Source organism: Mangrovibacterium marinum (genome assembly GCF_003046625.1).
Taxonomy (GTDB): Bacteria; Bacteroidota; Bacteroidia; order Bacteroidales; family Prolixibacteraceae; genus Mangrovibacterium; species Mangrovibacterium marinum.
The window spans coordinates 57672-169718 of the sequence record NZ_QAAD01000010.1; the positions used below are offsets into that span (position 1 = coordinate 57672).

The window sequence follows — 112047 nt, forward strand, 5'->3', positions numbered from 1 at the left end:
CAGGGAGATTTAGTCATTCGCGAGTCTTCGATTTAAGAAAAATCATCATTGTTTAATTTTTTTACGCAAACGTTTGAAATGATCCTGGCGAGCTGATTTTTGCTTTTTTTTACCTTGAATGTTGATTAACAGCATCCTTGAAGATTTGTTTTATTTCGGATTTCCACCTTATATTTGTTGCAGATCATCCGATAATTTACTTCGATTTTTATTCCGTTTTTCGACTGTTTACTCAGAATCCGACGCATGCATCTTTCCTTCTTGATTGATGCGTGGGTATTTCAGTTATTCATTAAAAAAGGTTGATAGCCTTTATTCTTAATTAGCGAATATGAAGATTAAACCTGCTCTTCGTTTTTGGCAAATCTGGAATGTCAGTTTTGGTTTCCTGGGAATTCAAATCGGTTTCGCATTACAGAGTGCCAATGTCAGTCGGATACTTTCAAACCTGGGTGCTGATTTGCACTCGCTTTCCTTTTTTTGGTTAGCAGCTCCGGTGATGGGCTTAATTGTCCAGCCGATTGTTGGTGCGGCAAGCGACCGGACCTGGAACCGCTTTGGCCGTCGTGGCTCCTACATCTTGGGAGGCGCATTTATTGCCGCTGTTGCCATGTGGCTGATGCCCAACTCGGCTGCCCTGGTGTCGGTTATTCCGCCGCTGGTTTTCGGGGCTTTGATGTTTGCCCTGATGGACGGTTCGTTCAACATTACCATGCAACCTTTTCGGGCATTGGTGGCCGATATGGTTCCCGAGGATCAGCGTACGTTGGGCTATTCCGTTCAGAGTTTTCTCATCAATACAGGGGCTGTTGTTGGCTCGGTGTTGCCCTATTTCCTGACCAATATTTTGCAGGTCAGCAATACGGCAGCCGAAGGCGAAGTACCTCCGTCAGTAATTTGGTCATTCTACATTGGTGGCGCTATTTTACTGCTGTCGGTTATCTGGACGGTTTTTAAAACCAAGGAATATCCGCCGGAAGTGTATTGCGCACAAAACGGTATCGATTTCGACGAATGGACCGCGTACGGCAAGCAAAAAAAGTCGCTGGGCGAAAAGCTGACCAACTTCTGGCATCTGTTTACACAAATGCCTAAAGTAATGGCGCAGTTGGCGGTTGTCCAGTTTTTTTCGTGGTTTGCGCTCTACATCATGTGGGTGTACACCACGCCGGCAGTTGCGCAACATGCCTTCGGAACACCCATTGGCGATGCCAGCTCGGAGTTGTATCAGGAAGCCGGTAACTGGGTTGGTGTGCTGTTTGGCGCGTACAGCTTGTTTGCTGCCTTGTTTTCGATTGTGATGACACGTGTTGCCAAGGCGCTGGGACGGAAAACGACTTATGGAACAGCTCTTCTGCTGGGAGGACTAGGTTATATTTCGATGTACTTTTTCAATACCCCCAATTTATTGATCCTCTCGATGGTTGGCGTAGGGATTGCCTGGGCAGCCATTCTGGCTATGCCGTATTCAATTCTCTCCGAATCGTTGCCGGCTGATAAAATGGGCGTATACATGGGAATCTTCAATTTCACCATTGCCGGTCCGCAAATCATCTCGGGCTTTATCGGTGGTTTCATTTTGCGAAGTCTCTTCGGCAACGAGGCGATTTACATGATGATTGTCTGCGGTATTGCGATGCTATTAGGAGCTTTGGCTGTCAGCACGATTAAAACATCTCGGGAAAAACAACCATGAAAAAAATAGCTGCCTGTTTGTTCGACCTGGACGGAGTCCTGGTCGATACGGCTCGTTATCACTTTTTAGCCTGGAAAAAACTGGCTGATGAGCTGGGAATTGACTTTACCCTGGAACATAACGAGCTGCTGAAGGGCGTGAGCCGCATGGATTCACTCGATATTATTCTAAATATCGGAAACCTTCAACTCTCGCAAGAAAAGAAAAATGCACTAGCCGACCAGAAAAACCAGGTCTATCTGGAGTATATCCTCCAGATGAATGAAGAGGAAATACTACCCGGAGTGAAGGACTTCCTGACTGCCTTGCGGAAACTTGGTGTTGGCGTTGCCTTGGGATCAGCCAGCAAAAACGCGCCCTTAATTCTGGAGCGACTGAAAATCGGAAATCTGTTCGACGCGGTAATCGACGGGACAAAAGTAAGCAAAGCCAAGCCGGATCCCGAAGTTTTCCTGAAAGGGGCTGAAGCCTTGGCTGCCAAACCCGCAGCGTGCATCGTTTTTGAAGATGCCATAGCCGGTATCGAGGCTGCCCGCAATGCCGGTATGATGGCTGTGGGGGTGGGCGATCCGCAAACCCTAAGTCGTGCCAATCTCGTAATTAGCGGATTCCGGGGACTGACTCCTGAACATTTATTTCAACAAATTAATGAGCACACAACAAAGAAGCGTTTATGAAAAACTATATCACACATTCGGAATGGCAGGTTGTTGAAGAAGGATTTGTGCCGAATTATAATCGAATCTCGGAGAGCTTGTTCAGCATTGCCAACGGACATACAGGCCAGCGCGCCAACTTTGAAGAAAACTACTCGGGCGATTCGCTGCAGGGAAACTATATGGCCGGTGTGTACTACCCGGATAAAACCCGGGTGGGATGGTGGAAAAACGGCTATCCCGAATATTTCGCCAAAATATTGAATGCCGCCAACTGGATTGGGCTGCGCATCCGCCTGGATGGGGAAGAACTGGATTTGGCAAAAGCCGACGTGGCCGACTTTGTGCGTGTGCTCGATATGCGTACAGCCTTGTTAACCCGCAAGTTTACAGCAACCATGCCTTCCGGTAAAAAGATTGAAGTTGTTGCCGAGCGCTTTTTAAGTATCGCTGATAAGGAAATTGGTGCCATCCGTTATCGCCTCAAAAGTATCAACTTTACAGGCGCTCTCGGACTTTGTTCTTATATCGATGGCGATATCAGGAATGAAGACTCCAATTACGACGAAAAGTTTTGGACTGAGACTGATAAATTCACGACTGAAAATCAGGCTTTCTTGTGTATGGAAACCAAGAAAACTTCATTTTTTGTGTGTCACGGTGTTCAAACGCATCTGTATGTAAATGGTGCCATGGTGAACGCTGCCCGACACCCTTATCAGGACGAAAAATTCGTAGCCAACACTTTTGAGTTGCCCTTGGTTGCCGGCGACGAAATTTGCATTGAGAAATACATGGCGGTCAACTCGTCGCTTTACCAGCCTCAGGATGAGCTAATGGATCATGTGAAAGCGAAGCTGGCCGAGGCGGTTGCCTCCGGCTTCGATAAACTCTTCGAAGCGCATAGCCAAAAGTGGGCGAAGCGTTGGCAAACGGCCGACATTATGGTGCAGGGCGACGTTGCCGCGCAACAGGGAATACGCTTCAATATTTTCCAGCTTATGCAAACTTATTCGGGCGACGATGAACGCCTGAATATTGGCCCCAAAGGTTTTACCGGCGAGAAATACGGCGGCGTAACCTATTGGGATACCGAAGCTTATTGTCTGCCGTTTTTTATGGCGACAGCCCCTCAGCTTATCGCTAAAAATTTATTGCTCTATCGGCATAAGCACCTGCTGAAAGCCATTGAAAATGCCGCTAAACTGGGTTTTACCGGTGGTGCTGCTTTGTACCCTATGGTAACGATCAATGGTGAAGAATGCCACAACGAATGGGAGATCACCTTTGAGGAAATCCACCGCAACGGAGCCATTGCTTATGCCATATATAACTATGTCAATTATACCGGCGACCGGGACTATCTGGCGCCTTATGGTTTTGAAGTGTTACTCGGCATCTCCCGCTTCTGGGCGCAGCGCGTAAACTGGTCGGACGATAAAAATGCGTATGTGATGCTTGGGGTTACCGGTCCCAATGAGTATGAAAACAATGTCAATAATAACTTCCACACCAACCGAATGGCGGTATGGACCCTGAAATACACGATGGAAGTGATTGATTTTGTGAAAAAGGAACATCCCTACTTGTTTAGTGAGTTAACTCGTAAATGGGCTTTCAACGAGCAGGGGGAAACCGAGCAATGGCGCGATATTGTTGAAAATATGCACTTCCCCTACGATTCGAAGCGTGAAATCTTCCTGCAGCAAGACGGCTTTCTCGACAAAGAAATTATCCCGGCTGCCGACCTTGATCCGGCTGAACGCCCGATTCACCAAAATTGGTCGTGGGACCGCATTTTGCGCTCTTGTTACATCAAACAGGCGGATACCCTGCAAAGTTTCTACTGGTTTCGCCACGACTTTGATCAGGAGACTTTGCGTCGCCACTTCGATTTTTATGAACCGATCACCGTTCACGAATCGTCCTTGTCATCCTGTATTCACGCAATATTGGCGGCCCGCATTGGGCGCGAGGAAAAGGCCTACGAAATGTATCTGCGCACGGCCCGCCTCGATTTGGATGACTACAACAACGATACGGAAGACGGGCTGCACGTTACCAGTATGGGCGGAACCTGGCTGGCTTTTGTGGAGACTTTCGGTGGACTGGATGTGAAAGACGGGCAACTGTTGTTGAATCCCTTCCTTCCCAAATCGTGGGAGGCTTTTGCGTTCCGCATTAATTTCCGGGGAGCCCATTTGGAGATTCGCATGGGGAGTGAATTCAAAATTACCAATCACAGTGAGCTTGCTGTAGATGTTGTTGTATGGGGTGAACAGCACCAACTGAAGGAAAACGGTGAATTGGTGCTGGCGAAAAAATCTGTTGTCCAATAAATAGTTAAATTGTAGAAAAAAACGAAAAACCAATGAAACGATATTTAATACTTCTGGTGCTGTTCGTTGCGCAGCTCAATTTCCTGATGGCTGCCGGAATCGATCGGGTAGAGCCGATGTTCTGGTGGGTTGGCATGAAAAATCCGAACGTGCAGCTGATGGTTCACGGCGATAATATCGGGGCTAGTTTCCCCGAAATTAATTATCCCGGAGTGACGATTGAAAGTGTAAGCCGGGTTGAAAATCCGAACTACCTGTTTGTTGATCTTCAGATCGCGAAAGAGGCACAGCCCGGAAGTTTTGCCATTGTGTTTAAATCCGGTAAAAAGCAGACAGGTGAATTTCAATACCAATTGAAAGCCCGCGAACCGCAATCGTCGGAACGCATCGGCTTTAACAGTTCGGATGTGATTTACCTGATAACGCCCGATCGCTTTGCCAACGGTGATCCCGAAAACGACGCCGTGGAAGGGATGAAGGAACAGCCGAACCGGGCCGATAAAGACGGCCGTCACGGTGGCGATTTGAAGGGGATTGTTGATCACCTCGATTACATTCAGGATTTGGGCTTTACAGCCGTTTGGCTGAACCCGGTCCTGGAGAATAACATGAGCAGCACTTCTTATCACGGTTACTCAACCACCGATTTCTACAAAGTTGACCCGCGTTACGGGAGCAACGAGGAATACCTGGAACTTTCGAAAAAACTGAAGGCAAGAGGTATGAAATTGATTATGGATATGATTTTCAATCACTGCGGCTCGGAACACTGGTGGATGGACGATATGCCTATGCACGACTGGATTAACAACTATCCGGGATGGAAGCAAACAACGCATCGTCGCACGGTCAACCAGGATCCACATGCTTCGGATGCCGACAAAAAGGCCATGTCGGATGGCTGGTTTGTTGAAAGCATGCCCGACTTGAATCAGCGCAACCCGTTCATGGCAAACTACCTGATCCAAAATTCAATTTGGTGGATCGAGTACGTTGGTTTGGACGGCATCCGCCAGGATACCTGGCCCTACCCGGACAAAACCATGATGGCCGACTGGACAAAGCGTGTGCTCGAAGAATACCCGAACTTCAATATTGTTGGAGAAGAGTGGAGCGTGAATCCGGCGACCGTGTCGTATTGGCAAAAAGGAAAAGTAAACAGCGACGGCTACGAATGTTATCTGCCCAGCCTGATGGACTTTCCCTTGCAAAATGCTGCTGCTCGTGCCATGAATGATGATGAGAATTTTGATCATGGCCTGATTGAACTTTATGATGCCTTGTCTAATGACTTTCAATATCCGGATGCCGGCAACCTGGTTGTCTTTCCCGATAATCACGATATGTCGCGCTTTTACACGCAGGTTGGTGAGGATGTGAATAAGCTCAAGCTCGGCGTGGCGTACTTCCTGACGACCCGCGGAATTCCACAGATTTACTACGGAACTGAGGTGTTGATGAGCAACAAAGGAACCGAAGATCATGGCGTGATCCGCAGCGATTATCCCGGCGGATGGGCCGGAGACTCCGTGAATGCCTTTACCGGCGAAGGATTGACTGACGCGCAAAAGGACATGCAAAATTATGTTCGAACCATTCAGCAATGGCGGAAAGATAAGGATGTGATTCACAACGGGCGCTTGGTTCACTTCGTTCCGGAAGATGGCATTTATGTCTATTTCAGAATGAATGAGGACGAAACCGTCATGGTGATTCTGAATAAAAATACGAAGGAAAAGCAGCTCGAAACGGATCGTTTTGCTGAAGTGACAGGCCGTTTTACGAAAGGGAAAGATATCATTTCAGGCAAGAATTTGAACGATCTTTCAACGCTGGCCGTACCCGCAGAATCGGCCATGATTATTGAGTTGCAGTAGCGGAGCTTTAAGGTGTCATCCCGAATTCACTTCAGGATGACATCTTGGGGACAAGTTCCGGATGACTGTTTCGAAATTTAACAGCATTTCAAAATTCCATTAATCCAATGAAAAGAAAGTTAGCCATCCTTCTTTGTGGTCTCTCGTTGGTTGCTTGCCAACCCAAAACAAATGTCGGACAGGCCAAGGAATCTGAGCGCGGAAAACTGGTTGTCTACCAGGTTTTTACCCGTTTGTTTGGCAACACGAACCCAACCAACAAACCATGGGGAACGATTGAAGAGAACGGGGTAGGAAAGTTCGCCGATTTTACGGATCGGGCGCTGGACTCTATAAAAGCGCTGGGGGTGACGCACATTTGGTACACCGGTGTGCCGCATCATGCGGTTATTCGCGATTACACGGCTTTTGGCATCGATAATGATGATCCAGATGTGGTGAAAGGGCGTGCCGGTTCACCGTATGCGGTGAAGGATTATTATAATGTTGATCCCGATTTGGCAGTTGATCCGGCGAAGCGGATGGAGGAGTTTGAGGCGTTGGTAGAACGCACGCACCAACACGGTATGAAGGTGATTATTGATATTGTGCCGAACCATGTTGCCCGGAATTACCATTCGATTTCGAAACCCGATGGTGTGGCTGATTTCGGCGAAAATGATGATACCTCAGTTGAATACAAACGAGATAACAACTTCTATTATATTCCAGGCGAATCGTTTCAGGTGCCGGTCGCCCAGAATGGATATAAACCATTGGGGGGCGAAGAGAATCCGCTGTCGGACGGTAAATTTGAAGAAAATCCGGCTAAATGGACGGGCAACGGATCTCGCAAAGCACAACCCGACATTAACGATTGGTATGAAACGGTAAAAGTGAACTACGGCGTTCGCCCGGACGGGACCCATGATTTTGACAGTTTGCCGGAAGGCTTTGATTCAGCTGGTTATCAGGCACACTTCAACTTTTGGAAAGACAAGGATGTTCCCGATTCGTGGAAAAAGTTCCGGGATATTGCGCAGTTCTGGTTGGAAAAAGGCGTTGACGGCTTTCGGTACGACATGGCTGAAATGGTGCCGGTTGAGTTCTGGAGTTATCTAAACTCGTCTATCAAAATGAAAAATCCGGATGCTTTTCTGTTGGCGGAGGTGTACAATCCAAGTTTATACCGCGATTACATCCGCTTGGGCAAAATGGACTACTTGTACGACAAAGTAGAATTGTACGACACCCTGAAACACATTATGCAAGGGCTTGGAAGCACTGATCACATTGCGCCGATCCAGGACGGTTTGGCAGATATTGAGCACCACATGTTGCACTTTTTGGAAAACCATGATGAGCAGCGCATTGCCAGCCCCGAATTTGCGGTAAGTGCCGAGCACGGAAAGCCGGCAATGGTGGTTTCAACTTGTATCAGTACCTCGCCAACCATGCTTTATTTTGGGCAGGATGTTGGCGAGCCGGCAGCTGGGAATGCGGGTTTTGGATCAGCAAGCCGCACAACTATTTTTGATTATTGGGGAGTGCCGGCTCATCAGCGCTGGATGAATGGTGGAGCGTTCGACGGAGGACAATCCACCCCGGAAGAAAAAGAATTGCACCAGTTTTACCGAACCTTGCTCCGTTTTTCGTCAAAATCTTCGGCGTTGATCGGAAACTATCGAGAGATTCATTCCTACAACCGCGAAAATTCTTCCGGTTACAATGACAGATTGTTCTCATTTGTTCGCTGGAATGACGACGAGCGACTTGTTGTCGTTTGTAATTTTAGTGACAGTGAAACATATTCATTCAACCTGAAATTAGATCCCCAAACGATTGACGATTGGCATTTGTCGGATGGTGACTACACTTTGACGGATGCGCTTACCAACGATCGTCAATACCGATTAAGCGTAATGAATAATAAGGCTCATATTGATGTTGTTTTGACGCCTTTGCAATCCTTTATCTTTCAACTGGATTAGCGAAAAATTTACATGTCAGATAACATCAAAAATAGTGTGTTGAAAGGCAAACTTCTGGATCAGAAAACGGTAGAATAACTTTATAAACGCAAATTGATACAGCCAATTTTATAATTGGGATTTAGTTAGTTAATTGATCAGATTCATTTAGAAGGCCGCGATAATGCGGCCTTTGGTTTTGGCCGATTTTGTTAATACAGGTTAAACAAAAAAATAATCGCTCAATAAATTTTATATTTGAGGACTCTACGACTATGAGCGAGACTACTCAACAATCTGATCAATTTCTTCTTGATGCATTACGGGAAGGGCAGGAGAAGGCTTTCGATTATATTTTTCGAAAGTACTTTAAAGCTTTGTGCGCTCAGGCGAATCTTTATGTTCACGATTTGGATCACGCGCAGAGTATTGTGCAGGAGTGTTTTGTGAAAATGTGGGAGAATCGGAAAGATGCGGCTAAAATCTCAAATCTCTCGGGATATCTATCCTTTATGGTGCGGAACCGCGCGATTGACCATGTTCGGAAATTTAAACGGGAATTGGTTATGGATTCCGTGGGGGAAGATGTCGGAACGACTGATTCTTCCGATTCGGTTTTGTTGTCACACGAATTTGAAGAGAAACTAGTTGAAGCACTATCGATGCTTCCGGATCGTTGCCGTGTAGCCTTCGAATACAGTCGTTTTGAAGGCCTAACCTACAGTGAAATTGCGCAGAAAATGGATATCTCCGTTAAAGGGGTTGAGGCACTGATGAGCCGTTCTCTGAAAATTCTTCGAAGAGAATTGAAAGACTATCTTCCTCTTTTACTGTTCTTTCTGTCCCGATAGTTCCAGTCGATAAGAAATTTTAGAAAAAAATAACAAATCATGTAGGGTGCACCGCTATTTATTTCGTCTATTGGTAAAATTAAGACAAAGTGAGAATCGACGAAATTGAACCGATCCTAATTAAATCGTTTGCCGGTCAGGCTTCTTCCGAGGACGAAAAGCGTATTGCAGATTGGATTGCTGCTTCAGATGATAACTTTGCCGAATGGAAACGATACAAGGCATTATGGAATAAATCAAAAGCACTTCAGTATTCCGATAAAATTGATTTGGAGAAAGCGCTTATCGCAACAAAAAGAAGAATTCCCCAATTTCACAAAACTAAATCGTTCAAACTTCAGTGGTGGATGCAGGCAGCTGCCGTTATATTACTGTCTTTACTTTTTTCTGTTACAATTAATTATTTCCGCGAGGAGTCAAAAAAACTGGTAGCGACTAATGTCGTTTACCAAGAGGTGAAAGCCGCCTATGGCACACAAACAAAAGTTTTGCTGGAAGACGGTACTCTGGTTTGGCTGAATTCAGGAAGTAAACTGAGATTTCCGAATACATTTGCCAGTCAGGATACGCGTAATGTCGAGCTGGTCGGCGAGGGCTATTTCGAAGTTTATCACAATCCGCAGCACCCGTTTATTGTACACACGCGCGACATTGGCGTGAAGGTCTTGGGTACAACTTTCAATGTAAATGCTTACGAAAATACCAAGCGAGTTACGGTGGCTTTGGTTGAAGGGAAAGTCAGTGTGATTAACGAAAGAGCTGACCAGAAAAAAGAGCTATTGCAGCTACATCCTTCCGAGATTGCAGATTACAGTATTGACGAAAATAAAATCTACTATTCGGAAACCGAAAATATTGGGCGTTATACCGCTTGGAAGGACGGAAAAATTGTTTTCCTCGAAGATTCGATGGCCGAAATGGTGGGATTGCTGGAAAACTGGTACAATGTGGATATCGAGGTTCAAGACAAAAGTTTACTCCGAAATCACTTTACCGCAACATTTCACGACGAATCGCTGGATCAGATCCTAAAATACCTCAGCATTTCAACTTCGTTTAAATACCGTTTTGTTGATTCGAAAGAGTTTGGCGGCTCCGGCGATCAGCGACAGAAAATAGTGATTTACAGATAACCAGGAGAACTAATCAGAAACTAAAAAAAACTAAAGCTTATGTAAAGCAAATGGAATTAAAAAGAAACAGGAAAGTGTTAGCGCACTTCCCTGCTCATTTTTTCACCTGAACGGCTAATTCAGGCAATTTTAATTTGTATTAACGAATACTATTCAAATCTATGAAAAAAAATCAAATGATGATGGGCTCCGGTTTCAGGAATGCCTTTCTAAAAGTATTAATTATGATGAAACTAACCGTTTTTTTGGTTTGTCTTTCGGTACTTACCACCATTGCAAGCGGAAGTTATTCGCAAAGCAATAGAATTTCTCTAATTTTAAAGAGAACAACGATACAAGATGCTTTAAAAGAAATTGAAAACAACTCAAATTTTCTTTTCCTCTACAACAACGATTTGATTAATGTTAATAAAGTTGTTGATGTCAATGCTGATAAAGAAAGCATTGAGGTTGTCCTGAATGAAATCTTTAAAGGCGAAGCAATCAAATACACGGTGATTGATCGTCAAATCATTATTACGCCAGAAGTAGAAGGTAAAATCGGCGGTAGCGAACAAGCTCGGATAAGCGGGGTTGTTACCGACACAAACGGTAGTCCGCTTCCCGGTGTTACTGTTTTGATTAAAGGAACGACCACCGGTACAATCACCGACTTTGACGGTAAGTACACCATTAGTGCAAAGGGTACCGATATTTTGGTGTTCTCGTTTGTGGGTATGCAAACGCTCGAAGTCCCTGCCAATAAATCAGTAATCGATGTAGCTTTGGAAGAAGAAACGATTGGTCTGGAAGAAGTTGTTGCTGTTGGTTACGGGGTACAAAAGAAAAGCGACGTAACGGGAGCTTCAGCTCGGGTCGGAGCCGAAGAACTTCAATCAATGCCGGTTAAAGATGCTTTGCAAGGTATGCAGGGTAAAGCGGCAGGTGTGGATATCACCAACAGTCAACGTCCTGGTGAAGTTGGTTCAATTAAAATTCGTGGTGTACGTTCAATCACCGCAGATCAGAACCCACTCTACGTCGTAGACGGGATGGTGATTCAGAGTGGTGGCATTGAAAATATCAACCCGAGTGATATTGAATCAATCGACGTATTGAAAGATGCCTCGGCGACTGCGGTATATGGTTCGCGTGGTGCTAACGGGGTTATTTTAGTCACGACCAAACAAGGTAAAGAAGGTAAAATTTCTGTCAACTACAATGGTTCTGTGAAAATCAGCAAAATGTATGATGTGATGGAGATGATGAATGCTGCTGAATGGCTGGACTATTCCCGTATTGCAAAGATGAATAATGGTATTTATAAGTCAGAAACAGCTACTTACGCAGCTGACTTAGCTACTTATGGATCAGTTGGAGCTTCTTTCGCGAATATTGCACAAGCATGGGATGGTACGTCTTACGATTCGAATAAAGTAGGTAGTTACGATTGGGCTTCATTAGGGAAACAAACCGGAGTAGCTCATGAACATACGGTGAGCGTTTCTGGTGGTAATAAGAGAATGAAAGGCTACGGTTCTTTCGGATATCTGAATGAAGAAGGAACGATTGTAGACCAATCTTATGAGCGTTATACCAGTAAACTTTCTTTTGAAGCAACTCCTGTTGATTGGTTTACAATGGGAATGCATGCGAACATCGCTTGGTCGAACCAGAACTATGGTTACAAATATTCAAAATCAGTGACTGGTGCCGGTGACTATTATTCTGCATTGAGATCCATGTTACCATGGACTGTGCCTTTTGACGAGAATGGTGATTATATTTATGCACCAAACGGTGACACCAATATTATTAACCCGATCAACGAAACAAAATACAACAAGAACCAACGTCAGAACTTACGCTTGAACGGAAGTCTTTATGCGCAACTTGACTTTGGTGAAATGAGTCCTGTTTTAAAAGGACTGAAATACCGTTTGCAATTCGGGCCTGAATTCAACGATCAGAAGAATGGCGAATTCAACGATGCCCGCGGTATTAACGGTGATGGAAACAATGTCGGTTATAAATACACTCGTCAACGGATTGCCTGGACTTTGGATAACCTGATTTATTATGATTTCACCTTGAATGACATCCATAAAGTTGGTTTAACAGTGATGCAGTCTGCATCTAAATACCATTCGGATGACATGTCGCTGAAAGCAAACGTTGCAAGTTCTGATGAGTTATGGAATAATTTGAGTTCTCAGGCTGACATCCAGTCTTATGGAACTAGTTTAACCGAGACTCAAATGGCTTCTTATATGGCTCGTGGAAACTATAGCTATAACGATAAGTATCTGTTGACAGCTTCAATTCGTTGGGATGGTGCATCTCAATTAGCGGAAGGTAACAAATGGGCAACCTTCCCATCGTTGGCTTTGGGATGGAGAATGGAACAAGAAGATTTCTTGAAAGATGTTGATTGGATTAGTGCATTGAAACTTCGTTTGGGATATGGTGTAACCGGTAACTCAGCTATTTCAGCTTATGCAACTAAGGGGGGCCTGATGACAACTTACTACAACTGGAGCGCTGACAACTCATCGTTAGGTTATTTAGCTTCAGACCCATCAGCTAAGAATCCTCCTAAAATGGCGAACCTTGATTTAGGTTGGGAGCGCACTGCTCAGTATAACTTAGGTTTAGACTATTCATTTTTAAAAGGACGCATTAGTGGTGCGGCTGATGTTTATTCTACAAAAACAACTGATTTGTTATTAGCCATGACAATCCCATCATTGACCGGTTATACTTCAACTTACGATAACGTTGGTGAAACAAAAGGTTGGGGTATTGATTTGCAGGTGAATACAGTAAATATTCAAAAGTCAAATTTTGAATGGTCAACAAACCTGACTTGGTCAAAAGATGACAACAAGATTGTGAAACTGGCTAACGGTAACAAGGAAGATATTAACAACGCTTGGTTTGTTGGTGAAAACATCGGCGTTTACTACGACTATGTATACGACGGTGTATGGAAAACTGATGAAGCTGATGAAGCGGCAAAATATGGTCGTAAACCAGGACAAATCCGAGTAAAGGACTTAAATGAAGATGACGCAATTGATGGCAATAATGACCGTCAGATTGTTGGTACAACCCGTCCTGACTGGACTGCCGGTATGACGAATACATTCAGCTATAAAAACTGGGAATTTTCATTCTTTATTTACTCTCGTTGGGGAGGAATCTTTAAAGCAGGTGCTGAAACTTTGGACGGACGTTACGCAAAACGTAAGTTAGATTACTGGGTAGCTGGCACAAACGAAGATGCTGAATATTATTCTCCGGGTTCAAACGGAGAAGCGGCTGATACTTATGCTTCATCACAAGGTTACCAGAATGGAACGTTCATCAAACTGCGTAATGTTAACTTGGCATATAAATTCCAAAAGGATCAGTTAAAACGCCTGGGGATCTCAACATTGAAAATGTATGTGCAATGTATGAACCCTGTAACGATTTACAGCAAGTGTGATTATTTGGATACAGACATGATCAATTACGATAATAATACAACAACGATTGGTTCACCTGTGACTACAAAAAGTTTGGTGTTTGGTGTAAATGTTGGATTTTAATGTAAAAAATTAAGAAGATGAGATTAAAAAATATATTCAAAACATTATTGATAACTTCAGCCATTGGTTCGTCGTTGGCTTCATGTACTAATGACTTCTTGAAGGAAGATTATACAACGAATTATAGTACAGATCGTTTTCAGACTCAAGAAGGTTTGGATGAGTTGACGACCGGTACCTATACCAAGCTTAAATTCCAGTTTAACTATGTTTGGGCAATCAATATTTATAACCTCGGGGTTGACGAATTTACTGATGCGAATAACTCAGGGCCGGCTTATAACTGTTATAGTGCTGACTTAAGTTCAACCGAAACAGGCTCTAACCAACCGGTTTGGGATAACATGTATGCAGCGATTGAGTCTGCCAATACTTTGATTCAGAATATTCCTTTGTATTACGATGAAAATAGCGACACTTACGAAACTCGTTTAGGTGAAGCTTATTTTTTTCGTGGATATTTCTATTTCCAATTGGTACAGGAATATGGTGGTGTGCCTTTAAAACTGAACCCTTCGACAACGGTTGAAACGTATTTTACGCGTGAAACTTCCGAAGACTGTTATGGACAAATCATCTCCGATTTGGAAGAAGCTTATCAATACCTACCAGCATCTGTTTCTCAGACTGGTCGTTTAACTCAGTCAGCTGCAGCTCACTTCCTGGCTAAAGCTCACTTAACTCGTGCCAGTGAAATTAATGATGACTGGAACTCTTCGTATGTTGATGCCGACTTAACAGCAGTTATTAAGTATGCGAAGGAGGTTGTTGCAGCACACCCTCTGGCTACTGATTATGCTGATTTGTGGGACTATCAGTATGCAAATAGTGATAATGAGACAAATTCGGAAATTGTACTTGCAGCTCAGTTCTCGGATGATGCAACAACCTGGGGACGTTACGGAAACCAAATGCATTTGTATTATCCTTCGGTATATATGGATCTGCCCGGATGTACCCGCGATATTTCCGGTGATCGTGAATTCTCTTTTGCCCGTTCAACAAATTATGCAATGGATGTATTTGACCGTGTGAATGACTCTCGTTTCTGGAAATCGTTCATCACTTGTTATGGTTCAAACAACACAAGTGCAGCTCCTTCCTGGAATTCAAGTAACTATATGTTGGCACCAGCTGGTGTTAATCCAATTATCGAAATTGCAGCTGATGGTGACACCGTTTTCGCTAAACGTTTCAATGGCGGTGAATTGGGAATCAAATACATTGTTAACAACGCTGGTGATGAGCGTTATACTGATGTTGATGATGATGCCACAGGAGTAATGAAGAACGGAGAAATGCAACCCACGCATACTTTTGTTCGCTATTTCGAAGGAGAAGATCAGGCATGGGTAGGCCAGCACGGTAATAATGGTTACTACGGCGTACAAAAGCGTTCGGTAGCTTTATCAAAATATCGTGATGGATATCGTACTGCAATTTCTTCTCAGTTTGGAACACGTGATGGTATTATCGCTCGTTCTGCAGAAGATGTGTTGATGGTTGCTGAAGCCTATATCCGACAAGGAAACTATGATGATGCAATCCCGTATTTTAATCAGTTGCGTACTCGGGGTGCTTACAAAGCTGGTGAAGATCGTTCTGCTCATATAGACGGAGGACAGGCTTATGCAAACAATGCATACTGTGAAGGCAAAGGTGGCGGTTATTCAGCGGAAGGTGCCATTTTCTGGAATCAGAATACCTATTACGAGTCGAATAATGACATGGCTGTAACAACAGCAGCAACGACCTCCGCAATGACATTAAATTCGCAATCAGATATCTTAGATTCTGACGTTGATAGTCCGATTTACGAAAAATTAGGATGTACCAGCGATGCAGATAAAATGATGTGTTTCTTAATGAACGAACGTACTCGTGAGCTATGTGGTGAACAATTACGTTGGAAAGATTTAGCTCGTACGAAAACATTGGAATCACGATGGAAAGCATTCAACGACGGATATGTTCGTGGTAATACTGTATTCAATGCGAATACGCACTACCTGAGACCTATTCCGCAGAGCTTCTTGGATGGTATTACCAACGAAAGTGGTAGTGCTTTGACTGCTGAAGAAAAATCAGCGATGCAAAACCCGGGATATTAGTTCCTCTTAAGATAAGCTACCTAATTGAGTGTAGTAGCTAGTTTAGTTAGAATATTAGAAGCTGTCTTTTGGGACAGCTTCTTTTTCAGTATGCCGTGCATGGGAAATAAGTAAGCGTCATCGCGGAGACGCTTACCATCAACCGGCTCCCGATAGAAATAAAAACGAGAGGTTTCATTAAAATTAAAAATCATAGTACATCCTTTCTTTAGCAAAACTCAAGGATGTGAAAATCGAAAGAATAATCCCGAAAGCCTATACGTTATCGTGGAGACGGATACGTGATAACTAATCGGGCTATTGCTATCAATTTATTTATATAAACAAAGCGCCACTCCCTTATTGGAAGTGACGCTTTTCTATATTGTAATCTAAACAACTCTTCTATTAGAATTAATTTATTCTGTTACCATTTTCGTCATATTTGCCATTAGCAGGACTGTCATCATCTGTTTCAATATAATACACAGTTTCTTTAGTTTTGTGAGTATAAACTCTTTCTGATTCACAATTGTCATCATTTAAATTAGCATCTTGTGCCAATACCACTTGTCTTAAGGCTTCCGGTAATTGCGAAAGTTTTAAAGTAGCAAATTCCTTAAATTCATCCTGATTTTCTCTATACTCTACAGATACAATGTAGTCGTCATTTACTAAACAATCACAAATATGGTAAGAATCATCCACATACATCTGTAATCTTAATTCATCCGGATATCTGGCATCCAAATATTCTTTCAATTTAGCATTGGGAGCAATTTCTTCATAACCACTAAAATTAGCATCTACATCCATATCAAGAGTTTGCCCTATCATTTTCTCTTCTGAGCAAAAAATGGTTATAACATCTTTATACGATTCACTACCATAATCCGCTACAAACAAAAGTTTATAACAAGTACCTTGAGGTCTTTCGCAATAACTTGCATGTACCAACTCCTGACTTTCATCATAAAGGGTTGCTGTTTTTGCAATCGTAAGAATATTCTGAGGTACTTGATCAAACTTAACATTGGTCAATTCACAATCTCCATTTGGTTCATACCATACTATAATCGAATCTTTCGCTGTTGATTTTGTCTTTTGATTGGCAAAGAATTTGCCTACATGATAACCATCTTGTTCTTCCCAGCTTACAATTTCAATATCGGTATATCTTTTAGCAAGATCAGTTGCAATAGCATCATTTGGCGCATCAATATCAGTGATGTCAATTTCTACATCATCAGAATCACTACATGCGTATGCAAATAAGCTTACAAAGCTTAATAGGTAAATTAATTTTTTCATCTGTTTAAATTTATTTGTTATAAGTTGATACAAAACCGAATATTAATCGGTAAGAGCCATTTATATTTCACTTCATTGACTCAGATTTATGGTTCAATTTGAATGTTTAAACGTTTCGTTTATCGGTAATCAGGTGTTCTTTTAGTCAAGCACATCGTTTTATTAATTTTCTTCGTTAAGCGTATTTAGAATCGCATTACCAATGCTAATACCTTGGATGGCATTGGCCGGTTTCATGCTGATGTCGACCCTGTTAACACTGTCTCGCGGGATTTCCATATAAACTTTCTTATACAAGGGCGTTGAAAATTCAATCACATCGTATTGCTGCTTGAGTAGAATCGCATATTGGCCATTCTCATCGGTAAATCCAATAGATTTTTCGCCAACATATTTATTTTTCTTCGCTCCCGGAACAGCTCCTTTTATTTCAACCTTGGCCAGTGGTTCGTGGTCACGGTTAACAACCACCCCGTAAACCTTGCGGCTGATATTGGCAAAAGCTTCCTCACAATCAGCTACTCTGGTGGTACAATATTCATCGTTGGCGTTGATCGATAACACTTCCTTGTAATATTCTTCCGCCTCTTCGTAATTTGTTGCACTGAAAGCATTATCGGCTTTACGACGCAGAAAGGTACACATATCGGCGTCTTCAATGCGTTTTGCAACATCGTTTTCTTCAGGTTTGTCGGTGCACTCCAGCGCCAGTTTGTATTTCTCCTTGGCTTCAACATACATAGCTTTTTCGAAAAAGTCGTTTCCTTCATTTCGGTTCTGGAAATAGCAACCCACACCGACCATTCCGTCGGGGTCGTAGACATAGAAACTTAAAACTTCCTTGGCTTTCAAGGGAATAGGGATCACGGTTTTGTCGTAGCCATCGACCTTGATTTCCAGCTTTCGACCCCGATACAGGTCGCCTGCTGTAAATTTCAGGAAGTAGTAATTATAGCTACTTTCATTGACGGTGTTGTAATGATTAACTGCTTTGTCCATAGTTGATTCAAAGCTGAGCTCATACAAGTCGGGCGACGAAATGATCACTACGGCTTCGTCATTGTTCACACGCGGAACTGCCAGTCCGCTGTCCTTTGCTTCATAGGTCATTGTTTTTTGTCCGGCTACATGCAGTGTTAATAATAGAAGCATGATTAGCCCACTTAGGTTTTTTTTCATCATTTTTTTTGAGGTTTTTTAGTTAATTATATCAAAAGAGCCCAGGTCGAATCGTTCTTCCGCTGGAAGGGCTCTCCCGTTATATTTTTCAGGTTGCCATGTTCGCACATGAATGATCGGATTATTCTCATCTTTAAAGTCGATCATCAGAAACACATAACCGGTATCGCTGTAATTACTCGTATTCCAGTCCTGTTTGAATGAGGTGCCGTAAATTTCGTCCCATTTCGGATGTTGGGTAATTTCTATTTCTTCAAAATTCAGATTGATGTATTGGTTATTGTTAAAAACACGGGCAAGGTTCGTGAGGTATTGTTTTTTTGTTTGGGTTTGATAAATGACTTTTTCTTCCCCAAGACTTTTGAACACCTGGTCAGATCCGGTTTGTTGTTTGACGACTTTCCCTGTGATAATCAGAGCATCGTCGCTGTAAATCTGTTGTAAAAAGGGCAGGTCTTTCCGGTTGTACGCAGTTCGGAAATTCTCGACAAAGTCAAGGATAACCTGACGGCGGTGCAAATCGGTCACGGATTTGTTGGACTCGATAACGGTCATGTATTGTTGCATGGCAATAGCAATATGTACATCGTCGATAATCCCCGAGCTGTTCACTCCGATAACAAGATCCATCTGGTCGTTTGCTTCTTTCATGAACATCGGAATATTCCGAACCTGGAATCCGGTAGCCGTATTCAGGCATTTTTCCATCATCCACGATTCGACACAGTAAAAAGGGCTGGTCTCCCACATGGCCAATACCGACGATTTTGCCTCGCTGGTGATATACTTGGATGAGAGTTTGGGAGCTTTTGTTTCGGAATAAGCCAGGTTAATTTCACTGAGAAATTCAGAGATATTTTTTTGGATATTATTTTTTAATACCTCACTATCCAGTTGGTTTTCGATTTCCAGCGTGGTTGTGTGTTGGGCAAAAGACCATAGCGGCAGCAGTAAAAAAATAACCAAAAAGCGCTTTAAACAGAGTAGTTTCATAAGGATATACTTTTAGAAGATGCTAATTTTAGTTCATTAATTGAAACCAGATAAATGGTTCGTTTCCGTAATTATTCAGACTTTCCATCGTATCGGTTAACAGGTTTTTTCGACTTACGCGTCCTTTGTCAAGATAAGCTTTGACCACCCCGTTGCGGCTGTAAACCACCAGGTAGCATTTGTCGGGAAAGGATAAGGTGCTTTTCCCTCCGTAGATCATCATGCCCTTTCCTTTTTGTTCATCAAAAAGTTTTTGAAGGATTCTAGCATCCTCAATAGTCAGGATGTACTGCAGTAAGTCTTCGCCGGATGAAAAACTGCTTCTGATTTGCGGTTGCTCCGAGGTCTCATCAGTTGATGTTTGAGCGTGTTTTTCATCGGCTGTCGCCTCAGCCTGATTGCGTTTTTGTGTTTCTTGTTCAATTTCGGCTAGCGATTGGCGGTGAACGGCTGGTTCGCCCGATTGAGGATTTTGCTCTTGTGGAGGCGTTACGGCAGCAACAGGCACCGGGGCGGCTGCTTGTTCGGGTTCCGGGCTTGCCGCAGGTGAAGGCTTATCGGTTGTGGCCGACTCCTCCGCCGTGGCCATTGCTGCATCGTTAGCCAGTTCTTGGACCTCTGTTTTCAGCATAAAGGCGATGGTGCGAAATTTAATTCCGCGTGGCATGGAGATGTAATGCTCACTTTTGTCAATGGCTTGTTCGAGGCTCTCACTATTGTTGATCAGTCCCGGCTCAAAATCATAGATACGTGATGCCAGCATCTTTTTGGCCAGATTTGTTGCTTCGTCTTGTGTGTCGGCTGTTGCTTCGCCGTACAGATACAGATCGGTTGTTTTAATGTCTCGCTCCTTATTGCGTTTATTCTGGGATGATCCATACAGGCTAATAAAGCAGAATAGGAGTATGGTTAGTATTTGTTTCATTACGTTACAATTTTGCAGGGAAGAGTTTACCGGTATCCCGGTAGGTTCCAAACAGGTTTTTAATGTTATGTTCGGGGATATACGAATGTAACTCGCACTCCAGTATCCCTTGGTTAAAGAGGGCGCTGGCTTTTGTTTTCACCCGGAGCATATTCAGGTAATTTGTTTTTGTATTGTAAAAGAAGACAACGGCTGTCAAATCAGGCTGGCTGGTTTGCTCAAAGCCGATATAGGTATCAAATCCTTCATCAAAAAAGCAAGTTAGTTGCGCTAGTGAAATCAGGTATTCATCGGTTTTTTTTCCGTATTTACGATGAAGGATCTTCAGCCGGATGTTTTCGGCTTGAGGATCATCATGGTAAAACAGGTTGGCAAGCGTTTGGGCAGCAAACTGTTCATCATATAACCACTGGATCTCACCTGTTGGTGACTTTTTGAAATAAGTGTTGCTGTTCATATCCTCGATAAACAAGGAATTTCCTTTTTGTATCAGAAAGTTTTTTCCTTTTTCAAGAACATCCAGTTTCGGAAGTGGCTTGGGTGGGTTTTTCCTGGTACAAGCATGTTGTTTTAGTTTTATCCCCAGTTGGTCGTCCAGCTCTTTTTTATCTTTCCCTAGTATTAATTCATAATTAGCGGGGAAGCGAACAGTAAATGAGCTGTTGTCGTCATTTAACCAATTTGCACAATAGGTTAACGAATCGTGTGTTAATAAAAAACGGCTTTGGTCGTGTATGGTGTTTAATCCATCGGCCAGCGAATGAAATAATGGACTGCCGTAAGGAATCTGATTCCATTCGAGTTCCATATTGTACTCTTTCAGCTTTGGCTTCAGCTTACCGTTATTTTCTTCCAATACGGATTCCAGCATAGCACGCTCCAGAAAGTCCGCTATCTCTACACCGACTGCTGTCCTCATTTCATCAGGGAATAGACAAATGCCCAGCCTGCTGAATATTTGTTTGTTATCGTGGTTGTATGCCAGTTTTTTCCCACAAATTGTGAGTTCCGATAAATCGCCGATTGTTGAAAGCCCGTACTGACTTATTAACGTTTTGCTAATTGCTTCCAGCTTTCTGGAGCCAATATTACCGGGCTGGCTGCTATGTGCCGAAACACACAGCAGCCCTCCCAGTAAAAAAATTAGCAGATATTTATAGCAACTGTCCATTGCGTTTTAGTTTGGACGGCCAACAATGATGGTTTCTTTTTGTTTGTTGTCCTTGTCGTACAATTTACCCTGCACAATTTCTCCGTTATAGAATTCGCCGACCAGGTAATCACCTTGTGCGGCATATCTTTCCTGCCGGTCGCGTGTCGAGATCAGGTGATGCTGGGTATAATAAAGCGTTCCCATACCGTGGGCTTTACCATTTTTTGTTTCACCCTTATAGTTGCCAAAGCCAAGTGACAGACTGCTATTGGACTGAGCCGGTTCCTGAGCTTCAGCAGGGGCTTGTATTTCTTGTGGTACGGGGGCTTTTTCCGGAGTTTGTGTTTCGGTCGGGAGAACCGACTGAATCGGCTCGTCCAATAGGATTTCCTCATCCTGGTTTCCGGATAAGGCGAAAAAAGCTCCACCTCCGATAAGCGCCAAAATAGCGGCAGCACCAATAATAACCAGACCCTTTTTGCCGCCTGATTTTTTGGCGGGGATATCGATCAGTTCACTTTCACATTCCGGGCAAATAAAATCTTCGGTGACTCCGACTTCGATGATTTCTTTGCGGTCGGCTTTTGAACAGTTGCTAAAATTCAGGCAATTGCCCTTTCTTGTCATTTCCATAATGTTAGTTGTTTAGAATAGTTATAGCTTCGCGCATGGCATTTACAAAACGGGCATAAGTGGGGTCAGCAAGATTGTTGTTGCATTCCTTCAGTACGACTGTTTTGATTAATTCCGCCAAGTTGGGTTGGATTTCTTTTCGTTTGTCCTGATGCAGGTATTCACCGGAAAGTTGGCTCTTTACCTCGCAGCAGATTTTGTCGGCAATTTCCTCGTCCAGTGCAGCAGGTAACTGCGTAAGACGCTCGCCTAATACCACAGGAGGCAGGGGAGTGCCGAATTCATCTTGTTCCGAAATTAAGAAAGCTTTTTTCCCTGTACCGTCCATGCGATCGGCATGGTTGATATAGCCCAAAACATGAGCCAGTAGCAATTGGGGGAGGATATTCTCTTCCATTTTTTTTCGTTGTTCCTCCAATTCAGCCCGAGAAGGCATCAGTATTCGCGGATATTGTGTACCGTCTCCTTCCAGGTGGAGTACCAACCTGGCTACATCCGGGTTATTTCCGCGCAAAAGCAGGTCGTATTTTTCCTTGAGTTTTTTCACGTTGTTAACCATGCGCAGGGAGAAGCAGGAGGTGAGGTTGATGACGGTGATCTCGTTCATACGCTGGCTTGCAGTATCTACATAAATGTGCTTACTACCATCGGAATTGTTCTTAAAAGCATCGACGAGTTTTGCCACGAACTCCTTGTTTTCGGGCGACTGTGGAATACTGATTAGTGTGCTGTTCAGCATGGTGATCACGCCGGGGCGGGGGGCATCGTTGTTCTTGAGCTGACGGCTGATCTCTGTTTTGTCGAAGGACAGGAATACCCCGCTCGATTCCATGACATTGCGGGCAAATTCGTTGAGTTCCGTTTGCTTGTCGGATGTGCCGTACTGTTCTTTTAGCTTCTCAACGATGTTGATGCCAATTAACTTCTGTTTTTTATTGGTAATTAATTCGTTGTGTGCATGGACGGCGCTTTCGCGTGACTTTTGCGAGAAGATATCCATCAGCGCGTCTTCGGTGATGTGCTGGTTGATATTGGTAAAAGTCGGTTCAGAGCCAGCCAGCGCACCGATAGCGTTGCGGATAGTGGAACTTTGCTGTGACTGGATTTGCTGATCACGGGTCACCCGTCCGGTGAATGCCTGCACATCGCTGGCATCATAATACTTCACAACTGTTTTCTGGAATGATTCTTTTGAAAGGTGCTCTTCTTGGCAGCGAGAGTTAATTTCTTTCTCGGCATTGGTCAGGGCGCTGGTAATTACATCCGAAAACCGCTTGATCTCGGCATTGAGTAATTGCATTTCGTTGAGGATCTCGGCCAGTAGTTTCTTGGCAAAGTTGAGTCCTTCAAGCTCGGTCTTTTTGGTGTACAGCTGCTGGAGCAGGGTGGTCTGTGCCTGGAAAAGTTTTTTCTTCTTTCCCATGAGGTCTGTTAGCAGTCCGGATGATGACCAGGCTTGTTCGTTTTGGACTTTTGCACCATAAAATTTTTCGATTTCTTCATTTTTGGAGATGATCTTGGCGTCGAAACCTTTCAGGCGGTTTTCCGAATGGCTGATCAGCGTGTCCATCAGGCGTCCCAGCTCATAGACAGACTTCTGTCCGGTCTGCCATTGACTGAACAGATCGAGTTCAATGGTGTCGCAGATCTCGCGAGCTAGGTCGCGACGGGCTTTTTCTTTAATTTTGAAGAACTCGGGGACGCCGACCTTGCGGAAGTTTTTATCGAAACGTTCTTCGCAGAATTTGGCTAGCTCGTTGATGGCACGCGCTTCGTTTTTTGCCCAGGCTGCATTGGCCAGGTTCGGGATGGTGGCGTTCCATTCGTCGGGGAACGTTTTCCATTTCTGTTCCTTTTCGCTCTGAAGAATAGGCTCTGAAAGCATGATGTGGGCGTCAGAAAGCATCCATCGGTTCAGGGTAGCCCGGTCGTTGACAAAGCTGTTGTAGTCTTCGTTTTTTTGGACGTCTCGGTAGCCCAGATCATCCGACCAATTGTTGTATTTGAACTGCAAGAGAGCCTGTTTGGCAAAGCTGTAGGTGATATATTCGACGATTTCTTCTTCGGGGCTGACAATGCGTTTCACACCGAAGGCATTGAAGCGTCGGGTACGTACGGGCCGCTGGGTGTTGGCGATTTCCAGTGTCTTGGCCGTTTCATCGTTTTCTTTTTCCCCGTCGGCGATATTCTCCAGGGTATAGGCATCTTCAAAGGCGCGGGTTGTCTCATCCACGCTCAGGCTCATATAGTGAAAGATGAGATCGGAAACGATGTTGGGTAGATCTTTTTTGGTATCAACTGTGATTCCGTTTTCATTGGCATTGGTAAACAGAAAACAACTATTGAATACCTTATCTACCCCGTTAAGCGGCACATGGGGGTATTCCCCGCTGACATCGTGCGGAATTAAACGTTTTACTTCCAGAGCATTCAGTTCCTGAAGGGCGGCATAGCCGTTGGCATGGTAAAATCCCTTGTCCCATCCCGGTAGCGGGGATGCTTCGGGCACCAGACAGTAAACCATAATCTTATAACTCAGTCCCGAGCCTATATCCGACTGGAAATGTTTACGCGTTTGAGCGATAATATCAACGACCGAACCACTTCCTGTTCCTCCTGCCAGTCCGGCGATAATGTGAAAGGTAACATCGGTTTTACGGCTTTTTTCGACAACCGCTTTTACCTGGTTCTTCAGGATGCTTTCGTATTCGGAAGCGGCACACGAAAACAGGAACCGTCCCAAGCGCCGCCGTTGGGCAGCAGCTCCGTCGTCTCCCACCGAGCCAACCAGGTTATCCCATATTTTCCGGTCGCCGATCCAGCTACGTATGCCCGGATAGTTATCGACATTTTCCAGTTGACCGCCGAGTGAGGCTCCGCGGATAAACAGGAAACTATCTTTCCCCAACTGGGCACTTTCACCCATTATTTTCCACGTCGGATCGTTTGGCTTCATGTTTTCCATACTGGAATCAACATAAACAAATCCGACGGGAACATTTCGTCTGTCTTCTTCTTTTACCTCCTGGAAAAGTCTTTTCCGGATGGCTTTTAGGATATTACCTCCTGTTCCGCCAATCCCGATGATCATGTGGTTTTTTTGCAGATCCATAGTTGTAGATTTATTTGTTAGCTATTTTTAAGTTCTTATAGGCACAGTATCCAATTATCCCTAAAGGGATTAGTTGTATCAATAGAAAAAGTATAATAAGCATTGTACGTCCCAGGAATACCACCCGGGGTGTTTTCTTCAGCAGTTCATCCCTAATCTGGACGGAAGCCAGTTCTACAGCTCGCGGTATCGGATAAAACTCGCCTTTGCTGCGGAAATAGTTGTCCATATCATTTTTGATTATCTCCTTTGAAATTCGGGATTCGGAGGGCAGGATCATGTCCAGAAAAGAATGTTTTTTAGAAAAATCGAGGCAGGCTTTTTCTGCATACAGATTGGCCGTCAGTATCATACTGGACTCTTTCGAACAAGGAAGATAGGCATCAGCTTGATCGGGAGACGGAACTTCGCTGAAATCTTCCCATCCCGTATTTTTTAAGGCATCATAGGCGTCCTTAAAGGTCTGATCCTGCCACTGCCCATTTTCCCGGAGCGCGGAACTCCATTTTTCAACCGTGGCTTCAGCAACCGGTCTGAGATTGCGGATTCCTACAAAGGCCAACACGAAAAAGAAGGTTAGTAAAGCCGAAAGTGCGCAGAGCAGATGATGTTTCGTACTGACTTGAAAAGATTTGTTCCATAGTTTGGTATACCAGGAACAAATAAACCAGCATAGCACCGCAAGCAGCAAAGCTCCCAAAATAACTTTAAGAAGATGGAGCCGGTTCAGTAATTGTAAACCGTCTATAATGATATTCGTCAGATCAGTGAGCATAAGCTAATAGTCAAAAGATGAGTTATAAGAATCATCAAAAAAGGGAGCGGAGGAGCGATTCGCCCAGACTACTAAAACAACGGCTTGTACGAGCTGGACCACTGTCAATAAAATGATCAGTTTCAGACGTGTTCGAGCTAAGGGCTTGCGCAAACCGGCAATATACTGATCTGAGAAAGCCTCGATCAGGCCTTGTGCATTATCTCTCTCGGCATCGGCAAGTAAACGGGCGAGTCGACTTTTGAATTTCTTATTCTGTTCTAAATTGTCGAAATCCACAACTTTACTTATCCGGGGATATTTTTGTTTGATTGACAAATTGATATTGGAAATTAACGCTTCCGCCTGCTCTTGTGTATTTGATTCCTCGGTTTGGGGTGTTTGGGCGGCGATCGATCTGATTTGCTCCTGCAAGTAAGGGTTGTTGGCCAGTTCCGTTCTTACAGTTCTTGTAGTCTTGTCGATATAATGCAGCCCGGTGCCTGTTACAGCAATAAACTGATAAACGATGAACGTAAAAACAGCAATAAAAAAGCAGAGTACATGATGTCCTACTTTTAGCTGATCTGATTGATTGGCTGCTTTTGTTAGGAATACCGCAAGCAGCCAGCCGCCACCAGCCAACAAAAATCCCACCAACACTGACAGGATTATCTTCCCGAGGATTGTACAAAAAGCCATAATTACCATATTAAAATTTAATACGATGCTGCAGGTGGCTCGCCGTTTGCTTGTAAATCATAACTCCATGTCAGTATATTCACAGAGGTTGTCAAGAGGATTTACTGGGTGCAATTTGTTTCGGTCAAGAGTTATGTTTTAACTGCAAAAAATGATCATCGTATCGTTTTCTATTTAAATTAGATATTGGGCGTTGTTTTATGGTTTCAAAAAAGCAGAGATAAAATTGCGCATCGTTGTGCGGGAATGATTATCTCATTTATTTTCTTGTTTACAAGGATATATAAATTTATAAGGATAAACAAATGATCGTTATTTAATTTTTTGAGAATTATTTATTTTGTATTGTGTCGGACATGAAAGTGGTGTCCGTTTTACAAAAAAAGCCGGAGGTGTTGGTATCTTATGTGCTGGAGCGTTCATCGGGTTGGCGTGTTGTGTCGAGTTGTGGGCTCCAGTGTAAAATGCAACTGCTGTGCTACGAGGTGGGGCGTGGTTTTGCTGCCTTTGGCCAATACAATTGCGAATGTCGGTTGACGGTAGTTTATGTTTAGGGGGGATTAGCAAATTTTTTGTATGGTATGCCGATTCGTTTGGCATTTGGGGGCGTAATCAGAGGGGGGAGAAATTATTCGTTCGTGCCTCGGGATAACGCTTAAATTTGAAACGGGGCAAGGCTACCAGTTAACGCGACGAAACAAATTTTCGTGTATAATTCCGAATCCAGATGCGTGTTTGAACTGGCAGCACGAACGGATACCGGTATTCGAGCTTAAAGTAAAGCGTGTTTTTAAGTAAGCTCACCGCACGACAGATATCGTCTGTGTTCAGAAGGTTGGGCGGTTGTTGGAGGTCGGTTATTCCGAAAGGCAGGGTATTTATTTGAATCCGCTATGCTGATAATATCTGGGTTTTCGCAAGCGCACGAATCGATAATTACGTTCTCGGACGACTCTGGCTGGGTGTTTAACAGGTCTTTTTATAGTTGCCAGTCGCTAAGGCTTTTGCCTTGTTCAGTCACTTGCAGTTCTTCCAAATGCCGGGCAAAGTTGCGGGCAATTACCTTTACGGTTCCATCTTCGTGTAATTCGAAGCGGCTGATGCTGGTGTTTTTCGGCGCGTCCCACTGATAGTACGAGTCGTGGTCGAAACCATGCAGCACGGTCCAGAATGCACGGATCAGACCGCCATGGCTCATGGCAAACACTTGTTGTCCTTCATTTTGTTCTTTAATGCGTTTGATGAATGCTTCGGCACGGGAAATTAAATCCCCGGCAGTTTCGGCCCCCTCCGGCAAATCCATTTCTTTCCAGTTTTTAGGGAAGGGATTTCCTTGCCAGGCTGCCAAATAGCGTTCGCGTAACAGCGGTTCGGGAATGATTTCTTTTTCGGGGTGAAAGCTGGTGACCTCGGCTGTAGTTTTCATCGTGCGCAGCAAATCGCTGGAGTAATAGGCGTCAAAATTTTCATTTTTCAGAAATTCACCCAACATTTTGGCTTGTGCTATTCCGTCTTCGTTGAGGGTTCCCGGTGTTTGTCCCTGGCAAATTCCCTGCTTATTCTCAACCGTCTCTCCGTGTCTGACTAACCAAAAATCAATCATTGTATAGCTCTTGTTTTCGTGTTATTTTTTGCATTCGTTTTCTGATGCAAAGGTGCAAAAACTATCGCAACAAATGGCCTTTGCTCTTTGTTCTTAGGTATTCTTTGCATTCATTTAATGTGTTTTGAAGGTGTTTAACTGTAATTTTTAGTTGATTTACGCTACTTATGGTCGAAGTCTCTTTCGTAATTGATTTTCTATTAATCGCAAAATACATTCCTATGATTAAACCATGTTTTGGATTTTTAATGGCTTTGCTGATTGCTTGCAACATTGCACAGGCTGGCAGTCAGGAAGCACGACTGATGCGTTTCCCCGCCATTCAGGGAAATCAGATCGTCTTTTCGTATGCCGGTGATTTGTATTCGGTTCCCGCCGATGGGGGAACAGCCCGGAAGTTAACTTCGGATATTGGCTACGAGATGTTTTCAAAAATATCGCCCGATGGCCGTACCATCGCCTTTACCGGGCAGTACGACGGCAATACCGAAGTGTTTACCATGCCGTCAGAAGGTGGCTCGCCAAAGCGCCTGACCTACACGGCAACCCTGAACCGCGATTTGGTTTCGGACCGTATGGGACCCAACAACATTGTGATGGGCTGGTCGCCCGATGGTCAGGAAATCATTTATCGCTCGCGCAAGCAGAGCTTCAACTCGTTTAAAGGGCAGTTGTTTCAAGTTTCAACCGAGGGCGGACTTTCCGAGGAACTGCCCCTGGCCGAAGGAGGCTTTTGCAGCTATTCGCCCGATGGAACTAAGCTGGCCTTTAACCGGGTGTTTCGCGAGTTCCGCACCTGGAAATACTACAACGGCGGCATGGCCGACGATGTGTGGATTTTCGATTTCAACACAAAAGAAGTAAAGAATATTACCAACAACGATGCCCAGGATATTTTCCCGATGTGGGCCGGCGACGAGATTTTCTTTTGCTCGGATCGCGATCGGACGATGAACATTTTTGTGTACAACACTAAGACCGGAGCAACAGCGAAAGTAACCAATTTCGATACCTACGATGTGAAGTTTCCCTCGATTGGCGGCGACCAAATTGTGTTCGAAAATGGGGGCTACCTCTACAAAATGAACGTGAAAGACAAGACGCCGGTGAAAGTTCCGGTGTATATCGACAACGACTTCATTTATGCCCGCAATGAATGGAAAGACGCCTCGAAGCAAATTTTCGACGCCGATGCGTCGCCCGATGCTGAGCGGATGCTTTTTAGTGCCCGTGGCGATGTTTTTAGTGTGCCCGCAGAAAAGGGGATCACGCTCAACCTGACCCAAACACCGGGCGTGCACGAGCGCAACGCCGTATGGTCGCCCAACGGAAAGTATGTGGCTTACCTGTCGGACGAAAGCGGCGAGTTCGAGATTTACATGAAGGAAGCGAAAATCGGCGCAAAAGCAATTCAGCTGACAACGGGTGCCGATACCTACAAGTTCAGCATCGACTGGTCGCCCGACAGCAAAAAAATTCTATGGGCCGACCGGAAACTGCGCTTGCGCTATGTGGATGTTGAAACGAAAAAAGTGACCGATGTGATCGAGTCGGAGTGGGGACAGGTCCATGCTTACAACTGGTCGCCCGACAGCAAGTGGATTGTCTTCAGCAACCCGACCGATAACCAGTTCTCGAAGATCTCGGTGTACGGGCTCGAGTCGAAAGCAATTAACGATGTGACCGACAACTGGTACGACAGCGGTTCGCCGCGCTTCTCGGCCGACGGTAAATATATTGTCTTTGTGTCGGAGCGCGACTTCAACCCAACCTACAGTTCAACCGAGTGGAACCATGCCTATTCCAACATGGCCCGCGTGTACCTCGCTATTTTGTCGAAGGATACGCCTTCGCCTTTCGCCCTGGAGAACGACACCGTGAAAGTTGAAGAGGAGAAGACGGAGGCGAAAAAGGACGAAAGCAAAGACGAAAAGGCGGAAGATAAAACGGTGAAAATTGATTTCGACGGTATCCGGAATCGCATCCAGTCGTTGCCGATTAAAGCGTCGAATTATTACAATGTCAACCTGGTTGGCGACAAAGTTTATTATTCGCAATACGAACACGGCGTGACCACGAAAATGTACGATCTGAAAGCGAAGAAGGAAACTGATTTGGGCAAATTTACCTACGGCATCACCTCGAATGGCAAGAAGATGATTGTTCGCGAGAAAGGGAAATATGCGATTATCTCGTTGCCGGCGGGACCTGTTAAAATTGATCAAACAGTGGATACCTCGAACATGGATGTTTGGGTGGATTACCCCAAAGAATGGAAGCAGATTTACGACGAAAGCTGGCGCCAAATGCGCGACTTCTTTTACGTATCGAATATGCACGGACTGGACTGGAAAGCCATGCACGACAAATATGCCGCCTTGGTTCCTTATGTGCGCCATCGGGATGACCTGACTTACCTGATTGGTGAATTGATTGGTGAGCTGAACGTAGGTCATGCTTATGTGCTGAGTGGTGAACGTCCCGAGCCAAAACGCATCAAAACCGGTTTGCTGGGCGCTAAAATCAGTGCCGATAAGTCGGGCTATTTCAAAATTGACGAGATCCTGAAAGGGGCCAACTGGGATGAAAAACTGCGCTCGCCACTGACCGAAGTTGGGATCGACGCGACAGCGGGCGACTACATTGTGGCTGTAAACGGAATCAGCACCACAACGACCAACGATTTGTACGCGATGTTGGTTGGCCTGGCCGATAAAGAAGTGGAGCTGAGCCTGAACAGCAAAGCAAGTGCTGAAGGTGCCCGGCAGGTGCTGGTGAAACCAATTGCCGACGAGGCAGACTTGTACTACTACAACTGGATTCAAACCAACATTGAAAAAGTGAACAAAGCGACCAACGGCGAGGTGGGCTACATTCACATTCCCGATATGGGGCCCGATGGACTGAATATGTTTGCCCGCTTGTTCTACCCGCAGCTGAATAAAAAAGCGTTGATCATCGACGATCGCGGAAACGGTGGGGGTAATGTGTCGCCCATGATTTTGGAGCGCTTGCAACGCGAAGTACAGCGCCAGAACACCCGCCGCAACTACAAGCATGCCACTCCGGTGCCCAACAAGATGATGGTCGGCCCCAAGGTGTTGCTCATCGACAAATACTCGGCCTCGGATGGCGACCTGTTTCCTTACGGCTTCAAACACTACAAGCTGGGAACCGTGATCGGAACCCGTAGCTGGGGCGGAGTTGTGGGCATCAGCGGTTCGCTGCCGTTTATGGATGGTGCCGACTTGCGCAAGCCCGAGTTTGCCTCGTTCTCCTCGGAACAGTCCGAGTGGATTATTGAAGGCCATGGTGTTGAGCCCGACCTGGTGTTGGATAACGATCCCTACGAGGAATATATGGGCAACGATGCCCAGCTGAACAAGGCCATTGAGCTGATTAAAGAAAAAGTGAAAACGGAGTACAAGCCGCTACCGGCCATTCCGCCAGCACCGGATAAAACGAAATAATTCGAATAGCGAGAGGGTTTGACTTCAGGTCGAGCCCTCTTTTTTTGTTCCTGAATTGCCCTCTCAAAGCCGTGAAGTGTTCCTGTACGGCTTGCAGGGGCGTGGCAAAGGAGCAAAGACCCTGGATGCAAATCGGTATTTGATCGGTGTATTGAGAAAATTGCTATGAAATATTGAAAAAGCTTGAGGAAATATCAAAGAGCTTTAAATTGATATCGAATAAGTTGAATGATATATTGAATAAGTTGAAGTGAATGTCAAATAAGCGCAAGTCGATATTAAATAGGTTAAAGGATATATCAAGAAATTTGTATTTAATATCAAGTATGTTGAAGTCAGAATCAAATAAATTGAAAGATGTATTAAGCTGGTTTGAGTTCGTGTCAAGTAAGGTGGAGTCGGTATCAAACACTCTTGAGGTCTTCCGAAAACGAATATTTTTTTTCATTTTAGCAGTCGGATCAGCTACCGTCGGAGAGACAACTGAGCCCGGAGAAACACCAAAAGTACAACAACATTGAACGAGGAACCCGAAAAAGACGCGGCAAAACAGCCCAAGCAGAAAACAACCGAGAAAGGCATTGAGTCGATGTTTAGGCTGACGGCCAGCAATCAAATGCGCTTGAGCTCCATTGGCGACAAAAAAGCCAACATCCTGATATCGATTAACTCGATTTTGATTTCCGTGTCGGCAGCTGTTGCAACACGACAAGCCATGGATTATCAGCAGTTTTTGCCGGCTCTGCTGGTCCTGTTTTTGTCGAGTTTAGTATCGTTGATTTTTGCAATTCTTTCGTGCCGCCCCGAGTTGAAACCGATTAACGTAACCGACGAAGAACTCAAACAGCGGAAGGTTAACCTACTGTCGTTTGGCAACTTTAACCGCATACCTTATCCCAAATATCACCAGGCCATGCGCGAAATGATGGACGATTACGACTATCTGTACGGCAATCTGATTAAAGATCAATATGCCCTGGGTAAAGCCTTGTACCGTAAGTTCCGGCTGCTGCGCATAGCTTATAACATCTTTATGTACGGTTTCATTTTTGCAGCCGTGGTTTTTGTGCTCAATTACCTGATGATTCAATAAAAGCGGATAACACTTCCGAAATCACGGGGCAGGATGAAAGTCGCGGATTGTCGGCGGTCGTGGTTGTCTCAAGTTTTCGGGTTGTCGTTCTAAAACGCCATCAATAAGAAAGAAGGCCGTGCGATCAATGAGCAAGAGTCGGGAACCAGTTGGCCTATTTTTATCAAGACCGGGATCAAACGAAAAGCTTAGTGAACCCGGGAAGCTCCGCCGCCAGAAGGAGATCACCCGGTTGAACTTAGCTTTTCGGCAGATGGCGGTTGAAGATAAAAATCAGCCATGACCTTTTTGTTTCGTTTTTGTGTCACTACAAAAATGAAAACCCGTCCGGTAGGACAAGGTTCCTCTTTGAGCAAAAGTAGGAATGAAAAACAGCTCGGGTTGGGGCAAGTCCCACCAAGAAAAGTTTGCGACAGGATGAGCCTTTGCTTCAGGTTCGAGCTGGATCGCCATTCAAGGCATCCCCGATGCGGTTTGGAAATCCTGCCTACCGCAGGAGGCGCATCACCCGAAGGGATGTTTACAAAAAAATTGCGCGTAACCGCACCAAAGCTCGGAGCAGCGCGCCCGGAGGCTTAGTTGCTGTTGTTCAGAAACTGAAGTAAGCCCCGAAAGTCTTGTTCTGTTTTGAAGATATATTCCTCGCCCAGTTTCAGGGAGTGTACGTGGTGGTACAGGGTGGTCAGGGCTTGCGGTGAAGCCGTGGTTAGTTTCAGGCAAAGCGCCTTGTAAAGCTGTTGTCTTGTTGTTTTCATGTTGGCTGTGTTTTATACCCCGGACTGGCGAAGTGTTTGGGCTCCTTGCAGGGGGCTTTCTAGTTGAATAATTTTGACGTGAAGATGTCGGCTAAGCGTTCCAGTTTTTCCTGATCGTAATCATCATCCCGGTCGATCAAATATTTCAGACTCCCGTAAAAACCGGCTAACAGCAACTCGGCCATTAGCGGAAGGTCTTCCTGAGCGACACTGCGAAATTCTCCCGAGTCGTAGGCATCCTGAATAATTCGTAAAACATAGTTTTTTTCAAATTCCATCATGCGTGCAAAGCGCTCGCGCTGACACTTTTTATCGTAGTTCACATGCGCTACAATGCGGTAAACATTCAGCATGCTAAGGGTGCCTTTCTGGAACTCTATCATATAGGTTTTTAGCTTTTCCTGAATGGTTTTTTGTTCTTCAACCTGCTCTTTTACCATGCGCCGAAGCTTGGTCAGCTCCATTTCAATCACCGAGTCAAATACTTCTTCTTTACTGTTGAAATAATGATAAAGGGTGCTTTTGGCTTTGCCACAGGCCGTGGCAATCTCGTCCATGGTTGTCTTCTTCAGGCCGTATTGCTGAAAAAGTTTTTGAGCCTGACCAATGATCTCAAGTTTTACAAGTTCGTCTTTATTCATAGAAAACCGACTGGATTAGTTTTTCGGTCCAAAAATAAGGGCTACAACTTTAATCTGCAAAAATAGCAGTGAATTTGTTGTTTGAGCATCGCCGAAGAACCCTTTGCGGGGAGCCCGGCGTTGAAGGTCCAATCAACTGCAATTGGCCGTCGGCAGTGTGTTGGGCCGTGGGGATAAACGAAAAGCAACAGGCTTCATGAACCGTGGGCAGAAGCCTGTTGCTGCGGGCTGCTGCTTCATTGCCCGATAATCTGATCTTTCAGGGAATAGGCGATAGCGAGTACATCTTTTTGTGTTTGTTCGTCGATGTTGTGCTTGTTTAAAGCGCTCATAATATCGTCAATCACATCCAGATATTCTGCTTTGCTGATATTCATACCCCGGTGGGCAGGGATCATTTCTTTACCCTCATACACTTCGGGTCCTCCGGTTCCGGAGGCCAGAAAATTGATCAGATGTTGTCGTGTTTTGGCGAAGTGATCCTGGTCATCTTTTAAGGGTAAAAAACGGGCTTTAACGGCTGGGTTTGTCAGATGGTTTTCAACAATATCGTCGACCAGTTTGGTAATTCCGTCCGATCCTCCGAGTCTTTCGTAGAGCGATTGCATACTGTGATGAATTTGAAATTAGTGTTTTGCGGGGCGGTATCAACCATTAAAAATGGAGTTTGACAGGCTGTCGGAGCAGTTAATAGCTGCCCGGAATCTGAGAGCAAGAATGCCGGGTTTTGCTTAACGGTTAGTTCTGGTTGATCCGCAAAGAAGAACCGGGTTGTTGATGACCGGTGTGCTGCCGAAATGGATCTCCGATTTTTTTATAGGGCTACGGGAATGAGCCCGAAAGGTTCGTCGTCGGTCGGTGTGCCCAAACAAAATACGGCAGGTAACCCGCTGTTTTTTTTACGGTTGAACTTCTCCGTTTAACGGACTGGTTGTTTTTCGGTTTACGCTCGGCGCAGGGGCTTGGCAATATGATCACATTGATGTATTTTGGCATCAATTGTAAACACCACGGCCCGTTGAGCCGTTATAAGGTTGACCATTTTTTTTGAACCGAATGATAACCGAAGTGTTTTCATAAACCAATAATACGATGAATACAGTTTTTACCCAAGTCAAAAATGCATTAGGCAAGCCCTATGATGACCTTCATTTTCTGTTAATCTGTTTTAAAGAGGTGCTGGAGGAAAATAACCAGCAAAAGCTGGTTGAGTTGCTGCCCTGGCTAAACCCGACGGTGCCCTCCGATCCGGACTTAATCAGCAACGAGTACATTCATCTGATGTCGATGTGTTTTCAGTTGCTGAACCTGGTTGAGGTGAACGGAGCAGTACAGAGTCGTCGGCACAAGGAAGATGAAGATATGGCCCAGGTAAATGGTTTGTGGGCCAATCAGTTCAAATATCTGAAAAGCCGCGGTATCACCGAGAAGCAGATTCTGGAAGTGTTGCCGACTGTGCTTGTTGAGCCGGTGTTGACGGCTCACCCCACCGAGGCTAAGCGAGCCGTGGTGTTGCAGGAATACCGCAAGTTGTATTTGTTGCTGGTGAAACGTGAAAATCAGATGTATACGCGCATCGAACAAGCCGAAATCCGGCAGGAAATCAAGCAGATCCTGCATCGTTTGTGGCATGTGGGTGAAATCTACATCGAGAAGCCTCGGTTGGAGTCGGAACTGGATAATATTCTGCACTATCTCACGCAGGTCTTCCCCGGGGTGATCATGATCCTGGACAAGCGACTGCGGCAAGCCTGGAAAGAGTCGGGCTTCGATCCCAAGGTGCTGAACAATTCCGATTTGTTGCCTGTGTTGTCCTTTGGCAACTGGGTGGGCGGCGATCGCGACGGTCACCCGCTGGTTACGCCCGAAATAACCCGCCAAACGCTGGAGAAACTTCGCATTCACGCCTTCTATATTATTAAGACTGAACTGAAAGATTTAGCACAGAAGCTGAGTATTTACCACAACATATCGGATGTCAGCGAGGCGTTTGTGAACCGCTTGCAGCAGCTGCGCGAGGAGCTGGGAGCCAATGCCGAGCTGGAGCTGGAGGAACATGCCGAAGAAATTTTTAAGGCTTTTGTGCTGATTCTGATTCAGAAGATTCCCATCGACCTGACGCGCGAATTTAACCTCTCCCTCGAGGATAAAGCCAACAGCTACCGAAGCTCCATTGATTTGATTGCCGATTTGAACCTGCTTTACCAGGAGCTGGAACGATGCGGTATTGCCGAGGTGGCCCATGTCGATGTGGGGCGTGCCAAGCGGATCCTGAAAATCTTTGGTTTTCATCTGGCCAAGCTGGATATCCGCCAAAATAGTGCCTATCACGACAAAGCCCTCAATCAGCTGATAACAGCCTCGCTGGGAGCCGAAAAGGCCGCTCAGCTTGACGAGTCGTCCGAAGCCCGGCGGGCCTTCCTGGATCAGGAATTGCAGATAAACCGGCCCTTCCTGGTGAAGCATCAAAATTTGGACGCGGAAGGACAAAATGTTATCGGCTGTCTGCAAGTGGTGAGTAACCATGTGTACCGTTACAGCCCCAATGCCTTCGGGAAGATTATCGTCAGTATGACCCGCAATACGGAGGATTTACTGACCGTTTATTTGTTTTTGCGCGAGGTGGGGCTCATCGTTAAGCGCGATGATAGGCTGGGAGCCGTTTTGCCAGTTGTGCCCTTGTTTGAAACGATTGAAGACCTGAAGCAAAGTCCGCAGATCCTCGATGATTATCTAAGTCAGCCCATTGTTCAGCAAAGCTTGCGATTGCAGTCGTGGGAAAACCCCAGCGGCGAGCTTATTCAGGATGTGATGGTGGGCTACTCCGACAGCAATAAGGATGGGGGCATTTTGGCAAGCTCCTGGTTTTTGCACGAAGCGCAGAAAGAACTTACGGAGATCGGGCAGAAGCATGGTGTGAAAATTCGCTTCTTTCATGGAACCGGCGGTAGCATCAGCCGCGGAGCAGGGCCCAGCCATTGGTTCATAAAAACCTTGCCTTATGGCTCCATCAATGGCAAGTTCCGGGTAACGGAACAGGGCGAAACCATTGAACGCAAATATGCCAACCTGGTGAATGCGGCTTATAATCTCGAGCTGATGGTCTCGAGCGTAACCGCTCAAACAGTTTTGCACCAAAATACCAACGGGCAAAGCGAGGAAGTTGAAAGTCTGTTTCGCCGGCTGGGCGACCGGGGACGCCACCATTACCGGCAGCTGATCTCCGATCCGGACTTTATCAGCTTCTTTTCGCAGGCGACACCGATTGATGTGATCGAGTCGAGCAAAATAGGCTCGCGCCCGGCACGGCGTACCGGCAAACGCAGTATGGAAGACCTTCGGGCTATTCCCTGGGTGTTCAGTTGGTCGCAATCGCGTTTCAATATTACCAGTTGGTACGGCGTCGGTTCAACCCTTAGTGAGCTGAAAAATGAAAATCCGACGGAGTACAACCGTTTGCTTCAATTTGTGGAGTACGATCCTTTTGTGCGCTACGTGATGACCAATCTGGACAGCAGCCTGGCGGCAACCGATGAGCGTATCATGGCTAAATATGCCTCGCTGGTGGAGGATCAGCAGATTCGCGACCGGATTATGGAGGTCATTCAGAATGAATTAAAACTCACGCGCAGCATGGTGGCCGATGTGTTGAAGCGGCCAATTAACGAACGACGGATCAATCATTACTATTCAACCATACTTAGAGCCGAGGCTCTCGATAATTTGCACGATGCCCAGGTGGAGTTGCTGCAAAAATGGCGCGAGGCCAAAAAAACAAAGTCGAAAGATGAAGATCACTATTTGTTTGCCTTGCTGCAATGTGTAAATGCCATTGCCAACGCGCTGGGAGCCACCGGTTGATTGACAAGACCGATTTGAAAATAGATAAGGATGAACAAGACTATTGAGCGGATTCACTCGCTCTTTCCCGGAGCAGCTCCTTTTGAGGACGTTCTGGACGACTGTTACCGGCAACTAAAAGCAGACTATCAGCTGATGCCGAAAGAAACCATTGCCGCCTATTCGCTTTGCCCCGATGAGCTGAATAACCCGGTTGTTGAAAAGATCCGGGAGCTGTTCGGGCCTGCTTTTGCGCTGGGCGGCATCAGCGGTTATCCCTTCACGGGAGTAACAGGCTTCAATGCTTTTGGCGACCATATTCCCGATGGGGGCAATGCCTTTATTTTTTACGGGCCACATATTGGCATCGATGCTGCGCGAAATGGCTATGTGCACCGGGTGGGGCAGCAACGCGATACGCTGTCCTGTGGTGCCGCTTTAGGGGCTTATCAGCAGTTGGTGGAAAGCGGCGGTGCCAAGCCGGAGTTGAACCACGCCGACTACCAGCAGTGGCGCATCAAGCAGATGTTTCTGCCGCATCTGAACGAAATCCCGCAGCTGGCTCCCGAGCTGAAGTTGGTTGATCTGGTGTATGGCGAAAGTCATGCTTTTGTGCTGGAACAGGCCGCCCGAATTAAAGAACAATTTAATGCCCGGCGAATGTTTCTGCTGGGGGGAGTTGTGCTGAATACCCCTTTAACATTGGCTGACTACATTCAGCTTCGTTCCTTCGATGTTCTGGAGTAGCGACAATGGGAAGCACCCGTAAGCCCGAGTACTTCGGCGAAGCTAATTTTCAGCATTAAATAGGATGCTTCGATGCCGGTGGCTGTTTGAAACCCAATAAAAGACAAGGTGAATTTATTGGGTTTCAAATCCCAACCGGTATTATTCCATTTTTTTGGCTTCTTCCCAGTATTTATCCATTTCGGCCAGGGGCATTGTTTTCAGGTCGATGCCTTTTTTTAGGGTTTGGCTTTCCAGGTAGTTAAAGCGTTTCATAAATTTCAGGTTGGTGCGTTCCAGGGCTGCCTCGGGGTCAATTTTGTACAGGCGTGCAGCGTTGACCAGGGCAAAGAACAAATCTCCAAACTCAGCTTCAATTTTATCCTGATCGTTGCTGTTGATCTCGTGCTGCAGCTCCCCGATTTCCTCTTTCACCTTCTCCCAAACCTGTTCGGGATGTTCCCAGTCGAAACCTACGCCGCTGACCTTTTCCTGAATCCGGTTTGCTTTCACCAGGGCCGGTAAGGAGGCGGGAACCCCTTCCAGAACGGTTTTCTTCTTGCGGCCTTTTTCTTTTAGTTTCAGGGCTTCCCAGTTTTGTTCCACCTCGCGCGAGTTGTGCACATCCACCTGCCCGTAAATATGCGGGTGTCGGTAGATCAGCTTTTCGTTCAGGCTTTCAATCACGCTTTGAATGTCGAAGGCCTGTTTTTCCTCACCTATTTTGGCATAAAAAACAATGTGCAGCAGCAGGTCGCCCAGTTCTTTTTTAATTTCATCGGTGTCGGCCTGCAAAATGGCATCACCCAGTTCGTAGGTCTCTTCGATGGTTAATTTTCGCAACGACTCGAAAGTTTGCTCCCGGTCCCAGGGGCATTTTTGGCGCAGTTCATTCATAATCTCGAGGAGCTGGCCAAAAGCTTGCAGTTTATCGTTCATAGCTATTCTTTTTATTCAATAATTAACTTGTACTTCTGTAACAAGCCGCTTAAGCCGGCAGTGGCAAAACGGGCACCCTTTAGCTTGTTGCGCTCCGGGTCGATGATGAAATTGCCTGCCGAGCGGAAATCAGCCTGCTGCAAGTTGCAGTTTTCAAATTGCGATCCGGCCAAATCTGAAGCCTCGAAATTTGCTTTTTGCAGGTTAACCTCGAAAAAATCGGCCTCGCGGATCGAGCATTGTTTAAAGCTGGTTTGCTTCATGTTTTTACGGCTGAAGATGGCATAGTCGAGTAGGCAATTTTCAAAATCAACCTTGAACAGAAAATCGACGCAGGCACTGAAATCAAAGCCAACCAGCTTGCAGTTTTCAAAGTACACCTGTTTCAGACTTACCTGGTTGATTTTGCTCATGGTGAAATTGCAGCCGGAAAAACGGCAATCGATAAACTCGGTGTAGTCAAGCCGGCTGTTTTCAAACGTGCACGATTGAAAATGGCAGCCGTCGAATGTTTGGTCGGTAAGCTGCGCTGTTGTGAGTGTGAGGTTGCTGAAATCTTCGTCGTAATGGGCCATGGGGCTTGTTGTGATTTTTTAACGGAGTCAAATTTACCAAAATATTGGCGAGTAGTAGCGTTGCCGCTCAAATGATGCCAAATCCGTTGGCCGATGGCTATGGGCTGTTTAACAAGATCGGAGTCAACATGGTTTTCGTTTGATACTGCTTTGCGGGAATTAAGTTGTTGTGCTCCTGATTTGTCAATTTTTTCTTTTATCATTGTCTGCAAATGCTTGTGTACAGAACAAAATCCAAACGAATGAGAAAATTTTACGTCTTCATTTTAATCGCAATAAGTGTGGCTGCCTGTACCTCGGGGCGCAAAGCCCTGGATCAGGGAAATTTCCGCGAAGCAATTGCAAAAGCAACCAATCGCTTAAGTCAGCATCCCGATAACCGTAAAGCACAGGATGTTGTTGCCAAGGGTTATCCCATGGCAATGCAGTTTTATCAGGAGGAAATCGATCTTGCGCTATCAGGCAACGATCCGTTTAAATGGAACACCACCTTGTCGATTATGCAGGAGGTGAATCGCATATCGGATCAGATTCGCCAGATCCCGGCTTCGCGTAGGTTGATACCCTCGCCAAAGATGTACACCAGCGAGTTGGCCGATGTGACACAGCGGGCGGCCGAAGAACATTATGTTGCTGCGCTCAGTTTGCTCGACTTGCAGACTAAAGAAGATGCCAAGCAGGCTTATCGGCATTTGCAGCGTTGTACTACGCTGGTACCTGCATACAAAGATGCTGTTTCGTTGATGAATGAAGCCAAAGACCGCGCAACAACGCGGGTGGTGATTGAGCCGCTTCCGGCACCATCGATGCGTTACGAGCTGAATGCCGACTTCTTCTATTCGGAACTGATGAACAGAATGAACCAGTTGTACCCGGAGCAGAGTTTTGTTAATTTTTACTCGCCCGAAGAAGCCGAACAAACGCAGTTAAAATACCCGGATTTGGTGGTGAAACTGAATTTTATGGATTTCTATATCGAGCGGCCCAAGCACTACGAGCAAGAGCGAAGCCTGAAGCGCGAAATTGAAGAAGTATATGAAAAGCGGATCTCGCGTGACTCGGTGCGCACCGAAAAACGCCTTATAACCGTGCGTGGTAAAATGAAGGTGATGACCGACGAAGTTTACTCGGCGGGAGTGGTCAGGCTTGATATCACCGATTTCCAGGCGAAACGCAGCTTGCTGAATAATAACATCCCCGGCGAGTTTATGTGGCAAAATCAATACGGCATTTTTGTGGGCGACCAGCGGGTGCTGAACGAGCAGGAACTGGCAATTCTGGGGAATGAAGCGGTCTTGCCTCCCGGACCGCAAGATCTGTTTTACGAATTTACACGCCCCATCTACTCGAAGCTGGTACAGCAGATGAACAGCTTCTTCCGGCGGTATAATTAGGCAGAAAAATCCTTCATGATTCGGAGGGAATTACCAACAGGGATGAAAGTGGTGGAAGACAGCAGAAGGCATTTAAGAGAAGACGGAAGCTCGCTCGGAGCGGGACCGGCCTACTTTTTATCGATGGTGGGAGGCGAACCGGAAGCTTAGTGAATCCGGGAAGCTCCGATCCGGCAGCTGCCGGAAAGGAGATCACCCGGCTGAACTTAGCTTTCGGAAGCTGACACCTGAAGATAAAAATAAGCCTTGCGTTTTCTGTTTCGTCTTTGGGGCAAGCCAAAGATGAAAACCCGTCCGGTAGGACAAAAGATCCGAATTGCTCAAAAGTAGGAGTGAAAAACAGCCAGATTTGGGGCAACTCACATCAGCGCTGGTTTGCTACAAAAGAAGTCTGGCTACCGGTTGAAGCTGAACCCCTATTCAATACATCCCAGATGCGGTTTGGAAACCCTGCCTACCGCAGGCGGGTGCATCACCCGAAGAGACTTTCAGAAAAAACCTACATGATTCCCGGGAATCACCAACAGGAATGAAAGTTTAGGATTTTCGACCAGGCTGTTGTCGTTGTTTTCTCAAGTTGTCGGGGTGGCGTCCCAAAATGGGTCAAGGTCACACGATGATCCGGCGGCCTGGCCTTGTGGTGCTCCCCGTTTGGCAAGCCTGATTAACGCGTTGAATGATAGAAGCAAATACTGAAGGCAATGGCCGGCCGCTCCAGGTAATACCTCTGAGGGGTACTTCCATCGAAAAAAGTATGACCATTGGGATATTCCTCGTCGGGAGGAGGAGGTGCCCACTCCCAGTGCTTGGTTTTAAAGTAACTGTAGCCCAGTTTAAACATCAAAAAGTCGCGGCGGCTTCTCAACGGCAGACGATAACCCACACCAGCTTCGTACAGCGGCCCCTTGTGTTGTTTGTCGGCATCGGTCCGCATGGCATATCCTCCATCGACGTACACAAAGGCGGAACGGGCTTGTTTGGTAGCAAACAGTTTGATGTTGGCCGTCACCGGAAGTGTGCGCATCTGCGGACTGCGGTACTCACTGTAAGCCAGTCCGGCACCGACCGAGAAAAAATCGTTCAGGAAGATGTTTGCTGTGGCTTTGGCTCCAAAGTTAAAAGGTGAAAAGTCGTTTTTAATATCGACGGCCCAATAGTCGGTCTTCATTTTTAAGCCATAGCCGGCACCAGCCTCCAGCGTATAGTAAAAGCCACTGTTGCGAATAACCCGGCTTTGTGCCAGGCTGTTTGTTGCAAGCGCGGTGAGTAAGCTGAAGCAGATTGATTTGAAAAGTAAAGATCCTTTCATATTTTCAATTTAAAATAGACAAAATGAATGGCAGACTCCTCGGTCTCTTTGTTTATTGTATGAAACGAATAGTGGAGAACTTTAGTGTTTAAGGGCTTCCTGAATTTGCATATTTGCTGTTCACTGCCACGACAACTTCCTTCGGGCAAGTTCGTAAAACGAACGAAATCGGCTTGCTCCGAAGAATAGAAGATTTTTCCAGGTCGGTAAAAAGCTTATTTTTGCACCATGATGAAAATGCAGCGCTTTGTTTCTTACTTGTTGCTGACGATCTATCTGGTCGTTATGGGGCATGCTATGGTGCCACATCATCATCACGAAAAGTCGTTTAAAGACGAATGTTGTCAGGAGATTGTGCACGAGCATCAACTTGCCGAGCTTTGTGCCGACAGTTCTTCTGATCATCACAATGAACAACAAGCAGCCTGTCATTTCGATGTTCGGCCGGTTCCCGGCAAGTCAGTTGTGTTGGGCGCCTATACTCTGCAGGCCATCCTCCTGCGTCACTTGATTATTCCGAAGGACGAGTTGTCGGCCTGGCCCGAGTATCGCTTGCCGCATATTTCTGATCCCTATCTCAAAACCTTTGCCCTGCGCGGGCCCCCGGTATTCGTGTAAGATCGTTTTTTTTTGACCGTTTAAGCCACGGCTGAACGGTACCCGATATTGGCGCATCGACAGTTGTTCGCCACTGTTGGTTCGTTATCTATTCATTTTACACGAAATTTATGAAAGCATATTTTGTTAGTGTGATTGGGCTTGCCTTGCTGTTGGCGGCTTGTGCCGGTCATACCGAAAAGGAAAATCATCATGATGAAGAAGGGCATGAGCATGCCTCGGAGGAACATCACCATCATGCTGATATTCATCAGCAACTTATTCAATATACTGATCGTTATGAGCTTTTTGCAGAGACTGAACCGTTGGTCGCAGGCGAAGAGGTCGCGATATTGGCGCATTTAACAAAGCTTACCGACTTTAAGCCGCTACAGGATGACGGCTTGACTGCCGAGTTGAAGGTCGGTCACGAGACTGTTAAGGCTGAAGTTGAGCCTAAAATCCCCGGGATTTATCAGTTAAAGCTGAAAGCATCACAAGCAGGTGACGGGCGACTAACCATCTTTGTAAACGATAAGCAGCAGCGGATCGATGTGCCTGTTCGGGTTTACGCCGACGATCATGAGCCACACCACGATTTGGAGGACGAAGAGCCCGCGGCCAATGCGGTGAGCTTCACCAAAGAGCAATCCTGGAAGGTCGCTTTTGCAACCGACGTGGCGCGTTTGGCACCCATCGGACAGCTGATTCACACAACGGCCCGTGTTGAGTCCTTGCCCGCCAAATCGCATACGCTGACTGCACAAACGTCAGGAACGGTCAGCCTGGCCTCGAACAGCCTGGTTGCCGGCAGTCGGGTAAGGGCAGGGCAGGCTTTATTGACCATCAGCGGAGCGGGAATGGGAGACGATAATGCCGAGCTGGTCTATCAATCGGCCAGAGCAGATTACCAGCTTGCCCAAAGCGAATACGAGCGGATGAGCCAGTTGGCGGAAAAGGAAATTGTTTCACGTCGCGAGTTTCAGGAGGCGCAAAACCGATACGAGAAAGCAAAGGCAAAATTCGATAACCTGCAACAAAATTTTCGGGCCGGCGAGCAGGCTGTCTATGCCGCATTGGCCGGTGTACTGGAAAAGGTGCAGGTGCAAAACGGGCAGCATGTCGACAAGGGTCAGCCTCTGGTAACGCTGGCATCGTATGCCAATGTGCAGTTGGTTGCCCATGTTCCGAGTCGTTACAGCAGCGATTTGGCGGCCATAACAGCGCTAAGCTATAAAGGTGCTGCCGGGAGTTGGCAACAGATTCCGGCAAAACTGCTTTCGGTTGGCCAGCGGGTGGATGAAAGCAGCTTTCGTTTGCCGGTTTGTTTCGAAGCCAGCAATAACGGCGATTTACTGCCCGGCAGCCTGATCGAACTAAATATTACTTGTTCAGCCGATCAGTCGGTGGTGGTCGTGCCCAACGAGGCATTGCTCGAACAGCAAGGCAATTACTTCGTTTATGTGCAGTTGAATCCCGAGTTGTTCGAAAAACGCCAGGTGTTCCCCGGAGCATCCAATGGGGTAGAAACGGTGGTTCGTGAAGGCTTGGCTGAAGGAGAACGGATTGTGACCCGAGGTGCTGTGCTGGTGAAGCTGGCTTCGGTGTCGAATACACTCGATCCGCATGCGGGACATGTTCATTAAGCGAAAGGAGGAATGATGCTGGATAGAATAATCAGATTTTCGCTTCAAAATAAGCTGATCGTCTTACTGGGGGCAGCCATCCTGCTTTTTGCGGGCGTTTATGTTGCCCGCGATATGGATGTGGATGTGTTTCCCGACCTCACAGCACCAACTGTTGTGGTGATGACCGATGCCCACGGGATGGCCGCCGAAGAGGTGGAGCGCCTGGTCACGTTTCCTATTGAGACAGCGGTGAACGGAGCCAGCGATGTGCGCCGCGTGCGGTCCAAATCATCGCAGGGCTTTTCGTTTGTGTGGATTGAATTCGACTGGGGGACCGATGTCTTTCGGGCCCGGCAAATCGTGAGTGAAAAGCTGGTCGGACTGGCCGGGCAAATGCCGGTTGGTGTTGGGCAGCCGATTATGGCGCCACAGTCGAGCGTAATGGGCGAGGTGATGTTTATTGGCATGCAGGCCGATTCAACCTCGATGATGGATTTGCGCACCATGGCCGACTGGAATGTAAAGCCGGTGTTGCTGGCAACGGGAGGGGTGTCGCAGGTAACCATCATTGGCGGCGACTACAAGCAGTACCAGGTGCTGGCCAATCCGCGGCTGATGGACTATTATGGCCTAAGCCTCGATGAGCTGACTTCCGCCTGTGCCGGCATGAGCAATAATGCAACCGGCGGCGTGGTTCGTCAGTATGGCAACGAGTATGTGGTGCGTGGTATGGCACGTTCCGATGAGCTGGAGGAGCTGGGACGCAGCTTCATTAAGCAGCATAACGGGCAGCCCGTTTATGTCGACGATGTGGCGGAGCTGAAAATCGGGGCCGCTGTAAAAATGGGCTATGCCTCGCAAAATGCGAAACCCGCCGTGATCTTGTCGGTTTCCAAACAGCCCAATACCAATACCCTGGAGTTGACCCGCAAGATCTCGGAAAACCTGGCAGCTCTGCAAAATACCTTGCCCCTCGATGTGGTGTTGGATACGCATATCTTCCGGCAGGCCGACTTTATTGAAACTGCCGTACACAATGTGCAGGATGCCTTGCTCGAGGGCGCGCTGTTTGTGATCATCATCCTGTTTTTGTTCCTGGGTAGTTTTCGGACAACGGTTATTTCGCTGTTGGCCATTCCGCTGTCGTTGCTGGGAGCCGTGCTGGTGATGAAAGCCTGGGGGCTAAGCATCAATACGATGAGTCTGGGGGGCATGGCCATCGCTATCGGCTCGCTGGTTGACGATGCCATTATCGATGTGGAGAATGTCTTCAAACGCTTGCGGCAAAACCAACAGTTGCCCCAGGGCGAGCGGCAGCAGGCCTGGAAAGTTGTGTATGAAGCTTCCCGCGAGATCCGTTCATCGATCTTCAATGCCACGCTGATCATTATCGTAGCTTTCATTCCCCTGTTTTTTCTGTCGGGCATGGAAGGGCGTATGCTCAAGCCGCTGGGAATCGCCTATATCGTTTCGCTGTTTGTCTCGTTAATTGTGGCCATGACACTCACTCCCTTGTTGTGTCGCCTGTTACTGACCAGCGACAAGTATTTGAAGAAAAAGAGTCGCGAGAATTGGCTAAGCCGCAAGATGAACCTTTACTACGAACGTTCTCTATTACAGGCATTTCGCCATAAAAAGCTCGTGCTCGGCTCTGCCTTAGCGCTACTGGTGGCATCGGTGTGGTTGCTCAGCGGTATGGGGCGCAGCTTTCTTCCCGAATTTAACGAGGGGGCTTTAACCATTACAGCGGTTAGCGAACCGGGAATTTCGTTGGATGAAAGCAACCAATTGGGACGTTTGATTGAAGCGCAATTGCTGTCGGTGCCCGAAGTCATCAGTACGGCGCGCCGTACGGGCAGGGGCGAGCTGGACGAACATTCGCAGGCAACCAATAGTGCCGAGCTGGAGGTGCGCTTTAGCTTGAAAGATCGCCCGGCTGAAGCTTTTAAAGCCGAGGTGCGCGAAAAACTGAAACGGATTCCGGGTATTGCAGCAACCGTCGGGCAGCCTATTGGCCACCGCATCGACCATATTCTGTCGGGAACACGCGCCAATATTGCCATTAAGCTGTTTGGCCCCGAGTTAACCGACTTGTACCGTATCGGTCGTCAAATTCAGCACGAGATTGCTGACGTTGACGGTTTGGTGGATGTGAATGTGGAGCAGCAGGTGGAGGTGCCGCAAATTCAGATTCGTGCACGCCGCAGCATGCTGGCACATTACGGCATCAGTATCGAGGAGTTTAATCATTTTGTTGAGCAGGCTATTGGCGGCGAAAAACTGGGCGATATTTATGAAGGACAACGCCGCTTCGACCTGTTTCTGCGTTTCCAACCCGAATTTACCACGACCATCGATGGCATCAGAACTGCTTTGATTGACACCCGCCAGGGAGGGAAGGTGCCGTTAGAAGAAGTGGCCGATATTATCTCAGCAGCTGGCCCCAACGGTATCAGCCGCGAGAATGTGCAACGTAAGATTGTGGTGTCGGCCAATGTGAGCGGTCGCGACCTGCGTGGCGCTGTAAACGACATTCAGCAAATTATTAACGAGCATGTAACATTGCCTGAAGGCTACCGGGTGGAATATGGCGGGCAGTTTGAAAGTGAAGCTCGGGCCTCGAGAACACTTGCGCTGACAACAGCTCTGGCCATTCTGATCATCTTTTTATTGCTCTATCAGGAATTTAAGAACCTGAAACTGGCGGGCATCATTCTGCTGAACTTGCCCATGGCCATGATCGGGGGAGTGGTGGCCGTTTGGTTGACATCCGGCATTATCAGCATTCCGGCCATTATCGGTTTTATCACCTTGTTTGGCATTGCTACGCGCAACGGTATTTTGCTGGTGTCGCGCTTTCAGCAAATGGAAGAACAGGGCCTGAAGCTGGGCGACATCCTGATCCGCGGTTCGGTTGACCGGCTAAACCCGATCCTGATGACGGCTCTGACAGCTGCTTTGGCCTTGGTTCCACTGGCGATGAATGGCGATGCTCCGGGCAACGAAATTCAAAGTCCCATGGCCAAAGTGATTCTCGGCGGACTATTGTCGTCAACCTTATTAAACATTTACCTGGTGCCGGTAGCCTATCAGCTGCTGCACCGCTTCGGACTTTTAAAACAGCGGGAAAATGAAGAAACTACTATATAGTTTGCTATTTGTGCTGGGGGCAAGCGCTGCTCCGGCACAGCAAAGCCTGGATGAATGCTTGCAAACCATTGTTGCCAACAATATGGCCTACCGGGCACAGCAGGCCGGGGCCAAGGCGCAACAGGTCGAAAACCGACTGGGCAACACGCCCGATAATCCGCAGATAGAAGGCGGCTACCTATGGGGAAGTCCTTCGGCTATAGGACATCGTAAAGACTTTTCGGTGAGCCAGGAATTGGCTTTTCCAACGGTTTATCACCATCAACGGAAACTGGCCGATTTGCGCGATCAGCAGGCGGAGATGAGCAGCGATCAATTTCGTTTGGAGGTGATGCAGCAAGCTGCTCAGCTGTGGGTGGAGCTGGTGTCGCTGAACCAGCGCATTGCCATTCAAGAAGAACGAAGCCGGCAGGCTCAGGCGTTGGCCGATGCCTATGCGGAGCGTCTGGTGGCCGGCGATGCCAACCGGATTGATCGGAATAAAGCAGCCTTGAATCAGCTGCAAGCCCAAAAAACGCTGGATGCTTTGCAGCAGGAACGGGAGCTGCTTCAACTTAGCCTGGAAGCCCTTAACGGAAACCAGCCACTGCCGGTTGCTCGAACCAGCTACGAGGCGGTAGTCTTGCCACCCGATTTCGAGCGCTGGGCTAGCCAGCTGCTGGCGCAAAATCCGCAGGCCCGCTGGTATGTGCTGGAAGCCGATGCCGCCAAACGCGCCGTAAAGCTGAACCAAAGCCGGAGCTTGCCCAGCATCAGCGGTGGCTATATGATGGAGAAAACTGTTGGCGAGCAATTTCAGGGAGTTACCTTGGGGCTGTCGGTTCCGCTCTGGGAGAATAAACAGGCTGTAAAAGCTGCTCGCCTGCGACAGGAAGCGGCAGTGTTGGAGCAGCAAAGCGTTCAACTTCAGTTGAAAGCGGAGCTGTATCAACGCTATCGTGCTGTTGAGCTGGCCTCGGCTCGGGTGGATGATATGCGCCGGCAGCTCGCTTCGTTTCGGCAACAGGACTTGCTGGATGATGCACTCGAGGCCGGACAGATTTCGTTGATCGACTATCTGCTCGAACTGCAGTATGACTACCAGGCCGTGGATGAACTGTACGAAGCTGAAAAACAATTGCAGCTGGCCTGGGTGAGCATCAAGGTTTGGGAGATGTGAGGCTTGAGTCTTGAGTTTTGAGTAGTGAGTAGTGAGTAGTGAGTAGTGAGTAGTGAGTAGTGAGTAGTGAGTAGTGAGTGAAGAGACGGGAGTCATTCGTTGTCATTTGATGGTCATTGGGTCATTGAGCTGTCAGTCCCTCAATCCTTCAATAAGTCGCAGTGTTCAGCCGGGAGTCATTAGTCATGGGTTGTCATTTATCGTCATTTATTGTTAGTGCATAAGTCCAGAGCGCATGAGTCCGATAATCCGAATGTCGAGTAATCTGGAGATTAGTCATTTATTGTCATTCCATGGTTCTTGGGGCATTGAGCTGTCAGTCCTTCACTCCTTCACTCCTTCACTCCTTCATTCCTTCATTCCTTCAATCCCTCAACAAGTGCATAAGTCCGGCCATCGGTGAGCTTTACGTCTTCTTTGCGAATTTTGCTGTTAAAATCAGCAAACGCGAAGGAGGCGCAAAGTCACCGGATTAAGCCGAAGGTTATCAGGCTAAATCAACCGTTTATTGCCCGGGGACAGGTATCGACTTATTCATATCCACCTGTCCCATAACAAATGTTTTAGGGCCGAGTCTCAGTTCGCTGTTGAGTACTTCATCCCAGCTCACTGTTTGTCCGGTGTAGGCCGACATTCGACCCATTATTGCCGTTAAGGTTGACTCGGCGGTAATGACGGCATCATTCAGCTCGGTTCCTGTTCTGATGGCTTCTACCAAGTCGACCAGTTCTTGGGTGTACGATCTTCGGAAGAAATACAGCGGATCTTTTTCCTGCTCTTCACTTAAGGGGTATTTCCAGCTGATCTCGCCGGAATTGGAGAAAATCGTGTTTTCACAATTGGTATAGCCTTTGGTTCCCCGAATCAGGTCGCTCACCTGGTTGGTGCAGCCATTGATCTGTCGGCACATACTGTTAACATGAACATTGCCCGGATAGGTGAAATCAATACTGAAGTTATCATATTGATCTCCGGTAATGCGGCGCTGGCGGCTCCCAAAGCCAGTTGCTGATTCAGGGTGAGATCCGATAAACCAGTTCATCAGGTCGATATTGTGAATGTGTTGTTCCACAATGTGATCGCCCGATAGCCAGGTCCAGTTTACCCAATTGCGGATCATGGCTTCCATTTCGCTCCATTGAGCCTGCGGGTTAACATGCCACAGTTTTCCCTGCATATAATAGCAGTTTCCCGAAATGATTTCACCAATAGTGCCGTTTTTAACCCGGTTATGCGTATTGATATAATCCAGCTGGTGTCTTTTGATGGTGCCCGTAACAACTTTTAATCCGCTTTCTTGTGCCTGTATGCCGTCAAGCATGATTGATCGGGCGCCAACCGGATCAACAGCCACTGGCTTTTCCATAAAAACATGTTTGTTGTTGCGAATCGCAGCCTTAAAGTGTTCAGGCCTGAAGTAGGGTGGGGTGGCCAGAATAACAAGATCAACACCGGCATCCATAACCTTTTCATAAGCGTCCACTCCAACAAAACAGTTTTGATCGCTTATCTCAACCTTGCGCTTCTCCCGGATATTTTGGCGGCACTTGTTTAGTTTATCCTGAAAAATATCGCCTAAAGCCACTAACTCGAGGTTGGGCCCGGCGTCCAGGAAGTTAATGGCTGCTCCGGTTCCTCGGGAACCACATCCAATCAGCCCGGCTTTCAGTATTTTGCCGTCAGAAGCTTTTAGTGGCAAATCAATTTTTGTACTCGAGCGGTTACACGAATAGGTACTGTACGCCATTACAGCAGTGCTGCCGATGGCTATTTTGCTCAGGAAATTTCGTCTGGAGTAGTCTTTCATAAAATAAAATCTTTTATTCAGGTTGATAGGGAAGGACAACGCGAAATCCTACATCGTTACAGTCCGAGTACCACCAAATACTCTTCGGCATCTGCGGATCGGTTCGTAGCCAGCGCTCCGTTTGGGTTGATTCGCGTTGCGTTGGACGAAGTTCGTCCCGATCAGATTTAAAAGATCCTCCCTTGATGACATGTTCAGCACTCAAGCTGTCCAAAATAACAGGATCATTTTTAAACTTCGAATAGTAGGACATCCGGTCTTCGGTGTAACTGTCGGCGCAAAATTCCTTTACATTTCCAAACAGATTTCGGGCTCCGATAGCATCGCTGTTGACATCGGATGGCTCAATGGTGGATTGAGTATCGTAGTTGGCTGTCTCTTTCGTGATTAATCGGTCTTTTGTCGCCATTTGTGCTGCTCGTTCCCATTCAGCTTCAGTGGGCAAGCGGTAGCTTTTGCCGGTTTTTTGGCTTAGCCATTGGCAGAATACGGTTGCTGCATGGTGGGTCATGGTGATGGCCGGGCGCGAACCCATGCCCCAGCCCTGATCCGGGTTACCCCATGGAGGCGTGGCTCCGCTAATGCCATCCACCGATTTCTCGTTGCGCCCCTGGCCTTCGGTTTCGCTTAAAAAGAGCAGGTATAAATTCCAGCTTACTTCAATCTCGCCAATAAAAAAGGCTGAGATATTGATCTCGGTTTGTTGGTTGTTTTCGCGGAAAGTTGTTGCACCACCTGGAATGGCGATCATCGTAAACGAGAGTCTACTGTTGGGGATGGTTTCTGTGAAATTGGCTAATTTTTTTATTGTGTGTGAATGCTGATAGATGGTGTCTGTCGATGTTGTTTTTACCGGCCGGATCAACGATTTATAGTCGGGGGTGTGCCCCGTATGCAGATGACATTCGATACAATGCATCTTTGTTGGATTGAGGTGATATTTCAGGTGTCCCTTTTGGCCTTTTTCTGAAAGGCTTTGCGGAAATAAATCAGGGTGACATTGAATGCACGAGTTTTTAAAAACATGGCGTTGAGCCTGATCTGTTTGTGATTTGGCAAGCCAGTCAATGGAGTCGTGATCTTTAAAATGATAGGCATATAAATCGTTTAAGCCGGCTTTTATTTTGGCCTGGTAATAGCCCTGGCCCCTCGGTGGAAGATGGCAATCAACACAGCCTGCTTTAACAGAGTCATTGCGGTGATGAATTGATTTGTTCCAGGAACTGTAGTTGTGATTATGGACGTGACAACTGTTGCAATATTCATTTGTTGAGGTATATGCATCGCCTTTTCGGATTCCGGTGTAAAGCAAGTACAGTACCGCGATAAGTATGGCTGATAACGCTAATCCTTTGTATCGTCCGGGCATCTCTTTGGGCTTTTATTGTCGCAGGTTAAGGTGGTTTGTGAGACGTATTTTCAGAGCGCAAACCTAATTATTGAATGGTTTATATGCAAGCAAATAGCAACAAGTTATGCCATTTGTTTTTCCGCTTTGAGCCTTAATCGAGCTCCTGAAAAACACGGGTGAATGCCATAGACAACTCAGGAGGCTTGCAGCGTGTAACAAATTGAAGGAGCAATTCAATTGAAATCGGTCTAAATCGCGTAGCTATTTGCAACTAGCTTGGTTCATGCAAACTCCATACTTTAACCAATTTTGCTGCGAACTTTCTATTAGCTTTTTATATCTGAGCATACAGGAAGCATACAGAAACCTTACAGAAACCTTATAGAAAGCTCTGCTTTGCTCCGACGAAATTCCGGTTGTTTTCGGGTATAAACACTCGAAAACGACGCTATAACTGAAGGTTAACAAGTATAATCGTGGGCGATAATGCAGTTGTATGTCTGTTGAAATACCAGAATGTCATTGTTGGGCTTAATAATCAAAAAAAATGTCAGCATGGCTAGGGTCTCTCTACGGTTTGTCGTTTATATAGATAACATTGTAATGGTACAGAGAAATAATTTTACTTGATTTTTGGAGAAAGCCAGTTGCAGAAACAGTGAGAGAAGCGGAATAGGAAGAATTAACACACGCTAAATAATTAACAATTAATCGTATGAAGAGAAATTTACAAAGAGGAACTTTCCGATTTAAAGGAAATTATTATCGCTTCTATTTATCGGCAGTCTCACTTCTGCTATTCTTGAGTTATTCGGCTACGCTGTATGCCCAACCGGTAATTAGCACCGAAGATTCCCCTGTCTGGTTTAAAATAGAATCGGCTTGTACGGACCCGGTAACCTTAGGTGGTGCTTATACCGGTCCAACCGATTTAACAGGTTATGTATTGTACGATCCTGCCTCAAGCGATAACCGAATTTATGCCAGGGTTGAACAAGGTGGTGATGCCGAATTGTGGGCAATGATTGAAGCCGATGGTATTGTTAAGTTGAAAAATAAAGCGACTAACCGTTACATGACCGGTTCCCATTCGCTTAATGATGTTGGTGAGAATGTAAGTTATGGCACCTATGGTAGCGACCAATATTGGATAAAATCAGGAACACAGAATACTGTTGTTATTTGGAATAATCTAAAATGTGACCGGTTAAGCGGAGGACGGATTGATTCAAATACAGCATTTTATATAAGAGTGCAAAGCGACACGAAGAGTATTTTGGGAGCCCTTATAAATTCAGCAATTAGTCTCAAAAGCGAGATGACTGGAACAAATCCCGGCTACATTCTGCCTGATGGTGATGCCGTAATTACTTTTGATGAAGCGATTGCCGGCGCAGAAGCTGTTTATAACTCGGTAGATGAGTCACCCGATTATCAATCAGCAACCGATCAATTGGAGGCAGCTATTGTTACTTTTAAAAGCACTCCTGTAAATACTGTTGTTGTTAGCACTGAGACCAACGAAACATGGTACTTCTTTGAATCGGCAGCGATTAACGACTATTGTGCCGGAAAAGTTATTAACGATGTTGAGGGAACATTAGGTGTAGTGTATAACTTTGCCGACAAGCAATTGAACCCCAGGATGCTATGGAAGATTGTTGATGCCGGCAATAATCAATATGCTTTTGTAAATATGGCTTCCGGTTTATACTTTGGTAAAACCGGTGAGAGTTATACCGGTGTCCAGCCATCGGAAACACCGGTGGCTTATAATGTCGAATATCTTGGCGAAAGAGGCCAGTTTGTGATCAAAGAGGATGGGGCACTGCCGCTTCATTGTCAGCAAAATGGTTCAAAAATTGTTACTTGGGATGGAGGACTGGATTCACCGTCGGCATGGCGATTTGTTGAAGTTGACGACGCTAGCGCACCAATAAGTATTACGAGCCTTACCGTCAGAAATGGATTGGTTAGCACAGGAATTGGTAATGTTGACTTTGCTGCAACTTATTTTACAATGGAAGTGGAAGGGCTTACCGGTTCGTCGCTTTTGGATCAGGTAAATGTTGCTCTGGAAGGTACTACGAACCTTAGTGATATTGAGAATATTCGAATTTATTATCTGGGCAATGATATTCGTTTCGATCCGGAAGTACATCCGCAGGTTGCCTCGTCAAGTGAGCTTGATTATATGATGCAAATAAATCCGGATGCCGATTTTGAGGTGCCGGCGGGCAGTCAGAATTTTGCAGTTGTCGTCGATGTTACGGAAACGGCCAATGAGGGCGATAAAATAAAAATCAGCGTTGAATCTGTCGCACTTCAGGGGAGTGACGTTTGCATGGCTCAAAATCCGGATCCTGCTTACGAGGCTACTATTTTCTTAACCCAAAGTACTCTTTTTTCACCCGGAGATTATGGTTCACAGTACTATCGTATTCCAGCCATCGTTACGGCAAATGATGGAACTTTAGTGGCCGCAACCGATCGTCGGAAAAACAATATATCTGATCTTCCGGGAGATATAGATGTGTACATTAGTCGTTCTGCCGATAAGGGAAAGACATGGTCTGAACCTTTAATGATTGCCGGGGAAAACACGGATACAGGCTATGGAGATCCGGCACTGGTCGTCGAGAAAGAGAGTGGCAAGATATTCTGTTTCATGGCACATGATAAAGGGTTCTTTGCTTCCACGCCTGCTGATCCAATCCGGATTACGGTGTGCGAAAGTTCCGATAATGGCGCGAGTTGGACAGAGCCAAGAGATATAACTGATAACATTTATGGCGCAGGATGTAGTAATGCGACTTCAAAAAACTGGGATGGTGTGTTTGTTTCCTCGGGTAGGGGGCTTCAGCTGCGCAACGGACGACTGATTTTAGCTATGGCAGTGCGGGATGGTTCCGGAGGTATCAATAATTACGCATTATATTCGGATGATAAAGGGGAGAACTGGACGGTGAATACAAATTTGATCCATTCTGGCGGCGACGAGGCAAAATTTGTACAGCGAAATAATGGTGATGTTGTTATCTCAATCAGAAACGGAGGTCATCGCGAATGGAATGTTTCAACCGATAACGGAGATACCTGGGGAACAAGTACGATTCATCAGGATCTTGTAGATCCGGCCTGTAACGGTGAGATTTTAAATTATACATCTACTTTGGACGGATACGAAAAAAACAGGATGCTACATTCATTAGCTTACGCCTCCAGTCGCGTGAATGTATCGCTTTTGCTTAGTTACGACGAAGGTGAGACTTTCCCTATTGTTAAAACAATATGTCCGGCTTCATCGGCTTATTCGGTTATTACCAAACTCGATGATGGAACCATTGGTGTTTATTATGAAGATGGATCGGTTAGTCAATACGATTTGGTATATGTGCGTGTTTCACTGGACTGGCTTACCGACGGGCAGGATCAATATTCTTCGCCAATGTCTACTGCAGTAGATGACATCATTAATGATGCTGAAGATATTATAATTACGGTTAGTGATGGACAAGTATTTGTGAAAAATAAGAAGGGCGAAGTCGATTACCAAATATTTGATATTTCAGGTAAAAAGTTGCAGCCAAACCGCAGGTTAAAAACGGGTATATACATTGTCCGGACTGAAAATTTGTGCGAAAAAGTGATGATTCTATAAGTTTTAAGAGGTTCGAATAAGCGTGTTATCAGCGAGCATTGCCGTTGAGCTTATTCGTGATGCAAAGCCGATCCTTGGAGGCGGGCAACTTCTCCGCTGATATGGCGCTTTTAGTCTTGTTCTGCTCCCGGAAGGAAAACGTTTGGCAATGAGCTAATCCGGCAATGAGGCTAATGATTTGACCTCCTTTGCAACCTGGTTTTACAAGCCCTCTTATTGCGTCAGATTTGGGTTTAAAATTGACTGAGTCGATGAGTCTTCGCAGTCAATTTTAAACCCAAAAGATGCGATGAGAAGCGCATACCTTCCTGTTTTTGTTTTTTTTATGGCACATCCTTTCGCCGTTTTTTCTTTTTTTATTGTCTGCTACCGGCGCTGAATTGCAGAACTGCCTGAAAGGTTTTAGATTTGTATAAGCAGCATCGGGGGGGCCGCCCTAGGGAATCGCTCTGTGAGCCACACCTAAAATTAGCGATGATGACAAATGTATTCAAGCTTATGGAATCGATGATGACACCAACGGTTGTGATGTTGTTGGTGGTGGTATTGTTGATTTTAAATCGGTGGATTTTCAATCGGATGCGATCAGCCGCCTCGGAACGATCAATCACCCGGGGAGCAATATCTTTTGTGATTGTGCTGGCCGGGCTGTTGGCTTTCCTGCTTGTGTTGCCTGTCGAAAAGTCGCTGAAAGGGCAGTTGTTAGGCTTTCTGGGGATCGTCCTCAGTGCCGGAATTGCGTTAAGTTCAACTACTGTTTTAGGGAATCTGATTGCCGGGATCATGAACAACTCCATGAATCGCTTTCGGAACGGCGACCTGATCAGGATCGGCGATTTGCACGGGCGAGTCACCAAAAAAAGCATCTTCCATACCGAGATTCAGCTCGAGGACAGTAATTTTATCACCGTTCCCAACCTGTATATTGCCAACAACCCGGTAAAATTAATTCGCAAAACAAATAGTGTTTTGGCCACAACGGTGTCGCTGGGCTACGACCTGCCGCGCGCTCAGGTGGAAAAAGCGCTTAAAGAGGCTGCCCTTGCCGCCGGATTGTCAGATCCTTATGTGTATATCACCGGCTTGGGCGATTTTTCGGTCGTTTACAAGGTCCACGGGTTTTTGGACGATAGCGGCAAGTATTTTAGCGCTAGTTCGTTGCTCAACGCGATGGTGATGGATAAATTACACGAGGCGAAGATTGAGATTGTGTCGCCGGCGTTTATGTATCAGCGGCGAGCCGATGACAAGGTTTTTGTCCCGCGGCAGCTTGCAGCGGATCGGGGGGAGGCTGATCGCAGCTCACCGGAGGATCAGGTGTTTGACGAAGCGATAAAGTCTGAAAAAATTGAGGCGAAAAAGGACTACTTGCGCGAGATCGATCGGCAGCAGGAAGCCTTAAAAGAGCAGTTGAAGCAACTAAAAGACGAGCGGGAGATCGAAAAAATCAAATCGACGATATCGATGAATGAGGCCTTGAAAGAGCGTCTGGCGAAAAGTATCCGCGAGCAGATCGACCGCGATAAGGAGACGGATTGACAGTTGCGAAGGTTCAACAGCTCAGCTGGTGCCCCCCTTTGTCTGCTCGAGCAAGTGACCGTTAGCTGTCTTTTATGCCATACCCGAAAATTTTATCTGTAAACTATTCAAGGTGTTTATGTTGTGGATGATAACTGCTTGTGGTGTTAGGTTCAATTATAGTGGGAAATTGCAAATGCGTTACATTTGCTGTTTTTACCCAAAATTGGTAACTTTGAGTAAAATCATTTAAAATGAAAAATACATCGATATCACTTGGGAGTTATTTTGATCAATTTGTACAATCTCAAGTATCTTCTGGTCGATATAAAAATGTAAGCGAAGTCATTCGCGCAGGACTTCGGCTTTTAGAAAATGAAGAAAGTAAAGTAATTGCTTTAAAAAATGCTATTCAGGAAGGATTAAACAGTCCACGAGTAGAAGATTTTGATTTTGATGAAAATCTAAAAAAACTTAAAGCAGAGAAGAGAAAAAATGGCTAAAGTTATTTTAAGACAAGAAGCCATTGATGATTTAAATGATATTTGGGATTATACGTTTGAACAATGGGACGAAAAACAGGCCGATAAATATTATTCAATGTTGAAATTTGCGTGTAAGGAAATTGGAGGTAATCCTGAAATTGGTCGGGAATATCTTGCAATAAGTGCCAATTTATTCGGATTTAAATCTGGGAAACACATCATTTTCTACGATCTAATTTCAAAAGATGAGATAGAGATTGTTAGGATATTACACGAAAGAATGGATTTAAAGATCAGGCTGACAGAATAATCACTTAGTCTCAAATCAAGCATCGCTTGCATACGCATGTCTCCGGCTTACATAGGATCAACGGGTTTATCCGCTAGCAGATTGACCGCGATCAGGATCCGGATTGATCGTTGCGAAGGTTTAACCGCTCAACTTGTGCGCAAGCGTGGTTATTGGCTTGCAAACCCGAAATGACTGTTGCACAACAGGCGGCAACAAGGCCCTTTAGCTCCCGAACCTGTTTTATAAAAGTGCCGATTGTTGCATTCAGTTTGGATGGATGTCGTATTATTGAAAGAGTTGTTACCTCAAATCTAACAAAAAACGAAGCTATGAAACTGAGTGCACAAAATCGAATGAAAGGCATCGTTCTTGCCATCACGGAAGGACTGGTGATTTCGGAAATAAATATAGAGCTTGATAACGGAATTCTGGTTGACGCGCTGATTACCAATAGTGCGGTTGAAAGTTTAGAGCTGGAACGCGAAGGTGAAGTGCTGGTGTGTGTGAACGCGGCTAGTGTGATGCTTGCTGCGGGCGATGTTCAAATTAGTGCACGAAATATCTTTCCCGGAAAAATCGAATCGATTACTGATGGAATGGTCAGCACGCAGGTGGTGCTAAACCTGGGGCGCGGATCGGAGCTTACTGCACTGATCAGTAAGTCGTCGGCCGACGAGATGGAGCTGGCTGTGGGGCAGGAGCTCGTCGCGGTGGTGAATGCCTGGTCGGTAACGCTGGGGCTCACCTAAGCGCGGCAAACTACCGATGCAGATGCCGGTGGTTTTCGTTTGGTAGCTGTTGTTAACCCAATATCAATGTCTACAATCTTGTAGGCAACGAGTCCCGGAAGCCTACAAAAATGTTAGATTTGAAATCCGTCGAAGCCGAAAGGTGTTGATCTTCAATGCTGGCTTTCCTTCTTTTGTTTATGGCGCGTTATCTGTTGCGTGAATAACTGTTTTTGCATCATGAGACTGTGGCGCCAACGCAAAAAGGTCATTGTGCAGTGCTGCCCGGCCGGGGTCGATTGGTGAAGGCTGTAGTTTGGCTCTGCCGCATGATGCCAATGAAATAACTATCAAAAGATTCAGTATGAGTAGGATTAATCGTGAATTGCAATCGATCAGTTTTGAGCCAATTGGCGTGATCTACACGCCCCATGTCGATTTGGTGAATATGCCTGTTCAGCCGGTAGGGGCCAAAGGTGTCGAGGGCCATTTCGAGTTAAAACCCGAACTCGCCCAGGGTTTAACTGATCTGGACGGATTCTCGCATATCACCCTCATTTATTTTCTGCACGAAGTGGGGGGCTACGATCTGATGGTGAAACCGTTTATGGATGATCGGAAGCACGGAATTTTTGCCACGCGCTCGCCCAAGCGTCCTTGTGCCATTGGCCTGTCAACGGTTCGTTTGTTACGCATCGAAGAGAATAAGCTGTTCTTTGAAGGAGCCGATATGTTAACCGGTACTCCCTTGCTCGATATTAAACCTTTTTTCAGGCAGACCGATAACCGCCCCGAGGCCATCTCGGGCTGGTTGGATGAAAAGGACGAAACACTCGCGCATTCCCAGCGGTCAGACGATCGCTTTGTTCAATCGCGTTGAAAAGCAGAATCAATTAAGTTGATAAAAATAGGATTATGAAGGCCTAAGCTGTGGTGCCGGATGCTTTGCCGCTCTGAGGTCGGTTGATGAGGCCGCGACTCGGGAAGGCGTTCTATTATCTCGTCGATTTTTTTTGTGGATATTCAGCTTTTAAAGCTCGTCGCCGATGAACCAAATAAACAATAAACCGTTATTCCTCCTTAGTTCTCGTTTTTTAATTTTTTTATTTCTTAACATGAAATTGGGTAATTTTCACTAAACTTATCGACGTTTTTTTTGCGCCCGGGGAGCATTGTTCGCGCGATTACCGAACAGCTTTTCGTTGTTTTTGCGACTTTAAAATTCAGAACGACTGATATTTAGTTAGTCTAATTACCGATACATAAACTAATAGAACATGGAAAACAGACTTCAGGAATTAACTGAAAAAATCTACCGTGAAGGAGTGGAGAAAGGCAATGAGGAAGCAAACCGAATTATAGACCAGGCCACCGACGAGGCCAGGCAGCTTACTCAGCAGGCTGAGCAGGATGCCCGGGCGATTCTGGAAAAAGCCCGCAAGGAGGCATCCGACATGCGTCGCAGCATTCAGGCCGAATTAAAATTATCGTACGAGCAGGCTGTCTCTACCCTCAAGCAGGAAATAGCTCAATTGATCAGTGACTCGATTGTCGACAAAGCAAGCCAACAAACAATTAACGACAAGAATTTTTTCAACACATTTTTACTCAAACTTGCCGGTAGCTGGAGCGAAACGCAGGATTTACGGCTTTCGATTCCCGAAAACGACGAGCAGGGCATTGAAGCTTATCTGGCGAAAAACGCTTCCGAGATCTTAAAGAAGGGCCTGAGGGTTGAAAAAGTGGCCGGAATAAAGACGGGCTTCCAGCTCGGACCTGCCGATGGCAGCTACAAAGTGAGCTTTACCGATACCGAGTTTGAAAACTTTTTGAAAGAGTTGCTGCGCCCTCGCGTAGCCAAACTGCTTTTCGAAAACTAATCAGTTCGCAGATATGAGCCAATATTACTATCTGGTATCCGGACTGCCGGAATTGTCTCCGGATGACCACAGGGTTCCTGTAAGTATGACTGAGCTGAAGGAGCTGCTGATTGAAAACCTGAGCGCCGCGGATTTGGAGCTGATCAAGCTGTTTTTTCTGAAATACGATAATCAGAACCTGCTGGCTTACCTGGCTAGCTCCGAAAGCGAGTTGAATGCGCTGGGAAACCTCTCGGGTGTGCAACTGGGCGAGATTATTCGCGAGAATAAAGAGCTTGAACGCCCTGCGGTGCCCGCCATGCCTCCCTATTTTGTGCCCTTCCTGCAAGCTTACCTGGCCGATAAGCAGGTGGAGCAGTTCCCCGAGCTTTCGGCCGAGGATCAGCTGGCAAGCTTGTACTACGATTATGCCTGCCAGTGCGATAATCCCTTTATCGCCAACTTTTTTCGCTTCATGTTGAATGTGAAAAATATCCTGATTGCACACCAATGCCGCATCTCTGGTTACGACCTGTCGCAAACCATTGTTGGCGACAACGACATTGCCCGGCTGATACGGACCAGCAACGCTAAAGATTTTGGCTTGAGTGGTGAACTGGATTATCTGGACGATGTGCTTCAGATTGCAGAGGAGGAAAATCTGTTGGAACGCGAGATGAACCTGGATGAGCTGATCTGGAACTACCTGGACGAAAATTCATTCTTCCACTATTTCTCGGTTGAACGAGTCTTTACCTATCTGATCAAAATTGATATGCTCGGCCGTTGGGAAAATATGCGCCGGCAAGATGGCCAGACGGTATTCCGTCGTGTTATCGGTGGCTACAAAAAAGCTTACCGGTTTGCTGATGAGTTTAAAGTGTAATGAAATAAAATCAAAAAAAAGTATACAAAATATTGCGTATGGCAGCCAAAGGAAAAGTAAAAGGAGTCATTGCCAACCTGGTTATTGTTGAAGCAACCGAGGCAATCTCCCAAAACGAAATATGCTACATTGCTGTGGGCGACCGCAGACTGATGGCTGAAGTCATTAAAGTAATCGGGACAAATGTTTATGTGCAGGTGTTCGAAAGTACCCGGGGAATGCGTGTTGGCGACCAGGTAGAATTTGCCGGTCACCTGCTGGAGGTAACCCTGGGGCCCGGAATCCTGTCGAAAAACTACGATGGCCTGCAAAACGACCTGGACAAAATGCACGGCGTCTTTCTCAAACGGGGGGAGTATACCTTCCCGCTGGATGAGGATAAATTGTGGGACTTCAAACCCCTGGCCAAAGCAGGCGACCCGGTGGAGGCCGGAAGCTGGCTGGGCGAGGTAGACGAAAACTATCAGCCCCACAAAATTATGGTTCCCTTTGTGTTTGAAGGAAGCTACACGGTGAAAAAAGTAGCCGAAGCAGGACAGTACACCATCAGCGACCAGATAGCGGTGCTCACCGACAAGGATGGGCAGGAAATTCCGGTGACCATGATGCAGAAATGGCCGGTGAAAAGAGCCATTAAAGCGTATCGCGAAAAACCCCGCCCATTTAAGTTGCTCGAAACCGGCGTGCGCACCATCGATACGGTAAACCCCATTGCCGAAGGGGGAACAGGTTTTATCCCCGGCCCCTTTGGTACCGGAAAAACCGTGTTGCAGCACGCCATATCCAAGCAGGCTGAAGCCGACATCGTGATTATTGCGGCCTGTGGCGAACGGGCCAACGAGGTGGTTGAAATCTTCACCGAATTTCCGGAGCTGGACGACCCGCATACCGGTCGTAAGTTGATGGAACGGACAACGATTATTGCCAACACTTCGAACATGCCGGTTGCTGCCCGCGAAGCATCGGTGTACACAGCCATGACCCTGGCCGAATACTACCGGGCCATGGGCTTGCGTGTGTTGCTGATGGCCGATTCAACCTCGCGTTGGGCACAGGCTTTGCGCGAGATGTCCAATCGTCTGGAAGAGCTTCCCGGACCGGATGCCTTCCCGATGGACTTGTCGGCCGTAATTGCCAACTTCTATGCCCGTGCCGGCTACGTGTACCTGAACAATGGTGCAACCGGTTCCATAACCTTTATTGGTACGGTGTCGCCGGCCGGGGGGAACCTGAAAGAGCCGGTTACCGAATCGACCAAAAAAGCAGCACGTTGTTTCTTTGCTCTTCAGCAGTCGCGCGCCGACGGAAAACGTTACCCGGCGATTAACCCGATTGATAGTTATTCGAAATACCTGGAGTATCCCGAGTTTCAGGATTATATTGCCCAGCGGGTTGATGGCGAATGGGTTGGCAAGGTAAATGAGCTGAAACGAATGCTGCAACGCGGGCTCGAGGTGAGTGAGCAGATGAACATCCTGGGCGACGACGGTGTACCGTTGGATTATCACTTCACCTTCTGGAAAGCGGAAGTGATTGACTTTGTCATTCTGCAACAGGATGCCTTCGACAAAATCGATGCGGTAACCCCGCTTGAACGTCAGGAATATATGGTGAACAAGGTGTTGGAAATCTGTCACAGCGACTTTGCCTTCGACTCGTTTACTGAAGTGGGCCCCTATTTTAAGCGGGTCATTCACTTGCTTCGTCAAATGAACTACTCGGAATTTCAATCAGAGAAGTTCAATGATTATGAGCAGGAATTGCGTGAAATTGTTTTCGAAGCAGTCAATTAAAAAACAGGAGGAACAGATATGGCAAACAAAGCCTTTCAGAAAATATATACAAAAATTACCCAGATAACGAAAGCAACGGTAAGCCTGAAAGCCACTGATGTGGGCTACGACGAGCTGGCTACCATTAACGGAAAGCTGGGGCAGGTGGTAAAAATTATGAACGACGAGATTACCCTGCAAGTGTTTGGCGGAACCGAAGGGATTCCCAACGATGCGGAGGTGATCTTCATTGGAAAATCGCCTACATTGAAGGTGAGCGATCAGCTGGCCGGCCGCTTTTTCGATGCCTTTGGCTATCCTATTGACGGCGGTCCTGATGTGGAAGGTGTTGAAGTGGAGATCGGTGGCCCGTCGGTTAATCCGGTGCGCCGCAAGCAGCCCAGCGAGTTGATTGCTACGGGTATTGCCGGAATCGATTTGAACAACACGCTGGTGTCGGGGCAAAAAATACCGTTTTTTGCCGACCCCGATCAACCCTACAACCAGGTGATGGCTAACGTTGCCCTGCGCGCCAAGGCCGATAAGATTATCCTGGGTGGTATGGGATTAACCAACGACGACTACTTGTATTTCAAGCAGGTGTTCGACAATGCCGGTGCACTCGACCGCATCATCAGCTTTGTAAACACCACCGAGAACCCGCCCGTTGAGCGCTTGCTGGTACCCGATATGGCCCTGACGGCAGCTGAATATTTTGCAGTTGAGAAAAATGAGAGCGTCCTGGTGCTGCTTACCGACATGACCCTGTATGCCGATGCTTTGTCGATCGTGTCGAACCGGATGGACCAAATCCCGTCGAAGGATAGTATGCCCGGGTCTCTGTATTCCGACCTGGCGAAGATCTACGAAAAAGCCGTTCAGTTTCCCGATGGCGGATCAATCACCATCATTGCCGTAACGACCTTGTCGGGCGGCGATATTACCCACGCCATCCCTGATAACACCGGTTATATTACCGAAGGACAGCTGTTCCTTCGTCGCGACACAGAAATCGGTAAGGTCATTGTCGATCCTTTCCGAAGTTTGTCGCGCTTAAAACAGCTGGTAATCGGTAAGAAGACGCGCGAAGACCACCCGCAGGTGATGAACGCAGCCGTACGTTTGTTTGCCGATGCGGCCAATGCGCGTACCAAGCAGGAAAATGGTTTCGACCTGACGGACTATGATATGCGAAGCCTTACTTTTGCCCGCGACTATTCCAACGAAATATTGGCCATCGATGTCAATATTAGCACCGAAGAGATGCTGAATACGACCTGGAACCTGTTTGGGAAGCATTTTAAGAAGGAAGAGGTTGGGCTGCGCGAAGAATTTGTGACGAAGTATTGGTCTGAAAACTAGATCGGGAAACGAAACAAAATCTTATGGCAGTAAAATTTCAATATAACAAAACTTCGCTCCAGGGGCTCGAAAAGAATCTGAAGATTCGCGTCCGTGCGTTGCCAACCATCAAGAGTAAAGAGTCAGCTTTACGGGTGGAGGTGAAAAAGGCCAAAAGTGACGTGCAGCTTTTGGACGACAAGTTTGAGCAACTGATAAAAGCGAATGAAGAAATGATGGTGCTCTACGGTGAGTACGACCCGTCGTTACTCGAAGTGTCCGATGTGCTGGTTGAACAGCAAAAAATTGCCGGCGTTAAAATACCGGTGTTCAAGGGAGTCGATTTCGATCAGCAACCCTTCAGCCTGTTCAACAGTCCGAGCTGGTTGCCGGGGGGAATCGTCAAAATCCGTGAACTGGCAGCGGTGGCGCTCGAACGTGAATTTTATTTTCACAAGGTAGCACTGCTGGAATACGCCCGGAAGAAAACCACCCAGAAGGTAAACCTGTTCGAAAAGGTTCAAATTCCGGGATTTGAAGATGCAATCCGGAAGATTAAACGATTTTTGGAAGATGAGGAAAACCTGAGTAAGGCGGCTCAAAAAATTGTGAAATCGCGACAAGAAGAAACGGAGGAACCAGTATGATTGTAAAAATGCGAAAATACGCCTTCCTGGTTTATCATGGTGAATATGAGCTTTTCTTGAATAAGCTGCACGAGCACGGTGTGGTTCATGTGGTTAATTCAGGTCAGGATTTGTCGGATGCCGAAGAGCTGTTGGCGCACCGCGAACAACATAAGCGGGTGATGAAAGCCATCAAAGAATTGCGGAAGATCGAAACAGAGGATTCTCCATTCGATATTGGCCCGCAACAGGCTGTTGACCGGTATTACGAGCTGATCAAAGAACGTGAACACCTGCATTCCGAAATTGAACACCTGAAAAAAGAGCATGCGCATACCGAGCCGTGGGGAGAGTTTGATCCTCAGCTGCTGGAAAAGCTGAAGGCCCGGGGGCGCGAAGTCCTGCTATATACTTGTGCCCGGCGCTGTTGTAAGCCCGAGTGGGAGAAGGATTTTCCCCTGTTTATCGTTAACCGGGTGGGCACAACCGTTTATATGGCTCTGGTAACCAACGGCGATGGTGACACCATTGATGCAGACCCCGTACGCATGCCTACGCACAGTTTGAAACAGCTAGAGAAGATGCAGCAAGAGGCACAGCATCAGCTGGATGAAGTGGAAGGACAGCTAAACCGGCTGGCCGCCCATGTTGATCAGCTGGAAGCCTATCAGCTCGAGCTCATGGAACGTTATACTTTCGAAAAGGTATTCAAGGAAACCGAACAGCTTGCCGAATCAAAAGTGTCGGTTTTGTACGGATGGGTGCCCGAAACCAAAGCCGATGAGTTGGAGAAGTTCCTGCAGCAAGACTCGATCCTCTATCAGGTGAGCGACCCTACACGGAAGGATGATGTGCCTGTGTTGTTGAAAAACAGTCGTTTGAGCAGGCTCTTCGAGAGTATTGGCCAGCTGTACAGCTTACCCAATTATGGTGAGATGGATCTGACCGCTTTCTTTGCGCCCTTCTACTGGCTGTTTTTCGGTTTTTGCCTGGGTGATGCAGGCTACGGAATTCTGTTGGCTTTATCCGGATTTTTGCTGCGCAATCGTTTGGGCGAGAAAATGCGGAACACCATGACGCTGGTTGGCCTGCTGGGCCTGTCTACCATTTTGTTTGGTATTATCGGGGGAACCTTTTTCGGAATGAACCTCTACGAAATGAAGTTTGCCCTGTGGGGCGATGTTGCCCGGCATTTCGACCCGGCAAACAACGGCGACAAATTTAATATCAACGATCATCTGTTTAATCTGGCCCTTATTCTGGGAGCTGTGCAGATTATATTCGGCATGTTCATCAAGGTGATGAATGAGTCGCGGATGTATGGTTTTAAGAATGCCTTGGGCAGTCTTGGCTGGTTCGTCCTGGTTGTCGGCGGAATATTGGTCTATGCGTTGTCGCAGCTGGGGCTGCCATCGCTGGTGGTCGACATCGCAACCTGGACGGTTGTGGCAGCGGGTGGAGCGGGAGCTTTCCTGTTTAACAACCCCGAACGCAATATTTTTGCCAACATTGGTGCCGGCTTGTGGGATGCTTACAATATGGTTTCCGGCTTGCTGGGCGACTTGTTATCTTATATCCGTCTGTTTGCATTGGGGATCTCCAGTGCAATCCTGGGCTATGTTTTCAACAGCCTGGCCATGGCCTTGTCGCCCGATGTTCCGGTGTTGAAGTGGATCGTTATGGTGATCATCCTGCTCATTGGTCATGGTATTAATATGTTTATGAGTTCGCTCGGCTCGTTTGTACACCCGATGCGTCTTACATTTGTCGAATTTTATAAAAACTCCGGTTTTATTGGCGGTGGAAAAAAATATCAACCTTTTGCCAGAACAACCAAAAAGTAAAACAATTAAATCAACTTAAATTTTTAGTGATATGACTCCTATTTTATTAGCTTACATCGGAATTGCTATTATGATTCTCTTATCGGGCATTGGCTCGGCAATTGGTGTTTCCATCGGTGGTAATGCCACAATTGGTGCGTTGAAGAAGAACAGCGACGCTTTCGGTAACTATATGATTTTGTCGGCCTTGCCCGGAACCCAGGGGTTGTACGGATTCGCCGGATTCTTCATTTTGCAGTCGTACCTGGTGCCCGAAATAACCATGTTTCAGGCAGCTGCCATCTTTGGTGCCGGTTTAGCACTCGGATTGGTTGGCCTGATGTCGGCCATGCGCCAGGGACAGGTTTGTGCCAGCGGTATTGCCAGTATTGGTGCTGGTTACGATGTGTTCGGTAATACCCTGATTTTGGCGGTGTTCCCCGAGCTGTATGCAATTGTTGCCTTTGCAGCGACCTTTATGATTTCGGGGCTGATTGGTTAATCATCAACGGTAAATAAATAAAAAACGATGGCTGAGCTTTTGCAAGTTCAGCCATTTGTTTTTCTGAAAGTCTGACCACCCAAAGGAGCTAAGCCTGAATGTCGATCAAGGTTTTGAATAGATGTGGTACGACAACCCGACAACTTATGAAAACAACGACAACAGCATCGTCGAGAAATCCTAAACTTTCATCCCTGTTGGAGATTCCCCTGAATCATGTGTGTTTTTCTGAAAGTCTGACCACCCCAAGGAGCTAAGCCTGAATGTCGATCAAGGTTTTGAATAGAGGTGGCACGACAACCCGACAACTTTTGAAAACAACGACAACAGCTCCGAAACTTTCATTCCTTTTGGTGATTCCCCGGAATCAGGAAGGTTTTTTCAGAAAGTTGCTGAGCGTACAACCGCCGGGTTGCAAAAGGATGCGTTTTTTTTAGAATGATACCGGCCAAAAACAGGCGCAACGAAATCCTTTGGCTTAAGGGCTTAATTCGTTATCTTGCAACAAGCAAAATAACTAACTAACACAACGATGAAACGAAACTTATTCCGAGAACTTCGCGCCCTTGCTCCGTTGATTCCATAGCTTATTGTTGCTACCTGAACCGTCTGCCAATATCGACGGAGCAGACTTGTTGTGCGTCTCTGTTAAAACGGTGATTTTGCCGGCGAAATGAGCAGTCACAGCACGAATAGTCGTTTTAAACTACAAACTAAATAGCAATACTACATGAAAAATCAACTACGCTACTTTATGCTGCTTGCGGCAATTCTTTTCTTTTCGTGCACGGGTACAAAGCATAAATTGAAAATCCAAACGGTGACCGTAAAGGCACCTTTTGAGATGCCGCCGCTTTCAACGCCCGATTTCAGGGCCTGTCCAGAATTCCGGATCACCGACTTTGGTGCAGTTCCGGGAGATCAGCAAAAAACATCGGAGGCTATTGCCGCGGCCATTGCAGCAGCCAACGCCGCCGGTGGTGGTTCGGTGGTTGTTCCCCCTGGTGAATGGCCAACCGGTCAGATTCATCTTCAGAGTAGGGTGAATCTGCATTTGCAGAAAGGCGCTGTGCTACTGTTCTCTGATCATCCCGACGACTATTTGCCAGCGGTGCACACCAGTTGGGAAGGGCTGGAGTGTTACAATTACTCGCCGCTGGTTTATGCTTATGGCTGTAAGGATGTGGCCATCACCGGCGAAGGAGAGTTAAAGGCCAAAATGAACTTCTGGAAAAGCTGGTTTGACCGCCCGCCGGGACATCTGAACAGCCTGAAATATTTGTACGAAGCAGCGGTGCGGAATGTGCCGGTGGAGGATCGGGTGATGGTGAATGACAGCGCGAATATGCGTCCGCAGTTTATTCAGTTTAACCGGTGTGAAAATGTGTTGCTGGAGGGGGTGAAAATCACCAACAGCCCGTTTTGGACCATTCACCCGTATCTGTGTCAAAATGTGACGATCCGCGGTGTACAGGTTTATGCGCATGGTCATAATAACGATGGTGTGGATCCGGAGATGAGTCAGAATGTGTTGATTGAAGATTGTATCTTCGATCAGGGCGATGATGCGATTGCCGTGAAATCGGGACGTAACCAGGATGCCTGGCGGCTGCACACACCTACCCGCAACCTGGTTGTTCGCAACTGTCTGGTGAAAAACGGGCATCAGCTGTTGGCCGTCGGTAGTGAGCTTTCGGGCGGCGTGGAGAATGTGTTCATGGATCATTGTGCTGTTGCTGATGGTGCCAACATGTTTCATCTGGTGTTCATCAAAACAAACGAACGACGTGGTGGCTTTGTGCGAAATATTTATGTCGAAAATATTAAGGCTGATAAGATGCGCGAAGGCATTCTGGGAATTGAAACCGACGTGCTTTATCAGTGGCGCGACTTGGTGCCAACTTACGAAACACGGTTGACCCCGGTCTCGGACATCTACCTTGAAAATATTAAGGCCAACAATGTAAAGTTTACCTACCGGATTCTGGGACAGGAAGAGCTGCCTGTTGAGCGCGTTTTTCTGAAAAATATACAGGCTGACACGATTCGCGAACAGCGAAATATTGCAGCCAATGTTACCGGGCTGGTCGTGGAATAATCGAATAAGCAAATCAAACTAATGAAACAGATCAAAATGAATAAACGACTGATGCTGGCCATCGCTGCGCTGTGCTTTTGTGCCGGCACAATGGCTCAAAAAGTGAATGATGTAACAACGCCGCTACACCTGTTGCAGCCGGAATATCCAACGCCTTACGGGAAACCCGCGGTGGCTGATATCGAGGCTGTTCTGAGCAGGGTGTACGATTACCTGGCAGCAACAACGCCGCCGGCCCTGGTCGACAAAACTACTGGCGCCGAAATTACCGATTATACGCTGGTGAATGAGAACACGATTATGAAGCCCGGCGATTTTCGACTGACCAGTTATGAGTGGGGCGTAACTTATGCCGGTATGTTGCTGGCTGCCCAACAAACCGGCGATCCGAAATACGCCGATTACGTGAGCCTTCGACTGAACTTTCTGGCACAGGCACTAAAGGCATTTGCCGAATTTGAACAGGGAAGTCCGGACAGCAAGCATCAACTGTATTTTACCCTTCATCCGCATGCGCTCGATGATTGCGGAGCGCTTTGTGCAGCCATGATTAAGGCTCAGAAAGCGGGCGTTGCCCAGGGACAGGATGAAATGATCGAGACTTATATGGATTATATCAGCAACCAGGAGTTCCGGTTGGATGATGGAACGCTCGCACGTAATCGTCCGCAGCCAAACGCCATCTGGCTCGACGACTTGTTTATGGCAGTGCCTGCCCTGGCGCAGATGGGAAGTTATAGCGGCGATACCCAATATTTTGACGACGCTGTAGCACAGCTACTTCAAGTGTCCGGGCGTATGTTCAACCCCGACAAAGGCTTGTTTATGCATGGCTGGATACAGGGAATGGACGAGCACCCGCAATTTCACTGGGGCCGCGCCAACGGATGGGCTGTGATGACCATGGTTGAGCTATTGGAGGTTTTGCCGCCCGACTATGCCGGCCGCGATCAGGTGCTGGACTTGTTGCGTCGGCATATTCGCGGATTGGCCAACTGTCAGCACGGAACGGGCTTTTGGCACCAGCTGCTGGATCGCAATGACAGCTACCTGGAAACATCGGCAACAGCCATTTATACTTATGCCATTGCCCGTGCTATTAACAGGGGCTATGTCGATGCCAAAGTGTATGGCCCCATGGTTTGTCTGGCCTGGAATGCTGTGGCCTCGAAGGTGAACGACAAAGGCCAGGTTGAAGGAACCTGCGTGGGAACCGGCATGGGCTTCGATCCGGCTTTTTACTATTACCGGCCGGTGAATGTGTATGCCGCGCACGGCTATGGCCCTGTGCTGCTGGCGGGTGCCGAGATGATGGAGCTGGTAAAAACAACTGATAGCCGCATCAACGACAGCTCGGTGCAGTTTTACGACCAATAGGTGAAGGTTTAAAATGGCCGTGAGTCGGTTCGAAAAGCAGACCGGATTTCCGGGAATCTCCAGTCGGGATGAAAGTCCGGGATTTTCGGATATCCTGTTGTCCCGGTTGTCACTGGTTGTCGTCCAAAACATGATCAAAGCGATTTCGGTCTATTTTTATCAATGATGAAAGGCGAACGGGAAGCTTTGTACAATTTCGATGAAATAGCTGAACCTTCTGTTTTCATGCTGCGAAACGGTTCGTGAATGCGGATTCTACGTTTTCATTTTCCAGCTGAAAATTCACGGAACAAGCTGCTGATAAGTCAGGTAAAAAAGCTAATATTGTAACCTATACAATAACCTATCGAAACAAACCGAATGATGAAACGAAATCTCCTATTTTTATTTTTCGCAGTTTTGGCTTTCAGTGTGTCGGCACAACGAGTCGAAAGCTGGTTTCCTGCCGACCAACTAACAACCGTTGGCGCTTATTATTATCCCGAACACTGGGATGAGTCGCAATGGGAACGCGACTTGAAAAAGATGTCCGAAATGGGCTTCGAGTTTACGCATTTCGCCGAGTTTGCCTGGGCACAGCTTGAGCCCGAAGAGGGGAAGTTCGATTTTGCCTGGCTGGATCGCGCTGTGGCTTTGGCCGCCAAATACGATCTGAAGGTGATTATGTGTACCTCAACGGCAACACCGCCGGTTTGGCTGGTACGCAAGCACCCCGATGTGCTGAAAACACGCGAGGATGGTACGCAGTACGATCATGGATCGCGGCAACATGCTTCTTTTTCAAACGAATATTACCGGGAATATGCGTTGAAGATGATTGCTGAGTTGGCCAAACATTACGGCAACGATTCGCGCATTATTGGCTGGCAGCTGGACAATGAGCCGGCCGCGAATGTGGACTACGGTGAAGATGCTCAGAAGCGGTTCCGCCGTTTTTTGGAGCAAAAGTATCAGACTATTGATGCGCTGAATAAAGCCTGGGGAACTGACTTCTGGAGTGGTACTTACACTGATTTCGCACAGATCAACATTCCTCAGGGAACGCAATGGGGGATGAACCTGTATCAGCGGCTGGATTTCAGTCGGTTTTGCGACAAGGAAACGTCAACCTTTTTGGACGAACAGGCACTGACCATTCGCCAATATGCCGTGGCGGAGCAGTGGATCACCACGAACTACATTCCGTATTATGATGCCCGTTATGTGGGCGATAGCCGTGAGCTCGACTTTATCAGTTATACCCGTTATATGGTTTACGGCGAGGCTACCGGAATAGGCCGTAAAGGTTATCGCGTTGGGGAATATTCGCGCATTGCCATGGCCAACGACTATTTTCGTCCACTGGCTCCTGTCTATGGTTGTATGGAGTTGCAGCCGGGGCAGGTAAACTGGGGAAGCATTAACTCGCAGCCCTTGCCGGGTGCAGTGCGTCTTTGGTTGTGGCATGTTTTTGCCGGAGGCAGTAAGTTCACCTGTACCTATCGCTTTCGTGCACCGATTTATGGTTACGAGCAATATCACTACGGCATTGTTGGCACCGATGGTGTGACTCCCACACCGGGAGGCAGGGAGTATCAGCAGTTTATCGCAGAGATTAAGCAACTGCGTAGTGTGCCTCATTCGGACAAGCTTCCCGCTGACTACCTGAAGCGCAAAACGGCTATTTTGTACAATCCGGATAATACGGTGGCCATCAATCAGAGCAAGCAAACAACGCTTTGGAATACGGAGCAGCACGTGCTGAAATACTATAAAACATTGAAAGCTTTTGGTGCACCGGTTGATTTTATTCGCGATACGATGCGTTTTTCCGATTATCCGTTGATTGTCGCTCCGGCCTACCAGCAGATGAGCCGAGAGCTGATTGCGAAACTAACAGACTATGTGAAGCAGGGGGGCAACCTGCTGATGTCGTGCCGCAGTGGTCACCAGAACGAGTTTGGGCACTTGTGGCAAGCCCGCCATGCCGAACCGATTTACAAGCTGATTGGTGGGGAAATTCAATTTTACGACTTGCTGCGCCCCTATGCTCCCGATACCATTGCGATGGATGGACAGGCCTTTGCCTGGGCCAGCTGGGGCGATGTGCTGAAAGCCAACGAAGGCACCGAATGCTGGGCTACTTACCAAGGTGATTTTTATGCCGGTAATGCTGCGGTTACCTTCCGCAAGCTGGGGCAGGGAACGGTTACTTACCTGGGGGCTGACAGTAATTCGGGCGATCTGGAACGAGCTGTGCTGAGCCGCCTGTACGCCAAGCTGGGGATTGCTGTTGCCGATTACCCCGAAGGAATTATCGTTGAATACCGCGATGGATTTGGCATAGCGCTCAATTATTCGGACCACAGCTACGAGATGCAGCTCCCGCCGGATGCTCAAATCGTGGTGGGTGAGCAAAAAATACCGACAGCCGGTGTGCTGGTTTGGAGGATGAACGAATAGGGTCGACTCCGACTCAGTTGCTAAGCGATATTAAGCCTGAAAGCCCAAAGTTCGGACGACGGACTTTGGGCTTTTGTTCCCTGTGCGAGCTTTCAAAATTAGCTTCCAAGGGCTTGCAATCCGAAATAAACCGGCAACGAGCTCGCCTTTAAGTTAAACAGTTGTTACGATTGTTGTTTGGCTAAAAGTCTGGTATAAAGGCTGACTTTTAACCATATTTTTAGTACAACAGGTCCAAAAGCGGCTTTTTTCGCGGAAAATATCAAGATAAATGCGAAAGAATGTTGTTCAGAATGCTTGTATAATCAATAAAATTCTATTTTTGAAGGAACTTAAAATTAAGCAAATTACGTTATGAAAGAACTTTTAGAAAAAATCGGTGCTGAAATTGCGTCTTTTCAAGAAAACTCAAATGCTCAGTTAGCAAACGGAAACAAAGCTGCTGGTACTCGTGCCCGCAAATCAAGTTTAGAATTGACTAAGCTGTTGAAAGAATTCCGTCAGGTTTCTCTGGAAGAGTCAAAAAAGTAATTTCATTTTCTCCCTGCCTGTTGAAAAAACAGGTGGGGAGAAAGTCTTTTTTCTACCGGGCTAATCGGCTCAAGTCGTTTTCCGGTTTCGCTTTCCTTCTAAAATCTTTAGGGCCTTTTTTCATCCTGTAATCCTTCTGTATTCCTTATTGGGCCGAATCATTCGGTCGCTTGTTCACAAGCCAGGCTTTAAACTCCGACGCTTTATTCTTACTGATAAATATACGTTCCGGTGCATCCACGTCGAGAGTCACCAATAGCCGGTTGTCAAACCAAACCGTAATGTTGGTTACACTGTCGCGCGCAACAATAAATTGCTTGTTGGCCCGGATAAAATCCGACGGGTTCAGGGTACTGATGATTTGTTCCAGTGCTTTCGCATAGGGGTAGCTCTGCCCGCTCTTCAAGTGGATGGAGGTGTTTTTTTCGCTGGTATAGAAAAAGGCGATGTCGTGCACATTAACCGGTTTTAATTGGTCCTTCCACGGAACCAGTATTTTGTCGGTGAAGCCCGAGCGGGGCGACAAATCGGCGAGATTCGACAGGTGTGTGGCCAGCTCGCCCGAGGTCCATTTCCGAAATTTATGCAGTGCTCGTTCCAGTTCTTCCGGTTTTATAGGTTTCAGCAGATAGTCGATGCTATTGACTTTAAAAGCCTCAATGGCGTGCTCGTCGTAGGCCGTGGTGAAAATTACGGGAGTCTCAATCTCAATGGCATCGAATATGGCAAAGGCAGAACCGTCCGAGAGGTGAATGTCCATGAAGATCAGGTCGGGCTTTTGGTTATGCTGCATCCAATGCACAGTTTGGCGGATGCTTTCGGTATTGCCGATTACCTGAATTGTTGGATCGATCGCGGTGATGATTGCCGAGAGGTTTTCAAAAGCAACGGTTTCGTCTTCTACAATTAAAACTTTCATCTTATGGCTTTAACGGTAAAATTACGGTGAATAGTTTCTCCGATTGGAGAATGCGGATCTGTTTGTTCATTAACAGATGAAAACGGTTCTCCAGATTTTTAAGGCCTGTGCCGTTCGTTACCGGAGCTGTAATCTTTGGAAATATGGGGTTCGAGATCAGCAGTTCGTCATTTTCGTTTAGCTCGATTTCAATCTGCATTTTATTTTCACTATCAATCACGTTGTGAACCACAATGTTATCCACTAAGGGCAGCAACGACAAGGCCGGTAGTTTCAGATGTCGTTTGTCTTCGGGAACCCGAATGTTGAATAGCAGTTTGTTGGCGAACCGGATTTCAAGCATGTACCGGAAGGCTTCAACGAATTTTAGTTCCTCTCCGAGGCTCACCAGACTTTTCTTTTCACTTTGAAGAATGTATCGGAAAACATCGGATAATTTACTGACGAAGGCCAGGGTTATTTCATCATCCTTCTTGCGGATTAATGCGGTCAGACTATTCAGCGAGTTGAAGAAAAAATGCGGATTAATCTGGTTGGCCAGGGCATCGCAACGGCTTTGCAGATTTTCAATTTTCAACTGTTCAATTTCCTGTTCTTTTTTGCGTTGCACGGCATACAGCTGATAAACATGACCGAACAATGAAAATAAGATACAGGCCACAACAAACTGAAATAGCAAAATACTTCCGAAGCAATCGGCTTTTGTGCAGGTTGAAAGGGAGATCAAAGCATAAATTCCGTAGGCAATACCGCAAATTAAAGAATTGAACAGTAGGCGTTTGCTGAAATTTAGTGAGTCGACTTTTCGAAGATTCACCTTTAGAAGAATGAAAGCCAACAAGCTGAAAAACAGATAGCGGAAAACGAAAAAAATGATGTGTTTCAGTTTGGCCGCCTCATCCATATAGCTGAGTTCCCATGGCAGGAACGAAATGTTTGGGTAGCTAATGAAAACTGCACTAATGAAGCTTACCAAAATAATTTTGCCTGTATTAAATTGATGGAGAAATTTCATTGGTATACCGCTTGATATTAATTTTTTTGATCCGGAAAAATACGTTAAATATTCAAATCTTTCCGCTTTGGCACTGCCAAAGCGGAAAATAAGCTACTGATCACGAAAAGGCCAGCTTTAGTTGGTTTACTTAATCAGGTAGGCCATCAACGCAGTGCCGTGGCGAACATACAACACGCCATCGTTAATCACCGGATGAGCCCAATGGGGGCCTTGTCCTTTTTTGATGGCGAATTGACTAACCACGTCGAATGCTTCGGGACTAGCTTTTACCAGTCCGACGTAACCTCGTTTTTCATCGTAGCAATACAACATGTTGTCGGCTGCTATGATGGATCCTTTGCTTTTGCCGCTTCCCCAGTCGGTATTGTATTTTGTCTCGCCGGTCATCCAGTCAACGGCAACCCAATTTCCTTTGCTGTTGTTGAGCCAGTTGGAGCCGTAGATCGTTCCGTCGACTAAAACAAAGCCACCGAGATGGGTGTCCAGATCATCGTTTCTCCAAAGCAGCTCAACGCCCGCCAGATCGTCGTTTAGTTGAAGCATGAACGAGTTCATATCATATCCGTTGCAGACAAAGATTTTACCGTCTTTAAAAAGCGGCGTGTTGGGCGATATTTTCTCCCAGCCGTGTTCTTCTGCATTATGCCCGAAATCGTCAAAGCTCCACATCACTTTTCCGTCATCCGGATTTACCCCCATCACTCGCTTGCCGGTTAAAGCAACAATCTGTTTTTTGCCCTTATACTCGATTAGCAGCGGAGAAGCATAGTTGCATATTTCCCCGAAAGCTTCCGTTTTCCATACTGTTTCACCTGTTTGGGCATCGAGGGCCACCATGGCGGTTTGATCACCGCCCGGCGAGAAGATCACTTTATTGTCGAACACCAGCGGTGATTCCGAAATGCCCCAGATGCCGGTTTTTACGCCAAATTTTGCGGAGCCGTCAATCGCCCAGGCAATGTCTCCCGATTCGGTATCAATACAGACCACTTCGCCAGTTCCTGAAACGACATAAGCCATGGTGCCGACAATAGTTGGTGTTGTGCGCGTTTCGGGATACGACTTGAGCCATGGCGTTCCGTAAACAATTGTGTATTGCTTTTGTCCATCCATCGTATAGGCCGAGAAGATCTCCTTGTTCTCCTCCTCGTTCATACCCGTGATGTAGATGTGTCCGTTGGCGATAACCGGCGATGAATAGCCTTTCCCGGCATCGTCGGTTTCCCATAGTTGCTTGGGGCCTTCGGCTGGCCACTCTTTCAGCAGCCCGGTTTCGGGATAAATGCCATCTCGGTTTGGGCCGCGCCAGCCCTGTTGATCTTGCCCATTCAAATTCATCGCCATTGCCGCAAATGCCAGCAAGGTCCAATAACGGAGTTTTCTGTTGTTGTGTTTTTTCATTTTGGTGTTTTTTGTTGTGTTTTAGTTGTTTATACAGTTTTTATATACATCCAGAAGTTTGTCAACCATCACCGAGGCGTTGTACCTTTCTTTTCCAAGAAGGATGGCTTTGTTTCTCAATTCGTTGAAGGAGGAGGAATCGCTAAATGCCTGCTCGAGCGCTTTGGCTAAAGCATCGGCCGTGTTCGGTTGATAGAGAATGCCGGCATCGGCCACAATTTCGGGGATCGATCCGGTCGCCGGTTCAACAACGGGAACCCCGGCAGCAAATGCTTCACACAAATAGAGGCCGATGCCTTCATCGAAGGTTAACGGAACGGAAAGCACAGAAATTGATTGATAGAACTCCCGGTGCAGGTCGATATTGTAAGTCTCTTGAAAGTCCACGTCGTCATGGTAAGGCCGAAGCTTGCTTTTGAGTTCGTTCAAAAACTTCTTGTCCAGATCGTTGAAGCCTCCGCCGACTTTTAGTTTAAGATCGGGAATTGTATTTTGTTCTTTCAATTTCAGAAATGCGTCGACCAGGATGTGTAGGCCGCTTTTCTCGCACATTCGGTAGAAAAAACCAATAACCGGAACTTTCGGACTTGCCGGGTTGGGATATTTTTCTTCGTCAAATCCGGGGTACACAAGCTCGATCTTGCGGTTGCCGGAAAGCTTCTTTTGGGCAATAGCTCTGTAATAGTCGCTGGTTGTTATCAGCTTGTCGACAAACTGTGTTGCATTATCGATTTGCTGCCAGGCCCGGTTTGCATAACGTTCTTCCATCTTGTCAATCCACACTTCTTCATCCTGAAGTGAGCACACGATGGGAACCTGAAGCTGTGTGCGCAGAAACTTCGCAATGCCGATTAGCAACGAGCTGGACAGGTGGATGATATCGGGCTTCTCGCTTGTCCCGATCCATTCGATCATTTTGTTTATTTCAGTGATAAAGACGGGGTCTTCACCGGTTATCATGGATAGAGTCAACTCTTCCAATCCTTTCGGGGTGGTTGTTCCCGATTTGGAGGCTGCGTAATTCAGCATGAAGTCAGAGCCGGTGAGCTGTTCCATCCAAGCGGGCATCTTGCTTTTTCGAAAAAACTTATGCGCCAGATAGTAAGTTGTTGCCGGAAAGAACAGCGGACTGTCTGATTGAAAAGAGGCATGTTTTAGCGGCAGGTAAAGCGGCGTAATCACCACATCGTGTCCAGCTTTGCGCAAGGCCGAGGCATACAGGTTATCGCGGAAACAATTGCCGCAATAAAACTGATCGCCGGCACCGGGTATGATAAAAAGAACCTTCATCGTTCGTTTTCAGTTTTACGGGTTTTTATCAAGATGATCGGTTTGCCGTTCAATTGTGCTGACTTCGCGCAGCACGACTTTTTTAACAAACAGAACGATACAAATTAAAAAGAAGAGGCTTAGGATCAGCGCCATTAGCCATACTTCAAGGCTGACGACCGGTATGTTGGGAGCGACTGCTACCAATGAGCCAACGATGCCGGCCACCAGCGCATAAACCGGAACCAGCAAGTTCTCACGATAAAGCAGTTGACCGATTTTAGCAGAGTTGAAGCCGAGCGTGAAATACAACTTGATTTCAGACTCGCGAGTCGTTAGGTTTTTCCGAATGACAATGATAAAGGCCACGATTCCGAGCAGCAGTCCGAGCCCGCCTAAGGTCATGAAAATGCTCAGATAGGTGTCGGTTACCGAGTTGAACTGTCGCAAACGGTCGTTCGTGCTTGTTACAATCACGCCATATTCGTTCAGGGCTTGAGTGAGCAGTTTTTTGGTCGATTGCACTTGCTCGTCGCTTGTTTTGACGAGGAATACTTCGCTGCCCGAATTCGCTTTCCAAATTTCAGAGAACAGGTTGCGATCCATCAGAATATTTCCCTGGAAAACGGAATTGGCAATTGTGCCGACTATTTGAACGGCAATGTCCTTCCCGTTATCAGCTTGGTAGTGCAGCGTGTCGCCAATACTTTTTACCAGGCTCCATTGCAGCACCGTGGCGTCAACCAGAGCCGGATATACGGTGTCGGCTGCGGTTTTCATTCGGGCAAAAAGTTGTTCCCGGTTCCAATCATTCAAACTTTTTTGAATTTTAAAATGGCTGGCCTCGAGTTGAGCCATGTCCACAGCTAAAACAGTAGGCGTACTGACTTTATTCAGGTTCAGGCAGCTGGCTTCATCGGCCTGATGTCGTAAACATTGCAGAACTTCAGTGTTGGCAGGAAGGTCTGTCAACCGCAATTTTGCCTTTCCCTCAGGGCTGTTCATGTCGTAGTAAACAGGAACACTGCTTTCGCACCATAGTGAGTAACCGCCGGTTCCGTTTAATATTTTGGAGTGATCGGAAAAGTCTTGTCGGTTAAGGCCAACAGAGAAAACAATGAAGATACCCATGGCTAGCGAGAAAAAAGCCAGTACGGCTTGTTTCTTATTGGCCTGAATCGTTTTCCATTTAAGTTTATCCGTACTGAGTTTTGTGGAGCATGAATTTCCCATAGTGGCCAGTAAAAAATTGCCCCACAGTGCGAAAGTGCCAATCAAAATAACACCAATGACCATGAACACTGCAACAGATTGGAGTACGATGATGTTAATCAGTAGTAGGATGATTGACAGGATGCTTGCAGTGATAGCCCCGGTTTTCAATCTTTTGCGAGAAGTAACTGGCTTAAGCTGTTTTCGCTCCCGGAGGCTGCGGATAATTACCCGGTGGATGAGCCCAAATGACAGCAATAGACCGACGAACAGACCAATCAGGATGGTTTGCAGATTCAGGTAAACGCCAAAGCCTTCGGTGTGGGTGGCACCTTGCCAAACATTGCCGAGCAGCCACATCACCAGTGCGGTATACAGGAAGCCGGCAACAACGCCGCCAATAGCCGAAATGACAATCACGGGAGCTGACTCGGTCCACAGGATACGAACGATTCGCTTTCGCGGGTAGCCGATTGCTTTCAGCAGGGCAATTTCGTGGCGGCGCTGGTAAATCATTTCCGAGAACGGGATGATTAACAGGAGCATAGCTGAAAGGATAATGAAGAATCCCAGCGAAAGAAAAAGGCTTGAAAAGTCCACACCGTTTCTAGCAGCGTACAGACCGGCTTCACGCGGATAGATGAGTTGAATGCCAAATTCTTCTGCCGTTATTTTTGAGAGGTCTGGCTGGCCGTTTTCAATTCGAACAGCTGTTGCTGCACCGTAGGCGTTTTTCCATTTGTCGGCAATAGCCTGGTACGAGATAATTGCTTTTGGCGTGCTGCGGTAAGTTGCCCAGTAATCTTCATCTTCTTTGCTGATCAGATCCATGTTGATCGGAAGATCGGCGTCCCACTCGGTGCATCGATCAACATTCGACAATCCAGGAAAATCAGCGCTAAGTGTACTGTCAGCCTGTAATTCAGCGATGGGGACGATTTTACGCACACTCAGTTTTAAAGAGTCTTCCTTTAAATTTTTCAATGCTGTTGCGGTGTAGTAGCTGATCCATACTGAATCGCCCATCTGAGCATTCAGTCGTTTGGCAGAATAGTCGGAAAGAATAATTTCGTCGCTTTTTAAATGTTCTTCCGAATAGGAATCCATAGCTGTTACAAACGAGTAGGGGATGGACTCGTCCGTTTTTCGAATGGAATTGGCCAGGTAGGAGAAAAGGCGGTTTGTATGCACATTATTTTCGCAGATATCCTTCACCACATTTTCGGGCAGGAATACCCGATCCGAGCTGATTTCGGTAAATCCATCATGAGCGCTTACTTTCAATCCGGAAACCGAGGGATTCCAGCTTTCGTTTAATTCGTTTTCGGTCATTTTTTGATCCGTCAGGATAAGGTTGATTTTACCTTCAGTTTCCATCGCTTCGGCCAGGTCAGCGCGGTTGATAAAGAGGTTGAAAGGAATGATTTGTTCATTTTTCAGGCTGATATTACCGCCTTCTTCGGAACTGACAATTCCATCAAAAGAAAGTCTTAGGCTGGTTGTGTAGCTTTCGCTCACAAATAAAGAACCGCGGGGAATCAGTCCCGAAGCAGGCAGGCGAAGGACAAGGTCGCCGGGCAAATTGGCGCCGATTTCCTGACTCAATGCCGGGTTTATTTTTGCGCTTCCGGCGGCAATGTTCATATCGTCAACACCCCAAACCGTAACGGGAACCAGACGTCCGGAAACTGATAAAAAACCATTGGTGAGCAAAATGCCCCGGGCAGATGATCCAAATACCGGACTGGAGGCAAACTCTTCTGCCAGGAAGCTGCTCTGCGGGAAAATGACCGTTTCGGTGTTGCCCAGGCGCTCGTTTACCCGGTTGACAAGTGTACTGCGAACGGAGTTCCCGGTCAGCAAACTTCCCCCAATCACCATGACGGCTATCAGGATCGCGACCGCTGCCAGCTTATAGTAGCGGGCATAGTGCAGGATGTTTTTATGTGCCAGCGTACGATCGTTCACGATAGTCTCCCTTCTTTTAAAGTGAGAACCCGTTTGGCAGCCGCTGAAGTTTCATCGGAGTGAGTAACCATCAGAATGGTGGTGTTCAGCGTTTTGTTGACTTCAGACAGTAGTTTGGCAATATTCTGTGCGTTTTCCCGATCCAGCTGGCCGGTTGGCTCATCGGCCAGCAGCAGGAGCGGTTTCATAATCAGTGCGCGGCAAACAGCAACGCGGCTGGCTTCTCCGCCCGACAGGGTTTGTGGATATTGATTGGCGATTTCTTCTATCTGGGTGATTTGTAAGAGCTTTTTGGCATATTCTTCCTCGTCCGAGTTTGTGTGATTTTTATGGGCGAGTACCGGCAACAAAATATTCTCGAGGGCGGTGTATTGCGGCATCAGGCGGTGATCCTGAAAGACGAATCCAATTTGTTGATTTCGAAGCACCGCAAGGTCGACCGTTGAGGCTGTTACTTCCTTTTCAGCTAAACGATAGCTTCCTGAATCGGGAGGTAGCAAGGTTCCCAAAACAGACAGCAAGGTTGTTTTTCCGGAACCGGAGGCTCCTTTGATTGCCACAAAATCACCGGCTTCAACTTGAAGGTCGACGCCGCGAAGGACATGGTTGATCCTGTTTTCGCCGTCCCGGAAGTTTTTTTGTATGTTCGATAGTTCGAGTAATGCCATCTTGTTTTGCTTTTTGTTTGTTCGCTAATTTTTTTCACCAAAGCAAAAGAGCGTGCCTTTTGCTGTCAAAATCATAAAGTGTCCGTCGATAACTGCCGGCGATCCCACAATTTGTTCTCCGGTGTCGTATTCCCAAAGCTGGTTGCCGGTGGCAGACTCGTGGATGGAGATAATCCCTGATTTTGTGCACACAATTATTTTGTCGTTACACACAAGCGGAGAACTTTCGCCTGTGTTGCCTTTCAGTAAAAATTTCCAGTTTTGGGTTCCTTTTCTCCGGTCAACAGAGCATAGGTATTGTTCGTCGGCCAGGTAGTACAGGTTTTCCGGGTCGAGGGCCGGTACCGAAACCATGGAGCCGTTGTCGGAACTTGCGGTAACCATCTTTCTGCTGCGGCTGATTTTTCCGTTTTCCAATTCAATTTCGTAAATGTTGCCTGTGTAATCGCTGACATAGCAAAAATTGCCCATGACGGCTGGTGATGCGGGAATATAGGCATCCAGCATAAGTGAGTCGGTTGGCATTCCTGTTTGGCAATCAATCACCCGCAGCCAGGAGTCGCACCCACCAAAGAGGACACTGCTTTTCCACAAGACCGCTGCACCATTAATGTAATAGCCCGACTCAAATTGGTTAATTGCTTTGCCGCTGTGGCTGTCGATGCAGTAGAAGTTGTTGTCGTAGCTGCCAAAGACGATGACTTGTTGTTGCTGAAAATCGCCCAAATTAGGCGATGCCGAAATCTGGCCCATTGTTTCGTAGTTCCAGATTGTATCTTTGGAGGCGAGCGACAGAGCCGTCATTTTACCATCAATCCGGCCAATGTACAGGATTGAATCATGAATCATCGGCGTTGCTTCAACAGCGGTATTCAGCTTGTATTCGAAGGTCAACTTTCCGCTCAAATCAACCCCTTTGATAAGGCCGCGCTTGTCGCACCAGTAGGTTGTCCCATTGTCGATAACAGGCGATGACACGGTGCGGGCACCACCATTGTAGGACCATAGAAGGACCGGATTTTCGGGCAGCTGTTGAGATGAATATCCGCTAAGGCCTGCGTTCCCCCGAAACAGTTTCCAATCCATATTTCCTGATTTTTCGTGGTTTGAGGTTGAGCCCGTACAACTCGCCATCATCACTGTTAAAGCCATGAACGCGATGAGCGTGACCGGGATGGATTTCAATTTTTTCAATATGGCGAATATTCGGACAATCATTTTTCAACGGGTGTTTTTGTGCTGAAATAAAGCGCTCCGCTTGGACAAAGTTGGGCCAGTTTCTCGGACACGTTTCCTTTGTTTTCGGTCGGGATAACGACCTGCATTCCAAAACCGCGGTCTTTAAAGGTGAAGCCGTTGGTGCTGTTGTAAACACAAAGCCCGCATCGTACGCATTTGGCTTGTTCGAACCATAGATTTCCGGTCACGTGTTCTTTTTGCATAACCGGAAGTGTTGAGGAAAGCCCGTAGCGCGTGCGTTTTATCCCTGCTGCCGATGAATACTCGCGAAGTTTACAGTCTGATTTACCGGAACAGGCGCAGTGCAAACAGCTCGATTTGGTCGTCACTGTTTCTTTCAGGCGTTCTTTTTCGTCATCGGAGAACCGGCCGAGTTTGGATTGAAATAACTTCTTGTCGATGTTGAACTTATCTTTTCCACCAAGGTCGGTTTTGTCTGCGAACAGATCGACTACTTCGTGGATGATTTTACGGATGGCTACCGGTTCGTCAACGGTACCGCGGCGGCATGCTTTTTCGCAGGGAGCTTTGCAGCTGTCGCAGCCCACTTCGGGGAGCTGAAATGCGCCGGCGATAACGTCATAAGCTGCCTGGTAATCTTCAGCGTCGTAAAATGACAACATTCGTTCTACATCCAGGCCTTTGGGGCAAACCATGGAGCAAGGAGCTTCGCAGTCGGCCCGGTGGTCGCTTAGTAAGAGTTCCAGCGACATCAGGCGGATTTGTTGAATTTCATCGCTTTCGGTGTCAAGCTGCATCCCGTCGGTTGCAACAGTTGAGCAGGACGGAATAATTTGACCATTTTGTGTGTTTTTGACCGCGCAAACCATGCACGACGATTTGTGCTTTGCGCCATCGGCATAACAAAGCGTGGGAATGGAGTAGCCAATTCGCTCGGCGATTTTCAGAATCGTTTCGCCCTCCTGTGCGGTTACTGTTTTGCCATTTATAAGTATTTGCATCGTTCTATATTTCGTTTTCAATTTAAATTGAAGCTACCGTTGATGGCGCCTGTTATTCGCTGGCGACGGTATCCTTTATCGGAACTTTTTTAATCGCATCGAAGGCACACTCGTCAATACAAAGGCCGCATTTAACGCAGGTTTCGGTATTAATACGGTGAACTTCGTAAGGTGTGTAGGGAATGGCATCAACCGGGCAGGCTTTTGCACACTTGGTACAACCAATGCAATCGTCGGTCACAACATATTGAATCAGGTCTTTGCAGGTGCCCGTTTTGCAAAGTCCCTGTACGTGTTCCTCGTATTCGCTCCGGAAATATTTTAAGGTTGTTAAAACCGGGTTCGGGGCTGTTTTGCCCAAACCGCACAGCGATGATTTTTTTACATTGATGGCCAGTTCTTCCAGCTTATCAATGTCTTCCATCACGGCATTGCCCGAGCAGAGGCGGTCCAGAATGTCGAGCATTCGCCGGATTCCAACCCGGCAGAAGGTACACTTACCACACGATTGCTCGCAAGTGAAACTCAGGAAATAGCGGGCCATATCCACCATGCAGTCTTTTTCGCTTAGCACCACTAAACCTCCCGATCCCATCATGGCGCCCATTTGGTTGAAGGCGTCGAAATCGACCTGCACATCGCAGAGGTTTGCCGGGATACAACCTCCGGAAGGACCGCCAATTTGAACGGCTTTCAGCTTTTCGCCGCCTTCAACACCGCCACCAATATCCTCGATGATCTGGTTGAGCGTGATGCCCATGGGCACTTCAATCAGACCTCCGTTTTTGATTTTTCCGGCCAGTGCGAAAACTTTGGTTCCCTTGCTGTTGTCGGTTCCGATTTTCAAATATTTATTCAGGCCTTTGTTGATGATAAAAGAAAGCTGACTCAGTGTTTCCACGTTATTGACCAGTGTTGGTAAACCGTTGAGGCCGGCAACTGCCGGGTAGGGAGGCCGCTGTTTTGGAAAGCCCCGTTCTCCCTCGATGGAGGCAATCAGGGCGGTTTCTTCACCGCACACGAATGCTCCGGCGCCCTCGAAAATTTCAATGTCGAACGAGAAGTTAGTGCCGGCGATATTTTTGCCCAGTAAGTTCTTCTCCCGGCAAAACTCAAGCGCTGCTCTGATGCGTTTCACAGCCAGCGGATATTCGGCCCGAATGTAGAATACGCCTTTGTTGGCTCCGGTTGCATAGCCGGCAATGAGCATGCCTTCGATCACCCGGAAAGGGTACGATTCCAGAATCATGCGATCCATAAAGGCACCGGGGTCACCTTCGTCGCCGTTGCAGATGACATACTTCTCGGGGCTGGTTGATGTTGCCACCATTTCCCATTTTTTACCGGTTGGAAATCCACCGCCGCCTCGGCCACGAAGTCCGCTTTCGAGAACGGTTTTTACGACTTCGTTGGGACGGTATTCCGAAACTACTTTCTTTAAAGCGTTGAAACCACCGTGGCCCATATATTCTTCGAGGTTCAATGGCGCCAGGTAGCCGTATCCTTCGGTGGCAATGTGGATTTGTTCCGAAAGAAAGCTGTTGATTACGCCTGTTCGTTCATTCTCCGGTTTCCAAATCACGTTGTTCCAGGTCAGGTCGGTGTGGTAGGTGTCGACCCGGTTGAAGAGGTTGTTTTTCAGTCGTTTTAAAAGACTTCCCGGTTTGAAGTGGTAGTGCAGAATTTCTTTAATCTCTTCAGGCTTCACATTCGGATACCGTGTGATTTCGCCTTTTTCATCCACCACATCAATTAGGGGAACTTTGTTGCACACACCCACACAGCCAACCGATTTGATGGTAACATCGATCCCCAGCTCGTCGGAAGTTTTGTGCAACTCTTTGTAGATGTCGGATGAACCGCTGGCCTGGCAACAGGAGCCCATGCCCAACCGAATTTCGCCGGGAACCCGGGATTTTGTTTTCTTGACTGTTGCCTTTTGCTGTTGTATTTCCTGCTCCAGAAATTCGTCAATCACTTCGTTTACCTTGCCCGGAAGAACATGGCCGTAGATTTTTTCATCAATCTGAACAACAGGCGCCAGGGTGCAGCATCCCAGGCAAGCTACTTTTTCAATCGAAAAAAGCTGGTCGTTGGTCGTAATGTTGTCGTGATCCATTTTCAGCTCGCGCCGAAACGAATCGTAGACGTTTGTTGCCCCTTTTACGTGGCAGGCCGTACCGGTACACACTTTAATCAGGTGCTTGCCATAGGGGATATGCCTGAACTGGGAGTAAAAGGTTGAAACGCTGATCAGCTGAGCCCGGTCGATCTCCGTTTTTTCGTAGATGCGCTCAATGGCATCGCCGGGCAGGTAGCTAAACTCTTCCTGCAAAGCTTGCAGCAGCGGAATAATGACGTTCCGCTCAGTTCCAATCCGCCCGATAATTGCATCGACTTTGGCAATTGTCTGATCAAGCGTTTGTTGTCCGTTATTTTCGCAATTACAACTCATGTTAATCGGTTGTTACACAGTAAATACTTTCGTCGGTTCGTACGACAATCCTGCCGTTGGTGAACGCGGGTGTCGCATAAGTTCGTTCCCCGGTTTCAAAAGAATCCAGAAGCTCGAAATCTTTGTCGGCAGAGAAAATGTGCATGGTACCATCGGTGTTGAACAGGTAGATTTTACCTTCGGCAATGATTGGTGACGAATAGAATTCGCCATCGAGTTCCTGTTCTTTTTCGAGCTCACCTGTTTGGGCATCGTAGGAGGCTACAACGCCATAGCTGGTGGCTACGTAGACATTCGTTTTGGTGGCGACCGGGCTGGACACTTCCGGCAAAAAGTCGCTGGCCTGCCATACGATGGATCCATCTGTACCATTTATTGCCGACAGAGTGGCATATTCGCTTGCTCCGTAGATGATTCCGTTCGAGCTACAGGCACTTGCTCCGACCTCTCCGGAAAGACATTCAACGCGCCATAGTTGTTCGCCGTTTTCGGGGTTGTAAGCCGCAATGGCCGGATTGCCCATGAGTACCAACTGCGGCTTACTGTGCACTTGTGCAATAATCGGGGAGCTCCATGTTATGCGTTCTTTTCGGGTCGTTGTCCATTTTTCGTCACCGCTGGCGAGATCGAGTGCTATAATTTTCGAGTCGTTTTGATTATCCCACTGTACAATCAAAAGGTTCATGTAGGTGATTAACGACGAAGCATAGCCATAGTGATTGTCGGGCACGCCGAGGTTTTTCGCCCAGAGCTGTTTGCCGTTCATGTCAGTGCATATCAGATCGCCGGTTCCAAAAATGGCACAGACCTGCTTGCCGTTGGTGGCGACTGTTGGTGCAGCCAAGCCCGTGTCGTCGGTTGTTTTTGGTACCTGTGCCGGCGATCCGGGAATGTTTGCAGCTTTCATGCTCCACAATGCTTCGCCGCTGGTCAGATCGTAACAGTACAGCACCCGGCTTGTCTGGTCGGCACCGGTAAAAAAGACTTTATTGCCGTTGACCACCGGCGAATTTTTCCCTTTCATGGGGATGGGCTTTTTCCAGGCGATGTTTGTTCCGGCTGCTAAATCCCATTTTGCCGGAACATTTTTAGCCGCCGAAAGACCACTTGAGTTATTCCCGCGGAAAGCATTCGAGTTAACGGTATTTACAGCAACCGTGGGTGTTGTTGGCTTTGCTTCCGGTTCGGCCTTTTTAGCTACTTCAGTTGTCTCTGCTGTAGCAACGGGCTCTTTTTCGGTTGGTTCCTCCGCTTTTGTTTCCGGGGCAATTTCGTCCTCAACTACCGAAGCTTCTTCTGTAACTTCCGTTACCGGTGTTTCTGATTTATAGGTAGTTATTGCTTCCGGCACTGCTTCGGCGACTTCGTTGGTAGCTACAGTTTCTTCAGTCTGCTCATTGCCATTCGCCACCGAGTTGTTGACCAGGAATGGCGTGCTCATAACAACAAACAACAAGGCCAGCGCTGCAACTCCGGCAGCCGCGAATCCGACATATTTCCGGGCCTGGGTTTTAATGGCCCATTCGTCAATCGGGTCGAGATCTTTTGAAGGGATGTTACGGTAGTTTGCAAAATACATTCGGGCCGAAATGAGGAACACCAGCAGCATTCCCAGCAAGATATAGACGCCGGTCATGAGGTGATCCATGCTGACAAAATAAGCTTTGCGAGCCATTAAATCCAGTTGGCGAATTTGCTCTTGCAGTTCCGTATTCCCCGAGTTCTGGATATTGAGTTCTTTCAGGCTTTCAACGATCTCGGTCTGCAACGGAGCGGACTGCCTTACCTGAAAGTAGTTTGTGATCAGCATAATTGCAAAGGTGACAACGAATAGGGCTGATACGATAGCTATATTTCTGTAGATTGCTTTCTTCATAGCGTTAGCGTTCCGGTTTTTATTTCAAGTTTATTTTGAGGGCAGTAGCCAAAGCACTTTCCACAGGCTACACAGTCGGCATGTTCAATCTCGTACTCTTTTCGGGTGCGCTTGGTTGATAAGCCAATCAAGGTGATTCCGATAACCAGGCCAATGAATCCACCGGCGATGGTTGAATAAAGTCTGTAGTCGGCCTGAATTTTTTCAACTTTTTCAGTAAGCTCGGCAACTGTTCTACCCTGTCCGTAAAAGGCTTCCAGTTCGAGTGAAAGGCTATTTTGAGGTGCGGCTTCCTGAAGCATGACCATATCGTGTAAACGGACATCTTTGTGAGCGCGGCTCAGATCATTGCTTGCATAGCGCATCAGCAAGGCTCCGGTGATGACCAATACCGGCAGAACGACAGCGTAGTTGATCAGGCGTTTCACACCCAGCAAGCGATTTTCTTTCACCTTATTCTCATGCGGCGGTTTAATCGCATCAACCGGGCAGGCATTGTGGCACAGTTCGCAATTGATACATTGCTTTTTGGTGATTTTTACTTTCCAGATCGAAACACGCGAAAAGAGGCTGAGCAAGGCTCCGTAAGGACAGAGGAAACGGCAGAATGGGCGCCCTGTAAAAATGGAAGTGATCAACAACAAAACACCGAATACAATCAGCCCAAAATCGCCGCCTTGCCGGAAGATGCCAATAAACGGATCGAATCGGCAGATGATGAATGTACTGCGCGTTACGGCATACAAAACTGCAAAGATCAGGTAAATCCAGGGGATGACGCTCAGAGCTGAAGTCAGCGACTTGGAGAGCTTGTAGTTTTTAATGTTGACCAGTTCCTGCAAGGCTCCAAACGGGCAAACGCCAGCACAAAATACCCGACCAAACAGAAATGCAAAAGCAATTGGCAGGATGAAAAAGAGCAAGACCGAGATGGGCAGAATATAGCTTGAATCGGCTAGCGATAGCGCAACATTTTGGATTGAACCAATGCTGCAGACACAACCGCTGCGGAAGAATCCAAAGTAGGCAACGGAAATCACCGAAACCCAGATGATCGGTTTTCGCGTTTGCTTGCGGATGACGGCCCAGGAAACAAAGCTCATGAGAGCAACAAGTAACAGGATGTCGACAACCAGCCAAAGCGACTCGTTGGGAACTGCATATTGGATATCCGGGTATTGGTAGCCGGATTCAAAATCAGGCTTTGGAAACCTGTTTTGAGCAAAGGCTGCTAGTTGCAGCAGCAGAGAAGTTAGGGTGAAAAGGATCTTCTTCATTATTCGTCTTTCAGTTTGTAGGCCACATCAAGGGGGACGCGGCTAATGGCATCAGCAGGGCACACCAGGGCAATTTTACATTCGTTACAGTCCAGGCACAGGTCGCGTTTAATTTGCAGGTACAGCGATCCGTTTCCGAAGGAGGTGCAGCCTTTCACACATTTGGCGCAACCATTGCACAAGCTCTCATCGATGGTATATTCAAAATAAGGATCTTCCACAAATTTACGTTGGATGGCGCCTGTCGGACATAGCAGGTTTTCGGCAGCTGTATTCAGTTCTTTTACGTTAGAGCGGTAGTAGCCGCCACACAGGTCGCAGTAGCCGCAAACCCGGTTGGCATGGATACATTTTACAGCCGACACATTCAACACGCAATGCGTTTCGCAACGACCACACTGGGTGCATTTGGCCGGATCGATTTGCCAGTACAGACCTGCCTCGGCACGGTTTATTCGGCTTGCCAGTCCGCCGGCCACTAAAAGGATGGAACCTCCGGCAGCGGCAGTGCCAAGCATTTGCAGGAACTTCCGGCGTTCGATTGGGCTTTTCTTAGGATTGTTTTTTCCGTTCATGGCTCTTTTAAATTAATGTTCCTTCTCTCAACGGGCAATCAATTCCACAGGTCGAGCAGGCCGTTTTTGCGGCCATTGATTTGTCGTATTGAAAGGTTGAAACCAGGTTTTTTCCTGCTACAAATAGTTTGTCGCCGGCAACTTTCACGCGGTAGGCAATATGGCCTCCACCAAGCGTTTTGCTGTCGAGCAGTTGGTTTTGAAATTTCCCGTCTTTGCTGTAGCAGCTGATTCGCGGGTTGCCTTTTTCTGAAGTGATGATTTCACCGGTTGAAGTATAGCTGAGGTGAACCGGATTGCAGCATCCGCCGAAATTTCCCACAGCCCCGCCTGCCTGCCCAAAGGCGCCCAGGTATTCTCCATCGGCGGTGTATTTTTCAACCTGGTGGCGCCCCGGGTTCGAGCAATAAACCAGGCCATCGGCATAAGTTATCCCAAAGGAATAGCTGGGAATGATAAATCGGTTCGGGCTTTGAACGATGCGATCAAGTTTGCCGTCGGTTGTGTACTTGCACATATTTTTGTTGGCAGCATCGGTTGCAAAAACAGCATTTCCGCCTACCGCCATCGAGCAATAGTCGGCATTTTCGTTGCCGGCTTCCCAGTTGCGGACCAGATCACCTTGTGCGTTGTACACTTCAAAGCGGGAAGGAAACAGCAGGTAGATTTCGTTGTTGGCAACCGCCATGTCGCGAAGGTTTTGGCCAATTTCAAATTGGTGTTCCAATGTTCCCGTTGCGCTGTAGATAAATACCTTGTTGGCTGTTGAAACAACTATGCGGTCGCCCAGTAATTCGAAGCTATCAAGCTTGTCGGGTATGCTGAATGAAGAGACCAGTTTATAAGGTGACCGGAATTCTTCGGAAACAGATTCCAGGCCGGCTACTGATTGGCTGATCGGGTTGGTTTTGTGCTTATAGTTTTTCCAAAGCGTGACGCCTGAGAGGCCGAGAATGGTTCCCCCGGCAATCACCGAACCACCGATTTGGAGGAACTCTTTGCGTGATATCTTTTGGTTTTTTTTATCTGGTTTCATTTGTTCGCTGATTTTCTAATTCTTAAAAGCATAGATGTCGATGTGGTTTTTTCCCGCAACAAAAAGCCTGTTGGCATCAATTCCAATCTCGTAAGCATCGTAGCCGCCACCAAGCAGCTGGTTGTTCAGCAATACCTGGTCAAACTGCCCGTTTTTTTTAAAAGTGCTAATCCGGGGATTACCCTTTTCTGACGTGAAAAATTGGCCGTTCCGATCAATCTGAATATGGGCCGGGTTGCAGCAGCCGGCAAAGAATCCGGATTCGGTTCCGGAGCCACCAAAGGATGCGATGAAGTCTCCGTCAGTCGTATAGGATTCAATCAGATGTCGTCCGGAATTGACAGCGTAGATGGTATCGTTATGGTTGAAAATATCGAAGGAATAACTCGGGATGATAAAGTTGTGCGGACTTGCGATGAACTTCACGAAGTTGCCCTCGCGGGTGTATTTGCAGATGTTTTTGTTTTGTGCATCGGTAACAAATACAAAGTCGTTGGTCAGGGCCATCGCGCAGTAATCGGAGCGGTCGCTGCAAGCTTCCCAATGATTAACCGAGTCGCCGTTGGTTGAATAAACATCAATAAAGGTTGGGTACAGAACGTAGAGCTTGTCATCGGCGACTTCGATATCCCGCATGCCCGACTTTATCGGGAACGAGTTTAAGGTTTCTCCATTGGCCCGATAAACATAGACAGTTTGGCTGTCGGTGAGGAAAATTTGTTTTTCACTCAGCACAAAATGTTCGATTTCAAACGGAAAATCGAATGTTTTAACTTTTTCCATCGGGCTTACAAAAGCCTCCTGAACCACGGTCGTCGCAGGTGATTTTTCATCTTTATTAACCGAGCTGACCATGTAGCCAATAAAGCCAATAACGACAATGAAAATAAGGATGTTGATGATAAGCTTAATCGTTTTTCCCATAACCTAGCTGATTTTTATGCATTTTACTGAATGAGCATCGCGGAGTATGAGCATGCCGTCGGCATAAGCCATCGGTCCCCAGGCGTCCACGCCATCCATGATGCGTTGCTTTTTCAAAAGATTCAAAGCTTGCTTCTGAATTTCATAGACATAGAGTTCGCCATCGTCCTTGAGGGCGAAAAGCTTGTCGTTGATGATCAGGTATGGCCCCAGTCTAAACCGATCCTCGGCAGCTGAGCTCCAGAGCGGCGTGTGCAAGTCGTTGGGCGAGTAGCAGACCAGTTTATTGCGGAGAGCCCCTCCATCTTTGGGCATTACACAGATCAGCATATTGTTGTAAAATACCGGTGTTTGCTGTTCGCTGGCAATTCCCGCATTTGGCTTGTAGGCGTCCAAAACGTTTGCTGTCCATGTTCCACCGGATTGGCTGACCTGGATCATCGCCCCGCCGGTACCATAGCCAGCAACCATGAAGAATTGGTTTCTCGAAACTTGTACCGGAGATGGCGCGATTACCGATGGTTGCCATTTGTTGACATCCCATAGCAATTTGCCCGCGTCTGCCTGATCGGCCGAAATGCCGCAGATACCACCGACCCCCGCGTAAACATAGGTTGCTTTCCCGTTCAGCTTCATTTTCATGACCGACGAGTGCGACATTTTATAGTTGACGGTGTTCGGGGTTGTCCACAAAACCTCGCCGGTGGAGCAATCCAGGGCGGTTAGCAGCACTTCATCTCCGGCAGGAGCCAAAATCAGCGTATGGTTATCAACCAACGGACATTGCCCGGTGTACCAGAATGGAATTTCCGATTTATACTGTTTCTGCATATCCACCGTCCATTTCAGATCGCCGGTATTCGGGTCGCAGCACATGACGTGGCCGTTTGGCCCGATTGTAACAATATAGTCGTCGCCAATGGCCGGGATGGTTCTTGAGAAACCGTGGTTTCGTTTGATTGGAACGCGGTACCAGCGACGCCAAAGTTCCAGTCCTGTTTCCAGCGAGAAGCACCGTAAAGCGTCGGAACTGAGTTTTTCGTCATAGTCCAGAAAGTAAACTTTCCCGTTATAGATCACCGGAGAAGCATGTCCTTCACCAGTTTCAACGGTCCATATTACGGGAAAATCCGAGTCTCCAATATTCAGCTTTTCCGGTGTTGTAACAATATTGGTCGAGTTTTCCCCGCGGAAGCTGTTCCATTGCCCGGTTCGAGTAGAACTCTCTTCGTTATAGCGCATAAAGAATTCACCAATCTTTACATCGTCCGCATTGCGTGCTAAGCCTTCGGGGCGGTTGTCAGCACCCGGAGCCAGCACTTCGAAATCCCGGCGTGGGCTATGCAAGTGCCATCCTACGATTGCGCCTGCAAAGACCAGAATGCTCAGGTAGGTGATTGCTTTTATGATTCGTTTTTCGTTCACAGATTCTTTGTTCTTTATCAATAATACTCGTGCAATTTTTAGCAAGACATTCTCAATAGGTTTCGGATTGAAGGATTGAAGGGATTGATCAGTCTACCACTAATCTGCTTTCGATCCCATCAATCTATTTTTAATCTGTTTTCAATCCCATCAATCTTTTCATGCTTCGTCTGGCTAAAAATTATTTTACCTGGTAGGCCATCAGCGAATTGCCGTGGCGCACCAGCAGAAGTCCTTTGTACAATACCGGGTGAGCCCAATGCTGTGCCGTGCCCATTGTGATTGGAAATTTGCTGACCACATCGAATTTTTCAGGCGTTGCTTTGGCCAACAACATATTGCCACGGTCGGTGTAGCAGTAAAGCATTCCTTCGTCAGCAATGATGTTACCCATGGCATAACCATTTTGCTTGTACTTGATTTCACCGGTATTCCAATCGGCGCAAAACCAGTAGCGATTTTTGTCGCCCGAACCGTACACATAGTTGCCAACCTTCACCATGGAGCCCAAACGATTATCAAGTTCGGTCGATTCCCAGACCTTTTCCACATGGCGGCCGCCATCGGTTAAGCGGAGCATAACTGAACCGCCACCGTAGCCACTGGTGCAAAGGAGCATTCCTTTACTGTAAACAGGTGTGTTTGCATGGACAGACCAGCGGTTTGTTTTTTCAATTGACCACAATTTTTGACCTGTTTTCACATCAACTCCAATGACGTGATTAGCTGTGATTGTCACAATTTGAGGCACTTCCTGATCGCTGATGTATTGAGGCGAGCAATAGGCTGACAAATCGCCTTCACCGGCGCAGGTCCAGATTAGTTCGCCGGTATTTTTGTTGAAGGCTACGATGTTGCCTTTTGATCCACCGGGCGTAGCAATTACCTTATCGTCAACAATTAGCGGTGCTTCGTTAATTCCCCAGCTTATGTTGCTGGCGTTGAATTCGCTCAAAAAGTCCTTCTTCCAAACCAGGTTCAGGGTATTTTGATCCAAGCAATACAAAACGCCGTAGCCCGAAGTGAGGTAGATTTTCGAATCATTGATGGTTACCGTACCACGTGGGCCGTTGTAGCTTTCGGTCCACTCTGGTCCGTATTCCTTGGTACTGAGCAGTTTTCCGTTCAAATCGAAGACATATAGGTAGCCTTTGTCGCCCTTGAGTCCGGTGAGGTAAAGTTTATCCGCATCAATCGCTACGGATGAATGGCCTTCGCCCAACTCGTCGAAATGCCATTTTAAAGCAGGACCGCTTTCCGGCCATTGCGTTAGTAAGCCTTGTTCGTGATAGATCCCCGATCGGTCAGTTCCCCGCCATTGAATATTTGTTTGCGCCGACAAAAAAAGCGGCATTAAAAGTGAAATTAAAATGAGTGCGTGTTTCATGGTTATTTTTTTTGATTTTTGATTTTTTGCAATGCATTTAAGGCAAAAGTGATGTTGTACATTTCCTCGGAATACCAAAGTCGGGAGAAATAAAGCCCGATCGGTTCCGGCTGAAACAGTTCAGCTTGCTTGTATTTTTTGTATAGAAATCCGTATCCGGTTTCCGTATTTTCATGCTTGTAGCAGCCATGAACGGCGAGTGCACTTAGCGCACGGGCTGTCGTGGTAACTTTGGATGGTACCTGCGGGGCACCTCCCCAACCACCATCTTTGTTTTGGGTTGAACGAAGGTAGTCTATTCCTTTGCTCACGATCTTTTTGGCAACGGGATCGTCATTTCCCGCCAGGTATTCAACGGCTACAGCTGTTCCGTAAACCGGGTTTTTCTCATCCGAAGCATTTTGATCGCCAAACCATAACGGAACCCAGGCACCGTCGTTCGTTTGTGTCTTCTGCATCCATTTCAGCATGCGTTTCATCCGTTTCCGGCACTTTGCCCGAAGGTCGGATGGAAGGACGTCAATCCATAAATGAATAGCCTGCAGGGTGTGCGCTGTAATGTCGGGGCTGCTGGCATCGAAGGGCAATTTGCCCCAGCCTTTGCAGAAGGTCGGGATGCCACCGTCGCTATTTTGCAGACCGAGCAACCAGTTGATACCGTTTTCAATTTCAGCGCATGGTTCTCCGTTTAAAAGGGTATGCAGAGCCACCAAAGTACCTGCTGTGTCGTCGGCGTCGGGAACAGCGCCGGGAAGGTTGGTCCAGGCCCATCCTCCGGGGTGGGCGCCTGTAAATGGATGTTTGTAGGTAAAAGCCCGCTGTTTAATTTGATCGGCAAGTGCCTGTTTATTTTGAATATCATTGCCCAATGCCCGGATGCTTAAGACGGTTGCCCACGAATCCAGGTTGGTGTCAATGGGCCACGATCCGTCCTTGCGGACTGTTTCAACTAAAAAGCTAATCGCCTTTTGAGTTGAAGCGAGTTGACTGTATCCGGCACCACATAAGCAGATGGCTACAAAAGCGGTCAGCGGAGCGGCTTCCAGAAAACCACCGTTTTCGGGTTGAAGCTGCTGCAATTTCGTTAATGATCGGTTGATAAACTGATCGCGAACGGGCGAAAGCAGGTTTCTACGACCTTTTTTGTGGCGCAGAATTCCAACTGCAATGAGTGCCGGAATCGCATAGCTGACTACCGGAAGCTGCAGAAAACGGAAAACACGTTGGGGCAGCACTGACAGCTCAAAGGGGAGTTGCGGGATATTTTCCCAGCTTTGAATCAGGCCGGCCAGTGCGCACATCACCAAAATGGGAGCAGAGAAAGTCAGGTCTTTTCCGTAGTAGCGGAGCACGCCATCAATGATTTGCTGATCGGTTGAGCCGCCTAATGTTTGCTCGAGGTAAACTTTTGTTTTTGCCGACGGACTGCCGGAAGCAAACAAGGCAGCATAGGAAAGCAAGGTTGCCGTCATATTCGTTGGGCTTTCGGGGCTGTCGCCCCAGGAGCCATCCGGTAGCATGGTATTGAATAGCCACTGCTGGCCTTTTTCAATCAGTGCTTTATGCTTTTTCGAATCGGCCAGGTATAAGGCGAAAGCAGAAACAGATGTCGAGATTGCGCTTGAAGAAAGTGTACTTCTCCAGCTGCCATCTCCCGATATTCGATTTGCAGCCAGTTTGTTCTGCAAAACTTCAATTAGCTCATCTATCTGTTTATCGTTTATCATTGCTTTTTAAATTCTAATCTATTGTTCCCAGTGCTAAAAGACCGTAAAAAGTATATTCTACATCACTCGTTTCATCAATCAGGGTGGGGCAGAAACCACCGGTTTCTAACCAATGGGCTTCCAAAAACTCAGTGGCGCTGTAGCGAGGCTTCTCTTTGTAACATTGCAAAATGAATAGCGCAGTGGCTGTCGAAAGCAAATCGGGAACAGGAGAAGCAGACGCAGCGAAGAACCCTCCGTTTTCTTGTTGCAGGTTTTTCAGAAACTGCACGTCCCGGTTCGGTTTGTAGCCTTCTAGCTGCCCTTTTACCGATAGCGCTGCAACCGTCGCATTGGTTGATGCTCCCAGGCCGTTTGGCATATTTCTGAAGCCTCCTTTTTCAAGCTGATAATCACTCAAATTGGCTAAGATTTCGGCCCGATTTGTTGGTTTGTTTCCTGTGTCTTCCAATAGCGAAAGCCAAATAAATTGCGTGTATGGTGAATTCGGGTCGTCGTGTGGTATGCCCGAAAATTCAGTAATATCTTTGGTCTTTTTCGATTTGAGCGAGCCGAGCCAGGTCATCAGTTTGCCGTTTTTAGAAAGATCGGCTAAGATGGAACAGCGCATATAGGCCGCATAATGAATCAGGTCGAACTCATCGGGTTTCTGCCTGGCGAGATAGTTTTTCATTTTGCCAGAATCGAGTTTGATCCCCAAAACGTAACACAACATCCATCCGAATACGGTGTAGTACAGGTCCGACTTTCCCCCTTTATTCCGGAACGCACAATCATCCGCCATTTGCGAACTGACGAAACTACGAACCTGCCGGAGTGCATCTTCCGACAAATGCGCTTTACCTTTTTCCAGCGTATTGACTAACCGTATGGAGATTGTTTCCTTCATCCTTATTTTAAGATCTTTTTGGTAACCCGAAACAGCAGGCGTTTGAGTTCGATATTTTTAACTCCTTCCAACGCTTGTATTGCCTGTAACCGGTACGCTTCCACCAGTTCCTGCACTTTGTTGATCGCGCTTTTCAGAATCGCTGTGTTTTGTTTTGTGCCTAAAAAGGCCTTTAAGTCGGTGGAGTAGAGCAGTGCGTTGATGAAATCTTCGTCGGGATGCAGCTCAAACATAGCCGCCAGAACTGCTGACGGACGGGTACTCAGCGGAGCATCTGTTTCAAAATCTTCGATGTCATCCTGCAGCTGGTAGGCAATGCCCAAGGCGCGAGAGTAGTCGTTGAGTTGCTGGCGTAAATGCAAATCGTTATTGGAGCAGATCACGCCCATCATCAGCGAAACATCAAAGGCCGGAACCGTTTTATTGCAAAACACTTCCAGAACAAAATCCATGTTGAATTGACGTGGGTGCCTGCTCCATCCGAGCTCCAGGCCTTGACCTTTGCAAAGTGCAAGGTGCGCCTCGGCGGCAACTTTTATCAATTCCATTTTTCCGCATTGTGCCAGCAAACGGTAGCCTTCGCCCAAGTACATGTCGCCAACATTGATGGCCATGGGGACGCCGTGGGCGGCGTTTACGGTTTCCTTTCCGTAGCGGAGATCATCGTCATCTTCAATATCGTCGTGCACAAGCGATGCCTTGTGGAAACATTCGATTGCGATAGCAGCCAGCTGTAGTTCTTTCGGGATTTCTTTTTCTCCGCTTAGCGCCAGGTAACTTGCCGCCAGAAGATAGGGGCGCCAGCGTTTACCGTCGTTCGACAACCACTCCCGGGCAATCAATGAAGTTGGATCGCTAAGCGGTGATAAAACCTGTTGCAGGTTATCTTTCGAAAACCATTCGTGCAGGGTATGTTTTAGCTGGTTGTAGTCCAGCATGTTGCTTTCTTTCTCGGAATGAAGACTCATCAACTGGTTGACGTACGCCAGGTCGACCGTCGTGTCTTTACAGCCATCGTTGTTTAGCGGGATTGCCAAGCCAGGAACGGCGTGGTTGATCAGCAGCGGGAAAGCTTTTTCGAGCGAGTGCAGGCAGCTCACGCCGATTACCGTGTCGACAACCTTATTTTCGATTAGCGATATTACAGAGGTGAATCCTTCGGCAACAATGCTCATCATGCCCAGGCTTTCGGCTTTGTCTTGCAAATCCGGTATCGAGCAGTTTGAGCATAGGTTGCATAGCAAGCCAAACTCGTCAACATCGGCTTTGCACTTGGCCGAATTGCTCAAACATTTGGGTAAGAGCAGAATCCGCTTTTCAAACGGAATGGATGCCACCGTTTCGCGCCACACGCAGTTGTTCAGTTCAACCATGAGCCAACCTTGTGTGCCCGGCTCCAACTCGTGTTTTTGGGAAAGCTGAGTGGCCATGTCCGACAGCTGTTCCATCGACAGGGGAGGGCTAAGCTGCTTTTCGCTGACAAACGAATCAATTGCTTTGCGCAGTTTGCTGCGTTGTGCCAGTGTTTCCGGGATGTTGTATTTGAGCGTTGTTTTCATCATGCGTTGTCGGTTATCCGTAAGCTCCAAATCCAAAAAAGTATTTCTTTTTCATTATTCTGTAAAAGACGTTTTCCTCGGGGATTTCCTTTCCCTGGAGGTTATGCCCGGCAACCGGACGCATCGTTAAATATTCTTGCGCCACCGTTTGTCGCGAGGTCGAATCGATCGCCTCCTGCATTTCCAGGAACTGAACCAGCTTTTCCGGATCTTCCAAAATGATGCAGCCACGCGATTTCTCGGCGGTCATTTTCCGGAATTGATCGAGAAATTCGGATTGCCTAAACAGGTCGACCAGGTTGGAGGCATCTTCGTTGATAAAATCTTTGGCCATCTGTATGGGCGGGCAGAATTCCACAGCACCGCTTGGCGCAATGTGGTGGCTCATGCCGGTTGCGGCAGGGCAAAGAGCATTGCCTTTATCATCCCAATAGGTGTCGATAAGTAGTAGCGGAGCATTCTTGCGTTGTTCGACAATGAAGCGGCGTAAATCCAGAATCTCATCTTCGTCCAAAGCATTCGCCACGTTCGGGTTTGGGCCAACCGGCCGGTAAATGTAGTACCAGAAATAATGAATCCCTTCGGCAGCAAGTCGTTCCAAATGCTCACGGTTGACCAGGTCGTTAAAATTGCTCTTGCAAATGCTGGCAGCAGCCCCAATTATGAGTTTTGCTTTTCGACATGCCCGGACGCCAGCCAGTGTTTTTTCGAAGACATCATTCCTGCCGCGGCGCTCGTCGCTTTCCTGTTTCAGCCCTTCGATACTAATTAACGGTGTGATGTTGCCCATTTTTTTGAAGCGCAAGGCCAGCTCTTCGGTAATGAGTGTTCCGTTGGTGAACAACTGAAAGTAGCAATCGGAATGTTTCTCCATGATCTCCAGCAAGCCTTTGTACAGAAGAGGTTCACCTCCGAGGATACCGAAAAAATATGATCCTTTGCGCTTGCTTTGCGAAATGATTCCATCAAGCTGTTCGGGGCTAAGTGATTGTTTGCCGGTTGTTGTTACCCAGCAGCCGCTGCATGCCAGGTTGCAGCTTTCGGTTATTGAAATCATAATGAAAGCGGGGAAGAAATCTTCACCTTTTGCCTGACGCCTTTCAAATTGGTTAATATTCTTGAGGTTGCGCCAGCCGAAGTTGTACATGAACTTCCACAGAATTCTCGGCGAGCATTCCATGGCAACACGCAGTGCAGCTTTGGCCGTTGCTGTATAATCTTTCAGCTTCATTTATTGTTGTTTTTTTGCAATGAAATGCCTGTTCGGCGCTGACGAAGTCGGTATTTTAACCGCTCCTGGTACATGTTGTCCAATGCTTCCGGGTCAAACTGTTCTTCTTCAATTGTACCACCATTGATGGGCGATTTGGCATATTTGGGGAAGATGATTGCTTTGCTCGGACAAACCCGCGCACAAGCCGGACAGTTATTTTTGCAATTTTGTGGCTGAACAACTTTTATCGCCTTGTTTTCGATGGTATATACGCCAAACAGGCAAAAATCGTGACACTTGCCACAGTTGGTGCATTTGCTCTTGTCGATAATAGGATACCAGGCATCAGCACCGGGAGCACTCGGTAACCCTTTTATTTGGTCAATAATGGGCGGATCGGCTTCTTTGCTATTCGCTTGATCGAAAACGATATCAAATTCAGAAAGAATAGCATCTGCCTCGTTGTTTCTGATGTCGTGCAGCTTGTTGGTTGGCAGGTTGAGCCAATCCATTTGCGCCTGTATTGCCCTCGGATAGCAGGCCAGAATTTCCGTTTCGGCGACCTCGGCTAAGTCATTCGATCGGCTCATCACCATTTCGCACAGGTCCGCTATTATTGCCACTTCGTGTCCTTTTTCCTTCAATTCGGTTGCCAGCAACGCAACTTTGTTTTTGTCGATAAAAGAGCGTGATGTACACGCGCAGATGGTGATTTTTTTATTTCGCATCTTTTTGTCTTTTATTGTGAACTTATGGTAAATTTAAGGATATTCTCAAAGAACTGATAGGCTTCTGGCTTCAAAAGGAAAAAATAGGGCTTTATGACGAAAAGGCAATACCGCATGGTATAAGCTACTCGCTCATTGGCTGTTGGTTTTTTAGCCGATATAGACGGGGATTTTGCTTTTCTGTTTCACAACACCCATCGAAGCACTGGCCGGAAACCGGAGCTGGCAGCATGCGCAGTTGTAGCGTGTAATAGCTATACCGTAGTGTTAGCGGTTTATCGGGCCAATTGGCGAAAAAGGAAGGGATATTTGCACTTTTATGTCTATTGTTTGTTGTATATTCGGTGTGAAAACGAATATTATGAAAATAGTTATGAAAATGAATCTGCAGAAAGTTGCTTGGTTTGTAGTGGTTCTTTTGCTGTTACAGGCCTGTAAATCGGTTCCTTTAACCGGACGTAGCCAGTTAAGCCTGATTCCTGAATCGGAAATGGTATCGATGAGCTTAACAAATTATGATGATTTTTTGAAAGCCAATAAGATTTCGACGAATAAACAGCAAACCGAGCTGGTAAAAAAGGTCGGGAGCCGAATTGCCGCGGGAGTGGAGAAATATTTAAAGGAGAATGGATTCGAGAGTTATATCGCGAATTTTAACTGGGAATTTAATTTGGTGGACAGCGAGGTGCCCAATGCCTGGTGTATGCCTGGTGGTAAAGTGGTGGTATACAGCGGAATTTTACCTTACACGCAAGACGAAAACGGACTGGCAGTGGTGATGGGCCACGAAATTGCCCATGCTGTAGCGCGTCATGGAAGCGAGCGCATGAGCCATGCGATGCTGGTGCAGATGGGCGGTGTTGCGCTGTCGACGGCAATGCAGGAAAAGCCTGAAGAAACCCGGAACCTCTACAATATGGCTTATGGAGCGACCACTCAGGTTGGGGTTATGTTGCCATTTTCCCGCAAACACGAGTACGAAGCCGATCAGATGGGCTTGATATTTATGGCTCTTGCCGGTTACGATCCCCGATCGGCTGTTGCATTTTGGCAGCGCATGTCGGCTAACAGTGGTGGAACGCCCGAGTGGCTGAGCACCCACCCGGTTGATGCCAACCGGATCGCTGCCCTGGAAAAGTTAATGCCCGAAGCCTTAAAATATTATCAGGGGCAGTAAGCTGGGTAGCGGTTGTTAAATTTCTGACATCTGTTTGTTAACAGCTTCGTGTTTTTCTGCAAATAATTCATTATTTTTGATGTTAACTAATACAAACCTAAAACAAATAGCATGGAAGGCTTTGAGAAGAATAATGAATTTAGAGAGGGCGTTGATCGTAAATTCAGAAAGGAGATTTATTCAAAAGCAGTGCGGGCAGGTAAAAGAACTTACTTTTTCGATGTAAAATCAACCCGGAGCGATGATTTTTTCCTGACAATTACCGAGAGTAAGAAGCATTACGACCAAGACGGGAAATACTACTTTGAGAAACATAAAATATTTCTGTACAAGGAGGATTTTGAGAAGTTTGCAGATGGGCTGGAGGAAGTAGTCGAATTCATCCGCGAAAGACAGCCCGGGGCACTTAATCAACGTGAAGCCCAACCAGCTTACGACGAGCAGCCGGCTGAACAGCTCTCGGCGGAGGAGCCGGAATACGGTGAGGAAGAACAAGAGCTGGTAAATAATTACACCAATGTGGAGTTCGAAGATATTTAAACAATCCATTGTTGATTGATTTGAAAAGGCTGCTTCGCTTGAAGTAGCTTTTTTTGATGGTGAATGGCAAAGGCGGGCTTGTCTCTTTTGTTCAAAACCCTATTTTTGTGCAAAAAACAGAACCATGGTACAACGTATTCAAACAGTTTATATGCTTATCTCGGCAATTTTGCTGGGCTTGTTGTTTGCGCTTCCTTTTGCCGAAATTGCACACGAAGGGAGTTTTTATGTCTTTAATATCCGGGGAATAGTTGGTCAGGAAGGCCTGAAGGAAAACGGGATGGCCATTGCCGGTCTGACAGGCATTATCTTGCTGTTGCACGTAGCAGCCATTTTCATGTACAAAAAGCGAATATTGCAGATTCGTTTCTTGGTGCTTTCCATCTTGTTAAGCATTGGCCTGTTCGGCATGTTTTATTTCTTCACTTATTATTCGTTCGATGATGCCGATATCAGCTTCGGAATTGCGGTTGTTTTTCCGATCATCTCGCTGATTTTTGATTATCTGGCTATTCGTGGCATTGGTAAGGATGAAGCTTTGATCCGTTCGATGGATCGTATTCGGTAAACAATGCCGAGTTAATTGAAGCAAGCGAGGCGGTGACTAAAGTTACCGCCTCGCTTGCTTTTTAGTGGCTGGTGTTGTGGGGGGCTGGTTTATGAAAAAAGGGATCCGATCTTTTTGAAAAGACCGGATCCCTGAGTCTCACTGGAGATTTTGCCAATCCGTTTATCGGACGGCCTCCATTTTATTTTTTTATTGTAACGGGAAGATTCCGTTTTCGCGACAGTACTCGATAATCTTCTCCGGGTTCTCTCCGTGATTGGCAGCCGACAGCTCCAGCGATGGATTCTCGGGTGCATCAAAGGGAATATCGATGCCCGGAACATATTGCAGATTTTCCTGTTGGTAGTATTCTGCCTTATTGTTTTTACAGAATTCCAAATCAGCATTCATATAGAACAGGTGGAACCGATCTTCGCCGATAATTTTGGCTACCTGCTTGCGGATTTCTTTGTCGGGCGAGATGAATGAGCAGATGGTAATAATACCCTGATCATTCAACAAGCGGCAAACCTCGGCAACACGGCGCAGATGCTCGGCGCGGTCGGTCGGCGAGTAATCCAGCTCTTTGGACAAGCCTGAGCGAACGGAGCTGCCATCCAAAAGAACAACCGTGGCACCCATTTCGAAAAGTTGCTTTTCGAGGCTGAAAGCCATTTCGTTTTTGCCCGAACCATGCAGACCTGTAACCCACAGGGTTGCGCCTTTCTGGTTATAGCGTTTTTCGTATTGTTCCGAGTGGATCAGCCCTTTACCATCGCGGATTTGTTCGCGTTCGTCTTCGGTAATGCGCGAGGGCAGGTTTTCGGAGCTTAGCTTGTCGATAATCATACCAACAGCTACGGTGTTGTGCGATACCGGATCAATCAATACAAACGAGCCTGTACTCTTGTTTTTCTTATAAGGGTCGAAAAACAGCGGTTTATTGGTTGTCAGCACCACGCGGCCAATTTCGTTCAGGCTGAAAAAGTCGATGTTGGATTTCTCCATGGTGTTTACATCAACTTTATATTGAATTTTATCGATGCGAACTTTCGTATTGTTGTTGGCCTGTTTAATCAGGAAGTGCGTGGTTGGATCCATTGCTTTTTCATCCATCCACACCAGGTTAGCCTCGAAGTGGCGTTCCACACGTGGCAGATTATCCGGGTAAACCAGCATATCGCCACGCGAGATGTCGATTTCATCCTCCAGGGTCACTGTTACCGACTGCGGGGGGAAAGCTTCGTCCAGGTCACCATCGTAGGTGACGATGTTTTTAATTTTTGAGGTCTTCTTTGAAGGAAGTACCATCACCGTTTCTCCCTTGCGAACAATGCCCGAGGCTACGCGGGCCGAGAAGCCACGGAAGTTATTATCCGGTTTCAGCACATATTGCACCGGGAAGCGCATATCTTCGAAATTGCGGTCGGAGCTGATGTGTACATTCTCCAAAAAGTCGAGCATGCACTTACCCTGGTACCAAGGCATTTTGTCTGACTTTTCGACCACGTTGTCGCCTTTCAGTGCCGAAAGCGGAATGAATGTTACATCCGGAATATCGAGCTGAGCAACGAAGTTTTTGTAGTCGTCACATATTTGGTCGAATACTTTTTGGTCGAATTTCACCAAGTCCATCTTGTTGACCGCCAATACCACGTGTTTAATTCCCAGCAACGATACCAGGAAGGTGTGGCGACGGGTTTGGGTGATGACTCCTTTGGTGGCGTCGATCAGGATAATGGCCAGGTTTGCCGTTGAAGCTCCGGTAACCATGTTGCGGGTATACTGTTCGTGTCCCGGGGTATCGGCGATGATGAATTTCCGCTTGTTGGTTGAGAAGTAACGGTAAGCTACATCGATGGTGATTCCTTGTTCGCGTTCGGCTTTCAAACCGTCCAGCAATAAGGCATAATCGATATCCTCGCCGGCGTGTCCGATGCGTTTACTGTCGCGCTCCAGGGCGGCCAGCTGATCTTCGTAAATCATCTTGCTGTCGAACATCAAGCGGCCGATCAGCGTTGATTTTCCGTCGTCGACTGAGCCGGCCGTTAAAAGGCGCAGCAAGTCTTTTTTCTCATCCTGATTCAGGAAGTCTTGTATATTAAGCTTTGTTTGTGTTGTCATTTTGTTGCTGGTTTCTTGTTACTAGTTCCTCGTTACGTATGTTGAACTTTCCAGTTGCTTTCAACGTATTGAATAAACTTGTTAATCTTTTTACCTAGTTGATCATATTCTGAAAGAAGAGATTTCCATTCGGGAAACTGAGGATACAATTCAAGTATTGTTTCTATCTGGCTGGTGCATTCATCATTAGAACCTTGGGCATAAGTCAGAAACTTAATGAAGTCGGCTTTGTATCTTTTGCGTCCATAACCTTCGACAATTTGATCTTTAACACTTTTTGATGATCTGCGAACTTGGCTACCTTGTTCGTATATTTCGAATTTAGGTAGTTGAAGGCTCAGCTTGTGAACATCCAAAGCTAGTCTGAAAGCAATTTTATAAATGTCAAGGTCATGGTAGCTGCTCATGCTGTTTCAGTTCTGGTTTAAATAAACTACTGATGTTTGCGCTAACCAGAAACTAGTTACGAGTAACCAGTTTCTAGAAATATCCTTCCCGTTTCTTTTGTTCCATGCTGGCTTCCTGGTCGAAGTCAATCACGCGGGTTGTTCGTTCCGAAACAGTAACCGTCATCATCTCTTCCACAATTTCCTCGATGGTTTCAGCACTCGATTCAATGGCTCCGGTCAATGGGTAGCAGCCCAGGGTACGGAAACGAACCCGTTTCATTTCGGCTTTATCGGCCAGCTCTTTGGGCATCCGTTCGTCGTCCACCATAATCAGGTTGCCATCCACGTTCACTACCGGCCGCTCTTTGGCGTAGTACAGCGGAACGATGGGGATATTTTCCAGGCGGATGTATTGCCAGATATCCAGCTCGGTCCAGTTTGAGATGGGGAATACCCGGATTGATTCGCCTTTGTGCACCCGTGCATTGTAGATGTCCCATAGCTCGGGGCGTTGGTTTTTCGGATCCCACTGGTGGAATTTATCGCGGAAAGAGAAGATACGCTCTTTGGCACGTGATTTTTCTTCGTCGCGACGGGCACCACCAAAGGCTGCGTCGAATTTGTATTTGTTCAGGCCTTCCAGCAATGCCTGAGTTTTCATCGTATCGGTATGCACTTTACTGCCATGTGTAAATGGCCCTACGCCCGACTCGAAACCTTTTTTGTTGTAGTGTACAATCAAGTCCCAGCCATTTTCCTTAGCATAGTTGTCCCGAAACTCGATCATTTCTTTGAATTTCCATTTCGAGTCGATGTGCATTAACGGGAACGGAACTTTACCCGGGTAGAAGGCCTTTTCGGCCAACCTGACCATGACTGAGGAGTCTTTGCCGATAGAGTATAACATCACCGGATTTTCAAACTCGGCAGCTACTTCGCGGATAATGTGAATGGCCTCAGCTTCAAGCTCCCGCAAGTGTGTCAGATTATATTTCTTCATAATAAACTTTGTTTTGTTTTCGCCATGTCAAATCAAGGCTAAAATTAAGTTGCCTGCAAAAGTAGTCGATTTTACCTAAGCATCGATGGGTATTAGTTCGTATTTATGGCGAGCTTATACACAGAAACAAAAGAGCAACTAAAAAGATCAAAAAAAAAGCGTTTCAGAGTTCTCCGAATTGTTTGCGATGGTGCACCCAGGAAGTGCACAGCGGACGTTGTTGTGGGGCTTTATCGGTTTAAAATGGCCAGATTAGCGGAATGACGATGACTGAGATAATGAAGGCCAGGATATTCAGTGGCAGTCCGACCTTGGTATAGTCGATGAATTTATAATTTCCCAGCCCCTGCACCAACAGGTTTGTCTGGTAACCGATGGGTGTGGCAAAACTAGCAGAGGCTGCTATACAGATGGTGATGAAAAATGGTTTGGCGTCAACATGTAATTGTTCGGCAGCGGCATAAGCAATGGGGAAGACCAGTGCCGCCGCCGCGTTATTGGTGATCACCTCGGTAAAAATGGTGGTGATGATGTAAATGGTGATTAACACGCCAACAGGCCCCCACGATTTTGAAAAGTTGATGGCCGTTGTAGCTATGGCATCGGCAGCCCCCGAGTTTTGCAGGGCTTTGCTCAGCCCAAAGGCGCAGGCAATGGTGATGAGCACATCCCATGAAATTACTTTGGTGTATTTTCGGTTGGGCATAATGTTGACCCAGGTCATAAAGCAGGCCACCAGTGCGGCAAAGTAAAACATGTCGGGATGAGCACCGTTGATTTTTGGAAGGTACTGACCCGCTGTTGCCCCGCCAATCATCAGTAGAATGAGCAAGAGTGCAATCAGACGTTGACCTTTGTAGCGGGGTGGGGGAATTTCGCCAATAAAAGAGGTGAGGTAGAAAATTTTCGACTCGCCCCAGTTTTTGATGAAGTTTTCGTTGGTCAGCAGCACCAGGCTGTCGCCGTCTTTCATACGCACCGAGCCGACGTTGGTCGAGATGGTTTCGCCATTGCGGTACACCGCCAGTACTTCGGCCTGGTAGTGGTTCAGAAAGTCAAACTCGTCGATGGTCTGGTTAATACCCGGAAAACGGGGAGCGATCACCGCTTCAATTTGTTTGATGTCGGTGCTTTTGTAAAACTTGCCAAAGCCTTTCATGGCTTTCAGTTCGAGCCGTTTGTTGGTAATTAGTGGTAGCAGATTGTCCGATTTTACAGCAATCACCAGTTTGTCCGATTCCTGCAGGATGAATTTGCCTTTGCGGGCATCAATCAGTTCCCCATCGCGCTCAATGCTGTGGATGATCACGTGCTTCAACGCGTGGGTTCTGCCGTTGCTGATTTCTTCGCCGATTAAGGGGCTGTTTTCGGGCAGGGTCGCATCCAGAAAATATTCTTTATAGTCGTTGCGGTTGCGGCGCAGATTATTTTTCTCGCCCGGCAGCAGCTTGTGTCCGACAATAGCCATGTACAGAAAGCCAAAAAAGGCAATCCACAGTCCAACTTTGGCCAGTTCAAACATGTTCAGCCCCTGCAGACCATTGTCCAGCATCAACCCGTGTACCACCAGGTTGGTCGATGTGCCGATGAGGGTACACATGCCCCCCAGGATGGTTGCATACGACAGGGGAATCAAAAATTTTTGCGGCGAGAGGTTCATCCGCTCGGCCCAGTTTTTAATCATGGGGGCAAAAATGATGACCACCGGCGTATTGTTTAAAAAAGCTGAAAGCGCCGATACCGGCAGTAATATTTTGGTTAGGGTGATCGGAAATTTCCCCCGTCGCTTGGGCAGAAAGGCACGGGCCAATATGTTCAGAGCTCCGGTTTGACGAACTCCTTCACTGACGATAAACAAAACAGCCACGGTGAGCATTCCTTTATTCGAAAATCCCGCCAGACTTTCCTCGGAGGTAACCACTCCGGTAGCCATTAAAACCATCAGTGCCGAGAACAGCAGGAGCCCCGGACGCATCAGATTATAAATGAGAGCAACGATCATTAGGAGGATTACGCCGATCACAAAATAGCCTTCAAATGTCATGTCAATGATTGATTTTTGGTCAAAGGTAGATTTATTTGGCAATGGTCAAATGCGAACAAATACTTATTTCTTTCAGTTCCGGAAAAGGATTGAAAAAAATGTTCGGCTTATTTTGCTCATTATCTGGATGGATGCAACCAACGCTCGCAGCAAAGGCTGAAAAAGTTTATTCGATGTTTTGGATGATTCGAAAAATAGCCTACTTTTGCAACGCCTTTAACAAAAAGGGCAACACTACAGAGGATGACTCAGTAGCTCAGCTGGTAGAGCACATCCCTTTTAAGGATGGGGTCCTGGGTTCGAACCCCAGCTGAGTCACCAATTAGAAAGTCAAAAAGACTTAAAAGCACTTAAATCATAGGTTTAAGTGCTTTTTTATTTTGCCGCAGACACTAAAATATGCACCAAATCGCAAAATAAACGAGACCATATCGAGACCTGTTTTTAGAAAACCTTTAAGAGGTCTCGATAATCGATGTAGGTTTCTGATAATCAATTCAAATTAAGTTAATTTGTTTCGTTTTGATGCTTGGGTTTTTGAACCTCTTAGCTTAACTTTAAGTATGGAAACGAGACCATTTTTAATCTAAAAATGAGTTGAGTTATGAGAATTACAGTAAACTTTTCCTTGAAAAAATCAAAATCACGCACTGATGGTAAATGCCCGATTTATTTGAGATGTACTATGCATGGTCAACGGTTTGAATTGTCTACCGGTATTTTTATTGATCCTGTAATCTGGAATGAAGAAAAACAGCAGGTAAAAGGGAGAACCGAAGAAATCAAAATTCTGAATAGCCGCTTAGATAAAACTGTTTCTCGTGTTCAAGACATCTACAATCAATTAGAGTCGAAAGGAGAGCCGTTCTCAGCAATGCATGTAAAAAATAAATTGCTCGGAGTGAACGGAGAAAAGGGCGTGCTTGAAATTCTGGATACCCTTATTAATGGAATCGAAGGGCGAATTGGCAATGACTATTCGGAAGGAACGCTAAAGCATTATAAAACGACATATTCGAGGTTATCCGAATTCATCAAGATTAATTTTGGTAGAACAGATCTCCTATTATCAATGATAGATTTCAACTTTTTGAACTCGTTCGATCTCTATCTTAAAACAGACCTTTGGTTAAAACCGAATACTGCGCTGACATATCACAAGCACTTAAAGAAAGTCTTGAATACAGCAATAGCAATGAATTTGCTATCCGTAAATCCATACAATTCTTTCGGATCAATCGGAAAAGTTGTGGGGAATAAATAAAAAGATGAGCTTTGTGTTTTAATGCAAATAGAAGGATGAAGACACAAAACGAGCAATACAGCACACTAATTCGATTAATTTTACCCGAAGAACTTTTTGATTTCTTTTTACTGGTTAATCTGGAAGTTAAAGACAAGCAGGTGCATGTTTACCTGGAGGAGAAGGATCTGAAACCGGAAGGGTATGAATCCGAAAAACTGTCGTCCAAGGGCTTTCACGCTCCAATCACTATTCAGGATTTTCCGCTTCGGGATAAGCCATTATTCCTGCATATAAGGCGTCGACGTTGGCTGGTTGAATCAACCGAACTGGTAGTTAGCCGTAATTGGAAC

At 46.9% G+C, this 112047-nt stretch carries 85 protein-coding genes and 1 tRNA gene (1 of these 86 cut by a window edge); 43 read left to right on the forward strand and 43 right to left on the reverse strand.

The window, feature by feature from the left end; genetic code table 11:
* The 10 genes from C8N47_RS10970 to C8N47_RS11015 form a co-directional block, all read left to right on the forward strand.
* Positions 1 to 36, forward strand: partial view of a LacI family DNA-binding transcriptional regulator gene (locus C8N47_RS10970; protein WP_107822605.1) — the end only. Its footprint begins 978 nt before the window's first position; only the last 36 of its 1014 coding nucleotides appear in the window; its start codon lies off the left edge, out of view; its stop codon occupies positions 34 to 36.
* A gap of 295 nt (positions 37 to 331) precedes the next feature.
* Positions 332 to 1696, forward strand: coding sequence for an MFS transporter (locus C8N47_RS10975; protein WP_107822606.1), 1365 nt, complete (start codon positions 332 to 334; stop codon positions 1694 to 1696).
* A complete protein-coding gene (gene pgmB / locus C8N47_RS10980; RefSeq protein ID WP_107822607.1) occupies positions 1693 to 2373 on the forward strand; it encodes a beta-phosphoglucomutase in 681 nt (226 codons plus the stop codon). Before C8N47_RS10975 ends, pgmB begins: the two co-directional genes overlap by 4 nt.
* A complete protein-coding gene (locus tag C8N47_RS10985) occupies positions 2370 to 4691 on the forward strand; it encodes a family 65 glycosyl hydrolase domain-containing protein (RefSeq protein WP_107822608.1) in 2322 nt (773 codons plus the stop codon). Before pgmB ends, C8N47_RS10985 begins: the two co-directional genes overlap by 4 nt.
* Positions 4692 to 4723: 32 nt before the next feature.
* The gene (locus tag C8N47_RS10990; protein WP_107822609.1) at positions 4724 to 6568 is read left to right on the forward strand and encodes a glycoside hydrolase family 13 protein; all 1845 of its coding nucleotides are present in this window, start codon (positions 4724 to 4726) and stop codon (positions 6566 to 6568) included.
* A 107-nt stretch (positions 6569 to 6675) separates the two neighbouring features.
* Positions 6676 to 8538 (forward strand): alpha-amylase family protein, encoded by a 1863-nt coding sequence (locus tag C8N47_RS10995; RefSeq protein ID WP_107822610.1) that lies wholly within the window; start codon positions 6676 to 6678, stop codon positions 8536 to 8538.
* Positions 8539 to 8792: 254 nt separating this feature from the next.
* A complete protein-coding gene (locus C8N47_RS11000; protein ID WP_107822611.1) occupies positions 8793 to 9368 on the forward strand; it encodes an RNA polymerase sigma factor in 576 nt (191 codons plus the stop codon).
* Between the two features lie 89 nt (positions 9369 to 9457).
* Positions 9458 to 10501 (forward strand): FecR family protein, encoded by a 1044-nt coding sequence (locus C8N47_RS11005; protein WP_107822612.1) that lies wholly within the window; start codon positions 9458 to 9460, stop codon positions 10499 to 10501.
* Positions 10502 to 10662: 161 nt separating this feature from the next.
* Positions 10663 to 14073, forward strand: a complete 3411-nt coding sequence (locus tag C8N47_RS11010) for a TonB-dependent receptor (protein ID WP_211316111.1) — start codon at positions 10663 to 10665, stop codon at positions 14071 to 14073.
* Between the two features lie 17 nt (positions 14074 to 14090).
* Entirely contained in the window at positions 14091 to 16184 is a 2094-nt protein-coding gene (locus C8N47_RS11015; protein WP_107822613.1) for a RagB/SusD family nutrient uptake outer membrane protein, read from the forward strand.
* A 393-nt stretch (positions 16185 to 16577) separates the two neighbouring features.
* On the opposite strand, the gene C8N47_RS11020 is transcribed toward C8N47_RS11015, so the two are convergent.
* The 10 genes from C8N47_RS11020 to C8N47_RS11070 all read right to left on the reverse strand — a co-directional run bounded on the left by C8N47_RS11020 (position 16578) and on the right by C8N47_RS11070 (position 28528).
* Entirely contained in the window at positions 16578 to 17474 is an 897-nt protein-coding gene (locus C8N47_RS11020; protein ID WP_107822614.1) for a hypothetical protein, read from the reverse strand.
* Between the two features lie 162 nt (positions 17475 to 17636).
* Positions 17637 to 18656 carry a DUF2225 domain-containing protein gene (locus C8N47_RS11025; RefSeq protein ID WP_107822615.1) on the reverse strand — a complete coding sequence of 340 codons (1020 nt, stop codon included), beginning with the start codon at positions 18654 to 18656 and terminating at the stop codon, positions 17637 to 17639.
* A gap of 15 nt (positions 18657 to 18671) precedes the next feature.
* Positions 18672 to 19646: a hypothetical protein gene (locus tag C8N47_RS11030; protein WP_107822616.1), complete on the reverse strand. Its 975-nt coding sequence runs from the start codon at positions 19644 to 19646 to the stop codon at positions 18672 to 18674.
* A gap of 28 nt (positions 19647 to 19674) precedes the next feature.
* Positions 19675 to 20571: a hypothetical protein gene (locus C8N47_RS11035; RefSeq protein ID WP_107822617.1), complete on the reverse strand. Its 897-nt coding sequence runs from the start codon at positions 20569 to 20571 to the stop codon at positions 19675 to 19677.
* Positions 20572 to 20575: 4 nt separating this feature from the next.
* Positions 20576 to 21490: a hypothetical protein gene (locus tag C8N47_RS11040; protein ID WP_146161507.1), complete on the reverse strand. Its 915-nt coding sequence runs from the start codon at positions 21488 to 21490 to the stop codon at positions 20576 to 20578.
* Positions 21491 to 21748: 258 nt separating this feature from the next.
* Positions 21749 to 22357 carry a flagellar basal body-associated FliL family protein gene (locus tag C8N47_RS18850; protein ID WP_211316112.1) on the reverse strand — a complete coding sequence of 203 codons (609 nt, stop codon included), beginning with the start codon at positions 22355 to 22357 and terminating at the stop codon, positions 21749 to 21751.
* A gap of 4 nt (positions 22358 to 22361) precedes the next feature.
* On the reverse strand, positions 22362 to 25469 hold the full coding sequence (locus tag C8N47_RS11050; RefSeq protein ID WP_107822619.1) for a tubulin-like doman-containing protein: 3108 nt from the start codon (positions 25467 to 25469) through the stop codon (positions 22362 to 22364).
* Between the two features lie 10 nt (positions 25470 to 25479).
* Entirely contained in the window at positions 25480 to 26244 is a 765-nt protein-coding gene (locus C8N47_RS11055; protein ID WP_107822620.1) for a hypothetical protein, read from the reverse strand.
* A gap of 3 nt (positions 26245 to 26247) precedes the next feature.
* Positions 26248 to 26925 (reverse strand): hypothetical protein, encoded by a 678-nt coding sequence (locus C8N47_RS11060; protein ID WP_146161508.1) that lies wholly within the window; start codon positions 26923 to 26925, stop codon positions 26248 to 26250.
* A 979-nt stretch (positions 26926 to 27904) separates the two neighbouring features.
* Positions 27905 to 28528 (reverse strand): histidine phosphatase family protein, encoded by a 624-nt coding sequence (locus C8N47_RS11070; RefSeq protein ID WP_107822623.1) that lies wholly within the window; start codon positions 28526 to 28528, stop codon positions 27905 to 27907.
* A 221-nt stretch (positions 28529 to 28749) separates the two neighbouring features.
* On the opposite strand from C8N47_RS11070, the gene C8N47_RS11075 reads away from it, so the two are divergent.
* Together C8N47_RS11075 and C8N47_RS11085 are read left to right on the forward strand one after the other, a co-directional pair.
* Positions 28750 to 31998, forward strand: coding sequence for a S41 family peptidase (locus C8N47_RS11075; RefSeq protein ID WP_107822624.1), 3249 nt, complete (start codon positions 28750 to 28752; stop codon positions 31996 to 31998).
* Positions 31999 to 32515: 517 nt separating this feature from the next.
* A complete protein-coding gene (locus C8N47_RS11085) occupies positions 32516 to 33091 on the forward strand; it encodes a Pycsar system effector family protein (protein WP_107822626.1) in 576 nt (191 codons plus the stop codon).
* Positions 33092 to 33666: 575 nt separating this feature from the next.
* On the opposite strand, the gene C8N47_RS11095 is transcribed toward C8N47_RS11085, so the two are convergent.
* The 3 genes from C8N47_RS11095 to C8N47_RS11105 all read right to left on the reverse strand — a co-directional run bounded on the left by C8N47_RS11095 (position 33667) and on the right by C8N47_RS11105 (position 35095).
* The gene (locus C8N47_RS11095; protein WP_107822628.1) at positions 33667 to 33846 is read right to left on the reverse strand and encodes a hypothetical protein; all 180 of its coding nucleotides are present in this window, start codon (positions 33844 to 33846) and stop codon (positions 33667 to 33669) included.
* Between the two features lie 59 nt (positions 33847 to 33905).
* Complete coding sequence (locus C8N47_RS11100; protein WP_107822629.1) at positions 33906 to 34487, reverse strand: TetR/AcrR family transcriptional regulator; 582 nt, start codon at positions 34485 to 34487, stop codon at positions 33906 to 33908.
* 236 nt (positions 34488 to 34723) lie between these two features.
* Complete coding sequence (locus C8N47_RS11105; protein WP_107822630.1) at positions 34724 to 35095, reverse strand: group I truncated hemoglobin; 372 nt, start codon at positions 35093 to 35095, stop codon at positions 34724 to 34726.
* Positions 35096 to 35579: 484 nt separating this feature from the next.
* On the opposite strand from C8N47_RS11105, the gene C8N47_RS11110 reads away from it, so the two are divergent.
* Together C8N47_RS11110 and C8N47_RS11115 are read left to right on the forward strand one after the other, a co-directional pair.
* Complete coding sequence (locus C8N47_RS11110) at positions 35580 to 38348, forward strand: phosphoenolpyruvate carboxylase (protein WP_107822631.1); 2769 nt, start codon at positions 35580 to 35582, stop codon at positions 38346 to 38348.
* A gap of 30 nt (positions 38349 to 38378) precedes the next feature.
* Positions 38379 to 39074 carry a hypothetical protein gene (locus C8N47_RS11115; protein ID WP_107822632.1) on the forward strand — a complete coding sequence of 232 codons (696 nt, stop codon included), beginning with the start codon at positions 38379 to 38381 and terminating at the stop codon, positions 39072 to 39074.
* A 141-nt stretch (positions 39075 to 39215) separates the two neighbouring features.
* Here C8N47_RS11115 and mazG read toward each other — a convergent pair whose 3' ends face one another.
* Both mazG and C8N47_RS11130 read right to left on the reverse strand, forming a co-directional pair.
* Positions 39216 to 39992: a nucleoside triphosphate pyrophosphohydrolase gene (mazG, locus tag C8N47_RS11125; protein WP_107822633.1), complete on the reverse strand. Its 777-nt coding sequence runs from the start codon at positions 39990 to 39992 to the stop codon at positions 39216 to 39218.
* An 11-nt stretch (positions 39993 to 40003) separates the two neighbouring features.
* Positions 40004 to 40567 (reverse strand): pentapeptide repeat-containing protein, encoded by a 564-nt coding sequence (locus tag C8N47_RS11130; protein WP_107822634.1) that lies wholly within the window; start codon positions 40565 to 40567, stop codon positions 40004 to 40006.
* A 242-nt stretch (positions 40568 to 40809) separates the two neighbouring features.
* On the opposite strand from C8N47_RS11130, the gene C8N47_RS11135 reads away from it, so the two are divergent.
* Both C8N47_RS11135 and C8N47_RS19000 read left to right on the forward strand, forming a co-directional pair.
* Positions 40810 to 41961, forward strand: a complete 1152-nt coding sequence (locus C8N47_RS11135) for a hypothetical protein (protein WP_146161509.1) — start codon at positions 40810 to 40812, stop codon at positions 41959 to 41961.
* 15 nt (positions 41962 to 41976) lie between these two features.
* Complete coding sequence (locus C8N47_RS19000) at positions 41977 to 42111, forward strand: hypothetical protein (protein WP_281257125.1); 135 nt, start codon at positions 41977 to 41979, stop codon at positions 42109 to 42111.
* Between the two features lie 514 nt (positions 42112 to 42625).
* On the opposite strand, the gene C8N47_RS11145 is transcribed toward C8N47_RS19000, so the two are convergent.
* Positions 42626 to 43270, reverse strand: coding sequence for an outer membrane beta-barrel protein (locus C8N47_RS11145; protein ID WP_107822637.1), 645 nt, complete (start codon positions 43268 to 43270; stop codon positions 42626 to 42628).
* A 228-nt stretch (positions 43271 to 43498) separates the two neighbouring features.
* Between C8N47_RS11145 and C8N47_RS11150 the strand changes: the two genes are divergently transcribed.
* The 4 genes from C8N47_RS11150 (at position 43499) to C8N47_RS11165 (ending at position 49804) form a co-directional block, all read left to right on the forward strand.
* Positions 43499 to 43888 carry a DUF6769 family protein gene (locus tag C8N47_RS11150; protein WP_107822638.1) on the forward strand — a complete coding sequence of 130 codons (390 nt, stop codon included), beginning with the start codon at positions 43499 to 43501 and terminating at the stop codon, positions 43886 to 43888.
* A 110-nt stretch (positions 43889 to 43998) separates the two neighbouring features.
* A complete protein-coding gene (locus C8N47_RS11155) occupies positions 43999 to 45513 on the forward strand; it encodes an efflux RND transporter periplasmic adaptor subunit (RefSeq protein WP_107822639.1) in 1515 nt (504 codons plus the stop codon).
* A gap of 12 nt (positions 45514 to 45525) precedes the next feature.
* The gene (locus tag C8N47_RS11160) at positions 45526 to 48645 is read left to right on the forward strand and encodes an efflux RND transporter permease subunit (RefSeq protein ID WP_211316113.1); all 3120 of its coding nucleotides are present in this window, start codon (positions 45526 to 45528) and stop codon (positions 48643 to 48645) included.
* Positions 48626 to 49804, forward strand: a complete 1179-nt coding sequence (locus tag C8N47_RS11165) for a TolC family protein (RefSeq protein WP_107822640.1) — start codon at positions 48626 to 48628, stop codon at positions 49802 to 49804. Before C8N47_RS11160 ends, C8N47_RS11165 begins: the two co-directional genes overlap by 20 nt.
* A gap of 505 nt (positions 49805 to 50309) precedes the next feature.
* On the opposite strand, the gene C8N47_RS11170 is transcribed toward C8N47_RS11165, so the two are convergent.
* Together C8N47_RS11170 and C8N47_RS11175 are read right to left on the reverse strand one after the other, a co-directional pair.
* The gene (locus C8N47_RS11170) at positions 50310 to 51611 is read right to left on the reverse strand and encodes a Gfo/Idh/MocA family protein (RefSeq protein WP_211316114.1); all 1302 of its coding nucleotides are present in this window, start codon (positions 51609 to 51611) and stop codon (positions 50310 to 50312) included.
* Positions 51612 to 51624: 13 nt separating this feature from the next.
* The gene (locus tag C8N47_RS11175) at positions 51625 to 52980 is read right to left on the reverse strand and encodes a NapC/NirT family cytochrome c (RefSeq protein WP_107822641.1); all 1356 of its coding nucleotides are present in this window, start codon (positions 52978 to 52980) and stop codon (positions 51625 to 51627) included.
* A 697-nt stretch (positions 52981 to 53677) separates the two neighbouring features.
* Between C8N47_RS11175 and C8N47_RS11180 the strand changes: the two genes are divergently transcribed.
* The 17 genes from C8N47_RS11180 (at position 53678) to C8N47_RS11260 (ending at position 74903) form a co-directional block, all read left to right on the forward strand.
* Positions 53678 to 56623 (forward strand): sialidase family protein, encoded by a 2946-nt coding sequence (locus tag C8N47_RS11180; protein WP_107822642.1) that lies wholly within the window; start codon positions 53678 to 53680, stop codon positions 56621 to 56623.
* A gap of 477 nt (positions 56624 to 57100) precedes the next feature.
* Positions 57101 to 58162: a mechanosensitive ion channel domain-containing protein gene (locus C8N47_RS11185; protein WP_170111372.1), complete on the forward strand. Its 1062-nt coding sequence runs from the start codon at positions 57101 to 57103 to the stop codon at positions 58160 to 58162.
* A gap of 233 nt (positions 58163 to 58395) precedes the next feature.
* Positions 58396 to 58644 (forward strand): type II toxin-antitoxin system ParD family antitoxin, encoded by a 249-nt coding sequence (locus C8N47_RS11190; RefSeq protein ID WP_107822644.1) that lies wholly within the window; start codon positions 58396 to 58398, stop codon positions 58642 to 58644.
* A complete protein-coding gene (locus tag C8N47_RS11195) occupies positions 58637 to 58936 on the forward strand; it encodes a type II toxin-antitoxin system RelE/ParE family toxin (protein ID WP_107822645.1) in 300 nt (99 codons plus the stop codon). The genes C8N47_RS11190 and C8N47_RS11195 overlap by 8 nt, the downstream gene beginning before the upstream one ends.
* A 311-nt stretch (positions 58937 to 59247) precedes the next feature.
* Positions 59248 to 59667, forward strand: coding sequence for a TOBE domain-containing protein (locus C8N47_RS11200; RefSeq protein WP_170111373.1), 420 nt, complete (start codon positions 59248 to 59250; stop codon positions 59665 to 59667).
* 343 nt (positions 59668 to 60010) lie between these two features.
* Complete coding sequence (gene tsaA / locus C8N47_RS11205) at positions 60011 to 60526, forward strand: tRNA (N6-threonylcarbamoyladenosine(37)-N6)-methyltransferase TrmO (protein ID WP_107822691.1); 516 nt, start codon at positions 60011 to 60013, stop codon at positions 60524 to 60526.
* A 397-nt stretch (positions 60527 to 60923) separates the two neighbouring features.
* Positions 60924 to 61526 (forward strand): hypothetical protein, encoded by a 603-nt coding sequence (locus C8N47_RS11210; RefSeq protein ID WP_107822647.1) that lies wholly within the window; start codon positions 60924 to 60926, stop codon positions 61524 to 61526.
* A 13-nt stretch (positions 61527 to 61539) separates the two neighbouring features.
* The gene (locus C8N47_RS11215; RefSeq protein ID WP_107822648.1) at positions 61540 to 62391 is read left to right on the forward strand and encodes a DUF2764 family protein; all 852 of its coding nucleotides are present in this window, start codon (positions 61540 to 61542) and stop codon (positions 62389 to 62391) included.
* Positions 62392 to 62429: 38 nt separating this feature from the next.
* Positions 62430 to 64184 carry a V-type ATP synthase subunit A gene (locus C8N47_RS11220; protein ID WP_107822649.1) on the forward strand — a complete coding sequence of 585 codons (1755 nt, stop codon included), beginning with the start codon at positions 62430 to 62432 and terminating at the stop codon, positions 64182 to 64184.
* 18 nt (positions 64185 to 64202) lie between these two features.
* A complete protein-coding gene (locus tag C8N47_RS11225) occupies positions 64203 to 65525 on the forward strand; it encodes a V-type ATP synthase subunit B (RefSeq protein ID WP_107822650.1) in 1323 nt (440 codons plus the stop codon).
* A 23-nt stretch (positions 65526 to 65548) separates the two neighbouring features.
* The gene (locus tag C8N47_RS11230) at positions 65549 to 66151 is read left to right on the forward strand and encodes a V-type ATP synthase subunit D (RefSeq protein WP_107822651.1); all 603 of its coding nucleotides are present in this window, start codon (positions 65549 to 65551) and stop codon (positions 66149 to 66151) included.
* On the forward strand, positions 66148 to 67974 hold the full coding sequence (locus C8N47_RS11235) for a V-type ATP synthase subunit I (protein WP_107822652.1): 1827 nt from the start codon (positions 66148 to 66150) through the stop codon (positions 67972 to 67974). The genes C8N47_RS11230 and C8N47_RS11235 overlap by 4 nt, the downstream gene beginning before the upstream one ends.
* 31 nt (positions 67975 to 68005) lie before the next feature.
* A complete protein-coding gene (locus tag C8N47_RS11240; RefSeq protein ID WP_107822653.1) occupies positions 68006 to 68455 on the forward strand; it encodes a V-type ATP synthase subunit K in 450 nt (149 codons plus the stop codon).
* A 730-nt stretch (positions 68456 to 69185) separates the two neighbouring features.
* Entirely contained in the window at positions 69186 to 70553 is a 1368-nt protein-coding gene (locus C8N47_RS11245; protein WP_107822654.1) for a glycoside hydrolase family 28 protein, read from the forward strand.
* A gap of 21 nt (positions 70554 to 70574) precedes the next feature.
* The gene (locus C8N47_RS11250; RefSeq protein WP_211316115.1) at positions 70575 to 71930 is read left to right on the forward strand and encodes a glycoside hydrolase family 88/105 protein; all 1356 of its coding nucleotides are present in this window, start codon (positions 70575 to 70577) and stop codon (positions 71928 to 71930) included.
* A 360-nt stretch (positions 71931 to 72290) separates the two neighbouring features.
* The gene (locus C8N47_RS11255) at positions 72291 to 74372 is read left to right on the forward strand and encodes a beta-galactosidase (protein WP_107822655.1); all 2082 of its coding nucleotides are present in this window, start codon (positions 72291 to 72293) and stop codon (positions 74370 to 74372) included.
* 354 nt (positions 74373 to 74726) lie between these two features.
* Positions 74727 to 74903 carry a histone H1 gene (locus C8N47_RS11260; RefSeq protein WP_107822656.1) on the forward strand — a complete coding sequence of 59 codons (177 nt, stop codon included), beginning with the start codon at positions 74727 to 74729 and terminating at the stop codon, positions 74901 to 74903.
* Positions 74904 to 75048: 145 nt separating this feature from the next.
* Here C8N47_RS11260 and C8N47_RS11265 read toward each other — a convergent pair whose 3' ends face one another.
* From C8N47_RS11265 to C8N47_RS11365, 21 genes are all read right to left on the reverse strand, one after another.
* Positions 75049 to 75822: a LytR/AlgR family response regulator transcription factor gene (locus C8N47_RS11265; protein ID WP_107822657.1), complete on the reverse strand. Its 774-nt coding sequence runs from the start codon at positions 75820 to 75822 to the stop codon at positions 75049 to 75051.
* Between the two features lies 1 nt (position 75823).
* Positions 75824 to 76837 (reverse strand): sensor histidine kinase, encoded by a 1014-nt coding sequence (locus C8N47_RS11270; protein ID WP_107822658.1) that lies wholly within the window; start codon positions 76835 to 76837, stop codon positions 75824 to 75826.
* A gap of 126 nt (positions 76838 to 76963) precedes the next feature.
* Positions 76964 to 78241: a PQQ-binding-like beta-propeller repeat protein gene (locus C8N47_RS11275; protein WP_107822659.1), complete on the reverse strand. Its 1278-nt coding sequence runs from the start codon at positions 78239 to 78241 to the stop codon at positions 76964 to 76966.
* A gap of 21 nt (positions 78242 to 78262) precedes the next feature.
* On the reverse strand, positions 78263 to 79531 hold the full coding sequence (locus C8N47_RS11280; RefSeq protein ID WP_107822660.1) for a glycosyltransferase family 4 protein: 1269 nt from the start codon (positions 79529 to 79531) through the stop codon (positions 78263 to 78265).
* Between the two features lie 15 nt (positions 79532 to 79546).
* Positions 79547 to 82690, reverse strand: a complete 3144-nt coding sequence (locus C8N47_RS11285) for an ABC transporter permease (protein ID WP_107822661.1) — start codon at positions 82688 to 82690, stop codon at positions 79547 to 79549.
* Entirely contained in the window at positions 82687 to 83358 is a 672-nt protein-coding gene (locus C8N47_RS11290; RefSeq protein WP_107822662.1) for an ABC transporter ATP-binding protein, read from the reverse strand. The genes C8N47_RS11285 and C8N47_RS11290 overlap by 4 nt, the downstream gene beginning before the upstream one ends.
* 24 nt (positions 83359 to 83382) lie before the next feature.
* Entirely contained in the window at positions 83383 to 84552 is a 1170-nt protein-coding gene (locus tag C8N47_RS11295) for an outer membrane protein assembly factor BamB family protein (protein ID WP_211316116.1), read from the reverse strand.
* A 20-nt stretch (positions 84553 to 84572) separates the two neighbouring features.
* Entirely contained in the window at positions 84573 to 85559 is a 987-nt protein-coding gene (locus C8N47_RS11300; RefSeq protein WP_107822663.1) for a 2Fe-2S iron-sulfur cluster-binding protein, read from the reverse strand.
* A 52-nt stretch (positions 85560 to 85611) separates the two neighbouring features.
* Positions 85612 to 88014 carry an NAD(P)H-dependent oxidoreductase subunit E gene (locus tag C8N47_RS11305; protein WP_107822664.1) on the reverse strand — a complete coding sequence of 801 codons (2403 nt, stop codon included), beginning with the start codon at positions 88012 to 88014 and terminating at the stop codon, positions 85612 to 85614.
* 1 nt (position 88015) lies between these two features.
* Entirely contained in the window at positions 88016 to 89890 is a 1875-nt protein-coding gene (locus C8N47_RS11310; protein WP_107822665.1) for an outer membrane protein assembly factor BamB family protein, read from the reverse strand.
* Complete coding sequence (locus C8N47_RS11315; RefSeq protein ID WP_107822666.1) at positions 89887 to 91167, reverse strand: 4Fe-4S binding protein; 1281 nt, start codon at positions 91165 to 91167, stop codon at positions 89887 to 89889. Before C8N47_RS11315 ends, C8N47_RS11310 begins: the two co-directional genes overlap by 4 nt.
* Positions 91167 to 91742 (reverse strand): 4Fe-4S dicluster domain-containing protein, encoded by a 576-nt coding sequence (locus tag C8N47_RS11320; protein ID WP_107822667.1) that lies wholly within the window; start codon positions 91740 to 91742, stop codon positions 91167 to 91169. Before C8N47_RS11320 ends, C8N47_RS11315 begins: the two co-directional genes overlap by 1 nt.
* A gap of 7 nt (positions 91743 to 91749) precedes the next feature.
* Positions 91750 to 92778, reverse strand: coding sequence for an NHL repeat-containing protein (locus C8N47_RS11325; RefSeq protein ID WP_107822668.1), 1029 nt, complete (start codon positions 92776 to 92778; stop codon positions 91750 to 91752).
* 15 nt (positions 92779 to 92793) lie between these two features.
* A complete protein-coding gene (locus tag C8N47_RS11330; RefSeq protein WP_107822669.1) occupies positions 92794 to 93702 on the reverse strand; it encodes an NHL repeat-containing protein in 909 nt (302 codons plus the stop codon).
* 3 nt (positions 93703 to 93705) lie between these two features.
* On the reverse strand, positions 93706 to 95127 hold the full coding sequence (locus C8N47_RS11335) for an outer membrane protein assembly factor BamB family protein (protein WP_107822694.1): 1422 nt from the start codon (positions 95125 to 95127) through the stop codon (positions 93706 to 93708).
* A 181-nt stretch (positions 95128 to 95308) separates the two neighbouring features.
* Complete coding sequence (locus tag C8N47_RS11340) at positions 95309 to 96514, reverse strand: PQQ-binding-like beta-propeller repeat protein (protein ID WP_107822670.1); 1206 nt, start codon at positions 96512 to 96514, stop codon at positions 95309 to 95311.
* Positions 96515 to 96516: 2 nt separating this feature from the next.
* Positions 96517 to 98241, reverse strand: a complete 1725-nt coding sequence (locus C8N47_RS11345) for a prenyltransferase/squalene oxidase repeat-containing protein (protein ID WP_211316117.1) — start codon at positions 98239 to 98241, stop codon at positions 96517 to 96519.
* Between the two features lie 13 nt (positions 98242 to 98254).
* The gene (locus C8N47_RS11350; protein WP_107822671.1) at positions 98255 to 99130 is read right to left on the reverse strand and encodes a prenyltransferase/squalene oxidase repeat-containing protein; all 876 of its coding nucleotides are present in this window, start codon (positions 99128 to 99130) and stop codon (positions 98255 to 98257) included.
* 2 nt (positions 99131 to 99132) lie between these two features.
* The gene (locus C8N47_RS11355) at positions 99133 to 100692 is read right to left on the reverse strand and encodes a polyprenyl synthetase family protein (RefSeq protein WP_211316118.1); all 1560 of its coding nucleotides are present in this window, start codon (positions 100690 to 100692) and stop codon (positions 99133 to 99135) included.
* Positions 100693 to 100702: 10 nt separating this feature from the next.
* Positions 100703 to 101920, reverse strand: a complete 1218-nt coding sequence (locus tag C8N47_RS11360) for a radical SAM protein (RefSeq protein ID WP_107822672.1) — start codon at positions 101918 to 101920, stop codon at positions 100703 to 100705.
* Positions 101917 to 102630, reverse strand: coding sequence for an ATP-binding protein (locus tag C8N47_RS11365; RefSeq protein ID WP_107822673.1), 714 nt, complete (start codon positions 102628 to 102630; stop codon positions 101917 to 101919). Before C8N47_RS11365 ends, C8N47_RS11360 begins: the two co-directional genes overlap by 4 nt.
* Before the next feature lie 361 nt (positions 102631 to 102991).
* Here C8N47_RS11365 and C8N47_RS11370 point away from each other — a divergent pair, with 361 nt between their 5' ends.
* The 3 genes from C8N47_RS11370 (at position 102992) to C8N47_RS11380 (ending at position 104915) form a co-directional block, all read left to right on the forward strand.
* Complete coding sequence (locus C8N47_RS11370; protein WP_245915706.1) at positions 102992 to 103807, forward strand: M48 family metallopeptidase; 816 nt, start codon at positions 102992 to 102994, stop codon at positions 103805 to 103807.
* Between the two features lie 111 nt (positions 103808 to 103918).
* Positions 103919 to 104347, forward strand: coding sequence for a DUF3276 family protein (locus C8N47_RS11375; protein WP_107822674.1), 429 nt, complete (start codon positions 103919 to 103921; stop codon positions 104345 to 104347).
* Positions 104348 to 104471: 124 nt separating this feature from the next.
* A complete protein-coding gene (locus tag C8N47_RS11380; protein ID WP_107822675.1) occupies positions 104472 to 104915 on the forward strand; it encodes a DUF4293 domain-containing protein in 444 nt (147 codons plus the stop codon).
* A 189-nt stretch (positions 104916 to 105104) separates the two neighbouring features.
* Here C8N47_RS11380 and cysN read toward each other — a convergent pair whose 3' ends face one another.
* The 4 genes from cysN to C8N47_RS11400 form a co-directional block, all read right to left on the reverse strand.
* The gene (gene cysN / locus C8N47_RS11385; RefSeq protein ID WP_107822676.1) at positions 105105 to 107018 is read right to left on the reverse strand and encodes a sulfate adenylyltransferase subunit CysN; all 1914 of its coding nucleotides are present in this window, start codon (positions 107016 to 107018) and stop codon (positions 105105 to 105107) included.
* 32 nt (positions 107019 to 107050) lie between these two features.
* Positions 107051 to 107425, reverse strand: coding sequence for a four helix bundle protein (locus C8N47_RS11390; protein ID WP_107822677.1), 375 nt, complete (start codon positions 107423 to 107425; stop codon positions 107051 to 107053).
* 73 nt (positions 107426 to 107498) lie between these two features.
* Positions 107499 to 108407: a sulfate adenylyltransferase subunit CysD gene (gene cysD, locus C8N47_RS11395; RefSeq protein WP_107822678.1), complete on the reverse strand. Its 909-nt coding sequence runs from the start codon at positions 108405 to 108407 to the stop codon at positions 107499 to 107501.
* 238 nt (positions 108408 to 108645) lie between these two features.
* On the reverse strand, positions 108646 to 110451 hold the full coding sequence (locus tag C8N47_RS11400; protein WP_146161510.1) for an SLC13 family permease: 1806 nt from the start codon (positions 110449 to 110451) through the stop codon (positions 108646 to 108648).
* Between the two features lie 245 nt (positions 110452 to 110696).
* On the opposite strand from C8N47_RS11400, the gene C8N47_RS11405 reads away from it, so the two are divergent.
* The 3 genes from C8N47_RS11405 to C8N47_RS11415 all read left to right on the forward strand — a co-directional run.
* Positions 110697 to 110772, forward strand: a tRNA-Lys gene (locus C8N47_RS11405).
* 283 nt (positions 110773 to 111055) lie between these two features.
* Positions 111056 to 111715, forward strand: coding sequence for a phage integrase SAM-like domain and Arm DNA-binding domain-containing protein (locus C8N47_RS11410; RefSeq protein ID WP_107822680.1), 660 nt, complete (start codon positions 111056 to 111058; stop codon positions 111713 to 111715).
* A gap of 35 nt (positions 111716 to 111750) precedes the next feature.
* Positions 111751 to 112047 (forward strand): ISAon1 family transposase N-terminal region protein (locus C8N47_RS11415; protein WP_107822681.1); only part of this gene is annotated, 297 nt, incomplete at its 3' end.

Bases quoted from the DNA above. Each gene is read 5' to 3' on its own strand.
- C8N47_RS10975 (WP_107822606.1), top strand. From the start codon at position 332: ATGAAGATTAAACCTGCTCTTCGTTTTTGGCAAATCTGGAATGTCAGT.
- pgmB (WP_107822607.1), top strand. From the start codon at position 1,693: ATGAAAAAAATAGCTGCCTGTTTGTTCGACCTGGACGGAGTCCTGGTC.
- C8N47_RS10985 (WP_107822608.1), top strand. From the start codon at position 2,370: ATGAAAAACTATATCACACATTCGGAATGGCAGGTTGTTGAAGAAGGA.
- C8N47_RS10990 (WP_107822609.1), top strand. From the start codon at position 4,724: ATGAAACGATATTTAATACTTCTGGTGCTGTTCGTTGCGCAGCTCAAT.
- C8N47_RS10995 (WP_107822610.1), top strand. From the start codon at position 6,676: ATGAAAAGAAAGTTAGCCATCCTTCTTTGTGGTCTCTCGTTGGTTGCT.
- C8N47_RS11000 (WP_107822611.1), top strand. From the start codon at position 8,793: ATGAGCGAGACTACTCAACAATCTGATCAATTTCTTCTTGATGCATTA.
- C8N47_RS11010 (WP_211316111.1), top strand. From the start codon at position 10,663: ATGAAAAAAAATCAAATGATGATGGGCTCCGGTTTCAGGAATGCCTTT.
- C8N47_RS11015 (WP_107822613.1), top strand. From the start codon at position 14,091: ATGAGATTAAAAAATATATTCAAAACATTATTGATAACTTCAGCCATT.
- C8N47_RS11020 (WP_107822614.1), bottom strand. From the start codon at position 17,474: ATGAAAAAATTAATTTACCTATTAAGCTTTGTAAGCTTATTTGCATAC.
- C8N47_RS11025 (WP_107822615.1), bottom strand. From the start codon at position 18,656: ATGATGAAAAAAAACCTAAGTGGGCTAATCATGCTTCTATTATTAACA.
- C8N47_RS11030 (WP_107822616.1), bottom strand. From the start codon at position 19,646: ATGAAACTACTCTGTTTAAAGCGCTTTTTGGTTATTTTTTTACTGCTG.
- C8N47_RS11035 (WP_107822617.1), bottom strand. From the start codon at position 20,571: ATGAAACAAATACTAACCATACTCCTATTCTGCTTTATTAGCCTGTAT.
- C8N47_RS11040 (WP_146161507.1), bottom strand. From the start codon at position 21,490: ATGAGGACAGCAGTCGGTGTAGAGATAGCGGACTTTCTGGAGCGTGCT.
- C8N47_RS18850 (WP_211316112.1), bottom strand. From the start codon at position 22,357: ATGGAAATGACAAGAAAGGGCAATTGCCTGAATTTTAGCAACTGTTCA.
- C8N47_RS11050 (WP_107822619.1), bottom strand. From the start codon at position 25,469: ATGGATCTGCAAAAAAACCACATGATCATCGGGATTGGCGGAACAGGA.
- C8N47_RS11055 (WP_107822620.1), bottom strand. From the start codon at position 26,244: ATGCTCACTGATCTGACGAATATCATTATAGACGGTTTACAATTACTG.
- C8N47_RS11060 (WP_146161508.1), bottom strand. From the start codon at position 26,925: ATGGCTTTTTGTACAATCCTCGGGAAGATAATCCTGTCAGTGTTGGTG.
- C8N47_RS11070 (WP_107822623.1), bottom strand. From the start codon at position 28,528: ATGATTGATTTTTGGTTAGTCAGACACGGAGAGACGGTTGAGAATAAG.
- C8N47_RS11075 (WP_107822624.1), top strand. From the start codon at position 28,750: ATGATTAAACCATGTTTTGGATTTTTAATGGCTTTGCTGATTGCTTGC.
- C8N47_RS11095 (WP_107822628.1), bottom strand. From the start codon at position 33,846: ATGAAAACAACAAGACAACAGCTTTACAAGGCGCTTTGCCTGAAACTA.
- C8N47_RS11100 (WP_107822629.1), bottom strand. From the start codon at position 34,487: ATGAATAAAGACGAACTTGTAAAACTTGAGATCATTGGTCAGGCTCAA.
- C8N47_RS11105 (WP_107822630.1), bottom strand. From the start codon at position 35,095: ATGCAATCGCTCTACGAAAGACTCGGAGGATCGGACGGAATTACCAAA.
- C8N47_RS11110 (WP_107822631.1), top strand. From the start codon at position 35,580: ATGAATACAGTTTTTACCCAAGTCAAAAATGCATTAGGCAAGCCCTAT.
- C8N47_RS11115 (WP_107822632.1), top strand. From the start codon at position 38,379: ATGAACAAGACTATTGAGCGGATTCACTCGCTCTTTCCCGGAGCAGCT.
- mazG (WP_107822633.1), bottom strand. From the start codon at position 39,992: ATGAACGATAAACTGCAAGCTTTTGGCCAGCTCCTCGAGATTATGAAT.
- C8N47_RS11130 (WP_107822634.1), bottom strand. From the start codon at position 40,567: ATGGCCCATTACGACGAAGATTTCAGCAACCTCACACTCACAACAGCG.
- C8N47_RS11135 (WP_146161509.1), top strand. From the start codon at position 40,810: ATGAGAAAATTTTACGTCTTCATTTTAATCGCAATAAGTGTGGCTGCC.
- C8N47_RS19000 (WP_281257125.1), top strand. From the start codon at position 41,977: ATGATTCGGAGGGAATTACCAACAGGGATGAAAGTGGTGGAAGACAGC.
- C8N47_RS11145 (WP_107822637.1), bottom strand. From the start codon at position 43,270: ATGAAAGGATCTTTACTTTTCAAATCAATCTGCTTCAGCTTACTCACC.
- C8N47_RS11150 (WP_107822638.1), top strand. From the start codon at position 43,499: ATGATGAAAATGCAGCGCTTTGTTTCTTACTTGTTGCTGACGATCTAT.
- C8N47_RS11155 (WP_107822639.1), top strand. From the start codon at position 43,999: ATGAAAGCATATTTTGTTAGTGTGATTGGGCTTGCCTTGCTGTTGGCG.
- C8N47_RS11160 (WP_211316113.1), top strand. From the start codon at position 45,526: ATGATGCTGGATAGAATAATCAGATTTTCGCTTCAAAATAAGCTGATC.
- C8N47_RS11165 (WP_107822640.1), top strand. From the start codon at position 48,626: ATGAAGAAACTACTATATAGTTTGCTATTTGTGCTGGGGGCAAGCGCT.
- C8N47_RS11170 (WP_211316114.1), bottom strand. From the start codon at position 51,611: ATGAAAGACTACTCCAGACGAAATTTCCTGAGCAAAATAGCCATCGGC.
- C8N47_RS11175 (WP_107822641.1), bottom strand. From the start codon at position 52,980: ATGCCCGGACGATACAAAGGATTAGCGTTATCAGCCATACTTATCGCG.
- C8N47_RS11180 (WP_107822642.1), top strand. From the start codon at position 53,678: ATGAAGAGAAATTTACAAAGAGGAACTTTCCGATTTAAAGGAAATTAT.
- C8N47_RS11185 (WP_170111372.1), top strand. From the start codon at position 57,101: ATGACAAATGTATTCAAGCTTATGGAATCGATGATGACACCAACGGTT.
- C8N47_RS11190 (WP_107822644.1), top strand. From the start codon at position 58,396: ATGAAAAATACATCGATATCACTTGGGAGTTATTTTGATCAATTTGTA.
- C8N47_RS11195 (WP_107822645.1), top strand. From the start codon at position 58,637: ATGGCTAAAGTTATTTTAAGACAAGAAGCCATTGATGATTTAAATGAT.
- C8N47_RS11200 (WP_170111373.1), top strand. From the start codon at position 59,248: ATGAAACTGAGTGCACAAAATCGAATGAAAGGCATCGTTCTTGCCATC.
- tsaA (WP_107822691.1), top strand. From the start codon at position 60,011: ATGAGTAGGATTAATCGTGAATTGCAATCGATCAGTTTTGAGCCAATT.
- C8N47_RS11210 (WP_107822647.1), top strand. From the start codon at position 60,924: ATGGAAAACAGACTTCAGGAATTAACTGAAAAAATCTACCGTGAAGGA.
- C8N47_RS11215 (WP_107822648.1), top strand. From the start codon at position 61,540: ATGAGCCAATATTACTATCTGGTATCCGGACTGCCGGAATTGTCTCCG.
- C8N47_RS11220 (WP_107822649.1), top strand. From the start codon at position 62,430: ATGGCAGCCAAAGGAAAAGTAAAAGGAGTCATTGCCAACCTGGTTATT.
- C8N47_RS11225 (WP_107822650.1), top strand. From the start codon at position 64,203: ATGGCAAACAAAGCCTTTCAGAAAATATATACAAAAATTACCCAGATA.
- C8N47_RS11230 (WP_107822651.1), top strand. From the start codon at position 65,549: ATGGCAGTAAAATTTCAATATAACAAAACTTCGCTCCAGGGGCTCGAA.
- C8N47_RS11235 (WP_107822652.1), top strand. From the start codon at position 66,148: ATGATTGTAAAAATGCGAAAATACGCCTTCCTGGTTTATCATGGTGAA.
- C8N47_RS11240 (WP_107822653.1), top strand. From the start codon at position 68,006: ATGACTCCTATTTTATTAGCTTACATCGGAATTGCTATTATGATTCTC.
- C8N47_RS11245 (WP_107822654.1), top strand. From the start codon at position 69,186: ATGAAAAATCAACTACGCTACTTTATGCTGCTTGCGGCAATTCTTTTC.
- C8N47_RS11250 (WP_211316115.1), top strand. From the start codon at position 70,575: ATGAAACAGATCAAAATGAATAAACGACTGATGCTGGCCATCGCTGCG.
- C8N47_RS11255 (WP_107822655.1), top strand. From the start codon at position 72,291: ATGATGAAACGAAATCTCCTATTTTTATTTTTCGCAGTTTTGGCTTTC.
- C8N47_RS11260 (WP_107822656.1), top strand. From the start codon at position 74,727: ATGAAAGAACTTTTAGAAAAAATCGGTGCTGAAATTGCGTCTTTTCAA.
- C8N47_RS11265 (WP_107822657.1), bottom strand. From the start codon at position 75,822: ATGAAAGTTTTAATTGTAGAAGACGAAACCGTTGCTTTTGAAAACCTC.
- C8N47_RS11270 (WP_107822658.1), bottom strand. From the start codon at position 76,837: ATGAAATTTCTCCATCAATTTAATACAGGCAAAATTATTTTGGTAAGC.
- C8N47_RS11275 (WP_107822659.1), bottom strand. From the start codon at position 78,241: ATGAAAAAACACAACAACAGAAAACTCCGTTATTGGACCTTGCTGGCA.
- C8N47_RS11280 (WP_107822660.1), bottom strand. From the start codon at position 79,531: ATGAAGGTTCTTTTTATCATACCCGGTGCCGGCGATCAGTTTTATTGC.
- C8N47_RS11290 (WP_107822662.1), bottom strand. From the start codon at position 83,358: ATGGCATTACTCGAACTATCGAACATACAAAAAAACTTCCGGGACGGC.
- C8N47_RS11300 (WP_107822663.1), bottom strand. From the start codon at position 85,559: ATGCAAATACTTATAAATGGCAAAACAGTAACCGCACAGGAGGGCGAA.
- C8N47_RS11305 (WP_107822664.1), bottom strand. From the start codon at position 88,014: ATGAGTTGTAATTGCGAAAATAACGGACAACAAACGCTTGATCAGACA.
- C8N47_RS11310 (WP_107822665.1), bottom strand. From the start codon at position 89,890: ATGAAGAAAGCAATCTACAGAAATATAGCTATCGTATCAGCCCTATTC.
- C8N47_RS11315 (WP_107822666.1), bottom strand. From the start codon at position 91,167: ATGAAGAAGATCCTTTTCACCCTAACTTCTCTGCTGCTGCAACTAGCA.
- C8N47_RS11320 (WP_107822667.1), bottom strand. From the start codon at position 91,742: ATGAACGGAAAAAACAATCCTAAGAAAAGCCCAATCGAACGCCGGAAG.
- C8N47_RS11325 (WP_107822668.1), bottom strand. From the start codon at position 92,778: ATGAAACCAGATAAAAAAAACCAAAAGATATCACGCAAAGAGTTCCTC.
- C8N47_RS11330 (WP_107822669.1), bottom strand. From the start codon at position 93,702: ATGGGAAAAACGATTAAGCTTATCATCAACATCCTTATTTTCATTGTC.
- C8N47_RS11340 (WP_107822670.1), bottom strand. From the start codon at position 96,514: ATGAAACACGCACTCATTTTAATTTCACTTTTAATGCCGCTTTTTTTG.
- C8N47_RS11345 (WP_211316117.1), bottom strand. From the start codon at position 98,241: ATGATAAACGATAAACAGATAGATGAGCTAATTGAAGTTTTGCAGAAC.
- C8N47_RS11350 (WP_107822671.1), bottom strand. From the start codon at position 99,130: ATGAAGGAAACAATCTCCATACGGTTAGTCAATACGCTGGAAAAAGGT.
- C8N47_RS11355 (WP_211316118.1), bottom strand. From the start codon at position 100,692: ATGATGAAAACAACGCTCAAATACAACATCCCGGAAACACTGGCACAA.
- C8N47_RS11360 (WP_107822672.1), bottom strand. From the start codon at position 101,920: ATGAAGCTGAAAGATTATACAGCAACGGCCAAAGCTGCACTGCGTGTT.
- C8N47_RS11365 (WP_107822673.1), bottom strand. From the start codon at position 102,630: ATGCGAAATAAAAAAATCACCATCTGCGCGTGTACATCACGCTCTTTT.
- C8N47_RS11370 (WP_245915706.1), top strand. From the start codon at position 102,992: ATGAAAATAGTTATGAAAATGAATCTGCAGAAAGTTGCTTGGTTTGTA.
- C8N47_RS11375 (WP_107822674.1), top strand. From the start codon at position 103,919: ATGGAAGGCTTTGAGAAGAATAATGAATTTAGAGAGGGCGTTGATCGT.
- C8N47_RS11380 (WP_107822675.1), top strand. From the start codon at position 104,472: ATGGTACAACGTATTCAAACAGTTTATATGCTTATCTCGGCAATTTTG.
- cysN (WP_107822676.1), bottom strand. From the start codon at position 107,018: ATGACAACACAAACAAAGCTTAATATACAAGACTTCCTGAATCAGGAT.
- C8N47_RS11390 (WP_107822677.1), bottom strand. From the start codon at position 107,425: ATGAGCAGCTACCATGACCTTGACATTTATAAAATTGCTTTCAGACTA.
- cysD (WP_107822678.1), bottom strand. From the start codon at position 108,407: ATGAAGAAATATAATCTGACACACTTGCGGGAGCTTGAAGCTGAGGCC.
- C8N47_RS11400 (WP_146161510.1), bottom strand. From the start codon at position 110,451: ATGACATTTGAAGGCTATTTTGTGATCGGCGTAATCCTCCTAATGATC.
- C8N47_RS11410 (WP_107822680.1), top strand. From the start codon at position 111,056: ATGAGAATTACAGTAAACTTTTCCTTGAAAAAATCAAAATCACGCACT.